Annotated in this window: 101 protein-coding genes, 1 tRNA gene and 4 pseudogenes; 54 read left to right on the plus strand and 52 right to left on the minus strand. The window is 63.8% G+C overall.

Going from position 1 to position 114,451, the window contains the following annotated elements:
• The first annotated feature begins 171 nt into the window (after positions 1-171).
• Both ABIB29_RS16410 and ABIB29_RS16415 read left to right on the plus strand, forming a co-directional pair.
• Positions 172-540 (plus strand): YidH family protein, encoded by a 369-nt coding sequence (locus tag ABIB29_RS16410; RefSeq protein ID WP_354173877.1) that lies wholly within the window; start codon positions 172-174, stop codon positions 538-540.
• Complete coding sequence (locus ABIB29_RS16415; protein WP_354173878.1) at positions 540-923, plus strand: DUF202 domain-containing protein; 384 nt, start codon at positions 540-542, stop codon at positions 921-923. The genes ABIB29_RS16410 and ABIB29_RS16415 overlap by 1 nt, the downstream gene beginning before the upstream one ends.
• 65 nt (positions 924-988) lie before the next feature.
• Here ABIB29_RS16415 and ABIB29_RS16420 read toward each other — a convergent pair whose 3' ends face one another.
• Positions 989-1,594: an ANTAR domain-containing response regulator gene (locus ABIB29_RS16420; protein ID WP_024368455.1), complete on the minus strand. Its 606-nt coding sequence runs from the start codon at positions 1,592-1,594 to the stop codon at positions 989-991.
• A 205-nt stretch (positions 1,595-1,799) separates the two neighbouring features.
• Here ABIB29_RS16420 and ABIB29_RS16425 point away from each other — a divergent pair.
• The 3 genes from ABIB29_RS16425 to ABIB29_RS16435 all read left to right on the plus strand — a co-directional run bounded on the left by ABIB29_RS16425 (position 1,800) and on the right by ABIB29_RS16435 (position 3,609).
• A tRNA-Leu gene (locus ABIB29_RS16425) sits at positions 1,800-1,881 on the plus strand.
• 451 nt (positions 1,882-2,332) lie between these two features.
• The gene (locus ABIB29_RS16430) at positions 2,333-3,064 is read left to right on the plus strand and encodes a lytic transglycosylase domain-containing protein (RefSeq protein ID WP_354173879.1); all 732 of its coding nucleotides are present in this window, start codon (positions 2,333-2,335) and stop codon (positions 3,062-3,064) included.
• A gap of 392 nt (positions 3,065-3,456) precedes the next feature.
• A complete protein-coding gene (locus ABIB29_RS16435) occupies positions 3,457-3,609 on the plus strand; it encodes a PDDEXK nuclease domain-containing protein (RefSeq protein ID WP_354173880.1) in 153 nt (50 codons plus the stop codon).
• Between the two features lie 113 nt (positions 3,610-3,722).
• Here ABIB29_RS16435 and ABIB29_RS16440 read toward each other — a convergent pair whose 3' ends face one another.
• Positions 3,723-4,385 carry a TetR/AcrR family transcriptional regulator gene (locus ABIB29_RS16440; protein WP_354173881.1) on the minus strand — a complete coding sequence of 221 codons (663 nt, stop codon included), beginning with the start codon at positions 4,383-4,385 and terminating at the stop codon, positions 3,723-3,725.
• Between the two features lie 81 nt (positions 4,386-4,466).
• The gene (locus tag ABIB29_RS16445) at positions 4,467-5,588 is read right to left on the minus strand and encodes an alcohol dehydrogenase catalytic domain-containing protein (RefSeq protein WP_354173882.1); all 1,122 of its coding nucleotides are present in this window, start codon (positions 5,586-5,588) and stop codon (positions 4,467-4,469) included.
• A 165-nt stretch (positions 5,589-5,753) separates the two neighbouring features.
• Here ABIB29_RS16445 and ABIB29_RS16450 point away from each other — a divergent pair, with 165 nt between their 5' ends.
• The 9 genes from ABIB29_RS16450 to ABIB29_RS16490 all read left to right on the plus strand — a co-directional run bounded on the left by ABIB29_RS16450 (position 5,754) and on the right by ABIB29_RS16490 (position 15,792).
• Positions 5,754-6,596, plus strand: a complete 843-nt coding sequence (locus ABIB29_RS16450; RefSeq protein ID WP_354173883.1) for an alpha/beta fold hydrolase — start codon at positions 5,754-5,756, stop codon at positions 6,594-6,596.
• A 58-nt stretch (positions 6,597-6,654) separates the two neighbouring features.
• Entirely contained in the window at positions 6,655-8,169 is a 1,515-nt protein-coding gene (locus ABIB29_RS16455; RefSeq protein WP_354173884.1) for a flavin-containing monooxygenase, read from the plus strand.
• Between the two features lie 64 nt (positions 8,170-8,233).
• Positions 8,234-8,998, plus strand: coding sequence for an SDR family NAD(P)-dependent oxidoreductase (locus tag ABIB29_RS16460; RefSeq protein ID WP_354173885.1), 765 nt, complete (start codon positions 8,234-8,236; stop codon positions 8,996-8,998).
• 80 nt (positions 8,999-9,078) lie between these two features.
• Positions 9,079-9,879 (plus strand): SDR family NAD(P)-dependent oxidoreductase, encoded by an 801-nt coding sequence (locus ABIB29_RS16465; RefSeq protein WP_354173886.1) that lies wholly within the window; start codon positions 9,079-9,081, stop codon positions 9,877-9,879.
• A 108-nt stretch (positions 9,880-9,987) separates the two neighbouring features.
• A complete protein-coding gene (locus ABIB29_RS16470; RefSeq protein WP_354173887.1) occupies positions 9,988-10,959 on the plus strand; it encodes a tripartite tricarboxylate transporter substrate binding protein in 972 nt (323 codons plus the stop codon).
• A 54-nt stretch (positions 10,960-11,013) separates the two neighbouring features.
• Complete coding sequence (locus ABIB29_RS16475) at positions 11,014-11,526, plus strand: tripartite tricarboxylate transporter TctB family protein (protein WP_354173888.1); 513 nt, start codon at positions 11,014-11,016, stop codon at positions 11,524-11,526.
• Positions 11,527-11,539: 13 nt separating this feature from the next.
• Positions 11,540-13,186 (plus strand): tripartite tricarboxylate transporter permease, encoded by a 1,647-nt coding sequence (locus tag ABIB29_RS16480; RefSeq protein WP_354173889.1) that lies wholly within the window; start codon positions 11,540-11,542, stop codon positions 13,184-13,186.
• A gap of 68 nt (positions 13,187-13,254) precedes the next feature.
• Complete coding sequence (locus ABIB29_RS16485; protein WP_354173890.1) at positions 13,255-14,667, plus strand: MFS transporter; 1,413 nt, start codon at positions 13,255-13,257, stop codon at positions 14,665-14,667.
• 135 nt (positions 14,668-14,802) lie between these two features.
• Positions 14,803-15,792: an NAD(P)H-quinone oxidoreductase gene (locus ABIB29_RS16490; protein WP_502915639.1), complete on the plus strand. Its 990-nt coding sequence runs from the start codon at positions 14,803-14,805 to the stop codon at positions 15,790-15,792.
• Positions 15,793-17,076: 1,284 nt separating this feature from the next.
• Here the strand turns inward: ABIB29_RS16490 and ABIB29_RS16495 are convergent.
• Positions 17,077-17,703, minus strand: a complete 627-nt coding sequence (locus tag ABIB29_RS16495) for a response regulator (protein WP_354173892.1) — start codon at positions 17,701-17,703, stop codon at positions 17,077-17,079.
• Positions 17,700-18,893 (minus strand): sensor histidine kinase, encoded by a 1,194-nt coding sequence (locus ABIB29_RS16500; protein ID WP_354173893.1) that lies wholly within the window; start codon positions 18,891-18,893, stop codon positions 17,700-17,702. The genes ABIB29_RS16495 and ABIB29_RS16500 overlap by 4 nt, the downstream gene beginning before the upstream one ends.
• 213 nt (positions 18,894-19,106) lie before the next feature.
• On the opposite strand from ABIB29_RS16500, the gene ABIB29_RS16505 reads away from it, so the two are divergent.
• Positions 19,107-19,691: a GlcG/HbpS family heme-binding protein gene (locus tag ABIB29_RS16505; protein WP_354173894.1), complete on the plus strand. Its 585-nt coding sequence runs from the start codon at positions 19,107-19,109 to the stop codon at positions 19,689-19,691.
• A 60-nt stretch (positions 19,692-19,751) separates the two neighbouring features.
• Positions 19,752-20,402 (plus strand): ankyrin repeat domain-containing protein, encoded by a 651-nt coding sequence (locus ABIB29_RS16510; protein WP_502915640.1) that lies wholly within the window; start codon positions 19,752-19,754, stop codon positions 20,400-20,402.
• Between the two features lie 448 nt (positions 20,403-20,850).
• Here the strand turns inward: ABIB29_RS16510 and ABIB29_RS16515 are convergent, their stop codons facing one another.
• From ABIB29_RS16515 to ABIB29_RS16530, 4 genes are all read right to left on the minus strand, one after another.
• Positions 20,851-21,936, minus strand: coding sequence for an IS110 family RNA-guided transposase (locus ABIB29_RS16515; RefSeq protein WP_354173896.1), 1,086 nt, complete (start codon positions 21,934-21,936; stop codon positions 20,851-20,853).
• Positions 21,909-22,127, minus strand: coding sequence for a hypothetical protein (locus ABIB29_RS16520; protein WP_354173897.1), 219 nt, complete (start codon positions 22,125-22,127; stop codon positions 21,909-21,911). The genes ABIB29_RS16515 and ABIB29_RS16520 overlap by 28 nt, the downstream gene beginning before the upstream one ends.
• 377 nt (positions 22,128-22,504) lie before the next feature.
• Complete coding sequence (locus tag ABIB29_RS16525; RefSeq protein WP_354173898.1) at positions 22,505-23,737, minus strand: amidohydrolase family protein; 1,233 nt, start codon at positions 23,735-23,737, stop codon at positions 22,505-22,507.
• Positions 23,738-23,823: 86 nt separating this feature from the next.
• Positions 23,824-25,281, minus strand: a complete 1,458-nt coding sequence (locus ABIB29_RS16530) for a DUF3100 domain-containing protein (RefSeq protein ID WP_354173899.1) — start codon at positions 25,279-25,281, stop codon at positions 23,824-23,826.
• Positions 25,282-25,427: 146 nt separating this feature from the next.
• On the opposite strand from ABIB29_RS16530, the gene ABIB29_RS16535 reads away from it, so the two are divergent.
• From ABIB29_RS16535 to ABIB29_RS16560, 6 genes are all read left to right on the plus strand, one after another.
• Complete coding sequence (locus ABIB29_RS16535; protein ID WP_354173900.1) at positions 25,428-26,921, plus strand: amidohydrolase family protein; 1,494 nt, start codon at positions 25,428-25,430, stop codon at positions 26,919-26,921.
• Positions 26,922-27,105: 184 nt separating this feature from the next.
• Entirely contained in the window at positions 27,106-28,443 is a 1,338-nt protein-coding gene (locus tag ABIB29_RS16540; RefSeq protein WP_354173901.1) for an amidohydrolase family protein, read from the plus strand.
• 84 nt (positions 28,444-28,527) lie between these two features.
• Positions 28,528-29,514, plus strand: a complete 987-nt coding sequence (locus ABIB29_RS16545; protein WP_354173902.1) for an ornithine cyclodeaminase family protein — start codon at positions 28,528-28,530, stop codon at positions 29,512-29,514.
• A gap of 32 nt (positions 29,515-29,546) precedes the next feature.
• Positions 29,547-30,215, plus strand: a complete 669-nt coding sequence (locus ABIB29_RS16550) for a GntR family transcriptional regulator (RefSeq protein WP_354173903.1) — start codon at positions 29,547-29,549, stop codon at positions 30,213-30,215.
• Positions 30,169-31,485: a S8 family serine peptidase gene (locus ABIB29_RS16555; protein ID WP_354173904.1), complete on the plus strand. Its 1,317-nt coding sequence runs from the start codon at positions 30,169-30,171 to the stop codon at positions 31,483-31,485. Before ABIB29_RS16550 ends, ABIB29_RS16555 begins: the two co-directional genes overlap by 47 nt.
• 49 nt (positions 31,486-31,534) lie before the next feature.
• Complete coding sequence (locus ABIB29_RS16560) at positions 31,535-32,017, plus strand: hypothetical protein (protein WP_354174009.1); 483 nt, start codon at positions 31,535-31,537, stop codon at positions 32,015-32,017.
• Here ABIB29_RS16560 and ABIB29_RS16565 read toward each other — a convergent pair.
• The 8 genes and pseudogenes from ABIB29_RS16565 to ABIB29_RS16600 form a co-directional block, all read right to left on the minus strand.
• Positions 31,937-32,335, minus strand: a pseudogene (locus ABIB29_RS16565) (helix-turn-helix transcriptional regulator); the annotation flags it as partial. The gene ABIB29_RS16560 and the pseudogene ABIB29_RS16565 overlap by 81 nt on opposite strands.
• Before the next feature lie 957 nt (positions 32,336-33,292).
• Positions 33,293-34,285 (minus strand): DUF6454 family protein, encoded by a 993-nt coding sequence (locus ABIB29_RS16570; protein WP_354173905.1) that lies wholly within the window; start codon positions 34,283-34,285, stop codon positions 33,293-33,295.
• A gap of 77 nt (positions 34,286-34,362) precedes the next feature.
• Positions 34,363-35,421, minus strand: a complete 1,059-nt coding sequence (locus ABIB29_RS16575) for a glycerophosphodiester phosphodiesterase (RefSeq protein ID WP_354173906.1) — start codon at positions 35,419-35,421, stop codon at positions 34,363-34,365.
• 2,028 nt (positions 35,422-37,449) lie between these two features.
• Positions 37,450-37,905: a RidA family protein gene (locus ABIB29_RS16580; protein WP_354173907.1), complete on the minus strand. Its 456-nt coding sequence runs from the start codon at positions 37,903-37,905 to the stop codon at positions 37,450-37,452.
• Entirely contained in the window at positions 37,902-38,678 is a 777-nt protein-coding gene (locus ABIB29_RS16585) for an amino acid ABC transporter ATP-binding protein (RefSeq protein WP_354173908.1), read from the minus strand. Before ABIB29_RS16585 ends, ABIB29_RS16580 begins: the two co-directional genes overlap by 4 nt.
• Positions 38,675-39,649 carry an amino acid ABC transporter permease gene (locus ABIB29_RS16590; protein ID WP_354173909.1) on the minus strand — a complete coding sequence of 325 codons (975 nt, stop codon included), beginning with the start codon at positions 39,647-39,649 and terminating at the stop codon, positions 38,675-38,677. The genes ABIB29_RS16585 and ABIB29_RS16590 overlap by 4 nt, the downstream gene beginning before the upstream one ends.
• A 1-nt stretch (position 39,650) precedes the next feature.
• Positions 39,651-40,568: a transporter substrate-binding domain-containing protein gene (locus tag ABIB29_RS16595; RefSeq protein WP_354173910.1), complete on the minus strand. Its 918-nt coding sequence runs from the start codon at positions 40,566-40,568 to the stop codon at positions 39,651-39,653.
• A 37-nt stretch (positions 40,569-40,605) separates the two neighbouring features.
• Complete coding sequence (locus tag ABIB29_RS16600; protein ID WP_354173911.1) at positions 40,606-41,868, minus strand: FAD-dependent oxidoreductase; 1,263 nt, start codon at positions 41,866-41,868, stop codon at positions 40,606-40,608.
• Between the two features lie 215 nt (positions 41,869-42,083).
• Here ABIB29_RS16600 and ABIB29_RS16605 point away from each other — a divergent pair, with 215 nt between their 5' ends.
• Positions 42,084-42,707 carry a helix-turn-helix domain-containing protein gene (locus ABIB29_RS16605; protein ID WP_354173912.1) on the plus strand — a complete coding sequence of 208 codons (624 nt, stop codon included), beginning with the start codon at positions 42,084-42,086 and terminating at the stop codon, positions 42,705-42,707.
• A 618-nt stretch (positions 42,708-43,325) separates the two neighbouring features.
• On the opposite strand, the gene ABIB29_RS16610 is transcribed toward ABIB29_RS16605, so the two are convergent.
• The 4 genes from ABIB29_RS16610 to ABIB29_RS16625 all read right to left on the minus strand — a co-directional run bounded on the left by ABIB29_RS16610 (position 43,326) and on the right by ABIB29_RS16625 (position 47,160).
• A complete protein-coding gene (locus ABIB29_RS16610; RefSeq protein WP_354173913.1) occupies positions 43,326-43,700 on the minus strand; it encodes a hypothetical protein in 375 nt (124 codons plus the stop codon).
• Positions 43,701-44,101: 401 nt separating this feature from the next.
• Positions 44,102-44,773, minus strand: a complete 672-nt coding sequence (locus tag ABIB29_RS16615) for an HAD-IA family hydrolase (protein ID WP_354173914.1) — start codon at positions 44,771-44,773, stop codon at positions 44,102-44,104.
• Positions 44,774-44,812: 39 nt separating this feature from the next.
• A complete protein-coding gene (xylB, locus tag ABIB29_RS16620) occupies positions 44,813-46,213 on the minus strand; it encodes a xylulokinase (RefSeq protein ID WP_354173915.1) in 1,401 nt (466 codons plus the stop codon).
• Positions 46,214-46,215: 2 nt separating this feature from the next.
• The gene (locus tag ABIB29_RS16625; RefSeq protein WP_354173916.1) at positions 46,216-47,160 is read right to left on the minus strand and encodes a sugar-binding transcriptional regulator; all 945 of its coding nucleotides are present in this window, start codon (positions 47,158-47,160) and stop codon (positions 46,216-46,218) included.
• A gap of 205 nt (positions 47,161-47,365) precedes the next feature.
• Here ABIB29_RS16625 and ABIB29_RS16630 point away from each other — a divergent pair, with 205 nt between their 5' ends.
• The 4 genes from ABIB29_RS16630 (at position 47,366) to ABIB29_RS16645 (ending at position 52,078) form a co-directional block, all read left to right on the plus strand.
• Positions 47,366-48,376, plus strand: coding sequence for an NAD(P)-dependent alcohol dehydrogenase (locus tag ABIB29_RS16630; protein WP_354174000.1), 1,011 nt, complete (start codon positions 47,366-47,368; stop codon positions 48,374-48,376).
• Positions 48,377-48,379: 3 nt separating this feature from the next.
• Positions 48,380-49,942, plus strand: coding sequence for a sugar ABC transporter ATP-binding protein (locus ABIB29_RS16635; protein WP_354173917.1), 1,563 nt, complete (start codon positions 48,380-48,382; stop codon positions 49,940-49,942).
• Complete coding sequence (locus tag ABIB29_RS16640) at positions 49,929-50,957, plus strand: ABC transporter permease (RefSeq protein ID WP_354173918.1); 1,029 nt, start codon at positions 49,929-49,931, stop codon at positions 50,955-50,957. The genes ABIB29_RS16635 and ABIB29_RS16640 overlap by 14 nt, the downstream gene beginning before the upstream one ends.
• A 71-nt stretch (positions 50,958-51,028) precedes the next feature.
• Entirely contained in the window at positions 51,029-52,078 is a 1,050-nt protein-coding gene (locus tag ABIB29_RS16645) for a substrate-binding domain-containing protein (RefSeq protein ID WP_502915641.1), read from the plus strand.
• 405 nt (positions 52,079-52,483) lie between these two features.
• Here the strand turns inward: ABIB29_RS16645 and ABIB29_RS16650 are convergent, their stop codons facing one another.
• The 5 genes from ABIB29_RS16650 to ABIB29_RS16670 form a co-directional block, all read right to left on the minus strand.
• The gene (locus ABIB29_RS16650; protein ID WP_354173920.1) at positions 52,484-52,843 is read right to left on the minus strand and encodes a site-specific integrase; all 360 of its coding nucleotides are present in this window, start codon (positions 52,841-52,843) and stop codon (positions 52,484-52,486) included.
• 408 nt (positions 52,844-53,251) lie between these two features.
• Positions 53,252-53,602 (minus strand): hypothetical protein, encoded by a 351-nt coding sequence (locus ABIB29_RS16655; RefSeq protein ID WP_354173921.1) that lies wholly within the window; start codon positions 53,600-53,602, stop codon positions 53,252-53,254.
• Entirely contained in the window at positions 53,602-53,805 is a 204-nt protein-coding gene (locus ABIB29_RS16660; protein WP_354173922.1) for a hypothetical protein, read from the minus strand. Before ABIB29_RS16660 ends, ABIB29_RS16655 begins: the two co-directional genes overlap by 1 nt.
• Positions 53,806-54,608: 803 nt before the next feature.
• The gene (locus tag ABIB29_RS16665; protein ID WP_354173923.1) at positions 54,609-56,024 is read right to left on the minus strand and encodes a ferredoxin reductase; all 1,416 of its coding nucleotides are present in this window, start codon (positions 56,022-56,024) and stop codon (positions 54,609-54,611) included.
• Entirely contained in the window at positions 56,021-57,325 is a 1,305-nt protein-coding gene (locus ABIB29_RS16670; protein WP_354173924.1) for an aromatic ring-hydroxylating oxygenase subunit alpha, read from the minus strand. Before ABIB29_RS16670 ends, ABIB29_RS16665 begins: the two co-directional genes overlap by 4 nt.
• A 160-nt stretch (positions 57,326-57,485) precedes the next feature.
• Here ABIB29_RS16670 and ABIB29_RS16675 point away from each other — a divergent pair, with 160 nt between their 5' ends.
• Positions 57,486-58,418 carry a LysR family transcriptional regulator gene (locus ABIB29_RS16675; RefSeq protein WP_354173925.1) on the plus strand — a complete coding sequence of 311 codons (933 nt, stop codon included), beginning with the start codon at positions 57,486-57,488 and terminating at the stop codon, positions 58,416-58,418.
• A gap of 559 nt (positions 58,419-58,977) precedes the next feature.
• A complete protein-coding gene (locus tag ABIB29_RS16680) occupies positions 58,978-59,145 on the plus strand; it encodes a hypothetical protein (protein WP_354173926.1) in 168 nt (55 codons plus the stop codon).
• Positions 59,146-59,487: 342 nt separating this feature from the next.
• On the opposite strand, the gene ABIB29_RS16685 is transcribed toward ABIB29_RS16680, so the two are convergent.
• The 5 genes and pseudogenes from ABIB29_RS16685 to ABIB29_RS16705 form a co-directional block, all read right to left on the minus strand.
• Positions 59,488-61,410, minus strand: coding sequence for a BCCT family transporter (locus ABIB29_RS16685; RefSeq protein WP_354173927.1), 1,923 nt, complete (start codon positions 61,408-61,410; stop codon positions 59,488-59,490).
• A pseudogene (locus ABIB29_RS16690) lies at positions 61,401-61,681 on the minus strand (Rieske 2Fe-2S domain-containing protein); the annotation flags it as partial. The gene ABIB29_RS16685 and the pseudogene ABIB29_RS16690, both read right to left, overlap by 10 nt.
• A 106-nt stretch (positions 61,682-61,787) precedes the next feature.
• Positions 61,788-62,375, minus strand: a complete 588-nt coding sequence (gene folE, locus ABIB29_RS16695; RefSeq protein WP_354174001.1) for a GTP cyclohydrolase I FolE — start codon at positions 62,373-62,375, stop codon at positions 61,788-61,790.
• An 8-nt stretch (positions 62,376-62,383) separates the two neighbouring features.
• On the minus strand, positions 62,384-64,711 hold the full coding sequence (locus ABIB29_RS16700) for an FdhF/YdeP family oxidoreductase (protein WP_354173928.1): 2,328 nt from the start codon (positions 64,709-64,711) through the stop codon (positions 62,384-62,386).
• A 12-nt stretch (positions 64,712-64,723) separates the two neighbouring features.
• Positions 64,724-65,596 (minus strand): methylenetetrahydrofolate reductase, encoded by an 873-nt coding sequence (locus tag ABIB29_RS16705; protein ID WP_354173929.1) that lies wholly within the window; start codon positions 65,594-65,596, stop codon positions 64,724-64,726.
• Between the two features lie 178 nt (positions 65,597-65,774).
• Between ABIB29_RS16705 and ABIB29_RS16710 the strand changes: the two genes are divergently transcribed.
• Positions 65,775-66,470 carry a GntR family transcriptional regulator gene (locus ABIB29_RS16710; protein ID WP_354173930.1) on the plus strand — a complete coding sequence of 232 codons (696 nt, stop codon included), beginning with the start codon at positions 65,775-65,777 and terminating at the stop codon, positions 66,468-66,470.
• A gap of 155 nt (positions 66,471-66,625) precedes the next feature.
• On the opposite strand, the gene ABIB29_RS16715 is transcribed toward ABIB29_RS16710, so the two are convergent.
• From ABIB29_RS16715 to purU, 4 genes are all read right to left on the minus strand, one after another.
• Positions 66,626-67,501, minus strand: a complete 876-nt coding sequence (locus ABIB29_RS16715) for a bifunctional 5,10-methylenetetrahydrofolate dehydrogenase/5,10-methenyltetrahydrofolate cyclohydrolase (RefSeq protein WP_354173931.1) — start codon at positions 67,499-67,501, stop codon at positions 66,626-66,628.
• Positions 67,498-68,124: a cyclodeaminase/cyclohydrolase family protein gene (locus ABIB29_RS16720; RefSeq protein ID WP_354173932.1), complete on the minus strand. Its 627-nt coding sequence runs from the start codon at positions 68,122-68,124 to the stop codon at positions 67,498-67,500. The genes ABIB29_RS16715 and ABIB29_RS16720 overlap by 4 nt, the downstream gene beginning before the upstream one ends.
• A gap of 97 nt (positions 68,125-68,221) precedes the next feature.
• Positions 68,222-70,714: a GcvT family protein gene (locus ABIB29_RS16725; RefSeq protein WP_354173933.1), complete on the minus strand. Its 2,493-nt coding sequence runs from the start codon at positions 70,712-70,714 to the stop codon at positions 68,222-68,224.
• A gap of 55 nt (positions 70,715-70,769) precedes the next feature.
• Complete coding sequence (gene purU, locus ABIB29_RS16730) at positions 70,770-71,684, minus strand: formyltetrahydrofolate deformylase (RefSeq protein ID WP_354173934.1); 915 nt, start codon at positions 71,682-71,684, stop codon at positions 70,770-70,772.
• Positions 71,685-71,804: 120 nt separating this feature from the next.
• Here purU and ABIB29_RS16735 point away from each other — a divergent pair, with 120 nt between their 5' ends.
• The 13 genes from ABIB29_RS16735 (at position 71,805) to ABIB29_RS16795 (ending at position 88,013) form a co-directional block, all read left to right on the plus strand.
• Positions 71,805-72,488 carry a GntR family transcriptional regulator gene (locus tag ABIB29_RS16735; protein WP_354173935.1) on the plus strand — a complete coding sequence of 228 codons (684 nt, stop codon included), beginning with the start codon at positions 71,805-71,807 and terminating at the stop codon, positions 72,486-72,488.
• A 206-nt stretch (positions 72,489-72,694) separates the two neighbouring features.
• Positions 72,695-73,993 (plus strand): serine hydroxymethyltransferase, encoded by a 1,299-nt coding sequence (gene glyA, locus ABIB29_RS16740; protein ID WP_354174002.1) that lies wholly within the window; start codon positions 72,695-72,697, stop codon positions 73,991-73,993.
• Entirely contained in the window at positions 73,990-75,210 is a 1,221-nt protein-coding gene (locus ABIB29_RS16745) for a sarcosine oxidase subunit beta family protein (RefSeq protein WP_502915636.1), read from the plus strand. Before glyA ends, ABIB29_RS16745 begins: the two co-directional genes overlap by 4 nt.
• 14 nt (positions 75,211-75,224) lie before the next feature.
• A complete protein-coding gene (locus ABIB29_RS16750; RefSeq protein WP_354173936.1) occupies positions 75,225-75,632 on the plus strand; it encodes a sarcosine oxidase subunit delta in 408 nt (135 codons plus the stop codon).
• A complete protein-coding gene (locus ABIB29_RS16755) occupies positions 75,629-78,592 on the plus strand; it encodes a sarcosine oxidase subunit alpha family protein (RefSeq protein WP_354173937.1) in 2,964 nt (987 codons plus the stop codon). The genes ABIB29_RS16750 and ABIB29_RS16755 overlap by 4 nt, the downstream gene beginning before the upstream one ends.
• Positions 78,585-79,220 carry a sarcosine oxidase subunit gamma gene (locus ABIB29_RS16760; protein ID WP_354173938.1) on the plus strand — a complete coding sequence of 212 codons (636 nt, stop codon included), beginning with the start codon at positions 78,585-78,587 and terminating at the stop codon, positions 79,218-79,220. The genes ABIB29_RS16755 and ABIB29_RS16760 overlap by 8 nt, the downstream gene beginning before the upstream one ends.
• Positions 79,220-80,593 (plus strand): L-serine ammonia-lyase, encoded by a 1,374-nt coding sequence (locus ABIB29_RS16765; RefSeq protein ID WP_354173939.1) that lies wholly within the window; start codon positions 79,220-79,222, stop codon positions 80,591-80,593. Before ABIB29_RS16760 ends, ABIB29_RS16765 begins: the two co-directional genes overlap by 1 nt.
• Positions 80,594-80,696: 103 nt before the next feature.
• On the plus strand, positions 80,697-81,611 hold the full coding sequence (pdxS, locus tag ABIB29_RS16770) for a pyridoxal 5'-phosphate synthase lyase subunit PdxS (protein WP_354173940.1): 915 nt from the start codon (positions 80,697-80,699) through the stop codon (positions 81,609-81,611).
• A 101-nt stretch (positions 81,612-81,712) separates the two neighbouring features.
• Entirely contained in the window at positions 81,713-81,844 is a 132-nt protein-coding gene (locus tag ABIB29_RS16775; protein WP_354173941.1) for a hypothetical protein, read from the plus strand.
• 249 nt (positions 81,845-82,093) lie between these two features.
• Positions 82,094-82,678: a TetR/AcrR family transcriptional regulator gene (locus ABIB29_RS16780; RefSeq protein ID WP_354173942.1), complete on the plus strand. Its 585-nt coding sequence runs from the start codon at positions 82,094-82,096 to the stop codon at positions 82,676-82,678.
• Between the two features lie 331 nt (positions 82,679-83,009).
• A complete protein-coding gene (betA, locus tag ABIB29_RS16785) occupies positions 83,010-84,713 on the plus strand; it encodes a choline dehydrogenase (protein ID WP_354173943.1) in 1,704 nt (567 codons plus the stop codon).
• Between the two features lie 33 nt (positions 84,714-84,746).
• The gene (locus tag ABIB29_RS16790) at positions 84,747-86,306 is read left to right on the plus strand and encodes an aldehyde dehydrogenase family protein (protein ID WP_354173944.1); all 1,560 of its coding nucleotides are present in this window, start codon (positions 84,747-84,749) and stop codon (positions 86,304-86,306) included.
• 156 nt (positions 86,307-86,462) lie between these two features.
• Positions 86,463-88,013 (plus strand): APC family permease, encoded by a 1,551-nt coding sequence (locus ABIB29_RS16795; protein WP_354174004.1) that lies wholly within the window; start codon positions 86,463-86,465, stop codon positions 88,011-88,013.
• Positions 88,014-88,449: 436 nt separating this feature from the next.
• On the opposite strand, the gene ABIB29_RS16800 is transcribed toward ABIB29_RS16795, so the two are convergent.
• Positions 88,450-89,604 carry an MFS transporter gene (locus ABIB29_RS16800; protein ID WP_354173945.1) on the minus strand — a complete coding sequence of 385 codons (1,155 nt, stop codon included), beginning with the start codon at positions 89,602-89,604 and terminating at the stop codon, positions 88,450-88,452.
• A gap of 1,984 nt (positions 89,605-91,588) precedes the next feature.
• Here ABIB29_RS16800 and ABIB29_RS16805 point away from each other — a divergent pair.
• The 3 genes from ABIB29_RS16805 to ABIB29_RS16815 all read left to right on the plus strand — a co-directional run bounded on the left by ABIB29_RS16805 (position 91,589) and on the right by ABIB29_RS16815 (position 95,444).
• A complete protein-coding gene (locus ABIB29_RS16805) occupies positions 91,589-92,017 on the plus strand; it encodes an OsmC family protein (RefSeq protein WP_354173946.1) in 429 nt (142 codons plus the stop codon).
• Positions 92,014-93,654, plus strand: a complete 1,641-nt coding sequence (locus tag ABIB29_RS16810) for a sodium:solute symporter family protein (protein WP_354173947.1) — start codon at positions 92,014-92,016, stop codon at positions 93,652-93,654. The genes ABIB29_RS16805 and ABIB29_RS16810 overlap by 4 nt, the downstream gene beginning before the upstream one ends.
• Before the next feature lie 645 nt (positions 93,655-94,299).
• Positions 94,300-95,444 (plus strand): IS3 family transposase gene (locus ABIB29_RS16815; protein WP_502915637.1). Its coding sequence is split into 2 segments (ribosomal slippage): positions 94,300-94,567 and positions 94,567-95,444, totalling 1,146 coding nucleotides; the frame shifts between segments, so codons are not numbered across the junction.
• 518 nt (positions 95,445-95,962) lie between these two features.
• Here ABIB29_RS16815 and ABIB29_RS16820 read toward each other — a convergent pair.
• The 5 genes from ABIB29_RS16820 to ABIB29_RS16840 form a co-directional block, all read right to left on the minus strand.
• Entirely contained in the window at positions 95,963-96,226 is a 264-nt protein-coding gene (locus ABIB29_RS16820; protein WP_354173949.1) for a hypothetical protein, read from the minus strand.
• 532 nt (positions 96,227-96,758) lie between these two features.
• Positions 96,759-97,934, minus strand: a complete 1,176-nt coding sequence (locus tag ABIB29_RS16825) for an alpha-hydroxy acid oxidase (RefSeq protein ID WP_354173950.1) — start codon at positions 97,932-97,934, stop codon at positions 96,759-96,761.
• 23 nt (positions 97,935-97,957) lie between these two features.
• A complete protein-coding gene (locus ABIB29_RS16830) occupies positions 97,958-98,722 on the minus strand; it encodes an amino acid ABC transporter ATP-binding protein (RefSeq protein ID WP_354173951.1) in 765 nt (254 codons plus the stop codon).
• Positions 98,719-99,675 carry an amino acid ABC transporter permease gene (locus tag ABIB29_RS16835; RefSeq protein WP_354173952.1) on the minus strand — a complete coding sequence of 319 codons (957 nt, stop codon included), beginning with the start codon at positions 99,673-99,675 and terminating at the stop codon, positions 98,719-98,721. The genes ABIB29_RS16830 and ABIB29_RS16835 overlap by 4 nt, the downstream gene beginning before the upstream one ends.
• 7 nt (positions 99,676-99,682) lie before the next feature.
• Entirely contained in the window at positions 99,683-100,597 is a 915-nt protein-coding gene (locus tag ABIB29_RS16840) for an ABC transporter substrate-binding protein (RefSeq protein WP_354173953.1), read from the minus strand.
• A 246-nt stretch (positions 100,598-100,843) separates the two neighbouring features.
• On the opposite strand from ABIB29_RS16840, the gene ABIB29_RS16845 reads away from it, so the two are divergent.
• Both ABIB29_RS16845 and ABIB29_RS16850 read left to right on the plus strand, forming a co-directional pair.
• Positions 100,844-101,548 carry a GntR family transcriptional regulator gene (locus ABIB29_RS16845; RefSeq protein ID WP_354173954.1) on the plus strand — a complete coding sequence of 235 codons (705 nt, stop codon included), beginning with the start codon at positions 100,844-100,846 and terminating at the stop codon, positions 101,546-101,548.
• Positions 101,549-101,580: 32 nt separating this feature from the next.
• A complete protein-coding gene (locus tag ABIB29_RS16850) occupies positions 101,581-101,766 on the plus strand; it encodes a recombinase family protein (RefSeq protein WP_354174005.1) in 186 nt (61 codons plus the stop codon).
• A gap of 1,304 nt (positions 101,767-103,070) precedes the next feature.
• Here ABIB29_RS16850 and ABIB29_RS16855 read toward each other — a convergent pair.
• Genes ABIB29_RS16855 through ABIB29_RS16865 form a run of 3 tightly spaced genes read right to left on the minus strand, consistent with a single transcriptional unit; the run spans position 103,071 to position 104,418 of the window.
• A complete protein-coding gene (locus ABIB29_RS16855; protein WP_354173955.1) occupies positions 103,071-103,784 on the minus strand; it encodes a class I SAM-dependent methyltransferase in 714 nt (237 codons plus the stop codon).
• On the minus strand, positions 103,781-104,059 hold the full coding sequence (locus ABIB29_RS16860; RefSeq protein WP_354173956.1) for a glutaredoxin family protein: 279 nt from the start codon (positions 104,057-104,059) through the stop codon (positions 103,781-103,783). The genes ABIB29_RS16855 and ABIB29_RS16860 overlap by 4 nt, the downstream gene beginning before the upstream one ends.
• Positions 104,056-104,418, minus strand: a complete 363-nt coding sequence (locus tag ABIB29_RS16865) for an ArsR/SmtB family transcription factor (protein ID WP_354173957.1) — start codon at positions 104,416-104,418, stop codon at positions 104,056-104,058. The genes ABIB29_RS16860 and ABIB29_RS16865 overlap by 4 nt, the downstream gene beginning before the upstream one ends.
• Positions 104,419-104,690: 272 nt before the next feature.
• Here ABIB29_RS16865 and ABIB29_RS16870 point away from each other — a divergent pair, with 272 nt between their 5' ends.
• Together ABIB29_RS16870 and ABIB29_RS16875 are read left to right on the plus strand one after the other, a co-directional pair.
• Complete coding sequence (locus ABIB29_RS16870) at positions 104,691-105,017, plus strand: ArsR/SmtB family transcription factor (protein ID WP_354173958.1); 327 nt, start codon at positions 104,691-104,693, stop codon at positions 105,015-105,017.
• A complete protein-coding gene (locus ABIB29_RS16875; protein ID WP_354173959.1) occupies positions 105,014-105,796 on the plus strand; it encodes a cation efflux transmembrane domain-containing protein in 783 nt (260 codons plus the stop codon). The genes ABIB29_RS16870 and ABIB29_RS16875 overlap by 4 nt, the downstream gene beginning before the upstream one ends.
• A gap of 498 nt (positions 105,797-106,294) precedes the next feature.
• On the opposite strand, the pseudogene ABIB29_RS16880 reads toward ABIB29_RS16875, so the two are convergent.
• From ABIB29_RS16880 to ABIB29_RS16890, 3 genes and pseudogenes are all read right to left on the minus strand, one after another.
• Positions 106,295-107,747: pseudogene (locus tag ABIB29_RS16880) on the minus strand (multicopper oxidase family protein); the annotation flags it as partial.
• Positions 107,747-108,016: an SHOCT domain-containing protein gene (locus tag ABIB29_RS16885; RefSeq protein WP_354174006.1), complete on the minus strand. Its 270-nt coding sequence runs from the start codon at positions 108,014-108,016 to the stop codon at positions 107,747-107,749. The gene ABIB29_RS16885 and the pseudogene ABIB29_RS16880, both read right to left, overlap by 1 nt.
• Positions 108,017-108,152: 136 nt before the next feature.
• Positions 108,153-108,248, minus strand: a pseudogene (locus ABIB29_RS16890) (four-helix bundle copper-binding protein); the annotation flags it as partial.
• Positions 108,249-108,783: 535 nt separating this feature from the next.
• Here ABIB29_RS16890 and ABIB29_RS16895 point away from each other — a divergent pair.
• Positions 108,784-109,257: a rhodanese-like domain-containing protein gene (locus ABIB29_RS16895; RefSeq protein WP_354173960.1), complete on the plus strand. Its 474-nt coding sequence runs from the start codon at positions 108,784-108,786 to the stop codon at positions 109,255-109,257.
• Positions 109,258-109,350: 93 nt separating this feature from the next.
• On the opposite strand, the gene ABIB29_RS16900 is transcribed toward ABIB29_RS16895, so the two are convergent.
• Positions 109,351-111,012: a TPM domain-containing protein gene (locus ABIB29_RS16900; RefSeq protein WP_354173961.1), complete on the minus strand. Its 1,662-nt coding sequence runs from the start codon at positions 111,010-111,012 to the stop codon at positions 109,351-109,353.
• A gap of 293 nt (positions 111,013-111,305) precedes the next feature.
• Between ABIB29_RS16900 and ABIB29_RS16905 the strand changes: the two genes are divergently transcribed.
• Positions 111,306-111,572, plus strand: a complete 267-nt coding sequence (locus tag ABIB29_RS16905) for an SHOCT domain-containing protein (protein ID WP_354173962.1) — start codon at positions 111,306-111,308, stop codon at positions 111,570-111,572.
• A 460-nt stretch (positions 111,573-112,032) separates the two neighbouring features.
• Here ABIB29_RS16905 and ABIB29_RS16910 read toward each other — a convergent pair whose 3' ends face one another.
• From ABIB29_RS16910 to ABIB29_RS16925, 4 genes are all read right to left on the minus strand, one after another.
• On the minus strand, positions 112,033-112,602 hold the full coding sequence (locus tag ABIB29_RS16910) for a sulfocyanin-like copper-binding protein (RefSeq protein ID WP_354173963.1): 570 nt from the start codon (positions 112,600-112,602) through the stop codon (positions 112,033-112,035).
• A complete protein-coding gene (locus tag ABIB29_RS16915) occupies positions 112,599-112,850 on the minus strand; it encodes an SHOCT domain-containing protein (RefSeq protein ID WP_157239918.1) in 252 nt (83 codons plus the stop codon). Before ABIB29_RS16915 ends, ABIB29_RS16910 begins: the two co-directional genes overlap by 4 nt.
• A gap of 109 nt (positions 112,851-112,959) precedes the next feature.
• Complete coding sequence (locus tag ABIB29_RS16920) at positions 112,960-113,511, minus strand: GrpB family protein (RefSeq protein ID WP_354173964.1); 552 nt, start codon at positions 113,509-113,511, stop codon at positions 112,960-112,962.
• 59 nt (positions 113,512-113,570) lie between these two features.
• Positions 113,571-113,753, minus strand: coding sequence for a hypothetical protein (locus ABIB29_RS16925; RefSeq protein ID WP_354173965.1), 183 nt, complete (start codon positions 113,751-113,753; stop codon positions 113,571-113,573).
• A gap of 1 nt (position 113,754) precedes the next feature.
• Here ABIB29_RS16925 and ABIB29_RS16930 point away from each other — a divergent pair, with 1 nt between their 5' ends.
• Positions 113,755-113,949, plus strand: coding sequence for a DUF4190 domain-containing protein (locus ABIB29_RS16930; RefSeq protein WP_354174007.1), 195 nt, complete (start codon positions 113,755-113,757; stop codon positions 113,947-113,949).
• A 142-nt stretch (positions 113,950-114,091) separates the two neighbouring features.
• Positions 114,092-114,403, plus strand: a complete 312-nt coding sequence (locus tag ABIB29_RS19985; protein WP_502915638.1) for a DNA-processing protein DprA — start codon at positions 114,092-114,094, stop codon at positions 114,401-114,403.
• Positions 114,404-114,451: the final 48 nt, after the last annotated feature.

Consider the following 114,451-nt stretch of genomic DNA (forward strand, 5'->3'; position numbering starts at 1 on the left):
CCAGGCACCCCAAACCGCCCCCGCCAACAACCCCACACCTAACCAACCGACACCCCTGGCGGCGGCCCTGAACACCAGGGCCGCCGCCACACTTCGTCCCGGAACGCGGGGGAGCGGCGGTGGCAGCCAGCCGCTCAGCCGCCCTCCGCGCCCCAGCAACCAGAAGGTGCCATGACCGACGCCACGAAACGTTTTCCCGCAGCCCTGTTCTCCCAAGGATCCGATCCGGACGCCCGGTTCAGTCTGGCCAATGAACGCACTTTCCTGGCCTGGATCCGGACATCCCTGGCCCTGATTGCCAGCGGCGTCGCCTTGGAGGCACTTGGGCTAAATCTCCACGACGGGTTGCGCCTATCGGCCTCCATCGTCCTCATCATTGCCGGGATCGCCGCGCCCTTGCAGGCCTGGTTCGGCTGGATACAGATCGAACGCGCCCTGCGCCACGACAAACCGCTGCCGGCCGCCCGTCTCACATTCCCCATCGGCGCCGCCGTTTCCGTGGCGGGGATCCTGGTCTTCCTAGGGGTGGTCCTCGCCTGATGGCCGGCGGTCCAGAGAACGTACCCGGCCGGAGTTCCCGGCCGTTCGACGCCGGCCTGCAGCCTGAACGGACCGCGCTGGCGTGGCGCAGGACGGCGCTGGCCGTCGCCGTCGCATCCCTGGCAGGGCTTCGCGTCCTGCCCGAGCTTCTGGGCTCATGGGCGCTCGTTCCGGCTGCGCTGGTTGCCGGCGTGTCATTTGTCGCGCTACTTCTCACGCACCGGCGCTACCGCCGGATCCACACGATCCTGACCTCAGCCGCGAGCGACAGGGTGGCGCTGGGCGGGGGAGTCTTGCCGGCCCTGATGGCCGGGGCCACCTTCGCCGGCGGAATCATGGCGCTCGTTGCCGCGTTGCGCCTCAGCGAGCACCTAACCCAATAAACCTTGTCCGCCGGTTCCGGGATGCCACGGGTGCGTGGTTATCACGACCCCGGCGGAGAAACGTTCTAGTTGACCTGGTTGATGATGGTCTCGGCGACCTCGCGCATGCTGAGGCGACGGTCCATCGAGGTCTTCTGGATCCAGCGGAACGCCTCCGGCTCCGTCAGTCCCATCTTGGTGGTCAGAAGGCTCTTGGCCCGCTCCACGAGCTTGCGGGTGGCGAATTGCTCCTGCAGGTCGGTCACTTCACTTTCGAGGGCCTTGATTTCCTCGTGGCGGGAGAGCGCGATTTCCAGGGCGGGGATGAGATCCGCGGGGGTGAACGGCTTGACGACGTACGCCATGGCGCCGGCGTCGCGGGCGCGTTCGACGAGTTCCTTCTGGCTGAACGCGGTCAGCAGGACCACGGGGGCGATCCGGGCCTTGACGATTTTTTCCGCGGCGGAGATGCCGTCCATGACGGGCATCTTGACGTCCATCAGGACCAGGTCCGGCTTCAGCTCCTCGGCGAGCTGCACGGCCTTCTCGCCGTTGTCCGCCTCGCCGACGACGTCGTAGCCCTCGCCGCGCAGGATCTCGATGATGTCGAGCCGGATGAGGGTCTCGTCCTCGGCGACAACCACGCGGCGCGCCGGCTTGGACGTGGGGTTTGACTCCGTCTGTTCTGACACGGGAACTCCTTGGAAAGGTACGGCGGGAACGAGACCATCTTAGGTTGTCACCGCTGCTGTACTTGGACCGGTTTGGTTCGATGCGGCGTCACTGGCGCGATTCTGGAATTCAGCCTATCTGCATGTAGAGTAAATTCGCGCACTGGAAGCGATCGCGTTGCTCACAGCACTGTGGCTGGGCGATTATGACACCGGTGTACTCCGCGCCCGAGTGGCGGAATTGGCAGACGCGCCGCACTCAAAATGCGGTATCGAAAGGTGTGTGGGTTCGAGTCCCACCTCGGGCACGTGTTTTCCCTGTTCAGGGGCTTGTGGGCCTCTGAGTGTGCACATTCTGTTCACTTATGGGCCCCTGCGGGGGCCTTTTTTGTTGGTGGCCGTTGCTGTGGCCGGCTGCCTACTTTGCTATGTGGTCGACGGTTCGGCCTTTGTTACTTCTTCATGGGTGCCTGCGGCGTCTACTACATGACGCTGGACTTGGGAGGCAATGTGCCCTGGGGTGCTGCCCGTTGTCTGGCTCGCATTTCACATCCGTTCATGGCCTGCGTGGTCGAGGACGACATGACGGAAAGGCGGGATTCCGTGGTGCTTATGGATCGTTGGGTGTCGGGTCCGCGTGGCCGGCCAGAGGACCCGCGAACGACCCGATGGTCCGCCTTGATCTACTGAGAACCGTTTCGTCAACCGGTCACGTGGCGTGGATGGTTTGATTAGTCCGTGCTCCGTCTAAAACGCCTTATGATTTTCAGCCTGTTCGCGGTTGCCCTCATCACCGCATTCTCGTTCTGGGCAACCCGGCAGCCCGGCGCAGCCGCCCGCGGAGCCCTTTCTGCACCCCCGCGAGCGGGGGCGCAACTTGAAATGTTGTCCACCGGCATCACGACCGCCGTGAACGTAACCCCGAACCCGGATGCCCAGTGGCTCATCCGGGCTACCGCGCAGACCGGGATCCCTGCCCGCGCGCTCCGGGCTTATGTTGCTGCCGCAGCAACGGCCAACGATTCCGCTCCGATGTGCGGGATCGGCTGGAACACCGTGGCAGCCGTCGGCTCGGTCGAATCCGCGCACGGAACTTACGGCGGGGGAAGCCTGAACACCGCAGGGCAGGCGAGCGGCCTACTTGTGGGCCCGAGCCTCGATGGCGTCGGATTCGCCGCCATCGCCGACACGGACGCGGGTGTCCTGGACGGCGACGCCCGCTGGGACCACGCCGTCGGTCCCATGCAGTTCATTCCCTCCACCTGGCAGCTTGCAGGGCGGGACGGGAACGGGGACGGAACGGCGGACCCGTTCAATATCGACGACGCCGCCCTCAGCGCGGCGACTTATCTGTGCGCCCGCGGCCGTGACCTCTCAACCGCGCAAGGGTGGACCGACGCCATCTACTCCTACAACCAGTCCGATCCCTACATTCGCGAGGTGCGGGCCCAAGCCACCGCATACGCCGCGAAGACGGGCACCGCCGAATGAGTCCCCGGGCCCATGGCGGTGAATGCAAGAAAGGCTCGGTGGATCCACGAGCTGCCTCCAGCGTAGTCAATCGGCGGCCTTGAGCGGCAAGGGGACCATGTCCTGCAGTCCCCGGTGGCCGGTGGCAATCACGTCGCCCGGGGTTCAGCGTGATGCCGCGGTTAGCCAGCCAGGCGTAGCCCCCGCCTTCGGCTCGACCGCAGCCCCTCACTCACAAGCAGACCGCGACTTCAGCTCCCTTCGCCCGGATCCGGCCGAGATGGTTGGATGCCCAGCAGTGGCAATCCAGGGATAACATTTGAGCGGGGCGTTTGTGTAGACAGTGTCTGCACAAACCGGCCCGGTTCTGGCGGGGGAGTGGTGCCGGGCATCAACCGCCAGATGGGTCGTTAGTGCGGTCAACAGGCTACGTCGTAGTCGAACTCAAGACCGGAAAATTCAGACCGGAACACCTAGGGCAGCTGAACTATTACGTCACTGTGGTCAACGACAAGATGAGGCTCCCGAGACAGCGGCCGACAGTGGGCATTCTTGCGGACCCGTGAACCAGCACACTGTGCGGTACGCGTTGAATGGTGCGGTGCAGCCTCTGGCCGTTGCTTCGTATACCTCTATGTGGCCGCGGATGTAGCACCCGGCCTGGTTGGGACTGGATCTTCTAGAGCTGGAAGAGTGGTTCGACCTGCACACGCAGGCGCTCGTGGAGTCTCTCCCAGAGGTCTTCTGGCCGGAATGCGCGGACTGGGGTGCGCAGGACTTCGTGGATATATGTGCCATTACAGTTCTGCGCGACTATCGCTGAGTCGACGTGGGCGGTGAGGTGTCCGGCATCCCTTGCACTATCAAGGATCGATGATGTCAGAGCGATGATCCTGTCGCCCTGGGCAATGCTTTGGGCACCGAGCTGGCTGCCGGCCTTGAAGCCGTAGTGCAGGTAGCTGGTGACGTTCTCCGGATCGGTTGAGTAGAACTGGGCCCGCGCCCGGAAGATGGCGTAGATCCGCTCGACGTAATCCCATGCAGTGGAAGTATGGGCGGCCTTTTCCTTGTCTGCGTCCTCGATGGCCTCAATCGCCATGTCCATGCGTTCGCCGATAACCAGAAGAAGCAGCTCGTGCTTGTTACTGACGTAGCGGAAGAGGGTCGCTTCCCCGACCCCGGCAAGTTCGGCCACTTCCTTGGTGGTAGTTTGCTCGTAGCCTCGCTGGTTGAAGAGTTGCTCAGCTGCGGCGCGGATGTTCCGGTATCGCTCCAGTCGGGCCTTCTCACGTAGCCCGACGTGGGCACCGGAGGCCGTGGTCTCCGAAGTCGTCGTCTTCATCTTTTATTTACGCCCCTATCAGCGGTTGGTACCGGGTGGCCGTTCGCTGCCGCCGGGCTGTAAGTCCTGGTGCCAACAACTTCAATTGAACATCACGATCTGGCGGATGGCGTTTCCATCGGCGAGTTCATCCATCGCCTCATTGATCTGGTCCAGGGTGATCATCGACGAGGCCAGCTTTTCGACCGGCAACCTTCCTTCGCGCCACATCTGAGCGTAGACCGGAATGTCGCGGGCGGGCACTGCGGAGCCCAGGTAGGAACCGATGATGGTGCGGGCTTCGGCTGTAATCCCGAGCGGTTCAATGGATGACAGCGCTCCGGGAGCTGGAAGTCCAACAGTCACCGTGATGCCGCCGGGCGCCGTGGCTTGTACGGCGGTTTCGAAGGCCCGGGGGTGGCCCGCTGCCTCGATGACGAGGTCGGCGCGGATGCTAAGTTCTTCGGCTTCACCGGGAGAGTACGTTTCTGTTGCCCCCAGTTCCTGGGCTGCGATCAGTTTGGCCGGGTTCGCGTCGATGCCGATGATCCGGGCGGGTTTAGCCCACGCTGAGGAGACTGCGACGGCGGTCAGCAGCGCTGCCATGCCAACTCCTCCGAGGCCGACGATCATGATGTCCTGCCCCTCCTGGGGGTTGCCCGCGTTGATGACGGCCCCGCCTCCGGTCAGTACGGCGCAGCCAAGAAGTGCAGCGACCGACGGCGGTACGTCGCTTCCGACCGGAACAACCGAGCGCCGGCTGAGAACGGCATGCGTTGCAAAGCCGGAGACTCCGAGGTGGTGACGGACCGGCTGGTCGGCGCGCGTCAGGCGGGTGGGGCCGCCGGGCAGTGTTCCGGCCCCGTTGGATTCCGTCCCGACGCTGCAAGGCAGTTTGCCCCCGGTGCGGCAGTTGGGGCACTCCTCGCAGCGCGGCAGGAAAACCGTGACCACCCGCTGGCCCGGTTCAAGGTCATCGACACCCGCGCCGACACTGACGACCGTACCGGCGGCCTCGTGGCCGAGCAGCATGGGCAGCGGACGGGGGCGGTCGCCATTGACGACAGAGAGGTCCGAGTGGCAGATGCCCGCAGCCTCCATCCGGATCAGGACTTCCTGCGGCCCCGGCCCGGCGAGGTCAAGCTCCGCAACGGAAAGCGGGCGGGACTGGGCGTACGGACGGGGGGAGCCGATGGTCTCAAGGACCGCGCCGGTAATCTTCATTGTTTCCCTTCCAAGGATTGTGCTTCGGATCACTCTTATGCTTTTATGAGAGTGTAATCCGCACGGAGTGCACTTTCAATATCGCGTCACTACGCGTTTCCTGCACCCGGGCGGGTCCCCGCATCCGCTGTAAGCACCGGCCAGTCAAATTCGAAGGGATTGGAATTGAAGATTCATCCAGATGCACACGAGGGTGCCATTCACGTCAGAGGTCTCTCGGTTTCTTTCCATGACTCGCTTGCACCGGAGGACTCCCGGGACACTGTGGTCCTGGTCCACGGAACGGGCGGAAGCGCCAAGACTCATTTCCGCACCCTCTTTCCCATGCTCGCCGCCCGGTACCGTGTCCTGGCCGTTGACCTGCAGAGCCCCGACGGGGAACTGACCCTCGGTGGGTTGTCGGAGCAGGTCGCCGCCGTCATCGACCAGCGCGCTCCAGCACAGCCGGTCCATGTCGTCGGCTACTCCCTGGGCGCCCTGGTCGCGGCCGACCTCGCCGCTTCCCGCCCCGAAAGCGTGTCCAGCCTGACCCTGGTGGCCGGCTGGGTCAGGGCCGACACCCAGCAAAGGCTTCGCAACCGTATCTGGAAGCGGCTCTTCGAGTCGGACCAGGACCTCCTGCGGGAATTCGTCACCTGGACAGTTTATGGACACCCTTTCCTTGCCGGCCGCGGCGACGCCGACATCCAGGCCCTGGTTGATGCCCGCACCTTCCCGGACGGGATCGCCGAGCAGATGCAGCTCAACGCCGTCGCCGATCTGAGCGGCAGGCTTGCAGCTATCACCGCCCCGTCCCTGGTCATCGCCGGCGCCCACGACCAGATGGTGCCGGCCCGGCAGACCCAGCTCCTCTTCGGAGGACTTCCCAACGCCCGCTACGCGGTCATCGACAGTGGTCACGCCGTCCCGCAGGAGCGCCCGGCCCAGCTGTTCCAGCTGATCAACGAATTCGTAACGGACCCCGCCGCTGCTCCTGCGGGCGGGATCCGGGAAGCACTCTTTGTCTAGCCCATCGGGACCAGCACACAGCAACACACACATTGGAGGAACAGTGGAAAGTACCCCTATGGGACATCCCGCGTCCGGTTCGCCGGTCGATGTCATCATCGTCGGCACCGGCTTCGGAGGCCTCGGCATGGGCGCGAAACTGGCCCGCGAGGGCGAGCGGTCATTCATCATTCTTGAACGGGCGGAGGACGTGGGCGGAACCTGGCGTGACAACCACTATCCCGGCGCCGCCTGCGACGTGCCGTCGCTGCTGTACTCGTTTTCCTTCCGCCCCAACCCTGAATGGTCCCGGATGTTCGCCCCCCAGCAGGAAATCCTGAACTACCTGCGCAGCGTCGCCCGGGAAGAGAACCTCCTTGAACGGATCGTGTTCGGCGCCGAACTGACCGGTGCCCGCTGGGATGAGGCGGAAGCGCTGTGGAAAGTGAGCACCCCCAAGGGTGAGTTTGCTGCCAAAACCCTGGTGACCGCCGTCGGGCATCTGTCCGAACCGAAGATGCCCGACATCGAGGGACTGGGTGACTTCTCCGGCGAAGTGTTCCACTCAGCCCAGTGGAATGACGGGATTGATCTGACGGGCAAACGGGTGGGCATCATCGGCTCGGGAGCCACGGCCGTCCAGGTCCTGCCTGAAGTGGCAAAGATCGCCGGGGAGGTCGTTGTGTTCCAGCGCTCCGCCCCGTACGTGACGCCGCGTCCGGACCGGTCCTACACCGACGAGGAAAAAGGGCTTTTCCGCAAGATGCCCGAGGTGATGCAGGAACTGCGCGAGGAAATGTTCTGGTCCAACGAGGAGCGCTACGCCCAGCGGCGGGGCACCCCGACGCTGGTCAACGCCGCAGCCCAGGTTGCCCTGGACCATCTGCACCGGCAGGTTGAGGATCCGGAACTGCGCCGGAAGCTGACCCCGGACTACACGTTCGGCTGCAAGCGGGTGCTGAAGTCCAGCGATTACTACTCCACGTTTACGCAAGACCACGTCCGCCTGGAAACCGGCGGCGTCACGCGTGTGGAGGGCAACCGTGTCCTCGGCGGTGACGGGGGCAGCCACGAACTGGACGTCATCATCGCCTGCACCGGTTTTGAAGCGACGGATCTGCCCATTGCCTACCGTATCTACGGCCGCGACGGCCAGCCGCTCAGTGAACGCTGGGCCAACGGCATGCAGGCCTACGCCACCACGGCCGTGCACGGGTTCCCGAACCTGTGGATCATCAACGGGCCGAACACCGGGCTGGGCCACAACTCCGCCGTCTATATCGCCGAGGCACAGATCGACTACATCATGGGTGCGGTGAACTTCCGTGACCAGGCCGCTGTGCCGGCACTGGAGGTGAGCAGGGAAGCGGAGGATGCCTTCATGGACCGTGTGGACCAGCTGGCGCAGGGCACTGTATGGCTCGACGGCGGCTGCAGCAGCTGGTACGTTGACCACCGCAACGGGCGGCTGACCACCCTGTGGCCGGAACCGGCCTATACCTTCCGCCAGGTCAACGCACCCTTTGACCCTGAACCCTATCTGGCCGGATCCCCGGACGAAGCCCGGGAAAAAGCCCTGGCCGGAATTCGCTAACTGCCCCACGGGAAGACTGCCTGAGAAGAAGGCCGCCTCCCGTTCAACGAAGAACGGAGAAAGCATGAGTAAGCAGCACCACCGAACAGCCGTGGTTACCGGCGCGGCCGGGGGCATCGGCCGCAGCATCGTGGAGTCATTCCTGGCCAGCGGGGACCGGGTGATCGCCGTGGATGCCTCGGAGTCCGCACTGGTCGGCCTCCGGGCGGACCTGGATCCGCAGGGCGGATCCCTTCAGATAATGCACTGCGACGTCACCGAGCCCGGCGACTGGAAGCGGATCGCCGAGGCGGTGGAGGCCACCCCGGAAACACCTGCTGTGCTGGTCAACAATGCCGGCATCTCCCCGAAACGGGATGGACAAAAGATCCCTGGTGATGAAGTCCCCCTGGACGAGTGGACAAGCGTTCTGTCAGTGAACCTTACGGGCCCGTTCCTGGGTATCCAGGCGCTGGTACCGCACATGAAGAACACCGGCTTCGGCAGGATCGTCAACATGTCCTCCCTGGCAGGACGTGATGGCGGCAGGCTCGGCGGCGTCCACTACGCCGCGACCAAAACGGGCCTGCTGGGCCTGACCCGCTCCTTCGCTCGGGAACTGGCACCACACGGCATCACCGTCAACGCCATCGCACCCGGACGGATCGACGCCGGCATGGCCGCCAGCGTCTCCGATGAAGTCAACCAGAACTATCTCAGCCGCATCCCGGTAGGCCGGCTGGGGCATGCCAATGATGTCGCCCAGGCCGTCCAATACCTGGCCGCGGCCGAAAACGGCTTCGTCACGGGCGTCACGATTGACGTCAACGGAGGGTCGTACATGGGATGAGATTCCAATCCTTGAATCCTTCGAAGACGGGCGGGAGAGGGGCGGGCCGGCTTCCGAGGCCGGACAGGCTGCTGGGCAAGGTGGTACTGGTCACTGGCGGTGCCGGAGGTATCGCCGCGGCCACGGCCCAGCGCCTGGCCGCCGCAGGAGCATTCGTATCCCTCGTTGACCGCGACCAGCCAGCCCTGGACCAGTTCGTCGCCCGGCTGGGTGACGGCCACCTGGCCACTGCAGCGGACGTGACGGACCTCGTGTCCTTACAGGCTGCGGCCCAACGGACAGTGGAGCACTTCGGTCGGCTGGACATCGTCTTTGCCTGCGCCGGGATCGGCAGTGCCTCCACCGTTGCCGCTTCCAGCACCGAGGACCTGCTGCGGATCGTCGACGTCAATCTTGGCGGGGTGATCAGGACCGTCAAGGCTACTCTGGAGGAGGTCACCGCAAACCGGGGCTATTACCTACTCATGAGTTCGGCTGCCGCGTTGAAGAATGTTCCGCGGGCAAACGCGTATGCCGCCTCCAAGGCGGGCGTGGAGGCTTTCGGCGGGGCGCTGCGGCTGGAACTGGCCCATAAGGGCGTTGACGTGGGCGTCGCGCATCCGGCATGGGTGAGCACCGGCATGATTTCCGGGGCGGGAAGCCGGGCCGGGGAGAGCCGCTCCCTTCCGTGGCCCTTCAGCGTGGTGTCCAGCACGGACACCTGCGCCGACCTGCTCGTCGGCGCGATTGCCGCGAGGCAGCGCAAGGTATTCGTCCCGCGCAGCCTGGCCCTGATGGATCCTCTGCGGTGGCTCTCAACGGGGCCGCTGTGGGACGCCTTCATGAAACCCCGGGCGGCGCTGAGCGTCTCCCGGCTCGAGTCCGCATCTCGCAATGAATGATTAAAATCACCCGTGGCAGTTGTGCCCGGGATCACATTCCTGTTTACTGAGAGGGCACTCCTTGCGGAGTGCACTCTCAACTTCAGCCCGAAACCATCAGAGGTTACCTTGAACAAGACTCGCGTGTTCTCCGCTGCCGTCACTGTCGCCGGCCTTGCCCTTACCGTTACTGCCTGCTCCGGTGCTTCCAAAGCATCGACCGAGAGCTACCCGACCAAGTCCATTACGTTCGTCATGCCATACGCTGCGGGAGGTCCATCCGACACGACAGCCCGTGCCTACGGGGCCTGCCTCGGAAAGCTGCTGGGCGGCACCTTCGTAGTGGAGAACCTTGACAGCGGAGCAGGTGCAGTGGCCATGCAAAAGCTGGCTGGCGCCAAGCCCGACGGCTACACCGTAGGCCTTAGCACCAACGGGCCGATGGTCCTGAACCCGATGAGCAACGACCTGGCCTACTCCCAGGACGATTTCCAGGCCCTCGGCACCATGGCAGCGATCCCCACCCTTTTCGCTGTGCCAAAGGACTCCCCCTACAAGAGCTTGCAGGAGCTGTTCGACGCCGCCAAAGCGAACCCGGGAAAGATCTCCATCGGTGTTCCCGGGGCCACCAGTTCGCTGGCCGTTGAACTCAAGCGCCTGCAGAAGGAGAACGGCATTGAGTTTGCCCTGGTTCCCACCTCCGGCAGCGCCGAACTCATCACCAACCTGCTGGGCGGCCACATCGACGCCGGATTCGTCAACGACTACGTCGACGTTGAGGCCCAGGCGAAGGACGGCGCCATCGTCGCGCTCGCTGCTGCCGGTGAAGCGCGCTCTGAGGCCTTCCCCGACGCTCCCACGACCAAGGAGGCCGGCTTCGACGTCCAGACCACCTCGGTCTACGGACTCTTCGCCCCCAAGGGCCTGCCGCAGAACGTGTCCGACAAGCTCGAAGACGGTATCGAAACCTGCAGCAAGGACGCTGAGGTCATCAGCCAGATCGGGGACCGGTTCGTGCCGAACAGCTTCTCCGACGCAGGAGCGACCCAGCAGGTCTTCACTGACATGCGCACCCGCTACGAGCCCCTCCTGGCGAAGTAAAAAACAACGACTCAACCGCCGGCCATGACGGCCGGCACGAAGAAGGGTGAACCCATGGTTTCCTCTCCCGTGGAAGCGGCCGCCGAAATCCGGGAACCGGGAAGGCCCCGCACCGGCGCCCTGCGCTGGCAGCGCAGAATCGCTCCGCTCGTCCTGCTCGCACTGGGCCTCGGGGCGGCGTCCGGGTCATGGCAGCTGAAGCTGGGCACCCTGCACAATCCTGCCCCGGGCCTCTGGCCGTTCGTCATCTCGCTGGCCATCATCCTCAGCGCCGCGGCACTGATCGTGTGGCCGGGACATGAGCCGCTGGAGGCCTGGGGCCGCAGGAGCGTGTCGGTAATGGCCGGCATCGCCAGCCTTGCCGCGTTCGTGGTGCTCTTCGAACTGATCGGCTTCTTCATCCCGGCCGTGTTGATGCTCCTGTTGTGGCTTCGCGTCTTCGGCCGGGAGTCGTGGCGCTGGACAGCAGTTTTCGCTGTGGCCGGCCCGGCAGTGCTTTACGTCATCTTCGACCGGCTCCTCGGCGTACCCTTCCCCGCCGACCTGGCGCTTGACGCCTTCGTCTAGAACGGACTCTGACATGGATATCCTGAGCAACCTCGGTGAAGGCTTCTCGGTCGCCTTAGACCCGGTGAACCTGCTGTTCGTCCTGATCGGGGTGGTGGTGGGGACCGCAATCGGTGTCCTGCCGGGCCTGGGCCCCACCGCGACGATTGCGCTGCTGCTGCCCATCACCTACACGATGGATCCGACCGCTTCGATCATCATGCTGGCCGGCATCTACTACGGGTCGATGTACGGGGGCACCATCACCTCCGTGCTGCTGCGCCTGCCGGGCGAGGCGGCTTCGGTGGTGACCACCTTCGACGGCTACCAGATGACGAAACAGGGCCGTGCCGGTGCGGCCTTGGGCATCGCCGCCATAGGTTCTTTCATCGGCGGCACCGTGGCCGTCATCGGCCTGACGTTCCTGGCCCCCGGGCTGGGCAAGATCGCCTTGTCGATGGGTCCGGCCGGCTTTGTTGCCCTTATGGTCATGGGCCTGTTCCTGGTCACGTCCCTGGGCACCGGATCCGCAATCAAGAGCGTGTGCATGGCCGCCGTCGGCCTGCTGTTATCCACGGTCGGGCAGGATCCGATCAACGGGTCGGCACGTTTCACGTTTGGTCAGGCGCCGCTGCTGAGCGGCCTGGACTTCGTGGCCGTGGCAATGGGCCTGTTCGGAGTCGCTGAACTCTTGCGATCCCTCGAGCAGACCGAAAAAGCCCAGATCATTAAAACCAAGATCAAGAACATCTGGCCTTCGCGGAAGGACATGAAGGACTCCGCCGGTGCCATCGGCCGAGGCTCGGTTCTCGGATTCTTCATCGGCATCCTTCCCGGCGGCGGTGGTGTCATCTCCTCCCTGGCCTCCTACGCGCTGGAGAAGCGCCGGGCCAAGGACCCCAGCCGGTTCGGCAAGGGCGCCATCGAAGGCGTGGCCGGACCGGAAACGGCGAACAACGCCTCCTCTTCCACGGCGTTCATTCCGCTGCTGGTGCTTGGTATTCCCTCCAACGTGGTGCTGGCAATGATCTTCGGCGCCCTGCTGATGCACGGCATCACCCCGGGCCCGCGACTGATGACCGATCACTCCGGACTCTTCTGGGGCGTCATCGCCTCGATGTACATCGGCAACCTGATGCTGCTCATCCTCAACATTCCGCTCGTGGGCATCTTCATCCAGCTGCTGCGCGTGCGCCAGGGCATCCTGGTCGCTTTTTCCCTGCTGATCGTGTTCATCGGCGTCTACTCGATCAACAACACGTCCTTTGACATGTGGATTGTGCTGGCCTTCGGCGTCCTGGGCTGGATCATGTCCAAGACGGGCTTCGACGCCGGCCCGCTGGTGCTGGCGTTCGTCCTGGGCCCGATCCTGGAGAAATCCTTCCGCCAGTCCATGCTGATTTCCGGCGGCAGCCTGGACATCTTCGTCACCGATCCGGCCGCGGCAATCATCTTCAGCCTGATCCTCGCCGGCATCGCCATCAAAGCCATCAGCGGGTTCCGGCGCCGCCTTGCCGGAACCAAGGCTTCCCCGGAATCACCGGTGGCGGAGGAGGAAGATCCGCAGGCCACGTCCGACGGCGGTGAGCCTGCAGCGCTCCTCTCGGCATCACCGGGACCGAGTGAGGGGGCGCCGGCTGCCCAGCATGCCGACAAGCAACAGAGCCCCACCGCCCGCTGATCGCCAAGGGAATGCCTCTTCGCGGGAACGGCAGAGCATCCAAGCCCAGGGCTGTCAGCAGACTCCTTGTGCCGGTGCTCTGCCTGTGCGGCACAACCGTCACCCTCCAGCAGGCCACGGTCGTTCCCCTGCTTCCCGAGTTGCCGCGCCTGCTCGGAATCACCGTCGAGGACGCCTCCTGGATCCTCACGGCCACACTGCTGGCCAGCGCGGTGGCCACCCCGGTACTGAGCCGTTTGGCAGACATGGTGGGCAAGCGCCGGATCATGCTCGCCTGCCTGATCATGATGACCGCCGGCTCAGCATTGGCGGCGCTGGATCTGAGTTTTCCGGCCATGATCGCCGGCCGGGCGCTCCAAGGATCCGCAGCAGCGCTCGTGCCCGTGGGCATCAGCATCCTTCGGGAAGAGCTGCCCGGCACAAGACTTGCCCCGGCCGTCGCGATGATCAGCGCCACCCTGGGTTTCGGGAGCGCGCTGGGCCTTCCACTGGCCGGTGTGCTGTATGAGCTCCTCGGCTGGCAGTCCATCTTCTGGAGCGCCGCCGCAGCCGGCATGGTCCTGATCGCGTTGACGCCATTGGTGATGCCGAGATCTCGCGCGCGCACCCCGGGCAGGTTCGACTACGGGGGCGCCATCCTGCTCTCAATCGCCCTGACCGCGGCGCTACTTGCCTTGACCAAGGGCGGCAGCTGGGGCTGGACCAGTGCACCAACGCTGATAGCGGCCGCAACCGCCGTCGTCGGCTTAGCAGTATGGGTTCCGGTCGAACTGAAAATCAGCCAGCCGATGCTCGATTTGCGAACCTCCGCCCGGAGGCCCGTGCTCCTGACCAACATGGTGGCGGTGCTCGTGGGTTACTCGATGTATTCCAACCTGCTCTCCACCACTCAGCAACTGCAGATGCCCGAGGCGGCCGGGTACGGGTTCGGCCTGAGCGTGATGGCCGCCGGTCTCTGCATGGTTCCCACCGGGCTGGCCATGATGATCATCAGTCCGGTGTCCGCCCTGGGCACCCGCCGCTACGGCGCCAAGACGGCCCTGATCATCGGCGCCCTTGTCTCTGCTGCCGGATACGCCGGCCGCCTCTTCCTGACCGAGGAGCTCTGGATGGTGATGCTGGGGGCCGCTGTCATCGGCACCGGCAATGCCATCGCCTATGCCGCGATGCCGACCCTGATCATGGGATGCGTCCCCATGACCGCTACCGCCGCTGCGAACGGCCTCAATGCCGTGCTGCGCATCATCGGAACGACAGTCGGCAGCGCAGCAGTAGCCGTGCTTCTGGCCTCCACCACCCTGACCCTTGAGGGAACAGAGCACCCGTCCTTCCGGGCCTTTGAACACATCTTCTGGATTGCCACCGCAGCAGCCCTTACTGCTGCGGTACTGGCAAGCTTCCTGCCCCGGCAACGCCCCACATCAACCGAGAACCTCGGCCGAATAGATCGGGGCATCAGGGAAACAGCACCGGCAACCTAATACGGCGGCCGCGGCGTACCAGTCCCACCCTGGGTGGGGAACATGTAGGTCAAACCATCCGGCACCCGGTCGGGTGCCCTCGAAAACAGTGGAGGAATGATGACCATCGAGATGCAGAAAACCACCCGCCCCACCATGCGGGCCATCGCGTACACGGGTGCCGGCGGACGGGAGGTCGTGTCCGTCGTCGAGGAGCCCATCCCCACTCCGGGACCCGGCGAGGTCCTGATCCGGGTAGCCGCGGCCGGTATCAACCGGGCAGACCTAGTGCAGCGGGCCGGCAACTACCCGATGCCCCCGGGTGCTCCCGAGGGGCCGGGGTTGGAGGTTTCCGGGACGATCGAGGAGACCGGGGCCGGCGTCGACGATTGGGAGTTCGGCACATCCGTCTGCGCCCTGTTGATCGGCGGGGGCTATGCCGAATACGTGGTCGTCCCGGCGGGACAGATCGTTACCGTGCCTGACGGCGTCTCCCTCACCGATGCCGCCGGCCTGCCCGAGGTGGCTGCCACATGCTGGTCCAACCTGGTGATGCAGGCCGGGGTGAAGAGCGGGGAGTGGGTTCTCGTCCACGGCGGGACCGGCGGGGTCGGCTCCTTCGCCCTGCAGTTGCTGGCCGCGCTCGGGGCCCGGCCGCTGGCCACGGCCGGCAGTGCGGAGAAGGTCGAGCTGTGCCTCGAGATGGGCGCGGAGGCGGCCTTCAACCATCGCGAGGAGGACTTCGTCGAGCGCGTGAAAGATGTCACCGGCGGGCGAGGGGTAGATGTCATCCTGGACGTCGTCGGTGCGAAGTACCTCGAGAAGAATGTCGAGGCCTTGGCTCGGGGCGGGCGCATGGTTGTCATTGGCCTCCAAAGTGGTGCCGCCGGCACCCTGCCATTAAACCGGCTTATGGGCAAGAACGGCTGGGTCACCGGCACCCTGCTGCGCCCGCGTCCGGTCGAGGAGAAGAGCGAGATCATGCGTCAGGTCCAGGAGATCGTTTGGCCGTTGGTCAGCGCCGGAAAGATTCGCACGACAACGGACAGCACCTTCTCCCTAGACCGTGCCCTCGAAGCCCAGGATCGGTTCGAGGAAGCGGACCGGACCGGCAAGATCTTGCTGGTCACCAATGACCACGAATAGTGGCCACGGCGGTGGCATCCCCAGCGCCGTACGTTGACGAAACTCCGACGGCCCGCTGACGGCCCGGTCCGTTCGCCCCACGTCAGGCGCAGAAGGATGAAAAGCAGCTCGGCGGGGCGTCCGCACCGAGCACGGGCAAGACCGGGGTCCAACTGCGCTTGATCCTCCCCGGCAGGATCTAGTTTTTCAGGGCAAAGACGCGCCGCACCCTGTCGATGCGGGTGCGGCAGTTTGGGGGAGGCCCTGGTGGGGAGAATGGGGGTGTGGACAGTGTCCACACATTCGGCGTCGGAATGGGCCGTACCGGCGCCGGACTGGCCCGGATTCTGTATGTTTGGACGGGAGTCCAGTGTTTGCAGGGGCCGGAACCCGGTTCGAGTCCCACCTCGGGCACGTGTTTTCCCTGTTCAGGGGCTTGTGAGCCTCTGAGTGTGCACAAACTTTTCACTGATGGGCCCCTGCGGGGTCCTATTTTTGTTGGTGGCTGTGGCAGGGTGGCTCCTTCTCTAGATTTCCGGCAGCGGTGGTGCCGCTTACTCGTTCATGGCCGGGAGCTCCGCTAACTGCATGACTGGACGCTGGCTGGGGGAGCGGTGCTGCCTTTGCTGCTTTGCATTTCGTGGTGTCATAACTGTTCATGGCGACGTTGCCAGGTAAGCGCATGACTTGGTGCGTCTCGTTGACGGGTGCCCGGCGTTGGTGGTCGGAACCGGACCGCTCCGTTCCGGCTATTTCTGTTAATCTGCAGGCTCCCATGTCGTTGTCAGAGGCGAGGACGCTGCCGGGGCGTCGGCGCTTAGGGTACGTTTCGGCTGCTACAACTGATCCATGGGATGGCGCGACAAGAGGACATTTAGACTAGTGGGTTCGTCGTCCTTCAGCTTCCGTTGAGGCTTCCTGCCGTTTGGTCCAGCCAAGGATGGTTAGCCCCGTCGTCAAAAAGATGGTCAGTACAGTGCCTGCCATCATGAAGAAGTTGTTGACCCCTCCCCCGCCTTTCTCTTGCAAGCGGAGCAGGACTGTCCAAGGTGCTCTGACCCCCTCCGCATGCTACCGCCGGGAGTCTTCGTGCTCTCAGACGGATGGAAGGCCGGGGCCAGATCGGTCCAACCCAGGACGAGCGGTCTACGGACTGGACGGCCGTGGCGTCCCGTCGATATCGAGGATCATGTGACATAACCCAGTCGTGTTGGCGGTTGGAGCAACAGAGTGCTCATTCCTCGGCAGCATCGCGAGTCTGTCCTTGATCCCGTTCCGGGGCCCTCGCGATGCGCTCCGCCGGGACTAGCGCATGCCTTCACGGCGGATGGCGGTGGCGATCGCCGCTGAGCGGCTTTCGACCCCGAGTTTGGCGTAGATGTGTGCCAGGTGTGTCTTTACTGTGGCTTCGGAGATGAACAGCCGCTGACCGAGTTCGCGGTTGCTGAGTCCTTCAGTCAGGAGGGACAGCAGCTCGGCCTCGCGCGGGGTCAGGATCGCGTCCGGGTTGCGCAGTTGCTGGAAGAGTCGCGAGGCTACTGGGGCGCTCATTACGCTCTTGCCGTGGACTGCGCCGCGGACAGCAGCGAAGATCTCCTCGGGGGAGGCGTCCTTGAGGAGATAGCCCATCGCCCCGGCATCGACGGCACGGACGATGTCGGCATCGGAGTCATAGGTGGTGAACACGAGGATCGCCTGCCCGCTGTTGCGCTGCCGCAACTGCCTGATGGCTTCGATGCCGTCCATGCCGGCACCCATGGCGAGATCCATCATCACCACGGCCGGGCCGTGCTGCTCCACCAGGGCCAGGGCCTCCTCACCCGAGGCCGCCTCGGCCACCACCTCAATGCCTGGCTGGGTGCCCAACAGCGCCTTGAGCCCGCTGCGGACCACCAGGTGGTCATCGGCCAGCAGCACGGTAATGGTCTTCACTGTTTCTCCCTGGTCGGCAGTTCCGCGGCCACAACCGTCCCGTCGCCGGGGCGGCTTTCCACCGAGAATACGCCGCCGAGTTGTTCGACCCGCTGGCGCATGGCGCGCAGTCCGTAGCCTCCAGCGTCCGAAGGCGGTGCCAGCGACAACGGATCAAAGCCCGCGCCGTCGTCGTACACATCCAGTGTGACGGCGCCCGGGAGGAAGCCCAGCGTTACCGTGGCATTGGCCGCGGACGCATGCAGCGCCGTGTTGGCAGCCGCGCTCTGGACCACCCGCAGCAGGGCGTGCCGGGTGTCGGCGGGAACGGGACGGGGCTCGCCTGTGACCAGCAGGTGCACACCCGGCAGGTACTGCGCTGCCGCCTTGAAGACCGCCTCCGGGAGCGGCGCCGTGTCCAGGCCCGGGGAAGCGAGGTCGTGGACCAGGCTGCGGGTTTCGGCCAGGTTCTGACGCAGCATCCCGCTCGCGGAGCGGACGTCTCCACGGGCGTCCGGGTTGGGCCAGGACCGGTAGGCCGCTTCCAGGAGCAGGAGGCTGCTGGCCAGGCCCTGGGTCACGGTGTCATGAATCTCCCGGGAAACCCGGGCGCGTTCTTCGATGCTCCCCGCCCTGCGCTCGGTGGCCGCCAGCTGGTCCTGTGCCAGCGACACCGCCGTATGGAGCCGGCGCTGCTCAGCAGCGTCGTGCTCGATGCGGTCGTGGATCAGTGTGAGCATGAGGCCCACCGCCAAAGGGCCCAGGAGCATCGCGACATCCGTGCCGCCGCTCAGCCGGAACAGCCCGGCTGCAGTGGCCGCCGCCGTCGCGCCGGCGGCGAGATAGGCGACCGGCCCGGTGAAGGCCGTGCGGCACAGGAAGAACAGCGCGAACGAGCACCAGGCAAAACTCGGCGCCGCAATCACCAGTACGGCCCAGAGCACTACCAGGACGAACATCCACACCGCCCACGGCCGGCGCTGCTGGGAGAGCACGGCGATCAGGGCGTAGAGCGCACAGACCGCCGCGGCGAGTGCCAGGACGCCTAAGTTATCCGCAGGGCTGTGCCGCATGACGTAGCGGACCGCCGACGCCGTCATGAGTACGGCGAAACCAAGATGCATGACGGCGTCGATCCGGCCTAGCGCTCCGGTCACGGAGGCATGCCCGCGCTGGGAGGGCTCCGGCGGGGCAGCTGGCAAGGAGGACATGGGATCCGGTTCCGGTCGATGGAGTACTACTCACCATGCTAGAGCCCGCGCCGGGCGCCGACCTCAGCCTTTTGGCTGATGCTGCTGGCCTTACGGGGGAGCAAGCGCCAGACGAAGGCCCGATGCCCACCGGCACAGGAACGGCCAAGATGGATCCGGGGCCCGGTCTACCCGCCCGGAGCAATCCCCGAGACCGCACATCAAGGAGAAGCCATGAAGAAGTCCCAAAAGTTCATCACTGCCGCCGCTGCCACCGGGGCACTGCTCCTGACCGGCGGGCTGACGGCCGCCGCCAACACCGGTCCCGCCCCAGCGGCGGCCACCCTTGCCGTACCGGCGGCGGACATCCAGCCTGTTCCGCAGAACGTGGTCGCCCAGAACCGCATCAGCGTGGGTGCTTCCGCCGCCGCCGTCCAGGCCGCCCTCGCGAAATGCCAGGCAGACAAGCTGCCGTTCGTGACGGTGGCGCTGGTCGACCGCTTCGGTACCGTCCAGGCCCTGCTCCGCGGCGACAACGCCGCCGAGCACACAATCGAGGCGGCCCGGCAAAAGGCCTACACCGCCGCGGCCTTCGGAACGCCGACCAGCGAGTTGTCCAAACGGATCAACGGGAACGGGCCGAGCATCGCTGACCTCCCCGGCACCCTCTTCCTGGCCGGCGGAGTTCCGCTGAAGGTCAACGGGGTGTCCGTGGCCGGAATCGGCGTCGGCGGCGCTCCCGACGGCATGCTCGACGAAGCCTGCGCCGCAGCCGGAGCGGAATCCATCGCCGGTGCCGCGCCGGGCACAGCAAAGTAGGCAGTCACCTTGGCTGGGATCCGGAATCTTGTCCTGGTCGGCGCAGCGGTGCTCGGGCTGATGTCCTGTGGCCCGGGAACCGAGCGGCCCCTCCGGCCCGAGTCCGCGACGGCCGGGATCACTCCGGGGCAGCAGGCGCCGCCCCTGACGCCACCGGCCCCGCTGCTTTCTTCGCCAGCGACGGCCCCGCCGGTCCCGTCCCGGGAGGCTCAGGCGGCACTGGACCAGCGCCTTATCCAGGCCGCAAAGGCCAACGACGTCGGTGAGGTGGCCGAGCTGATCCGGGCCGGCGGCAACGTCAACGCCAAGGACACGATCCAGGATTCAGCGTTCCTCTACGCCGGGGCAGAGGGGCTCAACGAGGTCCTCCGCCTGACGCTCGCCAACGGCGCCGACGTTTCCAGCACCAACCGGTACGGCGGGACAGCGCTGATCCCCGCCAGCGAACACGGACACGTGGAGACCGTGCGGATCCTCCTCGAAGCGAGGGTGCCCGTGAACCACGTCAACAGCCTGGGCTGGACCTCCCTACAGGAGGCCATCCTCCTCAACAACGGAGGCCCCAGGCAACAGGACGTGGTCCGGCAGCTCCTCGCCGCCGGCGCAGACCCCACGATCCCGGACCCTCAAGGACGAACGGCGTTGGAGAACGCTCACCGGCTGGGATTTGCCGAGATAGTCAACATCATCCAGACGGGGCGGAACGAGTGATTGAAGAGAATGCCGCCCGTTCCCGGTCCTCACCAGAGTCGCAGGCAGACGATCCCGCTGGAGCGAAGAAGCGTTGTGACCTGCGCGTAACTGCGGAGGAGTCAATGGCCTTCGCCGCTCGTGCGCCACCGGGGCACATGACGGTCCGAATCGGTTGATTTCGGCTGCACTTTCTGGGAGGTCAACCGCCGCTATCCTGTTTCATTTTCATTGGGTTAAGCCCCAGCTTTCCCTGGTCGTGCCCGGTGGTAGCTGATCGTTCAGTCGGGCCTCGTAGAGGCCCGGGGTGAGACGCGTAACCATGATGCCGACTCGTTGGGCCGCGGCTACGGGCTTCAGGATTTCCAGCGCACTGTCTAGTCCGAAAATGAGATGACCTGCCTGTGGTCGGGGCGCGTGTGGGTATCCGGAGGTGACATGGAGCCTGCGGTGGTCATGAAAATGGGAGTCAGGCCGCCGGGGTTAGGGTGACGATGTAGCCGAGGGCTTCGAGCTGGCGGACGTAGCCGCGTTTCCTGGCGTCCGGGTTTGTGTGGCGGCTGAAGTGGTCGGCGCCGAGGTCATGGAACCGGGCGTCCGGATCCTGCAGGAGGTGCCAGATGATGACGAGGATGGAGCCTCCGACGGCGACGATGGCACGTTTTTTGCCCCGTCGCCGGGCGATCCTTCGGTAGCGTTCGCCCAGGAAGGTATCCGTTTTTCCGGCCACGACGGCGGCCTCGCCGAGGACGCGTGCGAGATAGGGGTTGCCGTGGCCGGTGGAGCCGTTACCTTTGGTCTTTCCGGCGGAGGAGTTGATGCCCGGGGAGTATTTCGCCCAGGAACACAGGTGACCCTCGGTCGGGAACCGGGACATGTCCGCCCCGATTTCGGCCAGAATAATGGCGGCGGCGACGGGGCCGATGCCCGGTATCTCATCCAGGCGTTCCGCCGCCGCCGCGAAAGGGGCCAGCTGCGCCTCGATCTGTTCATCGACCGCGGCGATATCGGCATCGATGCCGTCGATACGGTCCAGCATATGCTGCAGCAGGAACGCGTGGTGGTCATCAAAGTGGCCCGTGAAGGCCTCCTCGAGTTCGGTGATCTTCGTCCGCATCCTCGACCGAGCCAGCTGCGCGAGCACCGCCGGGTTCCGTTCGCCGGCGATGAGCGCTGCCATCATCTCCCGCCCGTACACCCCGAAAATGTCCGAGGCGACAACGGAGAGTTTGATGCAGGCGTCCTCGAGGAGTTTTTCGACCCGGTTCTTCTCCGCCGTCCGTGCTCCGATGAGATCAATCCGGTACCGGGTCAGATCCCGGAGCCGACGGATCGGGGCAGGCAGGACGAAGCTGGGCCGGAGCATCTGGCGTTCGGCGACCTTACAGAGCCAGACCGAATCGAGGACATCGGTCTTGGGACGTCCCGGCAGATGCTTCACGTCGCGGGCGTTGACCAGCCACGGCTCGAGCCCGTGTGCCTCCAGGAGGTAGAACACGGGCTTCCAGTAGTCCGAGGTCGCATCCATCACCACCCGCTCGATACGCAAGTCCACCAGTTGGCCAGCTCGGCCAGTGAACGGGTCATCGTCGAATGCGTTGACACCTCCTGCAACCGTTTCTTCGGGTTCCCCTTCGCCGGGACCCGGACACAACACACGGGTTCGGCCTTGCCGATATCCAGGGCAGCGACCCTGGCAATGATCTGTTCCTCATCTTGGGATTCGGCCAGCATGGCCTTCGTCATCTCCTCACCAAACACATCCGCTGATTGGAAAGCGGCCGCCCGCGGGGATCACCGGGAAAACGGAATCTAGTCCTCGTTCTCGGCAAAGAAACAGTGAAGGGCCCACAGCGTGATCCCCAGCGCCCGGCTAGCGCACGGCCTGAAAGAACCATAGAGACACGGCGTTGACAGGCGACCACGGCACCACTTTCAGCCCGGAACGGGCGTCCGACAAGGACATATTGGCTAGGGCGGCATCTAGTTCTTGTCGTGTCTGAATGGCGCCGACGAGACGGTCGGGCGGTGCTTGAGTGGTCATGAGTCGTACTTTCTTGGCGGCCAGTTCCGCCATTGTGGTCAATCGTTTGCGGTTGCATCATTGGGAGGACGTGGATACGTTACGCGGCTAGGCGCGGGAGAACGACCAGTCCGTCCGCGACGAGCTGGCCGTCATGGAGGACGGTTCGGTCGGTGCCGCGGTCCATGACGGCGCTGGTGATGGTTTCGCCGTCGATCAGGACGATGTCGGCCCGATCTCCGGGGGCGAGGCCGGGTCGGTCGTCGGGATTGGTGAGGCGCGGAAGGGTGCGGTCCATGATGGACGCGCCTCCGATGGTGGCGATCGCCGCGCAGTGTTCGATCAGCCGGTCGTTGCGCAGTCGGTGGGTGAAGGCCAGTTGCCAGGTGCGGTCGAGCATGTCGCAATTGCCGTACGGGCTCCAGTAGTCCCGCTGGCCGTCCTCGCCCAAACCGACACGGATTCCTGCCTCTGTCATCCGGCCCAGATCAAACTGTGTGCCTCCGCTGGCCGGGGCGACCGTTGCCCAGGCAATGTCGAGTTCGGCCATCTGCTCCATAAGCCGGGCTGTCATGTCGGGGTGGACGTTGGCCAAATCGTAAGCGTGGGACAACGATACGCGTCCTTCCATACCCAGCGAGCGGGTGCGTTCGAAGACAAGCTCGGCGCTAAAGATCCCCATGTGGCCGGGTTCGTGCAGGTGTATGTCGACGTCGACCCCGTACTTTTCGGCCAGGCCGAACACGATGTCCAGATGGCGGACGGGGTCACGGTCCAGCTGGCAGGGGTCAATGCCGCCGATAGTCGTGGCACCTCCGCGGAGGGCCTCCTCGAGGAGCGGGATGGTGCCGTCCTCGAGCAGGAGGCCCGCTTGGGGGAAAGCCATGACCTCGACGTCGGCGGCGTGGGCAAAGCGCTCCTTGGCGGCCATGACTGCCTCGAAACGCTCAAGCTTGCAGTCGGCGTCGACCTGGGCGTAGGAACGGACCCGCGTGGTGCCCCGCGCAATCATCCGCTCCAGTGTTCCCGCCACGACATCCGTGTAGGGGATGGGTGTGTCGCGCCAGTTTTCCCGGTCGTTGCACATCATGTTCCATACACCGGGCGAGGCGGTGTGCTCCCGGAACGGCAGCCCGATCCGCGTTGAGTCGAGGTGGACGTGCACGTCCGTGAATGCGGGCAGGGCGATCCGGCCCCGCCCGTTGACCTCCCCGACGGCGGAGTCGGCGGCTTCGACGGCGGTCCCCGCGGGGCGAACGGCTGCAATCCGCCCCTCGCGTACCTCGAGGTCTACGGCGTCCCCGCCCCAGGGGCGGACGTTGGTGATGAGCATGGTGATTCCTTTCGGCCTGGCGGTGAAGGACGTTGGGGAAGGCGCCGATCCCGCGGGATCGGCGCCCAACACCCCCGAAGCATGTACTAGAACTGGAAGGCTATCTGCGCGATGACTGCCGCGGCGAGGAAGCTCGCGGTAAAGGTCATCAGCGCGACGATGACGATCTTCCAGCTCAGTGAACGCAGTGCCTTGACGTCACGGCCGAGTGACATGCCGATCAGCGCGATCATGGGCAGGCCTGCGAAGAGGACGCTGATGTGCTGCGTGGTGGAGGCAATGGCGGGCCCGATGGGTAGGAACGGGGCGGAGGCAACGGTGGCCAGGGCCAGGACCCAGATGCTGGACGGGACCACCGGAACGAGCTTCGCGAGCACGAGTGCGATGGCGGTAAGAGCCAGGAGGATAAGCACGCCGACGGCATCCAGCGGCCGGGCGGAACCGGTTCCGAGAGCGTTCAGCAGGACGCCCGCAACTCCGGTGGCGGTGAATGCGATCAGCCACGTCTTGGGTGTCCGGACAACAACGGGGTCCTCTTCGATGCCGTAGACGTCTACGGCATCGATGCCGGACTCCTCATCAGATTTGGTCCGTGCCAGGCCCGGGCGTGCCGAATCCGCGCCGCCTGCGCGGGCCCTCCCTGCCGCGGGATTGAGAGCGCCGCGGCGGATGCGGTGGCCGAGGTCGTCCCGTCCAAAGATGCGGGACCACATTCTGTAGAGCTTCTGGCACAAGGGCAGCGCGATGAAGACGCCGGCGTAGAAGCCGACGATGTTGGTGACCAGGTTGGAGAGAGCAGCGAGGGCCATGATCTCCCCTGCCATCTCCGGATACAGGATAGACAGGGCGCCCACCCCGCCGAGCATCATGGAGGCGGATCCGAGCCCAAGGCCCAAAGCGAGGGCCCGCGGATCAAAGAAGTCGAGACCACCGAGGAGACCGGCCAAAAGGGAGATGAAGACGGCACCAAAGACGCTGCCCAGCACCCAGACCGCGAACACGCCCCGGTACTCGGGGGACCGGACGCCGAATCGCTGGATGGCGAAGGCGAGGTAGGACTCGCGGTCGATTGACCAAGTTGCGCCGATCGCCGTGCGGCCCAGGCCGAGCGCAACAGCCACCGGAAGGGCCAGGATCACTGTCCCGACGACGTGGCCCACCTCTTGCAGGAGGATCGCCGGGCCGATGTTTGTGAACTTCGCCAGCGACGGGCCGATCTGAGTGCCGAGGCCGGCCAGAAAGAAAACAATGGACACGTCCATCAGGTGCGTGGACACTGCTCGGGCATGCCCTCCGACGGGTTTCCATCGCTGGACTCCGAGGAATCCGCCAATGAGCACGGTCCACAGGATGGGCATCAGGACGATGGCGGCCGGACCGAATTGGAACTTATGGGTCCCGATCATGATGGCGACGGCGCAGATGGCGGTGGAGAGTGCGATCATCGCTACCCACAAAGCGGGGCGGGCACGGAAGGAAAGAGAGGGCGGCGCGTCCACTGAGGCGGATACAGTGCCGCCTGTGGTCTGTGCTTCATTGGGCATGACGCAGGCCTTTCGAGGGGATGAAGGAGTCAGAACGAAGACATCACGCTTTTGCGGAATCGGACTCTTGGTATACCAAATGACTGTATACTCGTAGTCATTGAGAGGCAAGTCACATTTGGGAAAGTCCGCCAAGGAGGAGCATTTTGTACAAGAAAATCTCGGCCCGGTACGTTCTGGGGTCCGACGGAACTCAGCACACGCTCATCGAGGACGGCGAAGTCGTCTTCGACGGAGATTCCATTGTCTTCGTCGGGCGCAACTACGCGGGTCCGGTCGATGAGGAACGCGACTACGGCCAGAGCCTGGTTATGCCCGGCCTGATAGACCTCGACGCCCTCGCCGACATCGACCACCTCATCCTGGACTCCTGGTCCTCGCCCGAAGTCGCGGCCGGTCACCTGTGGTCGGATGACTATTTCGCCAACCGTCGCCGGGATGTGTTCACGCCACCGGAGCGCTCCGTGGTCCGCAAGTTTGCCTTGGCGCAGCTCGCCCTGCACGGGATCACCACCTATATGCCGATCGCCTCGGAGATCCACAGTTCCTGGGCTGAAGGCTACGACGAGCTCGTGGACATGGCAGAGACCAGCCGGCGGATAGGACTGCGCGGCTACCTCGGACCCGCCTACCGATCCGGTGTCCATGTCACCACTGCCACCGGCGACAGAGCGGTGCACTTCGACGAGGCGCTGGGGCTTGCGGGCCTGCGGGACGCGGAGCGCTTCATGGACCATGCCGCCGGCCTCGAAGACCCGCTGATCACCGGGGCATTCCTGCCGTGCCGCATCGAGACGCTATCGGAAGACCTCATGCGCGAGACGGCGCGGATCGCCCGGGAGCGGGACGCGCTCGTGCGGCTCCACTGCCTCCAGTCTCCGCTTGAGGACGAGTTCCTCCAGCGCTCGGCCGGGCGCGGCGTCCTGGAGCTGCTCGACTTCACCGGCCTGTTTGGCACACGTCTGCTCATCCCGCATGCTGTGGTGATCGACGGCGCTGATGCTGTCGCGTCCGCTCCGGGAGGCCCGCTTGAGACGCTGGCGCGCCACGGCGTCAGCATTGTCCACTGCCCGATGACGTCGTTCCGCTACCAGAAGCAGCTGGTTTCATTCGACCGTTTCCGCACGGCAGGCATCAACCTATGCCTGGGCACTGACTCCTTCCCACCGGATCTAGTGCGGGGCATGGATGTCGGCATGCACCTCACCAGGATGATCGAGGGCCGTCCGGACGCCGGGGCCCTGGCTGACTACTTCAATGCCGCCACCCTCGGGGGCGCACGGGCCCTCGGGAGGGCCGACCTGGGCAGGCTTGCCCCCGGCATGCAGGCCGACATCACCGTCGTCTCGCTGGGCCACTTCGGAGACGGTGTGGTCGAAGACCCGCTGCGCACGCTGGTGCTCAACGGAACAGCGCGCCAGGTGACCGATACGTTCGTGGCCGGCCGCCCTGTCGTCGTCGACGGCGCCCTGCCCGGCATCGACCTCGATGCACTACGGGTCGAAGGGCAGCGGCTGTTCGATCGGATGCGGGCCGCCTACTCGGGACGGGACGTGCAGTTCCGGGAGCCCGACGTGCTGTTTCCGCCGACCTATCCGCACGCTGAGGTCGCGGTTGCAGTGGCTGTAAACGACCGCTAGCATCTGCTTTCCACCTGACTCAACCCTTGGCTTTGGTATACCAAAACGATAGAGTGGAAGCGGGTGAGAGCAGTCCAGTGCATTGCCCGGAGCGTAACCGCCCTTCGTGGAACCACCACTTTTTGACCTTGAAGCATCTGACCCGTGCTGCCCCCGGGCAGGACCCTTCCCCTTGGAGAGAACCATGTGCCTGCACGATCACACCCCTGCCGCCCCGCCTCCAGCTGCGGTTCCACGCCGCGGCATCCTGGCCGGGGCGGCCGCACTGGCAGGAATCTCCGTTGCAGGCCTCGCTTCTCAGCTTGGGAGCGCCCCGTCCGCATCGGCGGACAGCAGCGGAGCAAACCCCAGCCACCGTGGCCGGCCCGCTCCGCCTCAACCCATAGTCATCGAGGGCGGCACCATTGTGGATCCCAAGACGGGCAATGCAGTGGAAGATGGGGTCCTCGTGCTGGAAGGAGGGAAAGTCACCGCAGCGGGCAGCCGCAAGGAGACCCGGCGTGCTGTTGCCGCCCTTGGCGGCCGGGCGCGCATCGTGGACGCCTCCGGGCGCTGGGTCCTTCCCGGCCTCATCGACGTGCACGTTCATGCGAACACACTCTCAGACGCCCGGGCCATTCTGCAGGGCGGCGCGACCAGCGTCAGGAGTGGATCCAGCAGCTTCTATCAGGATGTCGCCCTCGCTGCCCTGCCTGCCTGGGCCGCCGGCGCCTCACCCCGCATGAGCCCGGCCGGGCTGTTCATTTCACCGGACCTTGGGGACTCGCTCCTCGCGGACCCGGACCTGGGTCCCCTCGTGTCCCTGACCGGGGGAGTCACGGATCCGGCTGACCTCGCCTATCTCACCCGCGTCAACCTGAAACGCGGCTCGCAAGTGATCAAGACCCGTGCCAACCCCCGAGCCGGCCTGGCGGAACAAGACCCCCGCGAACTGGTCTACAACTACGAACAGCTCGCTGCGGTGGTCAAGGCCTCAGGCAAAGCAGGCGTGCTGTGCCACGCATACAGCGCCGAAGGGATAGACGGTGCCGTCCGGGCCGGGGTGCGCAGTATCGAGCACGGAGTCTTCGTCAGCGAAGAGACCATCTCCCGGATGGCCAGCCGCGGGACCTACTTCACACCCACCATGGATGCCATCACGAGCATGGCGGGATCATCCAACCCAATCCTTGCTGCCCGCGGCACCGAGTACACACCCATCATCAAAGCAGCAGTGAAGGCTGCCCATGAAGCCGGAGTAACGGTGGTCGCAGGAACGGACTCCTTTGGATCCGATGTAACCCCGATCGGCACGGAAGCGAAACTCCTTCAGGAGGCTGGGCTTTCACCACTGGACGCGCTGAGGGCAGCCACAGTAAATGCCGCCGCCCTGCTCGGCTGGAGCGAGAATGCCGGTCGCCTGGTGCGCGGTTCCTTTGCCGACGCCGTCATCGTGGACTCCGACCCCTTGAACAGCGCCTCGGCCCTGGAACAAATCCGGGCAGTGGTGGCGCAGGGAGTCCTCGTAAGAAACGATCTCTGATCGATCGCCACGGCTAACGGCAACCCTGTCCCGGTCCCTCTTCCCCTGCCCGGGCAATTTCCTACACACATTTAGAAAGCCACCATGACACTGATTCTTAAAGCCTCCGAACTCCAGGCCCTGGCCGATATGCCCGGGACCATCGCCGCGGTCGAACGCATATTTGCCGCCCTCAGCCGAGGCACCGCTTTTCAGCCGGCGCCCGACTCCCTCTTTTTGCCATCGTCGGACGCGAGGTTCCTGCCCATGGCGGCGCTGTCCAGCGCCGAGGAACTGGCAACCGTGAAACTACTGGCAGACATCCCTGCAAACCGGGAGTCCAATCTGCCCACCCAGCGGTCCACCATTATGCTTCTCTCCCAACTGACCGGCGAAACTTTAGCCATTCTGGACGGCAAAGTCCCCACCCGGGTGCGCACCGCAGCTGCCAGCGCCGTGGCGTCAAAGCTCCTGGCGAGGCCCGGCAGCACCACCCTGGGACTCGTAGGAGCGGGCGCCTTGGCCGTGGCCCACGTGGAAGCCATGCTGGCCGTCCTACCGATTGAAAACATTGTGGTGTGGTCGCGTTCCGCGGACACCGTCACGGAATTCTGCGGGCAGATATCCCATCAAGGCCTTAATATCACGCGGGCCTCCAGTGTTCAGGAAGTTGTGGAGGTTGCCGACGTGCTGTGCACCCTCACACCGGCGGTTGAGCCGTTGGTGAAGGGCGAGTGGTTCAAGCCGGGACTGCACGTGAACGCCGTCGGATCCCGTCCCCGGGCGGATCATCGGGAGATTGATTCGGCGGGCATGCTGCGGGCGAGGGTATTTGTGGACAGCATGAGCACGGCCAGGGCAAAATCCGGCGGGCTGATTATCCCGGTCGCCGAAGGCGTCATGAGCTTTGAAGATGTCCAAGCCGAACTCGGTGACGTGGCAGCCGGGACAAAAGCAGGGCGCGTGGGCGATGAGGACATAACCTTGTTCAATTCAGTTGGTATCGGGCTGCAGGATCTCGCCATCGGGCGAATCCTGTACGACGCCGCGCTCAACCAAGGGATCGGCACCCACATCGAGCTCAATAACTGAGACGGCGCGGCGGTAAATAATGGGAGGCACCAATGACAGTCCAGGCGGAATCTTCCGCGTCCTCGGCTGACACGACCCGGGCACGGATCCGGGAACTGATCATCTCCGGAGACTTCGCGCCGGGATCACGGCTTCGGGAACGCGACCTGTCCCAAGCCCTGGATGTGTCCCGGGTACCAGTCCGGGAGGCACTCCAGCAACTCGAAGCAGAAGGATTCATCGACACCTCCCCGCGCCGTGGGGCAACGGTCAAACAGATTACCCTGCGCGATGTCAACGAACTCTTTGATGTGCGACTCAGCCTTGAGGTCCTCGCCGCCCGTCTCGCCGCCCAGGCCGCGGCGGGCGGCCAGTCTTCGTCCAGGCTGCAGGAGATGATGAGCCAGGCAGAAGAAGCCACCCTGCGCCACGACCATGCGCAAATTCCGCTGATCAACACGGCACTGCACGCAGAGATCGTGGCGATGGGGGGCAACTCTCTCTTGGAATACTCCATGAAGCCTTTGCTGGGCAGAATGCAGTGGCTCTTCACCCTGACCGGACATCGCGACCCCCAGGTTCAGTGCGCAGAGCACCTGAGCCTGTGCCAGGCGATTTATGATGGCAAGACGGACCTGGCGGCCGCGCTGGCGTTTGCTCATGTGGAACTGGGCCGTGAACCTTCCCTCCTGGGACTGGCCGGACGCCTACCCGAACGCTGACCGAACGAAAAAGGCCCGGCATCCGCTGCGGTTAGGCCGGGCCGAAATGTTCCGCGACCTGTGCACCTTTGGATTGCATGACTACAAGTCCGACTACCGCGCCAATTCCGAGGTCTCGGCTGTCGAAGACCCCGGTCAGTCCTGGAATGCCCTAACCGTGGGTGCGTACACCGAACTGACAGACACCCCGCAACACCCTCAGTATGCCGGCTGGGTTCCGCTCGCGAACGCCGGAGAACTTTCACCGCACAGCCGCACCTCTCATTTGTTTGGCCAACGTAAATGGCCCATCAAGCCCGACATCTGCATGGAAGGCGGGAACGTTTTCAGCGACGGCAATCAGATGTTCGAGCCGAAGCTACCAAGCCTCTCGCTGCGCTCCACCAGCAACGCGAACGACAGCGCCCTTACCTCTGCGAACGCCACGAACGCCGCGACCGCCAAGGCCTCGAGACTTGCGGCCCTGGCTATGGGCCGGAACCCCGACTACTGGCCCGAAACCGTTCGAGGACTCCTCACGCACTCAGCCGAGTGGAGCCCTGCGATGAACGCCGAAGTCGCGTCGAATTCCTCAAAGACTGCCCGGCTCCAGCTTCTCCGGAACTACGGATGGGGCGTTCCCACCGAGGAAGCCGTCCTCAACTCCTCGAACCGAGCGGTCACCTTGGTGACACAGGATCAGTTCGTGCCGTTCGACGGCCAAAGTTTCGCAATGAGGCGCTTCCGGCTCCACAAACTCCCTTGGCCCACCGAAGTACTCCAAGAACTCGGGGCGAACGATGTGCGACTGCGCATAACATTGTCGTATTTCATTGAGCCCACGGCCTCTCGCCGTGGGTGGCGACAGCGTTACGCCTACGCGTCACACTCGCTGCGCTTCGATCTCCAAGGTCCCCTAGAGACACAGCAGGGGTTCATATCACGGATCAACCGAGAGGCGCAGTCCGATGAAGACGGCGCGTCACGGAGCGGTACCACGTCCGATCGATGGTTCCTCGGCGAGAATCAGCGGAAGCTCGGATCGCTCCATCAGGATGAATGGCACGGCACCGGCAGCGAGCTAGCCATGTGTAACTCCGTCGCTGTCTATCCCGTTGGGGGTTGGTGGAAGAACAATAACTGCGCCGACAGACGCGACTTCCCTGTCCGGTATGGGCTACTCCTGTCCTTGACGACCGCAGAACAGGACATCGATCTGTATACGCCGACTGCCACCAGTTACGCATTCCTAGTGCGACTGAAATCTCTGGCAGCTGATCAACTTCGTTGAAACGGTCGAGAACCGATGTGAGCAATAGGAAATTGCGAACCGGATCGGGTTGAAGCTCAAGTACCTCTTCGACCAGGTAGTCGACAATGTACCGGTCATTCCCGGCGAACCCGGCAATAAAACCGGCAACGTCCCTGCGGCCTTGGAGCGTGAGAGCTGCCAGCTGCAGCGCTGCTACCCACCCCTCCGTACGCTGCCACAACGTCTCGACGTCTACGGCGGAAAGATCCAATCCTGCTACGTCATTGAGGTAGGCGGCAGCCTCCTCCGATGTAAAGCGCAGCTCCGCTGCACGGAGCTCGATAAGTTCGCCGCGCACCCGCCAACGGGGCAAAGGCAGCTCGGGGTCAGCGCGCGTGCTGATCATAACGTGGACGTGGGACGGAAGGTGGTCAAGCAGGAAGACCAACCCGTTGGCGACCTCGTGGCTGTCAACGAGGTGGTAGTCATCGAGCACCAACCAGACATCAGCCGGCGCCGTCGCCAGATCGTTCAGCACCATGGTGAGCACGGACTCGGTCGAGACGTCTGAAGGAGCAATGAGCTCCAAGGCAGACGGACCGAGACCAGGCACCGCTGTTTGCAACGCGGACACAACGTAGGTCCAAAAAGACGCAGGGTCGCTGTCGGCGGCGTCGAGCGAAACCCACGCAATACGACGGCGGTCCTCCTCCATTCCGCCGAGCCACTCGGCAAGGAGTGTTGTCTTGCCGAACCCGGCCGGAGCAGACACCAGGGTCAATCGCGCCTCAGTTCCCCGGCTCAGGCGATCCAAGAGCCGCGGGCGCGTCACAACATGGCGACGCACTTTTGGGATGAACAGCTTCGTTGAGATCAGCGGACGTGCCATACGAACCCCGCTCCAAGGCGAACAACAAATCGGGAAGGTGCACCAAACCTGTACCCAATCTCCTGTGCTGGCCGCGGATGGTCGACTAGGTACCCAAGAAGGAGGGGAAGGCCGCCCGAGGATGTGTGGTTCCGCGGACTGTCGTCGAAAACCGTCGCCCAATGGACATCCATCAGGGCCACACCGTAGTCCGCTGCGTACCGGGAGCAAGTCCCGTGGCAAGCACTGCAGCGGTGGCCATCGACAGTAGCCCCGTCTTGGTGCGATTCATCGTTGATCTTCTAACCGTCTGAGACCAATATTTTCTGTTTAGGGGATGCGAAGCGTGGGAGGGGGGTTCCCCCCACCCTCGCCAAGATGCTGGCAGATTTCCCTGGGGACTGCCGGTGAATGAGGCGCGCGGAAAGTCTATCGTCCATCGACCTGAGCGGCGTATCCAGTACGCTCCTACTCAAAAATGCGGCGCTACGCTTCGGGCGGGTAGAAGGGGGCCGTGTGGGAAGGCCAGCTTGTCGTCGTCGGAGCGTTGGACCTGCCAGAGAAGCTTTTCACTGACCCGGTTGTCGTGGCGGCCAGGAATGCGCGCCGAAGCTCTCCGGCGCCCACGTCGCCGGCGTCGGTACGCATATGAACGCCAGCATGGACGAGCCACTCGGCGAGGAGTGGAAACCAGTTCTCGACTTGTTCGGGGCGGCGCCGGACGGTGCGTCCGCTTAGGCGAGCGTCAGTCGGCTCGCCCGTGCCTAACGACGGTTCTGGCGTGCGTGTCCAAGAACCCGCCTCTTCATACGCGTGCCAGAAGTGATCATCCGGGCAAGCAGCCAGTCCGGGCCTACCCCTGCCAGCGCTGCCACCGCTGGCACCTGACGTCCAAGAAGCTCACCGGCAGGGTTCCGCGGTGGAAACGGCGCGGACCGGCAACTGTGACAGTTGGCGGCCCGCGCCCGGGCGGTGCCCTTAGTTTGCCGGAATGACCGTCGCTTCGTAGGTAAGAATCTCCGTGCCATTGCCTTCTTCGTAGTCATCGGGAGCCACATGCATGGTCAGGTGGCCGCCGTCCGCGGTGAGTTTGAAGGGGTTCCGGGTAGCGACATGTCCTGCCGTGGACCATTTCTGAAACGGTACTTCGTGCAGTGTTGTCCCCTTGGCAAGGTCGATCAGGGCCATGCCGCCCAGCTCGTACGTCCCGGCCAGGCCGCCTGCCGCCGGCGTCTGGGGAAGGTTGGTAACCCCGGCGCACAAGGCTTGGGAGCTGGCTACATACTGGCAGTCCTGGTAGTCGAGGAAGTGGTTCGGGTTCTGCCACGTGGAGAGCTGCTTGCCTTTGAGGTTCCACTCCGCGAACCTCCGCGATCCCCAGGTGTTTCCAACCAGGTGACCGGTCTGACGGTCCATAACGACGCCGCCGAAGTGGTCGGGGACCTCAAACTGCTTTTCCGCCTCAAGAGTGGATGCGTCGACGCGGTAGATGAGGGAGCTGCTGTTGGGCCGGTACTGGGCGACGGACACCCAGATGTTCTCTCCGTCGAAGTCCAACCCTCCGGGATGGTACATGTCGCCTTCTCCCAGAATGATGGCCTTTTGCAGCTTCCCGGATTTGTCCATCACGAACAGGTGGCCGACGCCTTTCCCGGCGCTCCGGTCGTACCCGCCCTGCGGGGACGGGTACTTGACGGTGCGTTCAACGATTTCCACGGACGACAGGAAGATGTGGTCCTCGGTGTAGGCGATGCCCTGGGGGTGGTGTGTGGGGAAGTCGAGTTCCAGTTTTCCTGTCAAGTTCCAGCTGGTGTTGCGGTCTACGGCGCTGAAACTGTTCGCCAGGACGGTGTCACCCGTGTCGTTGGCACCGGGTCGCGGTGCAGCTTGGGCGGCGATACCGCTGCCGGCAGTGATGGCGATGATAGCAGCAGCGGCCGCAAGGAAACTTCGATGACGGAAGGTGCTCATGGGGGTGCCTCTCAGGAGTTGGGCGGTACGTGGTGTGTTCTGAAGCCAGGCTGGCGCTTGGCGCTATGCCGGGCCAATTACAGCGAGTACCGCTTCGGCAGCTTCAAAGAATGCTCCGCCATGACCTCCCGGAGCCGGTCCGGATAATCGGTGATGATTCCGTCAACTCCGGTGGCGATCAACGCACGCATGGTCGCCTTGTCATCCACGGTCCAGGGAATGACCTGCATTCCCACACCGTGAGCCCGTTCAACCATGTCGGCAGTGACGTAGGGGGTGTATCCGGCGTCCTCAACCGTCCCGTTTTGGGGTGTTCCATGGACAGGAGAAATGGCGTCGAATCCGAGGTGCGACGCTGCAGACACAAGGTCACCTTCAAAATCATCCGCGTCGATGCCGCCAAGCCAGGGGGAGCTGCCCGCCTGACCGGCCTGAAGGAAGTCCTTGTTGGTCAGGGCTACCGTGCGGATCTGCGGGTCCATCTCCTGGACGAGCCGCAGGGAACCCCAGTCAAAGCTTTGAACAGAGGCGCGGTGCTGCATGTTGGCGGCCTTGATTTCGTTCAGCGCTACGGCCACAAACTGCTCCCGCGGAGCTGTCTGCTCCTGGGCACCCGCCTCGACCTTCGTTTCGATGTTGAACTTCACCTGGCTGGCCCTGTACGAGTCGACAAGAGCAAACACTTCCGCGAGTGTGGGCATGGTCTCCCCGGGCGCGGGCTGCTGCCCGGGGAACTGGGGAAGGGTGCGGCTTCCGCAGTCCAGCGTGCGGACCTGGTCGAAAGTCAGGTCCTTGACGTACTTCCCGACATAGGGGAACTGCAGGTCTCCGGGCGTGACAGGAGCGGTGTCGGCGCATTTCGTTCCGCTGATCTTGCGGTCGTGCGTGACTACTTCGCGTCCGTCCTTGGTGATCTGCAGGTCGAGTTCAAGGGTGGTCACTCCCGTTTCGAGAGCTTTGGCGAAGGCAGGGAGGGTGGACTCAACCGTTAGTCCCAGACCGCCGCGATGGGCCTGCAGGTCGAAGTGGTTGTCGCCGCCGTTCGGGTTGGTATCGGCAGCCTGCGCCGGAAGGGATGCCCCCAGCGCCAGTCCTGTGCACATGGCGGCCGCGGTCAGCAGCTTCGCGTAGTTCATCTGTCATTCTCCAAGTCCGTGTCATGCCCGTTGACGAGCACCACCAAGTCTGGGCGAGCACGGCAAACCCACGGCGCCCAAGCGGTGAAGGACACATGACGGCCCAATGAATGCGGCTCCAGTTCGCCAGGGTCGACTGGCAGGTGGCAGGCCACGGAGTATCGACTCAAATCGCCAAAGTGTTTATGGGAGGGCCCGCCTTGGACGTCTCAGGAACGTTAGCTTGGTGAGAAGCTGATCCGACTCGAGCCAAGTGGGCTTACTTGAAGCAATGAGAATCTGCTGCTACTCCCCGTGGCGTCCAGCTGTCCATCTCGGACGCCAGTTCCATTGCAGACGAGGGCGCCCGCGGTGAGCCTGGATGAATGGATTGTGGATTCCGGGGAGGCCCCGAAAGTTGCAACGGCGCTCCGGGCAACCTGGCCATGATGTAGACGCATTTGCATCTCTTTGGAGAGTGCGCTCCTGGTTTGTGGGTTGGAGGACCGCAATAGTGCCTGATCCACTACGGTCCGCCGGACCACACGAAAAAAGGTACTGATCAGTCGACTTTCTGAAGTGATCACCAAAATCTGCACAGCATGGGCAGCGCGTCTCCAGCGTCGGAATTGCACGTGGCCAATTCGGCAAAACTAGGGAACCGGTCATTCGGCTGTCGGCCGATCGCACCATGAAGGGGATGAAGGGAGCTGGAATGTAATGCTGAGCTTGGAGACTCAGTGCGCCGTGCGGGCGTGCCAGGGAGTCCGTATCGAGTGCGGGCAGGACCCGGTTGCAGCCGAGGTTGAACTTCTCCGGCAGGATCAAGTTTTTCAGGCAAAGAAGCGCCGCACCCTGTCGATGCGGGGTGCGGCTGTTTGGGGGGTCTTTGATGGGGAGAAGCGGGGGTGTGGACAGTGTCCACACTTTGGGTCACGGACTGGGCCGTACCGGTACCGGTACCGGACTGGGCCGGATTCCGTATGTTTCGGCGGGAGGCCCGTGTTTGCAAGGGCTGGAACCCGGCTCGAGTCCCACCTCGGGCACAGTGTTTCCGCAGGTCAGGGGCCTGTTAGTCCTTTTTTCGTGTGGACAGTGTCCACACTCTCACCTCTGATCTGATTTTCCGGGTGTGTGGGGTCCCGGAAGCGGCCTATTCGGTTGTGTGGGGGAGCGGCTCTCTACTGCAGTCCGGGTACCGCCCTCCGGGGTCCCCTATGTTTCATCCTCGTTCGTCCTTCCGTCGGGTTTTCGCGTTCACCACTTCATGGTGGCTGGGGCCGCGTACAACATGACTTGCCTGGCCGTCGGCCTTACCCCCGGACCCGCTCGCCAGACGCATAACCGACCTCGGTGCGCCCCAGGCCATCATCAAACTAGGCGCTTATGGATGCGTCGCCGTCGACGACTGTGAAGCGCTCATCCAGGCTGTCGTCGACATTCGGCCGGTTGACACCGTCGGTGCCGGCCACATCAGGGAATCCTTAGACGGCAACACCGTGCCCCAGCGCCTGCTGACAGCAACCCGGGCCGGCGCGTTCGCCGGCTTGGCCCTTGGCGATTGGGAGGGCATGCCCCGTCGAAGCGAACTGGAACTGCTCGAAGCAACCGAGCCCGTCATCCGTTAGACCACTAGGCGGGGCCAGTCGCGGAAAAGGAGCACTCCGAACCTGGTCGTAAGCGAACGACCAGAGGTCCGAAATGGGTGTTCTGCGAAATTGACGGCAGCTTGTGCATACGAGGCGTCGCGCCGTATTGCTCTGTTGTTCCGGGTCAAGACAGAAGCCGGCCCTGTCTCATGGTGAGACGGGGCCGGCTTCTTCGATCTACGGGCAAGGGCTCCCCGCCGTGCATTACGGACGCGTTGGAGGCCGTGGGGGATCGCCGGTAACTGTTGTTAGTTGCGAGCCGTGGTGACCTGAATCTCAATCGGAATGTCCAAGGGACTTCGGGCGCTCGTGGATGACTGAGTAGCGTTGTGGGGTCTGCCCGGGTGCAGTTTGCGCAGGGGAACGCCGTCGGGCCGGTCGTGGCACGATCTACGAATGGCTACTTATGCTGGAGTCTTGGGGATTCGACCGAAGGGCGATCCTGGTCTCCAGTAAGTGCGGCCACGGCGGTGACTTCGACCTTCATGCCGACGACCGCTAACGCGGATACTTGGAGCGCGCACCGTGAAGGGAATGGTCGCGGGACATGTTGGGTGTAGACCTCGTTGAAGATGTCCCGGTCAGCGATGTCTGTGAGGTAGATGGTGAGGTGGATCAGGTTCGCCAGCGAGGATCCGGACCGTCCGAGTACGTTTTCCAAAGTCGCGAAGATCCTTTCGGATTGCCCGCGAATTCCTCCGGTTTCGATGCTCCCGTCTTCATTGCGCGGGATGACAGTCGTGTGTACCAGTCCGCCGCAGACCACGGATCCTGCGGCCAGAGCGTCCGGGTTCTCAGGTCCGGCAGGGGATACATGGATGAGGCCGGATGCTCGGTGGGGCTGGTTCACGGTCATATTTCCTTGAGGAACTGGATGGTGCGCGGGTTTTTGGGATTTGCGAAGACTTCCTCGGGGGTGCCGCGTTCCACCACGAGGCCGTCTGCCATGAACATGACTTGGTCCGAGACACTTCGTGCGAAGGCGATTTCGTGGGTCACGATCATCATTGACATGCCTTCCTCGGCGAGGCCTTTGATCACGCCGAGTACTTCCCCGACCAATTCGGGGTCCAGGGCGGAGGTGGGCTCGTCGAAAAGCATCAGCTCGGGTTTCATGGCCAGGGCCCTGGCGATGGCGACGCGTTGTTGCTGACCGCCGGAGAGCTGAAGTGGGTAAGTCTTGGCCCGGTCCTGGAGTCCCACTCGGGCCAGGAGCGCCATGGCTTCTTCTCGGGCTTCGGCTTTTGATTTCTTTCGGACCAGGACCGGGGCGAGCATGACATTCTCCAGGGCGTTCAGATGACCGAACAGGTTGAATTGTTGAAACACCATGCCGGTCGTCGTGCGTTGGATTGCCAGTTCGTTGTCGGTGAGTTGGTGCAGCTTGTCGCCCTGTTCCCGATAGCCGATCAGTTCGCCGTTGACGCGGATGGAGCCGGAGTCCGGCCGTTCCAGCAAATTCACGCACCGCAGGAAGGTGGATTTTCCCGAACCGGACGGTCCCAGAAGTGTGAGCACATCCCCTCTGCTGATGTTCGCATCGATGCCGTTGAGAACCAGGTGGTCGCCGAAGGACTTCTTGATTTGGTGTGCTTCCAACACCAGCGGGGGGTTCTGGGTGAGGCTCATGCTTTGATCTCCATGTACTTCGGACGGCCGATGGTAGTGGCCGTCTGCCACAGTTTCTGCAGGAACGGCGTAGCGCGGGAGCGCTGAGTGTATTCAAACCGTCGTTCCAGATAGCTCTGTCCGACTGTGGCAACGGTGGTCATGGCCAGATACCAGAACGCCGCCACGATCAAGAGTTCGATCGTGTAAAAGTTCTGGGCGTAGATCTGCTGGGACGCCGTGAGCAGCTCGCGGGCAGCGATGACACTGACCAGGGAGGTGTTTTTGAGCAGCACGATCAGCTGGTTGCCGGTGGGCGGAATGATGCTGCGGACGGCTTGGGGCAACACGACTCGCCACATGGTTTGTTTCGGATTCAGTCCGAGCGAGCTGGCCGCTTCCTCTTGGCCTTTTGGAATGGAGAGGACGCCGCCTCGGACGATTTCTGCCATGTAGGCGGCCTCGTTAAGCCCGAGAGCCAGAATGGCAGCCACGGTGGGGGTCATCAGCGTGTTCATGGGCACGGAAACGCCAAGACCTTCTGCGGGCCAGCCGAGGGTCAATTTCGGCACTACCAAAGCGATGTTGTACCAAAAGATGATCTGGATTAGCAGCGGGGTGCCGCGGAAGACGGCGATGTAACCCGAGGCGATGGCCTGCAGGACAGGATTGCTGGAGAGCCGCATAGTGGCCACGATGGTGCCAAGCACCACTCCAACCACCAGGGCGACGAGGGCCAGCACGATGGTCAGGCGCATGCCCTCCATAAGGGTCCCGTTGAAGAAATACTCGCCCACGACGTCCCAGGCAATATTCGGGGCGGTTGCGACTCCCCAAATGAGCAGTGCCATGAGAGCGGCGGTGACCAGACCGGTGAACCAGCGGCCTACGTGCTTGGGCGGCACGACCTGAACGCGCTTCATGTTGGCGGGGCCCTGGCCGGGAACTCCGGGGTCCGTTCCCGCCGGTGAGTGAATGCTGACGTTACTCATGTCACTTCGCTCGTTCGGTTGTGTTGACGGTGATCGCCTTGACTCCGTAGTCACCCAGACCATACTGGTCCAGGATTGCCTGGTAGCGACCGGATTTGAGGAGATTCTTTAGGGCTGTCTCCACGGCGTCGCGCAGCTTGGTGTTGTCCTTGGCGATGACCATGCCGATGTTGGCGCGTTCGATCAGGTCGCTCGCCACTATCTGCATCTTGGTCCCGGACTGGGACTTTTGGACCTGGTAGGCCGCCGCGGTATTGTCCAGGACGTGTACATCCGTCTGTCCGGAGCGGAGGGCGAGAAGGCCGGCTGCATCGTCGGGGAACGGCTTGAGGTCCATGGGCCCGGATGCCGGTTTCTTTGTTGCACATTGCGTGGACAGTTCGGGCAGAGCCTTCGCGGCGGCTACACCGCTTTGGAAGCCGACGCGTTTCCCGCACATGTCCCACTGGTCTGTGAAACCACCGGCATTTGATTCCAGCGCCACGGCGGAGGCGCCCGTGGTGTAGTAGTCAACAAAATCGCCGTTGCCGCGGCGTTCCGGGTAGTCCCCAACCTGGGCGGCGACTACGTCGAACCTGTTGGCCTTTAGCGCGGGTAGAAGTCCGTCCCACTTCATGTTCTGGAACTTCACGTCCAGACCTAAAGACTGGCCGATCTCCTCCGACAGGCTAATGTCTAGGCCGGTCAGGGTCGTTCCGTCTTCCTTGAACATACGAGTGGGCGGGGACGGCGCGTAGGTGCCCACGTTCAGGACGCCGGCGTCCTTGATGGCCTGGGGAAGCAGTGCGGCAGCTTCCGCGTCTGTAGCTTTCGTCGTGGCGGCGGGGGCGCCGCCGCAGGCGGCCAGGGCCAACGCAACCGCGAGAGTTGTGCAGGTGGCGGCGACGCGCCGGCCAACCGTGAAGGGGAGCTTCTTCATGTCAGGGTTTCACTTTCTGTTGTGTCGAATCGACGGGTTAGAAGATGATGTGGCGATCAACGGCAAATGCTTTCATGCGTGGGTCCGCACCTTGGCTGAGGAGTAGTTCGGCCGTTTTCATGCCTGTTGCCGGACCCAGCGTGAGTCCCAGCATGTTGTGGCCCGTGGCCACCGCGGTTCGTTGCCGACCGGGCAGCTGACCGATGTATGGCAGGCCGTCGGGTGTCATGGGGCGGGCAGCGGACCACTCGTCTTTGAGGGAATCCCAGTCCATGCCTGAGACGTAAGGCTTGGAGGCTTCGGCGATCGCTTGCACGCGATCTGAAGTTTTTCCGTTGTCTGATCCGGTGAACTCCATCGTTCCGGCAAACCTGACCCAGCCGTCCTCCAATGGGGTGACTCCCACGTGGGCATTCTCCAGGGCCAGCACGTGCCCGGGAGTGTGTTCGGCACGAACCGAGAAGCTATAGCCGACGCCGGGTTTGAGAATGGCCCGCGACCCGGCAGCCTTCATCAGCGGCGCGCTCCAGGGGCCGGCCGCCAGCAGAACAGAAGAGAACGACGAGGTCTGATCGTTGTGGCGGACTTCTACGGCATTGTCCGATTCCTCGACGGCGGTCACCTCGCTGTTCGTGACGAATTCGACGCCGATCCGCTTCAGATGCGATATGAGTTCATCGATGAATACCGAGGGATCGCCCCAGCGCAGATCAGGCTGCACGTAGCCGAACTTCGCAGCGGCACCGAGGGCGGGCTCGTAGTCCCAGAGTTCCTCGCCATACATCAGCCGTCCTGGCTGTGAGTTGAACCCGTTCCCTGCGCGCTCCAAAGCCCCGGCGTGGTCTGCCTCCGCTGCTGTCTGATCGGCGAAAATGCGGAGGTTTCCTGTCTCTTCAATCCGGGTTCCGATCCCGTTTAGCTTCATGCTGTCCAAAAGCGGCATGGTCAGCTCGTTGAGTACGGCCAGCTTTTCCATACCCTTCATGAAGCGGGTCGGCGTGGCTGAAAGCGCGAATCGGGAGAGGAATCCGGCCAGTCCCGGCATGGCAAGTGGCGCCACGTAGAAAGCGCCGTCGCGCCCGATCAGATGGCGTAGGCCGTTACGGACCATGCCCGGTGATGGCAGGGGTTTGGCAAACACGAACTGGCCGCCGTTCCCGCGAGAGGCTCCCGCCCCCACCGTTCGCTCGCGCTCGATAACGGTCACTGAGTGACCCGCCTCGGCGAGGAAATACGCCGTGCAGAGGCCAATTACGCCGGAGCCCACGATCCCGAACTCGGCCCGCTGTTTCATTTTCATAGTAAGTCTGCCGTCCATGTCCGCACTTGAGGATTCCTGTGTCCTACGCCACAATGAATGTATTGATCATTACTCTAAACGAAGCGTTCAGAGTACTGCAATGGTCTGTTCAGATATTTTTCCCAGCTCTCCCTCACGGGGAACGTGCCGGTATGCGCGGGGGAAGAATTGTTCGAGTAGGTTTAAGCGCGACAACACAGGTTAGGAGGGGAAGTATGTCCGACACCGCCACTGAGGCTGCCCAGGCAGAACGCGAGCAACTGGGCGCCCGTATCCTTCAAGCGCGGACCAGCCGTGGCCTGAGCGCCCGGGCCTTGGCAGGTTTGAGCGGCATCAGCGCAGGCACGATCAGCATGGTCGAGCGAGGGCTCGCCACTCCTAGAATCGACACTTTGGTGACGTTGCTGCGGGCAATGAATCTGACCACTAGCCAGCTGTTCAGCGACGCCGCGGCACTTCACCAGCCGCTTCGCTTGGCTGACCGGCCGCAACTGGATTCGCCGGACGGACACAAGGAATTCGTGCTCACCCGACGTCCGCTATCAAACTTCGAGGTCTACATCGGCCGGCTGGATCCTGGCCGGTCCAATTTCCCGGAGCCGCGCAGTCACGGCCGATCCCAGGAGTTTGTTCTAGTCCAGGCTGGCACAGCAACGGTGACGATTGGCGATGAACAGCACGTGCTTTACGCCGGCGATTCCATCGAGTACCTCTCCAGCTCACTTCACAGAGTGACCAATTCAGGCGAGGAACCGCTTGAAGTTCTCTGGGTTATCTCCCCGCCAGCACTGCATCCGAAGGAGAACACGGAATCGGTCGATGGTAGCGGGCACGTCTGAGCGGGCAGGATGCCCACGGGCGCGTTGCAGGAGGCATCGCGTAAATACGACCGGGGAATAATCGCTGGATGTCTTAGAGCGACTTCCATCCGACACCAATGCGTCTCGGATCCCGAAGTCGATTTTCGGTGAGGGATGGGCTTACGGGCACAGAGGGTGACGTCCAGCGCTGCGACCACTCAGTGCTGCGATTCACAGGCTGTCGCCTCCACCAGGGGCATCCGTATCCGCGCTTTCCGAACTCCGGAAGAACCGAGATCAGCTCGAAATGCCCACACCGGTGCCACTCGAAAACTTGCACGAAGCCGACCGCCTCGGGTCCGTGTCGGGGGCCAGCAAACCGAGGTCTGAGGTGGCTCCAGGTTCCTCGGCCTTCGCCGCTGCTCAGATGCATAGCCGCCCGGACCGATAACGCCAGGTTGGTAGCTCCAGATACGCGGTGCCGTTGCGTTGACCGAGGCCGTCGAGATATTTGAGCATGCGCCCCTCCAAGATGCCGAGTCCTTCGGACTCTTCCGCGGCGAGCCGCGTCAGCGTCAGGGCCGCCAGGTCGGGTTGCCGTAAATGAGTCCCATGCGCCAACGCTATGTACCCCGCCGGCGCGGCCAAGAGCCAGTTCTAGCGCCAGTGGAAGGTTTCCAGCGCGCGAAGCAGGGGAGCGCGGCCGCCTTTCAGGTGGTCAACGGGGCGTCCTCCGGCAAGGGCTCTCGAGGGCGTGACCATCCATGCGGTGAAGTAGTTGTGCGGGATCTGCAGCTCCATTGCACGCTGATAGGGTCCAACGACGGTTGGGTGGAGCTGCCCGCCGGGGAGGAACTGGAATCCTGGACAAAAGGTTCCCTCCTCGATGAAGACGCGGACGACCTGCCGCATGACCGGTTCTGGGTCTTCCATCAGTTCGGAGAGCCGCCGGCGTACCAGTTCCAGGGAGGGCAGCGTGAATTCGATCCGGGTCCTTTCCCACGTGTCATCGCTGATGGGTTGGCGGTTCAATTTTCGTTTGCCTCTTCGGCGTCGCTGGTGGTTTCCAGGTGCCAGTGTGTGGAGAGCGGTTCCCGGCGGAGCGTGACGCTTCGAAGGGCCGACTGGGTACCGGGACGGATTATCTTCCCTTGGGGGTCGAATCGGCTGGTCAGCTGCCGATGACGTCGTGAGCGACGTGGGGCACGTGCGGATGTGACGTAGAAATGTTCCGCTCCCTGGCTTCTGGTGAAACCATTGCGGCCCCGAGGGCTCGACCATTCGCACAGCACAGTATGGAGTCATGAAGGTTCATGAGTGTGCGGACTCGGTGTACAAACGTCGACTGAGATCAGGCGCAGACCAAATCGGGGTGCGACGAATACTTGACCGAGTTCCTGGGATTGGAGGGCTCGGGCCTCGTCGCGACCTGGTTAGCCGATTGACACCGTGATTCCGGCCTTCGTGATTGTTATGCCAACTTGGGTTAAGGACTCGACAACGGTGTCTGCTGCCAGTTGGCTTGCCGGAAATGTTCCCGCCACGGCTAGAGTGGTGCAGCCGGCCCTATGCGCGGCTTCGAGGCCTGCGGGGGCGTCCTCCACCACCAGGCACCTGATCGGGTCGACGCCCAGCCGCGCGGCTGCCTGGCGGTAGCCCTCGGGGTCCGGCTTACCCGCCGATATATCGTCCACGGTCACTAGGACCTCCGGGGCGTTAAGACCCGCTGCCGCCATCCTGACCGCGGCCAGTTCCCGTGTGCAGGAGGTGACGATCGCCCATGATCCGGCGGAAAGTCGGCTGAGGAAATCCCGCGCACCCGCCTTGATGACTATGCCGTCGGTTTCGCCGATTTCGATGGCGGCGGCGCGGGCCAGGGCGGCCTCAATGCGTTCCGCGGGGACATGGTCCCGGACGATCGACAGTGCCGGCTTGCCGTGCTCTGTGTGGTTGTAGCTTTCGCCCAGACCTTCCTCCTGTGCCCAGCGGAGCCATGCGCGCTCCGTGGGGCCGGTGGAGTCGATGAGCGTGCCGTCCAGGTCGAAGAGGATGGCATCGAAGGATTGGCCGCTTATCGGGCGGGCGCGGTCAGTACTGGCAGTCATGAAGTCATTTCCTAAGGTGATTCGTGCAAACCGGCGTGGCTAGACGCCGTAGAGGTCCTGGCGGGCGGCGGAGAAGCGGGACCGAACGGTCTCGGCCCAGTCCCGCGACGCGGAGGGCTCGTAGGTGCGTTCGACCCGCCGTGCCCAGGTAGGCGGTTCAGTGGCTCCGCTGAGTGCCCAGGCTGCCTGCCGGGCGGCGCCGAGCGCCACATATTCGGCGGCCAAGGGCACCACGATTTCGGTCTGGAAGATGTCGGCTGCTGCTGCACGCAGGGATTGGGACATGGAACCGCCGCCGATGAGCAGGACCCGCTCGGCAGCCACGCCGCGGGAGCGCAGGGAATCGAGCGCATCGGCCAGGACGCACAGCAGGCCCAGGACGGCGGAGCGTGCCATGTTTTCGCGCGTCAGGCCGGCCCGGGTCATGCCCACCAAGCTGCCGGTGGCGTGGGGGAGGTTGGGGGTCCGTTCTCCGTCGAAATAGGGCACCAGGGTTAGTCCGCCGGCGTCGGTGGGGCCGCTTGATGCCAGCCCATCGAAGGCGGCCAGATCGACGCCCAGCAGCTCCGCCGTCGTGGAAAGGATCCGGGCGCCGTTGATGGTGGCCAGCAGCGGCAGGTTCCGTCCGGTGGCGTCGGCAAAACCGGCGATGGCGCCGGAGGGGTCCGCAATGGTCGCCTCCGTGGAGGCAAACACTGCCCCGCTGGTCCCGATCGAGACGGCCACCTCACCGGGCACTAGACCCAGCCCGAGTGCCGCGCCAGCGTTGTCGCCGCAGCCTGCCGCAACCAACGCCCCGGACGCCGTCGTGCCCGCCGAGGACGCCGGACCGATCACCTCCGGCAGACCGGGGACGCGTCCAAAGGCATGCTCGAGCAGCTCCGGCCGGTAGCGGTTCTCCGGGACGGAGAAGTAGCCGGTTCCGGAGGCATCGCTGCGGTCCGTCACGGGCTCGTTTGCCTGTCCGGTCAGGCGCCAGCTCAGCCAATCGTGCGGCAGCAGGACGCGCTGCACCCGGCGGGCCAGCTCCGGGTGGTTTTCCGTCAACCAGGCCAGCTTGGTGATGGTGAAGGAGGATACGGGCACCACGCCGATGTCCTTGGCCCAGAAGTCGGCGCCGAAATGGTTGCGCAGCGCTTCGGCTTGCGGGGCGCTGCGGACGTCGTTCCACAAGAGTGCGTCATGGACCGGCTGGTTGGCCGCATCCAGAGCGACCATGCCGTGCTGCTGGGCGCTGACCGAGAGTGCGTCCACGTCAGTCAGGCCATCGCCGCCCGCCTGCTGGAACGCGTCCCACCAGCGGTCCGGATGGATGGCGGTGCCGTCCGGATGCGGCGCGGAGGCCTTGTCCAGGACCTCGCCGGTTTCCGCGTCTACGCGGACAATCTTGCAGCTTTGCGTTGACGAGTCGATGCCGGCAACCACTGTTTTTGCTGTCATAGTTACTCTCCGATGAGTCGTTTGGCCAAGGCCGAGTCGGTGATCAGGGAATTTACGAGGCCGGACGCCAGGGCCGCGCGGATGGCGCTTGTCTTGTGCTCACCGCCTGCGACGGCGATGACGTCGGGAATGCGGCGCAGCGCCGCCGTGTCGATGGCGATGCAGCTGTCCTCAATGTCCTCGACCACGCTCCCCTGCGCGTCGATCAGGGTGGCGCACACCTCCGCCCTGACACCCTTCTCCAGCAGTGAGCTGCGCTGGGCGGGAGAGATGGCCGCGTTGTCATACATCTGCGAATCCGGCGGGGACCAGCTACCCACGGCCACAAGGGCGATGGTGACACGGGCAAATTGGGCAAAGGTGGCCTGCATGTCCGGCTGCTGGCGGATCGCGTGGGCCGTCCGGGGGTCCGAGACAACCAAAGGCGCGTAGATGGACCAGGGCCGGCCGCTGGCCACGGAACTGACCCGGCGGATGACCTCCACTCCCGTCTCCTGGATGGGCCCCGCCACCCCGGCCAGCTGCACTACGTCGCAGTGCGGCAAGGTGGTGAGCGCTCCCGCCATCGCGCTGAGGGTGCGGCCGGCCGTCAAACCGATGACGTCGTCGTCAGTGGCGATTTCGCGCAGCAGCTCCGCGGCCACGGCGCCGAGGTGTTCCTGCACCGTTTCGGGGGCCTCGGTGGGCGTCCGCACTGCCAGGGCGTGCTTGAGCCCAAACCGGTCCTTGAGTTTCAGCGACAGTCCCAGGTCCAGCGGCCCCGGCGTGGAGATTTCGAATTTTACGATGCCACCGGCAATGGCGTCGTCCAGCATCCGGCCAACCTTGAACCGGCTCAGCCCCAGATCCTGGGCAATCTGGATGCGGGTGCGGCCCACGATGTAATGCTGGTGCGCCACAAAGGCGAGGCGTACCAGCTCGTCCGGACCGATGTTCAGCTCTGTCACAACAGCCCCTTAGTTGAGTTCCCAGCCCATACTACGCCAAATACGAGCAACTTGCTCACATGAGCATACTACTTGCACATGTGTTGTGTGATGAGTAATACTTCTGGTGACCACACAGCAACGGCTTTTTCCACACAGAAGTGGGACCGTGCAGGTCAGGTAGTTGAGAGGACCCACCGTCGTGACGATCGATTCCCCGGCAAATATGCGCGCCAGCGTCCTGCTGGCCAAAGACAAAATTTCCATTGAGCAGCGCCCCGTCCCGGCGCTGGCGGCGGACGAAGTCCTAGTCAAGGTCTCCTCCGTTGGGGTGTGCGGCTCGGATGTGCACTACTACAAGGAAGGCCGCATAGGTGACTTCGTCGTCGAACAGCCGCTGGTCCTGGGCCATGAAGCCGCGGGCACCATCGTGGCCGTGGGGGCCGGCATCGCCACCGACCGCATTGGTGAGCGCGTGTCGATTGAACCGCAGCACCCCAGCGCCACTTCTGCTGAGACGATGTCCGGCCGATACAACCTGGACCCGCACATGGAGTTCTACGCCACACCTCCCGTGGACGGCGCCTTCGCGGAGTACGTGAAGATCCAGTCGCACTTCGCCTTCGCTGTGCCGGAGGAAGTTAGCGACGACGCCGCCGCCCTGATGGAACCGCTCTCCGTCGGCATCGCCGCGGCCCGGAAGGCCGGCATCACCGCCGGCTCCCGCGTGCTGGTTGCCGGCGCCGGTCCTATCGGCGTGATTGCCGTCCAGGTGGCCAAGGCCTTTGGCGCCACTGAGATATTCGTGTCCGATCTTGACGAGGCGCGCCGGCAGCAGGCCCTGGAATTCGGCGCTACCGGCGTAATCGATCCGCGGGAGACTGACATTGCCGAGCTGAACCTGCGTGTGGATGCCTTCATTGACGCCTCCGGCGCCACCCCGGCGGTGCTGTCCGGTCTGCGCTCCGTACGCCCGGGCGGTGTGGTCGTTCTGGTCGGCATGGGCGCGGACGATATCGCCCTACCGATCCCCGTCATCCAGAACAACGAGCTGGTCATCACCGGCGTGTTCCGCTACGCGAACACTTGGCCTACCGCCATTGAGCTGGTGCGGACCGGACGCGTGGACCTGGACCGCATGGTGACGGGCCGCTACGGGCTGGATCAGGTGGAAGAGGCCCTGAACGCCTCCACGCTCTCCACGAGCCTTAAGACCATCGTGGTCCCGGGGCTCTGAACCATGCCTGACACACGACCCCTCAGTGCGGCCGCCGTTCAGACCTTGGACTGCCGCGGCATCACCAAGGCTTTTGGCGGTGTCCCCGTGCTCAAGGGCATCAGCCTTGCGCTCGAGGCCGGCACGGTCACGGCGCTAGCGGGTGAGAACGGCGCGGGCAAATCGACGTTGATGAAGATTGCCTCTGGCCTGTACAAACCCGACGAGGGTACCGTCACCATCCGCGGCGAACACCTTGCCGCCGGAAACACGCAGCTGGCCCACCACCTGGGTGTGGCGATCGTGCCGCAGGAGCTGGCGTCCATCCCCGAGATGACGGTATGGGAAAACCTCTTCGTGGGCCGGGAGCTGCGCTCCTCACTGGGGCTGCTGAGCCGGCGGGCCATGATCGCCGAGGCCAGGCGCCAATTGCAGGACTTCGGCTTGGACCTCGATCCGGGCGTGCGCATGGGAACGCTGCCTGTGGGTGTCCGGCAGATCATCGAAATCATCAAGGCCACCAGCCGCGGCGCCAAGATCCTGCTGCTGGACGAGCCCACCAGCGCCATCGCCGAACAGGAAGTCGCCCATTTGGCCACTGTGGTGCGGTCCCTGCGCGACCAAGGCGTGGCCTTGCTGTTCACCACCCACAAGATGGAAGAAATCCGGGCCATGGCTGACCGTGTGGTGGTACTGCGCGACGGCAATCTGGTCGAAGACAAGTCGCTGCGCGAGATCACGGACGACCAGATCGTGGAAGCCATGATCGGGCGCGAGCTGGAGGACCTCTTCCCGGCACTGCCGGAGGCCGGTGCCGAGGTGGTGCTGGAGGTCAAGGATCTGGTGGTCGATGGAAGGCCGCCGCTGAGCCTGACCGTCCGGCGCGGCGAGATCCTTGGCCTGGCGGGACTGGTCGGAGCCGGCCGGACCGAGTTGATGGAAGCCATCTTTGGCATGCGCGCAACGGCCGCCGGCGAGATTCTGGTCAACGGCCGCAAGATCCGCCGCAGCAACCCCGCGGCGGCCATCGACGCGCATTTGGCGTTGGTCCCCGAAGACCGCAAGGGTGCCGGTGCGGTGCTGTCCATGAGCGTCCTGGACAATGCGACGTTGCCGCGACTGGGCGCTTTCTCCACCGCGGGTTGGATCAACAACAAATCCCGCTCCACATCCGTGGGGACCGTCATGTCCTCGCTGCGGCTGCGCAGCCGCAGCCTGGACCAGTCCATGGAGACGCTCTCCGGCGGCAACCAGCAGAAGGTCGTTCTCGGCCGCTGGCTGACCGGACCCGTGGACGTCCTGCTCCTCGACGAGCCCACCCGCGGCGTCGACATCGGCGCGCGCAGCGAGATCTACCGCATCATTGTGGACCTGGCGGCCAAGGGAATGGCCGTCATCATGGCCTCCAGCGACATGCCGGAAATCCTTTCACTCTCCCACCGGGCGTTTGTTCTACGCGAGGGCGGCATCGCCGCCAGCCTCAGCCGTGAGGACCTGCAGGCCCCCAATATCCAAGACCGTATTTTCCGCCACGCTTCCGGTCAGGAAGCCAATTCCACGAAAGAACCCCGTCATGGTGCTCAGTAATCAAACGTCCGGCAAGTCCGGTTCCGCCACAGCCCCGGAGCTTGGCAGCGGCGCCCCCGCCGTCTTCAGCGGACCGTGGTTCCAGTCCCTCGCGATCCGCCACGCCATGGTTCTGGTGATGGTCTTGGTCATCGCCTTCTTCCTGTACCGCAGCGCCCGCTTCGGCACCCCGGAAAACCTGGTGACCATCCTCATCGCCGCGGCACCCTTTGCCCTGATTGCGCTTGGCCAGACCCTAGTCATCCTCACCGGCGGCATCGACCTGTCCGTGGGCAGCGTCATCGCCGTCAGCGCGATGGCCTCCGCGTTAACAGCCAAGACGTTCCCGGACCAGCTCTGGTTGGCCCTTGTGGTCGCTGTTCTGGCCGGCTTTGTTGCCGGTGCCATCAACGGTTTGGTGGTGAGCCGGATGAATGTGCCGCCCTTTATCGCTACCCTTGGCATGCTTACCCTGGGGTCGGGTGCCGCGTATGTGATCGGCAATGGAGCCCCCATCAACGGGTTGCCCACGGGGTTTGGCACCTTCGCCAATACCGAGGTCCTGGGCCTGAAGGCGCCTGTCATCTTGATGATCGTGTGCATCATCGGCTTCGGAATCATGATGAAGCGCACCACCTACGGCATGCGTGTCTACGCGGTCGGCGGCAACCGCTTAGCCGCGGAGATCGCCGGCGTGAACTCGACCCGGGTGCTGTTCAGCGTCTACACCATCAGCGGAGTCCTGGCCGGCCTCTCCGGCCTGATGCTCTCCTCGCGCGTGATCTCCGGTGCCCCGAACCTCGGCCAGGGCTACGAACTGGACGCCATCGCTGCCGTTGTCATCGGCGGGGCTAGCCTCATGGGCGGCCGCGGTACCGTCTGGGGCACCGCCCTGGGCCTGCTACTCATCCAGACCCTCAACAATGGCCTGGACCTGCTTATCGTCCCCGCCTACTGGCAGGACGTCATCAAGGGCGTCCTGATCGTGGCCGCCGTGGCCGTGGACGTTTGGGCCACCAAACGCCGGGCCCAATAGACCACCGTTTTCCCTCATTTCAACCTGCTCATTCCCAAGGAGAATCAATGATGACTCGAATCCGTACCCGCATGCTTGCCGGTGTCGCCATGGCTGGCATCGCCGGCATCGCCCTCACCGGCTGCGGCGCGGGCGATCCGTCCGCTCAGGCCAACGCCACCACAGGCACGGACAACATCACCGTGGGCGTCAGTGTCTATGACATGTCGTCCTTTGTCAGTCAGGGCAAGGAAGGCATCGATGCCTACGCCGCCGCCAACAACATCACAGTGTTGTGGAACTCCGCCAACCTGGACGTGAACACCCAGGCAAACCAGGTGGACCAGTTTATCAACCAGAAGGTGGATGCCATCCTGGTCAACCCGGTACAGGCCGGCTCACTCGAACCCCAAGTGGCCGCCGCTAATGCCGCCGGAATCCCCTTCATCGATGTGAACGCATCCCTGAAGAATGACTCTCTGAAAGGCAGCGTCCAGCCCGACGACGTCGCTGCCGGCGCCCAGGAAGCGCAGATGATGGCCGACAAGCTCGGCGGCAAAGGCAACGTAGTCATCCTGCAAGGCCCTCTGGGCGGTTCCGGCGAAATCGACCGCGGCAAGGGCATCGACCAAGTGCTGGCGAAGTACCCCGAAATAACAGTCCTGGCCAAAGACACTGCCAACTGGAAGCGTGACGAGGCCGTCAACAAGATGAAGAACTGGATTTCCGCGTTCGGCGACAGGATCGACGGAGTGATCTCCCAGAACGATGACATGGGCCTGGGCGCCCTGCAGGCCCTGAAAGAGGCCGGAAAGGCTGGTGTTCCGATCGTCGGCATCGACGGCATCGAGGACGGCCTCAAGGCCGTCAAGAGCGGCGAATTCATCGGCACTTCGCTGCAGCATGGCACGGTAGAAATGGCTGCCGGACTGGCCGTTGCCTTCAAGCTGGCCAAGGGCGAGAAGATCGATGCCAAGCCGATCTACATGATGCCCGCCGTCACCAAGGACAACGTGGATGACGCACTTAAAAACGTCGTGACCGGCCGCAGCGAGTTCCTCAAGACGCTGCCTACCCTGGTTGACGAGAACCTGAAAACCGGCAATATCGCCTATGAAGGACTGCCCGGCCAGGAGAAGTAACAGACCCTATCTGACGACGGCAGTGCCTCCATCAGCGCCTAAGCGCGCCGGAGGCACTGCCGTCGCGGTTAAACCTTCTTTCGAGTTGGAGCTTCTTCGATTTCCTTGACCCGCACGGCCCGGGACCTCACCACTTGGCCCGGCAGAAGTCTGTTACCGGAATAGCCGTAGGCGATTCTGGTCTCGTAGAAGCCCGCGGCCGTCTTTTCACTGATCAGATCACTGTGCGCGGCCCACATATAGAACTGGTTTATTGTCTTCCCGCTCCGGTGGCGCGGTTCACGATATTCCGCGTTGTCGTCTGGGGCGGGCAACGCGGTGAATGCGAGTTCCCGGCTGGCGCCCAGCGGAAGAAGCGAGGGCAAGGGTTCCCGGACCACCAGCGTCGCACGGGTCAGGTCGCGGTCAAAGCTCCCTAGTGATGAAACAGAACCGCAGAAAGACCCGCAGTGCATAACCGAACTTCTTCACCGACGCCGGCGCTCGCCCCACTCCCTCATCCAGCAACGCACGGATGACGTCGGCGCCGCTCAATTCGGCAAAGCCCTCGGGCGGACAATACGTCTCCAGGAATCGACGGACCCGCACCACATACGCTGACGTGGTGGGCGCCCCGATACGACGCTCCGTGGGAAGGTAGCGCTCGAACCGGACCAGCACCGCCGGATCCTCCGGCCGTCTCGGTTGACACGCAGCCTCGGCGGTGATCACCCCTGACTCGGCCAGCCAGCCCAGCAGCGGGCGCAGCGCCTTGCGGGTGAACAACGCAGAACGAGTCGCTTTGCGTTCCGCGAGGCATGCATCTACCTGCAACACCGTCAGATCGACAGGGGTGCGTGCCTTCCGCCTCGAGCCAGCGACTCAGATGTGCCAGCAGATGGAACTGATTCACAATCCCTGCCGACCTGAATCCCAGCCGCAATAGTTCGGTCAAATCTCTCGGCATGTTTTGCAGCGGACCGTGGATCTGGACTCGGTCCGCTCGCGTTGTCGCTGTCATTGTGTGCTCCTCGTCTGCTCAATCGTTTAGAAGACAAGCCGATCACCGCAGCGTGATTATGCCGACCTTTTAGTCCCGGCCCCCGCCTGGAACCTGGGATCGCAGACCAACATCGGCATAATCACAACGTCGGCTAATCACGAAAAAACTTGCCCGGCGCCGGTCGCGACCAGCTACGGGATGGCCCTGGCCGGGTGGCGTGCCTGTCGGCGGCGTTCCTTGACCTGCCGGTTCTCCTCCAGGACGCGGGAGAACGTGGAGATTGAGCATAAATAGATGCCTTCATCGAGGAGTCGGGCATAGATCTGCGCCGGTGGCAGGTCGATGAAATCCTTTGAGTTCACGGTCGCCAGGATGTGAGCGCGCTCTGCCGCTGAGAGCTTATTTGCCGGTGCCGGGGCAGGCGGCGGGTCTGCCGCCGGGGTTCGGACTTTGCGGGTCGCTGTGGCCCTGGGGACCCCGGCAATCACGGCTGCTTCCCTGGTTGGGGTGTCCGCGTGGGTGAGGGCGGTGTGGGCAGCCATCAGGGTTTCTTGTACCAGGGCTGCTGCTCCGCGCTTTCGGAGATATCCTCCAAAAGCAGTCGTGCTTTTCCCATGATCGACAACTTAGCTTCAGTCCGTGCCAGCTTGCGTTCGCTCACCTCCAGCTGCCGGCCTATACGCCCGATTTCCGCCTGTTCAGCAGTGGGCTTGTTGATCTTTTCCCCAGGCTTCTTGCCCTCCACAATGCCGGCGTCGCGGAGCTTGCGCCACTCGGTGATTTGGGATGAATACAAGCCGTCGCGGCGCAGGTATGCCCCGCCGCCGGTGCCGTCGTCGCAGGCCCGTCGATACGCATCCTAGTACGCCAATTTTTGTGCCGGTGTGAACGACCTTCGAGGGGACGGCCCACCGGCGCGGGGGCCAGAAATGCTCATGGATCCATCTTCACGCACCGGGGAAATCGTGGAGATAGACATTGGTGACGTTCCTGATTCTCGCCCACAGAAGATTAAGCGAGGTTGCTATGAGCCGCTGGCCTCATCCAATCCTGACGCGTAGGGCGGACGGTGTTGGACAGTGCTTTGCGTTCGGTGTCCCGGCCGGCGGCCACGAGGTCGTCGGCCGTGTGGGTGTGGTCCACCTGACGCCGGCAATTGAGGAACGGAGGCCTCGAGGGTTCATACAGTAAATGTAACAACCAAGGCTTGCGAGATATGGCGCGGTGGACGAGCGCTCGGGCACCAGTGACACCGTGAAGCCGGCCGATGACTTTCCAAAACGCTTGTACTCACCTTTGCTTACCGTCTCCCACGGCAAACACCCGCGGCCGCATAAAATGACCGATTTACGCTGCTCATCGTCAGTTCAATCCTTCAAGGATGTCCGCACCCACCCGTTCCCGGCCCTGTTTGGATGAGCCGGCTAAGCCGTTTCCCCACGTACCTGTTCTTGTCTTCAACCCGACCGTAAATGTGCATTTCAAAGCGTCACCCGTTGCCGTGAAAACAATCCCTGATGCTGTCCGGCCTAGAGCAGCTGGAAGCGGCTAGGCATCGATCACCAGATCGGTCCGCGCGGTGGAGCAGCAGGGCAGGAACTTGCCTGCATCGATTTCCCGTGCCCGGATCCCGCCCTGGTGGTTCATCTCGACCTCCCCGGACAGCTTGACGACCTTGCAGGAGCCGCACATGCCCTCCTTGCAGTTCGCGCCGATCCTGACGCCTGCACGCTGGGCCACCCCGAGGATGTGTTCGGCGGGGTCGATGCGCACGTTGATGCCGGTGCGCATGAAGGACAGGGTGAGGCGTCCCGTTCCGACCGTGTCGAAGCTCGAGGCGTCGGGGGACCCGGCCTCCCGCCCCATGTCCGGACTGCCGTCGGGGGCTTCGGAACAGGGCGCGTCCGGGTCGACGGTTTCCAGCGGCAGCCCCGTGGCCATCAGGGTTCCCTCGGCGTCGTAGCCGGGTTCGTAGAGCCCGAACGCGGTGGGCTGGCTTTCGTAGTAGTCCTCGGCGGAATCGGCGATTTCCTCGGCGATTTCCTCCGCAATGTCCACTGCAAGCGCGAGCTCCGTCTGGTATTCAAGGATCGTCTGGCGGTCTCCCGAGAAGAATTCCATGTGGATGGAGGTGTCGTCGACGCCGACCTTCTCGAGGAGTTCGGTGGCGGTGTTCAGGTAACCCTCGGGGCCGCAGGCATAGACCTGGCGGCCGTTAGCATCGGGGGCCACCTCGTCGAGCATGGCCGCCGTCAGCCTTCCGGTGAGCCCTTCCCACCCCTCGGGTTTGCTGCGGTCGCCCAAGGAGTAGAAGACCTTGACGCGCGAGTCCACGGAGGCGATGTAGGCCAACTCCTGGTGGAAGGCAAAGCCTCCGGCCGCCGCTCCGTGGTACAGCACCACGACGTCGGCCTGTCCGGGCAGGGAGTGGATGGTCCGCAACATCGACATGATGGGGGTGATGCCTGCGCCGGCGGCCAGCAAGAGGTACCGCGCCCGCCGGTCGGCGTCGGGCAGGTGGAATGCCCCGACCGGTCCGAGCATCTCGAGGACGGTGCCGGGTTTGACGTTCTCATGCACCCACGGCGAGACCAGTCCCGTGGGGTCGCATTTGACTGTGATGTCGAAGGTCCACGGCTTGGTGGGGGAACTGGACAGCGAGTAGCTGCGGTCCACCGCGTCCTGGTCCTCGCCGTTCACCGGAAAGGCGACGTTCACGTACTGGCCCGGACGGAACGCCAGGGGCGCACCGTCGGAGCGGCGGAACACGAAGGTCATCATGCCGCCCACCTCGGGAACGGTCTCGACACATTCGGCCATGAACTCCTGCGGATGCCAGGGACCCAACGCGCGGGCGGCACCGGCGGGCCCCTCGGTGCTGCCCATCACCCTGTTCCACGGCATCTCAAGACCGCGAATGCGCTGTGGTTCCTGAATTGCCGTGACGGTGCGGAGTTCAATCATGCCAAGTGCTCCTGCACGCGCTGCACATACCAGTTGATGAACGCCTCGACCTGGTATTCGCTCTTCATGTACGGCCCGGGCTCGTAGGCGGGGCTGCTGGCGCCCTTCTGGCACAGCTCCACGAACGCCTTGTCCTGCAGATTGGTCTGCTTCCAAGTGTGGGTGAGTTTCTCCAGGTCGTAGTCGACGCCTTCCTCGGCGTCGTCAGCCACCAGCCAGGTGGTGCGCACGAGTGTCTGGTGTTCGTTCACGGGGAAGACGGCGAACGTGATGACATGGTCCCCGAGGAAATGGAACCAGCTGTTGGGCTGCAGGTGCATCGAGCAGCGGCCGAGGCGGAAGTCCCGCAAGTCGCCGAGCAGCTTCTTAGAGAGCCTGCGCCCATCGGGCGAGAACGATTCGCCGTCACCGTCCAGCGAGTCTCGTGAGATGCGGATTCCCGCTACGCGGGTGTCGAGCTCCTCGACGACCTCATAGGGAAGGCCATAGCGGCGGCAACGGTCCTCAAGCGAGGACTGTGCCTCCTTGTTGCGGTCCCACACCTCCTCGAGATGGGGCGGGATCAGGCCCTCCGTCAGGCCCCAGGTGGGAAAGAGGGAACAGGCGAGTTCCGGGTGGCCGTCGCAGTGGTAGCACTCACGGTTGTTCTCCATGACGAGCTTCCAGTTGCCCTCCTCGATGATGTTCTGCTGGTAGGCGATTTTCGTCTTCGACAGATCGTGGGGCGCGAGGTAAGGCTCGAAGATCTTTCCGGTTTCGTCGAAATCCGTCGGCGGTTCGTCCGCAATGCAGACGAAGATGAGTCCGGCGAACACGCGGCTGTGGGCGCGCTTGAGGCCGAAGCAGCCCTTGTCGAACTTCGTTTCCCCCGGTGCCGAGGCATGGATCAAATCGCCGTTGGGGGAGTAAGTCCAGGAGTGATAGCCGCATACCAGGTTCCCCGTTGTCCCCGCGGGTTCGGTCAGGACGCGGGCGCCGCGGTGGCGGCACACGTTGTGCAGGACGTTCACGCCGCCGTCGTCGTTGCGCAGCACGATCAGGGAGTAGGGCCCGTAGTCGACGGTGACGTAGTCGCCCGGCTCCGGGAGCTCGGCGATGCTGGCGGCAAAGATCCAGTGCTGGCCAAAAATGGCCTGCATGTCGATGTTAAAAATCGTCGGGTCGGTGTAGAAGGGGGCATCGAGGGAATATCCCACGCGCCGGAAATCGAACAACTCAGTGATCTCCGCCAGATGCTCGGCAGGCACCGATGAAGCGAGTTTTCCGCGTGAATTGAGGGGCACGTTCACTGGAGCAGACATGTGTTTCCTCCCGGGAGGGCTGGGTAAGTGTGCGATTCGTGGGGACCACGGGTTGGTGGGTGCAACCGGCGTTGTCGAGAACCTTCTAATCATGAGATTAGGGACGATCGATCTGCAACAAAAGCGCAACATTTAGGAGATAACAGTGCACAATGGGTGCATGATCGATCCACGGCTCATAACACTTCGGGTGTTTGCCCGGTGCGGCACCGTTGGCGCAACCGCGGAGCTCATGGGTTATTCTCCCTCCGCCGTCTCCGCGCAATTGCGGGAGCTCCAGCGCGTGCTTGGAATGCAGCTGCTGACGAAGGACGGCCGGGGTGTGCGGCTGACCGCCACGGGCCGCTTTCTCGTGGCGGGCTCGGACACCGTCATCGCGGAATGGGAGAGCCTGCGCGCCGCGGCCATGGAGGCCGGCGACCAGGTGCAGTCCCGTTTTGGCCTCGGCGGATTTTCCACGGCAGCCGCCCAGTTGCTCGCGCCGCTGGCCGCCACCCTGCGCTCAACACGCCCCCTGCTGGAGGTGCAGGTACTCGAGGCCAACCCGGCTCGCTGCTTCGACTTGTTGGTTGCCGAGCGAATCGACCTTGCGGTCATCGTCGCCATGCAGTCCGACACCTATGTTGAGGACGATCCGCGCTTCGAGCAGACCGTTCTGCTCGACGATCCCCTGGACGTGATCATTCCCTCCGACCATCCGTTGGCATCGCGGGAAACGGTGACGCTCGAAGAGTTGGCGTCGGAACCCTGGATCACCGAGGCCGCCGGTTCCACCTACCATTCCCTCTTCACCGCGGCGTTCACGGCAGTCGGGGTGACACCGCGGATTGCCCATGAGGCCGTTGAATGGGAAACCCAGATCGCCTTCGTTGGCGCGGGGCTGGGCGTGGGCCTGCTGCCGCGACTGGCGCCCCTGCGTAATGCCGAAAACGTGGTTCGACTGCGCATTACGGGCAAGGGGAAGCCCTCGCGCCGCATTGTCGCTGCGGTGCGCAGGGGCAGCATCGCATCGCCCCTGATTCAGGAGTCGCTCGGCATCCTGCAGGTCAGCGCCAATCGGATCCTCACCGCCCGACCCGATGACGAGCTCTGAAATCGGATGGCCGCGATTCGTTGCCGACAGGCCACCACGGAGAAAGTCACGGCTAAGCGATCGCCGAGGTCCTTCGGCTGCACGGCTTCACCGCAGCAGAAGAGCCGGACGCGGGGGAAGACCATCACTGCAACCAGCACAGCCCTGGCCGTGGCTTATGTTCTGTTCGTGGTCGTCCTGACGATTCTTGGGGTCGACATTCGTGAGCTCGTCGGTCCGGTCACGCTGTTGCCGGGCTCAGGGTTGATCCTGGCGGGCCTGCTGGCTGGATTCCTGACTGATTACTTTCAGCCGACGGACTCCCTAGGGCTTCGGTGATCCCCTCCGCCGCTGGGTGACACAGGAAAAACCACGCCCACCTTTACCGGCCCGGAGACCATCATCCCGTCCTCGACCTGAGGAACAGCGCAAAACGCTCCGGCGGCCACATTCACCAATTGGGTCAAGTGGCAGTAAGAGAGTCACCTTCGAACAGCTGGGGGCTTGCAGCGTCGCCCTGGAGTCGACGCTGAAGCTCGTCGACAAGCAGCGGGACGGTATTTTCGGCACCGCCGAAAAGATGGTCCAGTGCCTCAAAAGCCGCAACACCCTGCTCTGGGTCGCACCCGCGACCGGGACAACCGTCACCACAGACTCTGGCCGGCAGTTTAATCCCAAAGCCTTCGCCTCCTCCCGGGAAACGATCTACATCCTCGCCAAGGAAGGCGCCGGCTCCGCCGCCCCCTGACTACCGCCCTGACCGTGGCGATTGCGGAGGTACGGGACGCCGCTGCAGTCAGCGGGGACCGAGGTCACTGTCAATATACGAGCCGGGACGGTTTCCGTTGTTGTGCTGGCAATTGCAGCCCCCATCCAGCTGCAGCCGAACGGTCACTGGACTTGAGGACTCCGACTGGATATTCACGAAATTCTTCCCTTCGCTGCTGACCCGGAGAGTTTGTTCTTGGTCGTGGTGCTGGGACATGTAGATAACCTTTGAATGCGTTGGAGGTGGGTGTGCCTTGGCGGCACGGACCGGAACAAGCCGCGTGCCGCCGAAGGTAGGTTCCTACTTAAGGTGTGCAGCTATTTACTGCCCGGGTCCGGATGCCGGGCCTCGACGGTCGGGCAGCTCCCCGTGGGAGTCCCCACCCAGACAGTCGGAGTCCGGACGCTTTTCGTCGCATTCGTGTTTGGTCACGAGGTCGAACTGGACCCCGCCGTGTTCGTCCACGCCGGCGCGGATGGCGCGTTCAACCACGGATTCCGCCAGGCGGTTTCGTAAGGCGACGGGGTCGCGGCGCAAATCCCGGACCAGGGCGAAGCAAAGCAGGAACATCACGACTACGAAAGGCAGTGCGGAGACAATTGTGATGTTCTTCAGCCCGTTCAATGCAGCACTGGGGTCATCCCCGCCGGCCAGCAGCATGACAGCCGCGATGGCTCCGGTCAGGACTCCCCAGAAGATCAGCACTCCCTTTGAGGGCTCCAGTCGTCCATTGGAGCTCAGTGAACCCATGACGATGGAGGCCGAGTCTGCGCTCGTGACGAAGAAAATGCCGATCAGGACCATGGCGAGCAGCGCGATTCCGATGCCGACTGCCGGTGGCACTTCTAGGTTCCGGATCAGGTCGAACAGCGCGCCTTGGAAGGAGATGCTTGGTGCGCCGTCAACGGTCTGGACCAAGCCGTCAGTAGCATCGGCCGTGGCATCGGCGCGCTGCTGGATGTTGAACGCAGTGCCGCCGAAAATCGAGAACCAGATGACGCTGACGACGCTGGGCACCAACAGGACGCCCGTGACGAATTGGCGAATGGTACGGCCGCGGCTAATGCGCGCAATGAAGATACCGACGAACGGCGCCCACGACACCCACCATGCCCAGTAGAAGATTGTCCAACCGGACATCCATTCACGAAGTGCTTCGTCCCCCACGGCCTCGGTCCGGGATGCCATGGAAGGCAGGTCCCGCACGTAGTCTCCGATTGCGGCGGGAATGAGGTTCAGGATGAACAGCGTTGGGCCGACAATGAAGACAATTCCGGCCAGGGTCAGGGCAAGTACCATGTTGATGTTGGAGAGCCACTGGATACCGCGGGCGATGCCTGAGGCCGCGGAGGCTACAAAACAGATCGTCAGCGCCGTGATGATCAAGACCAGCACGGGAGAGCCGAGTTCGCCCACCCAACCGTTGAACTGCAGGCCGCTGGCGATCTGCAGGGCTCCCAGACCCAGTGAAGCAGCGGTGCCGAAGAGGGTGGCGAAGATGGCGAGCATGTTGATGACCTTGCCCGCGGGCCCTTCCGCACGTTTTCCGAAGAGGGAAATGAACGCGGAGGAAATGAGCTGGCGCCGGCCCAACCGGAAGGTGCTGTATGCCATGGCGATGCCAACAACTGCGAACATGGCCCAGGGATGGACGCTCCAGTGGAAAATGGAGGTTGCCATAGCTGTCTGGACAGCCTCCGGCGTGACTCCCGATACGGTGCCGGGCGGCGGTGCGACGTAATGGTAAAGCGGTTCGGCCACGCCGTAGAAGACAAGTCCGATGCCCATGCCCGCACTAAACATCATGGCGATCCAGGAGACGGTCCTGAACTCGGGTTTTTCGCCGTCCCTTCCGAGCGGGATATTGCCAAAGCGCCCCAGAGCCAGCCACAGGACGAAAACTACGAAGAGAGACGCCAGGCTTACGAAAATCCAGCCAGTGTTTTCGACGACCCATCCCAGAGCAGCGGTAGAAGTCGCCCCGAGGGATGCTGCATTGGTAAAGCCCCAGGCTACAAAGGCCAGTGCCAAGACTGCCGTCACTCCGAAAATGACCTTGTCCAGCCCTTCCACCGAGCGGTCGGGACGCCTCGAGGCTGAAAGATCTGTTTCACTCTCCCGAAGTTCGAGCAGGATCTGCCCGTCGTTTTCAGGTAGGTCCAGCTGCTCTGCATCGGCGTGGTTGCCGGGAGCGGAAGAGTCATTGGTGTCGCCCCGGAGAGAGGCTCCAGTGTTTATTGCCATGAACGATTCCTTTGATGGATGTATCGGCGGTTAGACGTGGCCGCCCGCGTCAGGCCGGGTGGCAGGTTAGGGGCTTCCGTCGATTCGGTAATCACGATGTCGCCGTCGATCACTGTTACTTCGTGGGAGCGGACCGGTAGCTTGGCCGGCGGCGCGTCAACACTTCCTTCACGGAGGTTGAATCTGGTGCGTGCAGCGGGCATTCCACCCAGCAGTCCTCCACCCAGCCATCGGCAAGGGAGGCGTCCTGGTGGGTGCACGTCTGGGCGATGTCAGACATGGATACCCTCCAAATCAAATGCTGATATGTTTAAAACACCAGTAAAGATATATCAGGTTCATCGTATTGCAGGACTGGGTGTGTGTCCAGAGATTTCTTAGCGCCCGTGTATCAGGCTGAGCGCCTCAGCCCGGGCCGCCGGCAGACGGAGCTCCCCGCGGACGGCTGAAGTGATGGTCTTGGCCCCGGGCTTGCGGACGCCGCGCATCGACATGCAGAGGTGCTCGCACTCAACAACCACAATGGCCCCCAGAGGCCGCAGCGAACTGACCAGCGCATCAACGACCTGGGTTGTCAGCCGTTCCTGGACCTGGGGCCTGCGTGCAAAGACATCGACGAGCCGGGCCAGCTTGCTCAGTCCCGTGACGAGACCCTCAGCCGAGGGGATGTAGCCAACGTGGGCTACGCCGTGGAACGGCACCAGGTGGTGCTCGCAGGTGGAGTAAAAGGGGATGTCCTTGACGATGACCATTTCTCCGTGCCTAAGGTCGAAGGTCTTATCCAGCACGGCCAGGGGATCCTCATGAAGCCCGCCAAATATCTCCGCAGCCGCCCGGGCCACCCGCGCGGGCGTATCCACGAGCCCTGGCCTGTCCGGGTCCTCTCCGATCGCAAGCAGATAGTCACGGACGGCCTGCTCAACCCGCGGCCCGTCCACACCCTTGGACGCTGTTGCCGTCGTCATGTCGGCGCTCACGCTTCGGCCCGTTCCAGCCGCACGATGACAGACTTGGATGTCGGTGTACCGCTGGTATCAGCTACCGAATCGAGCGGCACGAGCACGTTGGTCTCCGGGTAGTACGCTGCCGCACAGCCCTTCGGTGTTGAGTACGAAACAATCCGGAAGTTGTCCGCCCGCCGCTCTGTCCCGCGGAACTCGGAAATCAAATGAACCATTTCTCCGTCCCTGAAGCCCAGCTCAGCGATGTCAGCCTCGTTGACAAGAACCACCCGACGCCCACCGTGGATACCGCGGTATCGGTCATCCTTGCCATAGATGGTGGTGTTGTACTGGTCATGTGAACGCAGGGTCTGAAGGACCAGCCGCCCCTCGGGTACTTTGATGAATTCCAGCTCATTGCCGGTGAAGTGGGCCTTGCCCGACGCGGTGTCGAACTGTCTGGCGTCCCGCGGAGGGTGGGGGAGGACAAAGCCGCCAGGGTGCCGGATCCGCTCCTCGAAATCTTCGAAGCCGTCGACGACCGCCTCGATGTGTTTCCGGACCAGGGAGTAGTCGTCTCTCATCGAGAGCCAGGCAGCTTTAGGCGTGTTGGGCAGTGGGAGGTTGTCACTGCCGGTGAAGAGCTTATGGGCGAGGTTGCACACTATGGCCACCTCTGAGTGGAGGTGCTCGCTGGCCGGCTTAATGCGTCCGCGGGACGCATGGACGGCGCTCATCGAGTCTTCCACCGTCACCCTCTGGTCCCCGGTGCGCTGCGCGTCCTTTTCGGTCCGGCCCAGCGTCGGGAGAAGCAGCGCGCGTCGGCCCGTGGTCACGTGGGAATGGTTCAGCTTCGTGGAGATCTGTACCGTCAGGTCTGTGTTGGCCAATGCCCGCTCCGTGACCTCGGAATCCGGGGCCGCCCGGACGAAGTTTCCACCCATTCCAATGAAGACTCGGACTTTGCCGTCCCGCATGGCACGAATCGCCGCAACGGTGTCGTAGCCGTGCTTGCGAGGGGAAACGAACTTGAACTCCTGGTCCAGCCTGTCGTGGAACGCCGCTGGCATCTTTTCGAAGATGCCCATGGTGCGGTCGCCCTGGACGTTCGAGTGGCCGCGTACGGGGCATACTCCAGCTCCGGGCTTACCGATGTTGCCTTGGAGAAGCAGCACGTTGACGACGTCCCGGAGCGTGGGAACTGAGTGTTTGTGCTGGGTTAGGCCCATGGCCCAGCAGACGATGGTGGCATTGGAGGCCAGCAGGCGTTCGCCCGTGGACTTGATCTGCTCCAGGCTCAGGCCCGTGGCTTCGACTATTTCACTCCACTGGAGCTTTTCGAGGTGCCGCAGGTACTCGTTGATGCCCACGGTGTGGTTATTGATGAATTCGTGGTCCAGGACAGCAGCCAGTCCCGGTGTCTTCCTCCCCTGCGCCTCCGCCTCGAGGAGGTATTTGCCAAGCCCCTGGAAGAGGGCCTGGTCCCCGCAGGCCCGGATCTGCAGGAAGTCGTCGGTCAGTTGCGTGCCCACGAGCGTTCCGGAGATCGTCTGTGGATTCTCGAACCGGAGGAGCCCGGCCTCGGGAAGTGGGTTGACGGAGATGATGACGGCCCCGTTCTTCTTCGCTTTTTCCAGGGCGCTGAGCATGCGCGGGTGGTTAGTACCTGGATTCTGCCCGGCAACGAAGATCAGCGAGGCCGTCTCCAGGTCGGCGAGGCTGACCGATCCCTTGCCGATGCCGATGGTTTCAACGAGGGCTGAACCCGTGGACTCGTGGCACATGTTGGAGCAATCGGGGAGATTATTCGTGCCCAGTCCGCGCACGAGGAGCTGGTAGAGGAAAGCGGCTTCATTCGAAGTCCGCCCGGAAGTGTAAAAAACTGCCTGGCCGGGATGGTCCATCTCTTTCATCTCCTGGGCGATCAGCTCATAGGCTGCGTCCCATTCGATGGGTGTGTAGTGCGTTGCGCCCGCGGCCAAAAACATCGGGTGCGTCAGCCGGCCCTGCTGACCCAGCCAGTAGTCGTCCCGCGTTTTCAGGTCCTCGATGGAGTGTCTGGCGAAGAAGTCTGGGGTGACGCGGCGGCGGGTGCCCTCCTCGGCCACTGCCTTCGCGCCGTTTTCGCAGAACTCGGCGGCGTTGCGCTTTTCGTGCTCGGGCCACGCGCAGCCCATGCAGTCGAACCCGTCGACCTGGTTGACTGCCAGCAGCGTTTGGACACTGCGCAGCGGACCCATCTGCTCGAGGGAGATCCTCAGCGAGTTCACGACCGCGGGGATTCCGACGGCCTTGGTCTTGGGTTTGGTGACGGTCAGCCTTGACTCGTCGATGTTATGTAACGGGGCTTTTGAAGCCATGTGATCTTCCCTTCAGATCCGGGCAGGAAACAGCGGGCCGGGTTTGCTTGGTGGCTTTGTGGTGGTCTCATGCAGCATCGGCAGGCTGTCCAGGAGGCCGGGCAAGCGGCCTAGGTCGTTGAAGGTGTAGACGTGAAAACCGGCAAAGAGGGGATCACCCGCCAGCTCTTGGTGAACTTCGCGAATCAGTCGGCCACTGTCGTAGTTCATAAAGTCCCCTCGCTGCCAGAGGGCGCCTGCCATGCCTGAACTGCGGGCCAGCTTGAGCGAACGGCCAACACCGAGGCGTGCTCCCATGGACACCAGCTTCTTGACTGAGACCGGACCGGGCACCCCAACCCACACAGGGAGCTCGACGCCGTTCTTGCGGATCGTCCGAAGGTAGTTGCTGATCGCCTCGGCAGAAAAGCACATCTGGGTGACCAGCGATGACGCCGTCGGCGCCTTGATCTCGAGGCTGCTCACGAGTTTGTCCTGGGCCAGGTGGGGGTGGCCTTCGGGGTAGCCGGCAATGCCTACTGAAAAGTCAGCCGAATACGCTTTGACAGCCTCCAAGAGCTGTCCGCTCCAGGAGTAGGGACCCGCGGGGGTGCGGCGGTCACCGGCAACGAGAAACAGCTCGGAGACTCCCGCCCCCTGCAACTCCAGCAGCAGGGAATGCAGTTGGGCCTCGCTAGTGATGCTGCGGGCGGCCAAATGGGGAACCGCGTGGTACCCCAGGCGCGCCAGACGGGTGGATGTTTCTACGGTGCGTTCAGGACCGTGGTGCGGAAGGCACGTCACACTTACGGAGCCCGGAGGATCAAATACCAGGGGGAGCGCCGTGAGTAGATCGGCTGAAGGAACAACTTCCAGCCGCACCCTTGCAACAGCTTCATTGCCCATTGCTCTCCATTCGTGGCGTACGGGTTGCAAAGCCCATGCAGTCCGGGGCTTATCATTTCGAAGGCACTGTAGCCCTTGACATTCTTATTCTTACGTATTGATATATCAGTTGTTGGAATACTATGTACTGAGAGCCCGGGCGTCAAGGCTCGGACGCACGTAGGGAGGAGTCTTGAAAATGGCAAACGCTGGCGGATTACCAGTGGAGGCGGGGGGTTCCTCGGTGCCGCAGAGGCAAGACGACGAATCCTTTGCCGACTTCGCCTATAGGATCTTGTGCGATGAATTGATCGTTCTGGACATCAAGCCGGGTGAGCCCCTCAACGATGAAGTAATCTCCAGGCGTCTCGGTGTGGGCCGGACGCCAATCCGCGAAGCTATGAAGCGGCTTGAGAGCGACCATTTGGTGGTGGCCTATCCGCGGCGCGGAACGTTCGCCGCGGGCGTGGACATTAAGGATCTGGCGGAAATCTCCGAGATTCGCCACCTTCTGGAGCCTGCGGCAGCCGCGCGGGCTGCGCGGATGGCGTCGCCGCAGCTTCGGCAGGAGCTGAGGGAATTTGCACGGGAAGTAGAGCGACTGCTTCCTGGGATGCAGTCGCAGCAGGACCTCATGCGCCTGGACATGCGGGTACACCGGACGATCTATCGCGCCACAGGAAGCCGGCACCTCCAGGATGTCTTGATTCGTTACGACAATCTGGCAACACGGATTTGGAGCCTGGTGCTGGAAAAGCTCCCGCCGGTGTCCGAGCATATTGCCCAGCATATTGAGCTTCTCGAATGCATCGCGGCTGGGGACTCCGAAGCTGCTGCGCGGTTGACCGCCCAGCACGTCACCGATTTCGAGAAGCTCATAAGGGCTGTGCTATAGACGGCAACCGGCCGCGGAGGCAGCGGCGCTTCAGGGGGCGAAGTGTCCAGGACTCGAGCGCGGAGACAAAGTCCCGCCCTTCAGGGGTATCCGCGCCTTCGACGGCAACGGCAACGACAACGGGTTCCAGGGCTGGCAAGTGCGTCTACCGTGGATTACCCGGCAGCTTCCAGAGCTAGATCACGCGACTGTTTCCGCGCGGCCTCGGTTGTGTGCAGGAGAAGCAGTGATGTGGTGACGGAGCCCACGCCGCCGGGGACAGGGGTCAGCGCCGCGGCGACGCCGCGCACGCTGGCTGCGTCGACATCCCCCACCAGTGAACCGTCGGGAAGGACGTTGGTGCCGACGTCGATCACGGTGGCCGCTGAAGAAACGTGGTCGCCGATCAGCAGGCCGGTGCGCCCGGCTGCGACGACCACGACGTCAGCGGTCTTGGTGTATTTCTCCAGCGGACCTGACCTGGAGTGGCAGATAGTAACCGCGGCGTCGCGTTCCAGCAGCAGCAGGGACAGCGGCTTTCCCACGACGGCGGAACGGCCAATGACGACGACGTTCCGGCCAGCCAGTGGGATGTCAAAGTGGTCAAGGATCTCGATTACGGCGCGGGCAGTGGCAGGTGCGAACGCGGGCTGGCCGACAGCCAGTCGTCCCAGGCTTAACGGGTTCGCGCCATCTATGTCCTTCTCCGGGGCAATGTGCCCGACCAGCTCATCCGTCTGGACGCCGGGAGGCAGCGGCGTCTGGAGGATGATGCCGTTCACGGAAAGATCGGCGCTGAGGTCCTTCAGGACGGCGGCCAAGGCCCGTCCGCTGGCACCCTGGCCAAGGTCCACGACCCGGCAATTGATGCCGGCCTTCTCTGCGGCCCGTTCGATGGACCGGACATACCAATGCGTGGAGCCGTCGTCGGTGGCCACAACGACCGCGAGCGTGGGCCGTGGCCCGTCCGTTGCAAGGTCCTGCGCCTCATCATGGGCTTTCTGCTGGATGGTCTTTGCCAGTGTTTTGCCGGAGAGGAGTACGGTGCTCAACCGAGGATCCTTCCGCGCACGCGCCCCACGAGGGAGTCTGCTGCCAAGATGACCTTTTCCTCAATGCCGTCGGTCTGGCCAGCCAGCCGTGAACGGGCCGCGGCGTCTTTGATGGCCACCACGTTAATGTCGATGTTGACCCGGGCGGTGGTGGCGGCTGCGCGGGCTGCGTCTGCGGCAGCAGCGATGTCGCTGATCACATTGGCGTTCGCGACCTCGAAAAGTTCCGTGGCAAGATCCACGACGGCGCCGGCTAGCTTGATGAGTTGTGCGGGGGTTTGCGCGGCCAGGATGAGGGCACCCTGGATGGATTCCGTTCGTGCGGCCTTGAGGTCGTCCGTCCCGGTCGGAAGTTTGTACGAGTCGATGACGCCCTGGAACGCATGTTGGTCAGCGTCAGCCAGTCCCAGCGCCTCGACCACCAGTCCGTCCGCAGCGCTGATGATCCTGTGAACGAGGTCGGCGTGCTGGTCGTATTTCGGGCCGGTGGTGTACCTGCCAACCATGGCGACGAGTGCCGCCCCCTGGGCGGCGTGGATGGCTGCGACGGCGCCGCCGCCGGGGGTGGGCTCGCGTGAGGCAAGGCTGGCGAGGTAGCCATTGATTGTTTCTGAACTGATCATGTGTCTTCCTGAGTATGAGAGCCATGGAAGGCTGCGGCCCGGACTCTGGTTCGAGGGGATGGGTCCGGGCCGCGGCCTTGAATGGTCCGGCGGGGTGTTAGCCGCGGAGCCTGGTCATCGTGGGGTCGTACAGCGGATCTGCGGTGACCGTGGCCTGGATGCGCCGGCCGAAGTACTCGATCTCAACGGAGTCGCCCACGGAGACTGCGGCTGGGAGGTACGCGTAGGCGATCGGTTTGGCGACGGTGTAGCCGTAGGCGGCGCTGGTGACGTAGCCGACCGCCTGGTCCTTGTAAAAGACCGGTTCCTTGCCCAGGACGATGCTCCGGCCGTCGTCGACCGTCAGGCAGCGCAGGTGCCGTGCGGAGTTTTCCTCGGTACGGCCTTCCAGCGCTTTCTTTCCGACGAAGGATTCCTTGGCCATCTTCACGGCGAATCCCAGCCCGGCTTCCAGTGGATCGTGCTCGGTGGTCATGTCTGTGCCCCAGGAGCGGTAACCCTTTTCAAGACGCAGCGCGCCGAACGCTGCACGGCCTGCCGCGATGACACCGTGAGGTTGGCCGGCCTTCCACAGCGCATCCCAGAGGCGCTGCCCATTGTCTGCGCTTGTGTAGAGTTCCCAGCCCAGCTCGCCGACGTAGGACAGGCGCATGGCCGTGACGGTGACGCCGCCGATGACTACCTCCTTGGCGCGGAAGTAACGGAGACCGTCGTTGCTGAAATCGTCGCTGCTGACAGTGCTGATCAGGTCCCGGGCGAGGGGACCCCAGAGGCCAATGCAGCACGTGCCGCCCGTCGTGTCGCGCACCTGTACCCAGTCGCTGGCGCTCCCGCTTTCAGTCTGATGGCGGGCTGCCCTCTCAAAGTAGGCGGTGTCGATGTTTCCGTTGGCTCCGAGTTGGAAGGTGTCTTCGCTCAGCCGGGCAACGGTGATGTCGCTTCGGATGCCGCCGGCGTGGTCCAGCAGGAGGGTGTAGGTGACTGCGCCGGGCTTCTTTGCCATGTCCGCGGTGGTGAGTTCCTGCAGCAGCTTCAGTGCTCCCGGGCCGGAGACCTCGAGGCGCTTGAGCGGAGTCATGTCGTACATGGCCACTGCCGTGCGGGTCTTCCAGGCTTCAGCGGCGGCAATCGGCGAGCTGAACATCCCCGACCAGGCGTCGCGGGCTGGTGGCAGCCAGCTGTCCGGCATTTCCTTCAGCAGCTCCGCGTTAGCTTCGAACCAGTACGGGCGCTCCCATCCGCCGCCTTCCAGGAAGAACCCGCCCAACTGCTTGTGGCGGGCGTGGAACGGACTCACGCGGAGGTTGCGGGGGGAGAGCTTGGACTGGAGTGGGTGGAGGACGTCGTAGATTTCCACGAAATTCTGCTGTGACGTTTCGCTGACGTATTCCGGGGTCAGCTGGACCTCTTCGAAGCGATGAATATCGCAATCACCCAGATCGATCTCCGACCTGCCGGTGGTCAGCAGTTCGGCAACGGCGCGGGCGATACCGGCAGAGTGGGTCACCCACACGGCTTCGGCGACGAAGAAGCCGTCCAACTCCTTGGACTCGCCCACCAGGGATCCGCCGTCGGGGGTGAAGGAGAAGATGCCGTTGAAGCCATCCTCGATGTCGCTTTCCCGCAGCGCGGGCAGCATCCGTTTGGTGGCTTCCCATGCCGGCAGGAAGTCCTCCAAAGTGAAATCCAGCCGGGAGGGCATGTTGTGCTCGCTGATCGCGGCGGGCTCAAAGGTGCCGAGTTCGTCAAGGTCCACGGGCATGGGGCGGTGGGCATAGGAACCGATGCCGTAGCGTTCGCCGTGCTCGCGGTAGTAAAGGTCCTGGTCCTGGTGCCGCAGAATGGGCAAGGAGGCCCCGTTGGGCAGGTCGTTCTTGCCCTTCAACGCCGGCACCGGAGTGGTCTTGACGTACTGGTGGGCCAGGGGCAGAAGAGGGACGGACATGCCGATCATTTCGCCGATCTTGGCCCCCCAGAAGCCTGCGCAGGAAACCACGATGTCCGCGGGGATAACACCGTCGGACGTCTGGATGCCCGTGACGCGCCGGCCGGACTGTTCAATACCGGTGACCGTGGTGTTGCCCCGGTACTTGACGCCCGCGGCTTCCGTACGTTTGATCAGCAGCTGAACGGCGCGGGCGGCGTTGGCCAGGCCGTCGCTGGGGACATGGAGTCCACCCAGGACGTCCTCCTCGTTCAGGAGCGGGTAGAGCTCCATGCACTCTTCACGCGAAAGCATCTTGCCGTTAATTCCATACGATGCCGCGTATCCGAGCTTCCGCTTCAGGTCAGCGAGACGGGTCTCGGTGGTGGCGACCTCAAGGCCGCCGACCTGGTTGAAGCAGTTGACGCCGTCCTCGGTCAAGGACAACAGCTTCTCCACCGTGTACTTGGCGAAGAGCGCCATGGACTTTGAGGGGTTCGTCTGGAAGACAAGGCCCGGGGCGTGGGACGTGGAGCCCCCGGGCATGTTCAGCGGCCCTTGGTCCAGGACGGTGATGTTGTTCCAACCCCGGGTGACCAGTTCATCGGCCAGGTTCGTGCCGACGATTCCAGCTCCGATAATGACAATGCTTGGCGTCGATGCCATGTGGTTTCTCCTGCTGATATTCGTGTGTTGTCTCTGCGGGTTTGGTGGCTTCTACTTACCGGAACACGACGGTGCTGGTCCGATCCAGCAGCACACGGTGTTGGCAGTGCCAGCGCACGGCGCGGGACAGTGCCAGTGCCTCCGCGTCCTGGCCAACCGTTGAAAGGGCGGTCGGTCCGTAGCTGTGGTCGACCCTGATGACTTCCTGTTCGATGATTGGCCCCTCATCCAGTTCCGCGGTGACGTAGTGGGCCGTGGCGCCCACCAGCTTGACGCCACGATCGTAGGCCTGGTGGTAAGGGCGCGCACCCTTGAATCCCGGGAGGAAGGAATGGTGGATGTTGATAGCCCGGCCTGCCAAAGAGCGGCAAAGGTCGTCGGACAGTACCTGCATGTACCGGGCGAGTACGACGAGGTCGATGTTATGCTCGTCCACCAGTTCCAGCAGGCGCCGCTCGGCATCTGCCTTGGTCTCGGGGGTCACCGGGAGGTAGATGAAGGGGACGCCGGCGGCCTCGGCCATGGCCCGGTGGGTTTCATGGTTGGAAACCACAAGGGCGATGTCGCCGCCGAGGCTTCCGCCCCGCCAACGAAACAGCAAGTCGTTCAGGCAGTGGCCGAACTTGGACACCATTACGAGGAGGCGCTGCTTCGTCTCGTCATGAAAGCTGAATTTCATGTCGAAGCGGTCAGCGATCGAACGGAATTCTTCCTCGAGCCCGTCCGGGGTGTGGGCAGAGGTGCCCGAGAATGCCGTGCGCAGATGCAGAGTCTCGCGGAGGCCGTCATCGAACTGCTGGTGTTCTTCGATGTTGAAGCCACGCTCAAAGAGGAACGTGGTGACCGCTTGGACGATGCCTGCGCGTTCGACGCACGACAATGTGAGAACGAACTTCTTCGTCGGCTCTTCCCCAAGAACCTCCGGCTGGGGCAGCGTGCTGGTAGATGAGTCTGTCGCCATTAGCGTCATGTCTCCGCCTTTAGATATATTCTTAGAATTGTTACTGATATATTAGATTTGGTCACCAGCGTATACTGGTCAGTGGGAGAGGTCAATAGCCTTCTCACTGGAATTGAAAGGGGTCCACGGATGGCTGTCGAAGCTTGGGTGAGTGCTGGTGATGATGCCGCAAGGAGGTCGTTGGCTGATGTGGCCTACGAACGCATTCGGGACCGGCTGCTGATGCTGGACATCAAACCCGGCGATCTACTTAATGATGACCAGCTCGCCAAGGACCTTGGCGTCGGGCGGACACCGGTGCGCGAAGCCTTGAAGCGGCTGGAGCTCGATCGCCTTGTTGTGTCCTACCCGCGGAGGGGAACTTTTGCGACGCGCGTGGAGGTTACTGACCTTGCGTTCATTTCCGAAATCCGCACGCAGCTTGAACCCCTTGCCGCGTCCCGGGCTGCGCGCGTGGCCACGGCGTCTGCCAGGGAGCAACTGCGCGAGGTCATGCGCGCCGTTGAGGCATTCGACGCGAGCGCAGCGTCCGTCGTTGAAACACTGCGGCTGGACGCCAGCGTGCACCGAGGCATCTATGCGGCCGCCGCCAATCCCCACCTCGAAGATGTCCTGATCCGCTACGACAACCTCGCAACACGAATCTGGTGCATGGTCCTGGATCGCCTGCCCGACCTGTCCCGGCACGTCCACGAGCATGTGGACCTGCTCCGTGCCGTTATCGACGGAGATGAGGCAGGGGCCGCTGAACTCGCACGGATCCACGTCAGTGGCTTCGAGCACGCGGTACGCGAAGCTCTTTTCGCCGCCTGAGGCGGGCGCCGCCGGCCACGAAACTAAAGCGCAGCCCTGAATGGGCTGCGCTTTAGCCCGTTCCGGGCCGCTTTGGTCCGCTGTGTGGCCCCCAGCCCCGCTGGCCAAACCGGTCGAAGAATCTGTTGACACCTACCGGCTCGGATAGCATACTTGAGTCACTGAACTAATATATCAACAGGATATTAGAGAGACTAGGAGACATGATGGTCGATGTTCTGACCCGCTCGCTCGCAGAGACCGATCCCCAGATCCACGCCGCTGTGCACCAGGAATTGCTGCGCCAGCAGGGCACACTGGAGATGATCGCCTCCGAAAACTTTGCGCCGACTGCCGTCATGGAAGCCCAGGGATCTGTGCTGACCAACAAGTATGCCGAGGGCTACCCCGGCAAGCGCTACTATGGCGGCTGCGAGCACGTCGACGTGGTCGAGCAGCTGGCCATCGACCGCCTCAAGTCACTCTTCGGCGCTGAATTCGCTAATGTCCAGCCCCACTCCGGCGCCCAGGCCAATGCAGCGGCGATGTTCGCTCTCATCCAGCCCGGCGACACCATCCTGGGGCTGAACCTCGCCCACGGTGGCCACTTGACACACGGGATGCGAATCAATTTCTCCGGCAAGCTCTACAAAGTGGTCCCTTACGGAGTCGCCGAAGACACCATGCTGATTGACATGGCTGAAGTCGAGCGCCTGGCGGTTGAGAACAAGCCCAAGCTGATCGTCGCCGGCTGGTCCGCTTACTCCCGGCAGCTGGACTTCGCCGAGTTCCGCCGTATCGCGGACTTGGTAGGTGCCTACCTGATGGTGGACATGGCGCATTTCGCAGGCCTGGTGGCCGCGGGGCTTCACCCCAACCCCGTGCCTCACGCCCACATCGTCACGAGCACCACCCACAAGACCCTTGGCGGCCCGCGCGGTGGTGTGATCCTGACCAACGACGCCAACATCGCCAAGAAGGTCAACTCCGCGGTGTTCCCCGGACAGCAGGGTGGCCCGCTCGAGCACGTCATTGCCGCGAAGGCTGTTGCGTTCAAGCTCGCTGCTGAGCCGTCGTTCCGCGACCGCCAGGAACGCACCCTGGAAGGCGCCCGCATCATCGCAGAACGCATGCTGTCCGCCGACGTTGCAGAGTCCGGCGTGACCGTAGTCAGCGGTGGCACTGACGTGCACCTGGTCCTGGTGGATCTGCGCAATTCGGAACTGGACGGCCAGCAGGGCGAAGACCGCCTGCACCGGATCGGCATCACGGTCAACCGCAACGCCGTTCCCTTCGACCCCCGCCCTCCCATGGTCTCCTCCGGGCTGCGGATCGGCACCCCCGCCCTGGCCACGCGCGGCTTCGGGAAGGCAGAATTCACCGAGGTCGCGGACATCATCGCCGCAGCACTCAAGCGCGAGTTCAGCGACGAGACCGTGGCGGAACTCCGGCAGCGGGTTGAAATCCTGGCCGGAAAGTTCCCCCTCTACCCCAACCTCTCCTCTGACGTGACCGAGGTGGCATGATGGCCGATCTGCTTCCGGAGCACCCGGAATTCCTCTGGCGCAACCCGGACCCCAAGAAGAGCTACGACGCCGTGATTGTGGGCGGCGGCGGGCACGGCCTCGCCACCGCCTACTACCTGGCCAAGAACCACGGGATGACCAACATCGCCGTCCTGGAAAAGGGCTGGCTCGCCGGCGGCAACATGGCCCGGAACACCACCATCATCCGCTCCAACTACCTCTGGGACGAAAGCGCGGCGATCTACGAGCACGCCCTCAAGCTCTGGGAGATCCTGCCGGAGGAGCTTGAGTACGACTTCCTGTTCAGCCAGCGCGGCGTCATGAACCTCGCCCACACCCTGGGCGACGTCCGCGAAAGCATCCGCCGGGTCGGTGCCAACAAGCTCAACGGCGTCGACGCCGAATGGCTGGACCCGCAGCAGGTCAAGGAACTCTGCCCCATTCTGAACATCAACGACAACATCCGCTACCCGGTCATGGGTGCCACCTACCAGCCGCGCGCCGGCATCGCCAAGCACGACCACGTCGCCTGGGCGTTCGCCCGCAAATGCGATGAACTCGGCGTGGACATCATCCAGAACTGCGAAGTCACCGGCTTCCTCAAGGACGGCAACCGCGTGGTGGGCGTCAAGACCAGCCGCGGCAACATCCACACCGAAAAGGTCGGCCTCTGCGCCGCCGGACACAGCTCGGTCCTCGCGGAAATGGCCGGCTTCCGGCTGCCGATCCAGTCCCACCCCCTCCAGGCCCTGGTGTCCGAACTCCACGAGCCCGTCCACCCGACCGTGGTCATGTCCAACCACGTGCACGTCTACGTCTCCCAGGCGCACAAGGGAGAACTGGTCATGGGCGCCGGCGTCGACTCCTACAACGGCTACGGCCAGCGCGGATCCTTCCACGTCATCGAGCACCAGATGGCAGCCGCCGTCGAACTCTTCCCCATCTTCGCCCGCGCCCACGTGCTCCGGACCTGGGGCGGGATCGTGGACACCACCCTGGACGCCTCGCCCATCGTGGGCACCTCCCCGGTGGAGAACATGTTCGTGAACTGCGGCTGGGGCACCGGCGGTTTCAAGGGCACCCCGGCCGCGGGACTGACGTTCGCGCACACCATCGCCACGGGAACGCCGCACGAACTGAACAAGCCGTTTGCGCTGGAGCGCTTCGAAACCGGCGCCCTGATCGACGAACACGGCGCCGCCGCCGTGGCCCACTAGAAAGAGGTACGGACATGCTCCTGATCCCCTGCCCCAACTGCGGCTCCCGCGACGAAACCGAATTCCACTACGGCGGCCAGGCCCACGTGCCCTACCCCGAAAACCCGGCGGAACTCACCGACCGTGTATGGGCCGAGTACCTGTTCTACCGGGACAACACCAAGGGCGCCTTCGCCGAACGCTGGCTGCACAGCACCGGCTGCCGGCAGTGGTTCAACATGCTCCGCGACACGGTCACCTACGAGATCCAGGCTGTCTACCCCGTGGGCGCCGCCCGTCCGGACAAAGCCGCCCCGGCACCTGAGTCCGGCACCGCCAGTACCGCCCCGGACAGCACCACCACCGGGACCGCGGCTCCGGACATCACCGGCACAAGCACAGCCCCCGCCAGCGCCACCGCCCCGGAAGGAGCAACCAAGTGACTTCCCAGAACGCCCGCCTCGACGCCGGCGGACGCATCGACCGCACCATCGCCTGGCGTTTCACCGTAGACGGCGAGGAACTCACGGGCCACCCCGGCGACACCCTCGCCTCGGCCTTGCTCGCCAACGGCCGCATCGCCGCCGGCAACTCGCTTTACGAGGACCGCGCCCGCGGCATCATGTCCGCCGGCGTGGAGGAATCCAACGCGCTGGTTCGTATTGAACCCCGGTTCCCGGGCCACGTGGCCGAGTCCATGCTCCCGGCCACTACCGTCACCCTGGTGGACGGCCTGAGAGCAGAGCTGCTCAACGGACTGGGCAAGCTGGACCCGGACGAGGACCGCGCCGAGTACGACAAGAAGTACGTCCACACCGACGTCCTGGTCATCGGCGGCGGCCCGGCGGGCCTGGCCGCCGCCCGCGAGGCCGTACGCGCCGGCGCCCGGGTCATCCTGATGGACGACCAGCCCGAGTTGGGAGGTTCGCTCCTGTCGGGGTCCACGGCTCCTGGCCTGGTCGAGACCATTGAAGGCAAGCCGGCCCTGGAATGGGTGGCGGACGTTGAAGCCGAATTGATTTCCGCTGCCGAGTGCACCGTCCTGAACCGCACCACCGCCTTCGGTGCCTACGACGCCAACTACGTCATCGCCGTCCAGAACCGCACCGACCACCTGTCCAGCCCCGCAGCATCCGGCGTGTCCCGCCAGCGGATCTGGCACGTGCGCGCCAACCAGGTGGTGGTTGCTCCCGGTGCCCACGAACGCCCGTTGGTGTTCGAGAACAACGACCGCCCCGGCATCATGCTCGCCTCGGCCGTCCGCACTTATCTCAACCGCTACGCCGTCGCGGCCGGGCAGCGCGCTCTCATCAGCACCACCAATGACAGCGCCTACGCCCTGGCTGCGGACCTGCAGGCCGCCGGCGTCAAGGTCGCCGCAGTCGTCGACGCCCGTGCCAAGTTGACGGACGTTGCTGCGGCCGCCGTCGAAGCAGGCACCCGGGTGCTGATCGGCAGCGCCGTTGCCAACACCACCGGCGCGGACTCCGGTGACGGCCGGCTCAACGCCGTCACGGTCCGCAGCATCAACGACGACGGCGAACTCACCTCCGGCATCGAAGAGGTCGCCTGCGATCTGCTGGCCGTTTCCGGTGGCTGGAGCCCGCTGGTCCACCTCCACTCCCAGCGGCAGGGCAAGCTGCGCTGGGACGACGAGCTCGCCGCTTTCGTGCCGAGCACCGTGGTCCCGAACCAGCAGACCATCGGTTCCGGCCGCGGCAGCTTCGAACTCGAGGACTGCCTGGCCGAGGGCACCTCCGCCGGAGCGTCGGCCGCCGTCGCCGCAGGCTTCAGCCCTGAAAATGCTGGCGCAGTCGTCGATCCGCTGGTCTTTTCGGAGCCGAAGGCCTCCGCCCCGACCCGGCAGCTGTGGCTGGTCCCGGGCCAGGAAGGCACGCCGGATGGCTGGCACCACCACTTCGTGGACTTCCAGCGCGACCAGTCCGTGGCCGACGTGCTGCGCTCCACCGGAGCCGGGTTGCGGTCCGTGGAACACATCAAGCGTTACACCTCGATCAGCACCGCCAACGACCAGGGCAAAACCTCTGGCGTTAACGCGATCGGCGTCATCGCCGCCGCGCTCCGCCAGGCCGGGGAAGCCTCGCGCGGGATCGGCGACATCGGCACCACCACCTACCGTGCACCTTTCACCCCGGTGGCGTTCGCAGCACTCGCCGGACGCCAGCGCGGAGAACTCTTCGACCCCGCCCGCGTCACCTCCATCCACCCGTGGCACGTCGCCCAGGGCGCCCTCTTCGAGGACGTCGGGCAGTGGAAGCGCCCATGGTACTATCCGCAGGCGGGGGAGGACATGGACGCCGCAGTGCTGCGAGAATGCGCCGCGGTCCGGGAATCGGTGGGCTTTATGGACGCCACCACCCTCGGCAAGATCGAAATCCGAGGCAAGGACGCCGGCGAGTTCCTGAACCGGATCTACACCAACGCGTTCAAGAAGCTCGCCCCGGGTTCCGCCCGCTACGGCGTGATGTGCATGGCAGACGGGATGATCTTCGACGACGGCGTCACGCTCCGTCTCGACGAGGACCGGTACTTCATGACCACCACCACCGGCGGCGCCGCCAAGGTCCTGGACTGGCTGGAGGAATGGCTGCAGACCGAATGGCCGGACCTGGACGTGCACTGCACGTCCGTCACGGAGCAGTGGTCCACCATCGCCGTCGTCGGACCGAAATCCCGCGCCGTCGTGGCGAAGCTGGCCCCGGAACTGGCCGCCGACGGCGGCCTCGACGCCGAGGCGTTCCCGTTCATGACGTTCAAGGAAACAACCCTCGCCTCCGGCGTGCGGGCCCGGATCTGCCGGATCTCTTTCTCCGGTGAACTGGCCTACGAGATCAACGTTCCGTCCTGGTACGGGCTGAACATCTGGGAAGCTGTGGCCGCCGCAGGGGCCGACTTCAACATCACCCCCTACGGCACCGAAACCATGCACGTGCTCCGCGCTGAAAAGGGTTACCCGATCGTCGGGCAGGACACCGACGGCACCGTCACCCCGCAGGACGCGGGCATGGAATGGGTGGTTTCCAAGGCCAAAGACTTCATCGGCAAGCGCTCCTACGCCCGCAAGGACGCCTGCCGCACCGACCGGAAGCACCTGGTCAGCGTCCTTCCCGTGGACAAGACGCTCCGGTTGCCCGAAGGCACCCAGCTGGTGGAAAAGGGGATTGCCACAAACCCCGCCGACGGCCCGGTCCCCATGCAGGGCTTCGTGACCTCGAGCTACCACAGCGCCGCCCTTGGACGTTCCTTTGGGCTGGCACTGATCAAGAATGGCCGCAACCGCATCGGTGAGACCCTCGTGGCCGCCGCCGGCGACCAGCTCGTTGATGTTGTCGTCGCAGAAACCGTACTTTATGACCCCGAAGGGACCCGCAAAGATGGCTAAGACAGCAGCACTGACAGGCGTCAATGGACTCCGGGACATCCGCCGCAGCCCCGCCTCCCACCTGGCCGAGGCCCTGAATGCCGGCTCCGTCCCGGGCAAGGTCGTCCTCAACGAAGGCCCGTTCCAGACCATGGTCGGAGTCCGCGTGGACCCCCGCTCCGAGGAAGGCTCGCAAATCGCCCGCGTAGCCGGCAACCTGCCGGCGCGCTGCGGCGAAGTGACCGGCACGGACAGCATCAGCGTCCTCTGGCTCGGACCTTCCGAGTTCCTGGTGGTGGCACCGGAAGCTGCCCATGATTCCTTGGGTGGCACCCTCATCGGATCCCTCGTGGAAGCACTGGGCGACGCCCCGGGCCAGGTGGTGGACCTCTCCGCGAACCGCACCACGTTCGAGCTCTCAGGCCCGCAGGCCCGGGCAGTTCTGGAAAAGGGCTGCGCCCTTGACCTGCACCCCCGCAGCTTCACCGCGGGAACAGCCCTGAACACCGAGGTGGGCAACATCCCGGTGGTCCTTGAGAAGACCGGGGAGGAAAGCTTCCGGCTCTTCCCACGCGCCTCCTTCGCAGACTTCCTGGGCCGGTGGCTCCTCGATGCAATGCGCGAGTACGACTCGCCGGAGGTCCCCTGATGGCGCTTAGCGTCCTGGATCTCTTTTCCGTTGGCATCGGGCCCTCGTCGTCACACACGGTCGGCCCGATGCGGGCGGCAAAGCTGTTCGCCGACGGACTCAAGGGCGACGGCCACCTGAGCGCCACCAAACGCGTCCAAGCTGAGTTGTTCGGTTCGCTGGGTGCCACCGGGCGCGGCCATGGCTCGGACAAGGCAGTGGTCCTGGGCTTCAAAGGGCTGGACCCGGAAACCGTGGACACCGCCACGGCTGATGACCAGGTGGCCGCCGCAGCCCTCGACGCCGAACTGTGGGTGTGCGGGGACCACCGGGTGGATTTCAACTGGGACGAGGACGTGGTGCTGCACCGGCGCAAGTCCCTCCCGGCCCACCCCAACGGAATGACCTTCCGGGCCCTCGACCACGGCGGGGCCGTCCTGAGCGAACGGAGCTTCTACTCCATCGGCGGCGGCTTTGTGGTGGACGGCGACGTCGACGCCGGCGACCGCGTGGTGGCCGACGCCACAGTCCTCCCCTTCCCGTTCACCACCGCCGACGAACTCCTGGAGATCTGCAAGCGCGAGGGCATGTCCATCTCCGACGTCATGCTCGCCAACGAACTCACGTGGCGCAGCGAAGCGGAACTCCGCGAAAAGCTGCTGGCACTGTGGGCGGTCATGCGCGAATGCGTGGACAACGGCTGCGCCGCGGAAGGGATCCTTCCCGGTGGACTGAACGTCAGGCGGCGCGCGCCGTCGCTCTTCCAGACCCTGACCGCGGACACAGGCGTCACCGATCCGCTGCGGGCCATGGAATGGGTGAACCTCTTTGCCCTTGCCGTCAACGAGGAAAACGCCGCGGGCGGCCGCATCGTCACCGCACCCACCAACGGCGCGGCGGGAATCGTCCCTGCCGTCCTGCACTACTACGTGAAGTTTGTTCCCGGCGCCAACGACGACGGCGTGGTCCGATTCCTCCTTGCGGCGGCCGCCGTCGGAATCCTCTTCAAGATCAACGCCTCCATCTCCGGAGCCGAAGTGGGCTGCCAAGGCGAGGTGGGCTCGGCCTGCTCCATGGCGGCCGCCGGCCTCTGCGAGGTCCTGGCCGGCACGCCCGAACAAGTGGAAAACGCCGCGGAAGTGGGGATCGAACACAACCTCGGCCTGACTTGCGATCCCGTGGGCGGCCTGGTGCAGATCCCCTGCATCGAACGGAACGCCATCGCCAGCGTGAAGGCCATCAATGCCGCGAGGCTGTCCCTGCACGGGGACGGCAGCCACAAAGTCTCCCTCGACAAAGCCATCAAAACCATGCGCGAGACAGGAGCGGACATGAAAACCAAGTACAAGGAAACCTCCCGCGGGGGTCTCGCTGTCAACGTGATCGAGTGCTGAGCCCTGAAGCACCGGTAGCCCCCAAGTGTGAACAAGCACCCAGGCATTCATCCCATTAGTAGATGCCTGGCTTCGCAGGCATCCCGCCCCTTTGGAGCAAAAAGTGTCCCTTAGACCACCCTCATACGAACATTTCACTGTCGCCGGCAGCAACTGCGTCAAGCGCGGCATGGCGGAGATGCTCAAGGGCGGCGTCATCATGGACGTCGTCAACGTCGAGCAGGCCCGCATCGCTGAGGATGCCGGGGCCGTGGCTGTCATGGCGCTGGAACGCGTTCCCGCCGACATCCGCGCCCAGGGCGGCGTGTCCCGCATGTCCGATCCGGACATGATCGAGGCGATCATCGCCGCCGTGTCCATCCCGGTCATGGCCAAGGTCCGGATCGGCCACTTCGTCGAGGCCCAGGTCATTCAGACCCTCGGTGTGGATTACATCGACGAGTCCGAGGTCCTGACCCCGGCCGACTACGCCAACCACATCGACAAGTGGAACTTCACGATTCCCTTCGTCTGCGGCGCTACGAACCTCGGTGAGGCCCTGCGCCGCATCAACGAGGGCGCGGCGATGATCCGCTCCAAGGGTGAAGCCGGCACCGGCGACGTCTCCAACGCCACCACCCACATGCGCCAGATCCGCTCCGAGATCAAGAGGCTCGCCGGCATGGCCGAGGACGAGCTCTACGTCGCCGCCAAGGAACTGCAGGCCCCGTACGAACTGGTCAAGGAAGTTGCCACCACCGGCAAGCTCCCCGTCGTCCTGTTCACCGCCGGCGGCATCGCCACCCCGGCCGACGCCGCGATGATGATGCAGCTCGGCGCCGCCGGTGTGTTCGTCGGCTCCGGCATCTTCAAGTCCGGCAACCCGGCCCAGCGTGCCGCCGCCGTCGTGAAGGCCACCACCTTCTTCGACGACCCGGAAGAGATCGCCAAGGCCTCCCGCGGCCTGGGCGAGGCCATGGTCGGCATCAACGTGGACGAGATCCCGCAGCCGCACCGCCTCGCCGAACGCGGCTGGTAAAGCACGTCATGTTGGGTATGAGCCCAAGCAAGACCTCGGCCGGACGGGGGCCGCGTAGCGACTGGGCCCGGCTGACGGGTCACACGGTAGAGGTGTGGCTCTTGGGGGAGCACATCATGACCGGCGTCGTGGAACAAGCCGCGGACGACGACTCCGTCCTTTGGATCGCGGCCGCCGGAGCCAGCACGCGAAAGCTCTTCGACAAGCCGACGGGATACCGGATCCTCGCCTAGCCGCTCAGGGTAGGTCCCTTCCTCCGGTCGACAGACGATGTCGCTTCCGGAGCTGCCGCCAATCCCTGGGTAACCGGGCAGGAGGCTCCAAGATGGCCATCGCATGGAGTGGTACTTCCACCCGGAAGCAGTCTCCCGGGCATGGCAAAATGCAATCACTCGGCTGCTTTTGGCGCCAGTCGTGCGCGTTGGAGCAGGGCGTCCTGTCCGCGGGATGCACCGTCACGATTTTGGCCATATTCTGGCCAAGTGATTACAAACACCATGAAGTCGGGCCAACAGGTTGACAGGCAGGCGCGCATTCTCGAAGCGGCACTGGAGCTGCTGTCGCGCCACGGCATCTCAGGTGTCAATATGCGCGCGGTGGCCCGGGAAGCCGGCGTCGCACTCGGGCTGGTGAACTACTATTTCGAAGACAAGATGAGCCTCATCCGTGCGGTCTTGCACCAGATTGACGAACGCGATGTCAAGCTGGTCGCCCCCGATCCGGCATCGCCCCCCGACGGGCAGCTCCAGAAGGCTCTTCGCCGCGTTGCAGACCCGGAATTCCTCACCACCGAACATCTGTCCCTGCGCCTCCACCTCTGGGCTCTTGCGCAGGCCCATGACGACTTTGCGCTGATTAATGCGGCGGCCTTCGAGCGGTACCTCAGTGGACTCGCGGCGCTGATAGGCAATGCGAAACCTGAACTTTCCAGTGATGAATGCAGGGTGCGGGCGGCGGACATCGTTGTCGTGCAAAACGGGATGTGGCTGACAGCGCTCCTGGGCGTGGACGAGGCCTCCATCCAAAGGAGCATCGCCCGTACTGAGGAGATCGCCTTCGCCGCCTAGCGGGGGATTGCCCAGGAATTCCGTGATGGCGCCACCGCCTTCTCCAACGACGCTGGAACTCTTCACGCCCGGTCTCCGCACGGCCGCCAGTCCCTGGCCCGTACCGGGCCGCCATAGCCCATGCGCGTAACAAACAACTTTCCTGAACGCTTGTCCAGTACTGCTATTGAACACTTGTTCAAGTTGCATTACTGTTCAGCGGTATGACCTACACCACACCAGCGACGTCTTGCGGTTTCTCCGGAGCGCCACGGTGTACCGCCAGTTCCCGGAAGCAGGATCACCGGCCCTGGGCGGAAGATCTGCGCCGGGCAGAAGGAGAGTTTGCAGCATGACAAAAACCAACTACGACTACGTCATCGTCGGTGGCGGAAGCGCGGGGTCCGTGCTTGCCAACCGTCTGAGCGATGGGGGCCAGAGCAGTGTCCTGGTCCTCGAAGCGGGGCGGAGCGACTACCCCTGGGACCTCTTCATCCAGATGCCCGCCGCGCTGACCTTTCCCAGCGGCAATCCTTTGTATGACTGGCGATACCAGTCGGACCCCGAGCCTCACATGGGCGGTCGTCGGGTAGCGCACGCACGCGGCAAGGTGCTGGGCGGCTCCAGCTCAATCAACGGCATGATCTTCCAGCGCGGAAACCCTCTCGACTACGAACGCTGGGGCGCGGACGCCGGGATGGAAACATGGGACTACGCGCATTGCCTGCCGTACTTCAACAGGATGGAAAACGCGTCCGCCGCGGACCCGGACGATGAACTGCGCGGGCACTCAGGCCCCCTCGTGCTGGAACGCGGCCCGGCCACGAACCCCCTGTTCCAGGCTTTCTTCGCCGCCGCCCAGGAAGCCGGGTACCCGCTGACGGATGACGTCAACGGTTACCGTCAGGAAGGCTTCGCGGCATTTGACCGCAACGTCCACAAAGGCCAGCGGCTCTCGGCGTCCCGCGCCTACCTCCGGCCTAATTTCGGCCGGGACAACTTGACCGTCCTGACCCGGGCCTTGGTCACCAAGGTCAACTTCACGGGCAACGTGGCTACCGGCGTCACTTACCGCCGCAACGGCAGGACCCACCAGGTGAACGCAGGCGAAGTGATCCTCGCAGGCGGCGCCATCAACACCCCACAGCTGCTCCAGCTCTCCGGGGTTGGAGACGCGACCCACCTGAACTCCCTGGGCATCAACTCCGTTGTCAACCTGCCCGGCGTCGGCGAAAACCTCCAGGACCACCTCGAGGTCTACATCCAGCACGCCTGCACCCAGCCGGTCTCCATGCAGCCGAACCTTGACCTGTGGCGCTACCCGCTGATCGGGCTTCAGTGGCTGCTGGGCCGGACGGGACCGGCAGCCACCAACCACTTCGAGGGCGGCGGCTTCGTCCGCTCCAACGAGGATGTTGCGTACCCGAACCTGATGTTCCATTTCCTCCCGGTCGCAGTCCGCTACGACGGCCAGAAGGCCGATGCCAAGCACGGCTACCAGGTGCACATCGGCCCCATGTACTCTGACTCCCGCGGCACCCTCAAGATCAAGTCCACCGATCCCACCGTGCACCCGTCCATGGTGTTCAACTATCTCTCCACGGACCAGGACCGCCGCGAATGGGTTGAGGCCGTTCGTGTTGCCCGTGACATCCTGGGCCAGTCCGCCATGGTCCCCTTCAGCGGGGGCGAGCTGTCTCCGGGTCGGGCCGTGCAGACGGACGCGGAGATCCTCGACTGGGTTGCCCGCGACGCCGAAACAGCACTCCACCCGTCCTGCACTGCGAAGATGGGCCCCGATTCCGATCCCATGGCTGTAGTGAACCCGCTGGACATGACCGTGCACGGCACCAGGGGCCTCCGCGTGGTGGACGCCTCCGCAATGCCCTATGTCACCAACGGCAACATCTACGCGCCTGTCATGATGCTCGCTGAAAAGGCCGCCGACCTGATCGCCGGCAATGCACCTTTGGCGCCGCAGCACACGGAGTTCTACCGGCACGGCGTCAGCCCGCTGGAGCGTAACGGCAACGCCGCCCCTGCGGCCAGGGGCTAGGAATGATGGATGCACACACCAGAAGGAGAGACAATGACTGCCACAGCTGAGCAAGTCCATCAGGCCGGGAAATCACGGGATCCCATCAAGGGCCTTTACATCGGCGGAGCCTGGCAGCAGGCGTCCGACGGCGGCACCACATCCGTGCGCTGCCCGGCAGACGGTCACGAAGTGGCAGTGGTCGTGTCGTCCACCGTCGAGGATGCCGAGCGGGCGATCGCCAGTGCACGGGCAACGTTCGATGGCGGCCCGTGGCGCAGGCTCACGGATATCGAGCGGGGTAGCGTGCTGCTTCGCGTGGCCGACCTGCTTGAGCGGGACAAGTCCGCCTATGCCCGGGCGGAGGCGCTCGACACCGGCAAACGCCTCGTCGAGGCCGAGTACGACATAGACGACATTGCTGCCTGCTTCCGCTACTACGGAAAGATCGCAGGCCTCGACGCCGGCCGGGTGATCGACACGGGCCGGCCCAACGCCATCAGCCGTGTGGTCTACGAGCCGCTCGGTGTCTGTGCCCTCATCGCACCGTGGAACTACCCGCTCCTCCAGGCTGCATGGAAGGTGGCGCCAGCACTCGTCGCCGGAAACTCGTTCGTGCTGAAGCCCAGCGAGCTCACACCGTCCACTTCGATCCTGCTCATGGAAACCCTCGAGGAGGCAGGCGTCCCTGCCGGCGTCGCCAATCTCGTCACCGGACCCGGCTCGACGGTGGGCGGCCCACTCAGCTCCGACCCGCGCGTCGACCTCGTCTCCCTGACCGGAAGCCTGGCCACAGGCCAGACGATCATGGCCGCGGCCGCGGAGACAGTGAAGAACGTCGCCTTCGAACTCGGCGGGAAGAACCCGAACGTCGTCTTCGCGGACGCGGACTGGGACGCCGCCGTCGACAACGCCCTGACTGCCGTTTTCCTGCACTCCGGGCAGGTCTGCTCGGCAGGGGCGCGGCTCGTCGTCGAGGAGTCGATTGCAGACCGCTTTGTGGCCGAGATCGTGGAACGGGCGAAAAAGATCCGGATGGGCGGGCCGTTCGATCCCGACGCCGAGACCGGGCCGCTCATTTCCGCCAAGCACCGGGACCAGGTCCACGCCTACGTACAGGCCGGCATTGCGGAGGGCGCCGAGCTACTGTGTGGCGGCTACATCCCTGACGAGGGACCGCTCGCCGACGGTTACTTCTACCCGCCCACCGTACTCGGCAACTGCCGCTCCGGCATGAGCGTACTGCGCGAGGAGTCATTCGGCCCGGTGCTGACCATCGAGAGGTTCCGGACCGAGGATCAGGCCATCGCAATCGCAAACGATACAGAGTACGGCCTGGCCGGCGCGGTATGGACATCGGACGCCTCTAAAGCGCAGCGCGTCGCCGGCGCCCTCCGGCACGGAACCGTGTGGATCAACGACTACCACCCGTACGTCCCCCAGGCTGAGTGGGGAGGCTTCGGGAAGTCCGGGATCGGCCGTGAACTCGGCCGGGCGGGCCTCAACGAGTACCGCGAGGCAAAGCACATCTGGCAGAACATCCAGCCCGCACCCAGCGGCTGGTTCGGCCAGGCTCCGGCTCCGAAGGAAACGGGGGAGGGCACAGCCAACTAGGCAACAGCATTGGGAAACAGCCGGGCGCCACGACGGCGCGGCGCCCGGTCGCTTGGTTTCATCTGCGTCCAAAGCGGCCGCAAATCACCACCATCGTGCTTTTTTGACTTAGGAGTTCAATTGAAAGAACCCAGCAAGAGTACTGATTCAAGCGGCATGGACCAGTTCGGCTATGCCCAGACCCTGGACCGAAGCATCGGCAAGTTCGCCAGCTTCGCGGCCGGAGTCAGCTACATCTCCATCCTTACCGGCGTTTTTCAACTCTTCTATTTCGGTTTCGCGATGGCCGGCCCGGCCTACGCCTGGTCCTGGCCGCTTGTCTTCGCCGGGCAGCTGATGGTGGCCTTATGCTTCGCAGAACTGGCAGGGCGTTACCCTGTGGCCGGTTCGGTCTACAACTGGGCCAAGAGGCTCTCCTCCGGCACCTTCGCCTGGCTGGCCGGGTGGCTATTGTTAATTTCCTCAATTGTGGCCCTGGGCGCCGTGGCACTGGCCCTCCAGCTCACCCTGCCCCAGATCTGGTCCGGGTTTCAGATCATCGGTGACGGCACCGGCGCCTACGACTTCGCCCTCAACGGGGTACTGCTAGCGAGCATCATGATCGGCATCTCCACCCTCATCAACGCCTTCGGCGTGAAACTCATGACCAAGATCAACAGCGTAGGCGTCCTCGTTGAACTTGTTGCCGCGGTGTTGCTTATCCTCGCACTTGCATGGCACATGGTCCGCGGACCCGGTATCCTCTTCGAAACCACCGGGTTTGGGGCGGACCACCCCTTGGGCTTCTTCGGAGTGTTCATCATCGGCGCCATGGCATCGGGCTACGTGATGTACGGCTTTGATACTGCCAGCTCCCTCGGCGAGGAGACGAAGGACCCGAAGCGCACGGCACCCAGGGCCATCCTGCGGGCGATCACCGCATCCTTTGTGCTGGGCGGACTGATCCTGCTCACCGGACTCCTCGCGGCCCCGGACCTAAATGATCCCAAGCTAGGCTCTGCTGACGGCGGCCTGCAATACATAGTGCTCTCCGTGCTGGGCGGCCCCTTCGGCAAAGCCTTCCTGCTGTGCATCGTGGTGGCCATCATGGTCTGTACGCTGGCCGTCCACGCCGCCGCCATCCGCATGATGTTTGCAATGGCCCGGGACAACAACCTTCCGTTCAGCCGCCACCTGGGCAAGGTACACCCCGTCCGGAAGACCCCAACGGTCGCCGCCATCGTGATCGGAATCATCGCGATCGTCCCGCTGATCGTGAACGTCTCCCAGCCCGCCATCTTCACCATCCTCTCCAGCATCAGCATTGTCCTGATCTACCTTTCCTACCTGCTGGTGACCGTGCCCATGCTTCGGAACCGCCTGGCCAAAAAGTGGCCGTTGCCTGATGACGGCACCGAGCCCGGCTTCAGCCTGGGCAAATGGGGACTGCCGGTGAACATCCTCGCGGTCCTGTGGGGCGGCGCCATGACACTGAACCTCATCTGGCCACGCCCGGAAATTTACAACTCCGTGGCGCCTTTCGAGTGGTACCTGCAGTGGGGCGGGGTTCTCTTCGTCGCTGCCGTCACCCTCACCGGCGTCCTGATGTACCGACTGAAGCTTCGGCACCAGACGGGTGTCCTCGCCGGGCATGCAGCCGCAACCGCAGCACCTCCGTCGCTGGGCTCCGCGGAGACGAAATCGGAAGTGCCCATTAGCGTGATGTAACGGCCCGGCTCCCGGACGTGAGGCGGGCACCGCGTGATTCTTGAAACGACCTACCAAAGTACGTTTCGAAAAGAGCTCACGCGGTGCCCGCACCCCATGTTGTCGATCCTGCCCGTTTTCTGTCAGAACAACTCGAGCAGGCATCTCGGGATCTGGTGCGATCCATGCTGACCACCTTCATGAACGCGCTGATGACCGGCCGCCGAGGAGGACGCCAATGCCGTGCACGTCGTCACGTCCTAGAACGGCCATCGCTCCACCGTCCCGGTCGTGGCCGGATGGAAAGACCTGTGCTTCACGCTCCGGTACACCGGCTACGGAGCGTTATCGGCGCCCAAGGGCCCGATGACGGAGGATCAGAAGGCCGAGCGGAAACCCTGATCGAAAATAACACGCTGATGCAGTCGGCTACCTTGCTCTGCACTATCGTGGGCAGCTAATTCGTTTTCCCTGCCGATGACCGATGCAGCATCAGCGTTACCCCGCTCAGTAGTGACACCACGGCGGTGAGAGCGAGCAATGGCCCCAGCCCCAGGGCAGGGATCACCGCGCCGGCGAGGGCCGGCGCTGCGACTGAACTGATGGCTCCCACAACCAAGCAGCCCGTGAACGCGTCACCTGCGCGGTCGGGCATCAGCTCGGCGGTCCAGACCGCGAGTACCGCCGATCCTGTCATGTACCCCGCACCGAAAATACACGCTGAGACCGCCGTCGCGGTCAGGGAGTCGCTGGCCAAGCCGAGGAGCGCCAGCGCCGCACCGACGGTCACGAGGCACAGGGCGGCGACCCGAGAGGTGCCCAGCCGCTGCGCGGCGGCCCCGGTCGCTACGCCCACCATGCCGCTGAGGCCGATAGCGGCGTAGAGCGCCGGGACGGCTGCCGCGGGGAGCGCTCCGCGGTCCAGGATGTCCGCGGCGTAGGTGAAGTAGATGACGACGACCGCGAAGTAAACCACCGAGTAGGCGGCAGGGACTCGTAGCGCTCTCGTCAGTGAGGAGGTACCGCGCGGTCCGTCCGGGCGCGGGTCTGGCCTGGCCCGCGGTACCAGGCGGAGGTTCACGGCCGCGGCGGCCACCGCGGCAAGGGCGGTACCGGCCCAGACCAGGCGCCATGAACCGAGCGCAGCCAGGACGGCCAGGCCACCCAGCAGTACCAGTCCGCCGCTGGTACCGGTCGTGATGATGGCCAACGTTCTTGGTTGCTGCCGCAAGGGCACCGAACGGGTCACGATGTCGGAGTAGGGCGCCCAAACCCAGCCGCCTGCGCTGCCGGCTAATATGACACCGAGGGCGAGCAGCCAGGGCGACTGGGCGACCGTTACGATCACCGCTCCCAGAGCGCCGCAGGCGCCGCCTACGGTCGTCGGTGTACGCGACCCGTGGCGGGCGGCGAGAGGTCCCGTGAGCAGCAGGCCGGCGAGATAGCCTGCGAATGTAGCGCTGGCGACCAGGCCGAGCACCAGCTCGGAAAGCCCCAAGTCCTGCCGGATGTCGGGCAGCGTCAGGCCATAGGCGTATCGGGCCATGCCGAAGGCGACCCCGACCACCGCCGCACCGGCCAAACCGACGCGGCCACCCGCGGAGAGCTTCATGAATACCCCTCGTCCTGCGCCGTGCGCTGTCGTCCTGACGCGCTCGGCCTTCAAAGTCATCAGGCAGCAGTTCGGTGTGGACTTAGCGGTCCTCGCGAGCCAGCACCGAGCCTTACCTTACCGATGGCTCGTCGACGCAGTCGTCAGGTGCGTACCCTCGGCATGTCGAGGGGTGTTCTGCTGCCCGCTTTGGGCGCGGACGGGTGATGAACCCAGTGCCGGAGAGTCCAAGCCGTCGGACGAGACTGGCGCACCGCAGCCCGTTGGATCCGGTTCGGACGTCCAGCGTCACCGGCACATGTAAGAAATCAGCGCGGGCCTGGACTTCGTTATGAGCCACGACGCCGGGCTGCCGAAGCGCCTTGAGGATGCCAAAGTTCTCGCTCGAATACGACGACATCATCGCCTTGCCAGGTGAACGGCTCCGGCCGCCGAATCTTCGCTGCTTTGCAGTCGATTTCCCCGCTGGCATTGATGATTCGGTCAGGAAGAGCTGCGGTCCAGCATGCCGACGCAGAGTGTCCTGGTTTGCTCGAGGGCTTCGCCCGGTGTCACCGCCGGCCGAAAAGTGAGCGATTTCGCCGTCACTATGGCTCAGTTTTCGACCGTCGCCGGCACGCATCGTTCAAGAAGTCTCTCCCTCATGGCTCCCTTGTTCCACCAACGCTTCGCATCGTTGGGGTGCCCCTAGAGCCATCGCTGGCGCGAGTGACTCCAGCTTCCCGCCGTCCTGCCGGCCGTCGGACAGAGTGCGTGCCGCGCCGGTGATGAGGATCCCGGCGGCCGTATACATGAGTGGCAAACCCGGGTAACCGGGCATCTGGATTCTTTTGCCCTACTACCCAAGCCCCGTGAACCCGCCATGCAAGGTGAAAATCCCGCTTGTCAGAGAAAAATTCATAGGCAGGGGATCAGGACTACATGTGGAAGGTCCTCGAACTGCTCGCGTTGCCTTGGTCCGGGCACCGCGACTTCAACCCCGACTGGGCAGTTTGAGGGTTCTCGCCGTTGCGTTCATTACCCCGGGCCGTGTTGGCCCCGGGCTTCGCGAATCTTGTGGACAAGTTCTGTGACGGGCTCATGATCTCAGCGGCGTCATACATGTCGGCCACGCGTTGGCGCCTTGATGCGGCGGTTTGAGCGCGCCAGAAGATCGCAGCATCCTGTCCGCCCTGCAACGCGATGAACTCCTCCGTCCTGGTCGCCAGCGCGGTGGCGGGAGCTACGCCCTCGACGTAGACCTCAAGTCCCAGGTTTAGTGCGCTGCCGCCTAGGAATTCGGCGTACTCACGCACGGATTGCACGACGGCGAAGCTCGCAGGATTGCCGGCATCGGCGGATAGCCTGGTTTAGTATCGAGCCGAGCCGTCTCCGTCGACGATTCCGGCCGGCACCCTAACGGTGACGACCCGCCACAATTCAAGGGTCCGGTTGGCGAAGAGGGCCCGACCCTGCCGCCCGCTGGAGACGACTTGGACCCGTTCACCCCGGAAGGGTACGCACCGTGCAAGGTGCCATCTTCGTCCCCCGCTTGAGGGGCACCCTCCCGGCGCCTCACGGACCCGGCAGTGCGGGCATTGCCGCCAGTTCTCTGGTGCCGGCCGAAGGACGGTGAAGCCAGGGGCCGCCGTGCGGTTGTGCGTCGTTTATTACGGCGCGGTTTGGTGTCCGGTACGGATATGCCGTTATGTGTCGTGTACTGACCATCCCGAGCGGCCGAGAGACCTGGATCGATGACGCCGCAGCAACCCTGGCCGCCGGGACCTTCCGCGGGTTCCGGTGACAACAAGGGGCAAAGCCGTGGGACGCGGTCTGACCTCGTAGGCCAGACCGGAAGGCTTGCTCCGTAGGGTGCTACCGCCAGGACCGATGGAGTGATTTGATGAACGCAGTGTCTGTCCCCACGCCCGCCGCCGCCCTGGCTGTGAAGGTGCCCCGCCCCTGGATGAAACCGGTGCGTGCCGCTGGTTCCTGGCAGGGCTCAATGACCACCGAAGTCCAGGTGCGGAAGTTTAGCTTCCGCACAGACGAGCCCATTGCGGTGGGCGGCACCAACCAGGCTCCCACTCCGATGGAGGTCGTCGCCGGAGCGGTCAACGGCTGCATCACGGTCGTCATTGAGACGGTCGCCAAGGAACTGGGCATAAGACTCGAGCAAGTAGAAACAGAATCTATTGCCTTCATGGATTCTCGAGGTTTTCACGGCACGGCCGAAGTGTCGCCTCATTTCCATGAGTACACTCTTCGCATCCTGGTAGTGACGCCGGAACCAAAGGCGTCGCTCGCCGGGTTCCGAACACAGGTGGAAAAACGCTGCCCCGCGCTGAACCTGCTCCGTGATGCCGGCGTTCCCGTGGACCTGCTCTGGGAATTCTCCGTGGAGCCGTTTCCAGCCGTGGAGGCCAGCGAATGACCGCCCCCGGACTCTGGACGATCGGTCTGGCAGTCGGATACACCCTGCTCCTTGCCATCGGTGGGCGTTATGTTCAGCGCCGGGCGGCCGCGGGGGAGGGCAACGGAGGCTTTTTCGTCGGCGGCCGCACGTTCAGTCCGTGGACCGTGGCTTTCTGCATCACCGGACTGTTTTCCGGCTCCTCCTATATCGCCATCATGGAGCTCAGCTACAGGACGGGAATTTCGGCGGTCTGGTATGGCGTGGCCGAAACGGTCCAGGTCTTGCTGATAGCGCTGCTGCTGGTGAAACCATTGCGCGAGAAGCTGGTCGTGACCGTAACGGGGATTATCGGCGACCGTTTTGGGCGCGCGGCGCAGGCCGTCGCTGGCATCATTACGGCATTCACCTTTCCCATGTGGTCTGTCGCCACAGCCATCGCCTTCGCGTCGGCCCTCCACGCCTTCACCGACCTGTCAATCTACGCTTCTATCATCGTCACGGCGGTGCTTCTGCTGGTTTTCCTCTGGTCTGGCGGGATGAGGGCCGTTGCCTTCACCCAGACCATGAACTGTTTCGTTTTCGTCGCCATGTTGATTGTTGGGGTGGCAGCGTTCCTGATCAACCCGGGCTTTGCAGGGCTCCGCCACCTCGCCCTTGAACGGCCGGGAATGCTTGATCTTTACGGCGCCGGTCCCACCCTCATCGCTGCCTGGTTCGGGACCTTCATCGTGAACGTGATCTTGGCCCAAGCCGCTTTTCAAATGACGATGTCGTGCCGGACGCCGGAGGAGGGACGCAAGGGTCTATTCATGGCCGCGAGCTTTGGTATCCCGCTGATCGTCGTCGGCGTTCTGCTGGGCACCGCAGCAGCCGTCGTCGTACCTAATCAGAACCTGCCCCTGGTGGCGGTTCCCGTCTACATCGCGCAGGTTCTTCCCGCACCGCTGGCCGGCGTCTTCTTCTTAGGAATCTGGGCCTGCGCTCTCGGCTGGGCCGGACCTTGCCAGTTCTCCGGCGCCACCAGCCTGGGCCGCGATGTGGGAAGCGCGTTGCGCCCGCGCGCCAGCGAGCAGGACTTGATCCGTTACACCCGCTGGTCTCTGGTCCTGCTGACTGTCCTGATGATCGTTTTCGCTTTCCTACGCACAGAACAGTCCGCCTGGTGGAACGTTCTGGCCTGGACTCTTCGCAACGGTGCGACTTTGGCGCCGGTTCTTGCAGCGTTCTTCTGGCCGCTGGCTACTCGCCGCGCGGCGCTTGCGGCCATGATTGTCGGTTTCGCGGCAGGGTTGATTTGGTACCAGCTGGGTGGATGGTCTCCAAGCAAGTTCCACCTCGGGATCCATCCGGTCTGGGTCGGGATGTCGCTGAACGTGGTGGTCCTGATCGGGGTCACCCTGGGCAGCGTTCGCTGGCGGGTCACGGGAAATGGCGTGCGGAGGCGGCGCGGATTTGTTGCCGCTGCGCTCTGCCTGGCCGCCATCGGGATGGCCGGTCTCAACGCGCCGTTACTCGGATCCTCCGGGTTTTTGGGGCTGGCGGCCTTCGTTATCGTCGTTCTGGGAGCGATTGCCACGTTCTTGCTAACCCAGGCATCTGAGAGGCAGCAGGACAACGACATTCCAGCGAACACCGAACGTCAGGTCACCGTTTAACCGGCCCCCCAGGGCGCCGGCGGGGCCGTGCATGCGGAACCCCGGATCGCTCGCCGCTCGGCAGCGGTTGGGCCGATGGGCGGTTCGGTGAACACGTCCAGGGCCGCGGGCATTTTCTTAGGGCCCGCAAACCAACGCGTGCGGGGCCTTTTGCTCGTCGTGACGATCCCCAGGGCCAGGGCCAGGGCCAGTGGCCAGCGGGGTCGAGTCCTACAGTGGTGCCATTCGGTACGGAAGGCTAGGCCCTCCTGCTGGAGCAGAACCGGGGGTAACGTCGCGTGGCGACAGCTCACCACAGTCGCAATCGATGACCGAGCAGCAAAAGTTACCCCGTTTCTGAATCATCCATCTGCCACCGTGTTTCTCGTTCACAGGGGACGCCGATCACAAAGCCGAACGCACATGACGATGCGAGTTGTGTTCGCTGGGGGCGGCGGGCTGCGCCGCGCCGTTGGTGGTGCGTGTGAATATGGCAGTTTGGTTCAGGACCGGTGTGACGGCTTGAACCAGGACCACCCACGACCCGCCGGTTGCTTGTGATGGTTTGGTCCAGGACCACCCCCAGTGTTGTTTTCATCGGGACTGCCCCGGGTTTGCTTGACTCCTGACTTGTGAGGACTCGTTCCTTGCAGCAAGGATGTTCACATGCCCAAGCCTTTCCCCGCTGAGTTCCGCCGTGACGTGGTAGCCGTGGCACGCAAGCACGAAGCCCCGATCTCGCAGATCGCCAAAGACTTCGGGATCTCCGAAGCAACCCTGCACAACTGGCTCAAGAAAGCCGACATAGAAGACGGCGCCCGTCCCGGCGTGACGGAGAAGGAAGCCGCGGAGCTGAGGGATGCCAGAAAGCGGATCCGGCTGCTCGAGCAGGAGAACGAAATCCTGCGCCGGGCAGCGGCCTTCTTCGCCCGGGAGCTGCCCCCAAAATGAAGTTCCCGCTGGTCCTTGACCTTGCCGCGGACGGGATTCCGGTCGCGGTGGCCTGCCGGGTGCTGGGTTTCTCTAAACAGGCGTTCTACGCCTGGAAAACCGCGCCGGTCACGGAGCGTGACTGGTCGGATGCGCACCTGATCAACGCCGCGGTGGACGTCCACCGGGACGACCCTGCGTTCGGGTACCGGTTCATCGCCGACGAGCTCGAAGACCAGGGTTTCAGCGCCGGCGAGAACCGGGTCGCCCGGCTGTGCAGCAGCCAGCGGATCTGGTCCGTGTTCGCCAAGAAACGCGGCCTGACCCGCAAAGCCGGCCCGCCGGTGCATGATGACCACGTCCGGCGGGACTTCACCGCGACGGCCCCTGATGAGCTGTGGCTCACTGACATCACCGAGCATCGGACCGATGAGGGCAAGCTCTACCTGTGCGCCATCAAGGACGTCTACTCCAACCGGATCGTGGGCTACTCCATCGATTCCCGGATGAAAGCTTCCATGGCCGTCTCGGCCCTTCACAACGCGGTAGCACTCAGGGAGCCGGTAGGAACCGTGGTCCACAGCGATCGCGGTTCCCAATTCCGCTCCAACGCCTTCGTCAGGACGCTGAAGGGCAACGGGCTGAAAGGATCGATGGGACGGGTCGGCGCGTGTGCCGACAACGCCGCGATGGAATCGTTTTTCTCGCTCCTGCAGAAGAACGTTCTGGACCGCCAGCGATGGTCCACGAGGGCGGATCTGCGCTTGGCCATCGTGACCTGGATCGAGAAAACGTACCACCGGAAACGCCGTCAACGGCGCCTCGGGCGGCTAACGCCGGTCGAGTTTGAGATACTCAATAGCGGCCTCAAAGCCGCCTGACAACACTAACCCCCGAGAGTCAATGAAATCCGGGGCAGTCCCATCTGATGAAAGCGAACATTTGGAGGGTCGGATGAGCGTGCGCATGGAGCTGTTTGTCAAGATCCGCAGAGACGCCCGCGTTGAGGGATTGTCGATTCGTGGGCTGGCAAAGCGGTATCAAATCGGCAGAGACACCGTCCGGCAGACATTGTCGAATTCTGGCCCGCCGGCCCGGAAGAGGCCTGCGCGATCTTGGCCCCGGCTGAATCCGTTCAAGCCGGCGATTGATGCCATGCTGCCCGGTTCCACGGTTCCACGGTTCTGGCTCGGGCCCGGGCCCGGGAGTCTGGGGCGTTTACTAGCGCACATGAGGCGTTCTACCGCCTCGCCCACACCATCGCCCAGCAAACTGCGGGCTAGCCGGCGGCTCTGGTTCAACACGCGGCAACGTTAAACTGCCATCAGCTTTCTCGCGGGTGTGGTCGCCGCCGTGTCAGTGTTGGGCCTCGGGAAGGTTCGGCTGACAACGGACCTACCTAGTTGCCGTAGCCCCACTGGCCGGATTCCGTCCGTTGCTGCAGGAGCTCGATAAACAGGCTCAAGTCACTGCTGCTCTGCCCATAGTCGGCGAGGGTCGTTGCAAGCCGGGGGCGGCAAACGATGTAGACGTCGGTGCCTTCGCTTGTCTCGGAGAATCTAATTTCGATGACCTCGCCCCAAGTCCAGATGTTGCCTCGGACGTAGACATCTACTCCTCCGGGGGCTTCCTCAGCTCGAGAAAATCTCTTCTGTCTTTGCACGATTGCATGAATCTCTTGGCGCAGAGCCTCCGATCCAATGCCCACTCTTAGGGATTTGGTCGCCCTAACGCCTTGAATACGGATTCCCTCGGCTGCAGCGGCTGTCCTAGAGCGCTGGTTGCGGACCACAGCTATCGGGCTCAGCACAATGAGGACTAATAGGCACACCCCAAGGAATCCTAGGAGTGGTAATCCCCATTCGGGAACGAACGACTCTTGCCCCAAAAAGGCCTCCTTCGCGAGACCCTCATGCTACGCCCAGCGACGGATGTCGGGGACGTCACTATTTCGGTCGGCGTGAGTTTCCGGGGCTGTCTTTTTACTGGTCCTGGAGCAGGCCGTCGTAGCGGTCCTGAATCAAGTTGACATACTCACTGAGTCCGGTCCCATGAGGCTGTCAGGATGACGCCTGGCCGAAAAGGACGACCTACATACGAAGAAAGGGCGCCGCTCCAGCAGGAGCGGCGCCCGCGCCGACATTTACAGCCCGCATCCTTGGCCTGAACGCTGCCGCTTGCCGGCCCTATTTGAGTTACAGGAGCAAGCCCTCAAGGACCGAGGAGGGACTCGGGTTCGCAAACACGGTCCTGTCCAGCTCCGCGACGGAGGCCCTGCCGACGAAGCCCATGGCCCCTTTTAGTTCCTCATGGTAAATGCCGAATGCCCGATCAACTGCGTGCTCTCCGCCGGCGGCAAGGGCGTAGGCGAACGGGCGGCCTGCAAGCACAGCTTTGGCTCCCAGTGCCACTGCCTTCACGATGTCATGGCCGCGGCGGACTCCGCCGTCAAGATAGATTTCGGCCCTGCCGCCGACAGCTTCCACGATGGAAGGCAGGACGTCTATAGTGGCTGGCTGGGAGTCGAACTGTCGGCCGCCGTGGTTGGAGATAAAGATGCCGTCCGCCCCTTCGTCCGCAGCCCGCGCGGCATCCTCGGGATCCATGATTCCTTTGATTACGAGGTTTCCTTGCCACTCGGAGCGGAGCTTGGCAAAGTCGTCCCAGGTCGCTCCGGGGTTCTTGTGGGAGGCCATCCAGCTGTTCATTTCATCCATCCGGAGCGGACGGCCGTTCACCTGGTAGTTGCCATAAGTCATCTTCCGGCCCGTGAGCCAGCGATACAGCCACCCGGGGCGGGTTGCCGCGTTGAAGTAGTCTGCAACCGGGGGGCGTGGCGGCATGGACAACCCGTGGCGGAGATCGCGTTCCCTCTTGCTTGAAGACCCGACGTCGCCAGCGACCACCAGCGTATCCACGCCAACTGCCCGTGCCCGATTGATGTAGCTGGCAGTCTCCGCGGGATCTTTCCAGAAAGCCACCTGTGCCCACAGATTCTCTGGCGCTACTTGGGCAACTTCTTCAAGCGAGCAACCGGCCCAGGCGCTGTGAATGAAGATCGATCCTGCTCTTACGGCAGCGCGGGCCACGGCCGGATCAGAACCCGGGTGGAAAATCGTCAGCATTCCCATCGGTGCCACCATGAGCGGCATAGCCAGCGGACGTCCAAGCACTGTGGTGGATGTGTTCATGCCCGTGAGGTCCACCAAGGAACGCTGGCGAAGCATCAGCGCATCAAAGCGCTCCTCGTTGGCCCGCATGGTGGTTTCGTCGAGCGCGCCACCTTCCAGGTAGTCAGAAATCATCCTTGGAAGTCGCTTCCGGGAAGCCCTGCGGTAGTCGTCGATGCTGACAATCCATTTTTCTCTCAAGATTCCTGCTCCAATGTAAAGGTCTAAAGTACTTTCGCCAGGAACTGCCTGGTCCGTTCGTGCTGAGGATCCCGTAGGACGGTGCTCGGATCGCCCTGCTCCACAATGCAGCCATCGTCCATGAAGATCAGGTGGTCGCTGACTTCCCGGGCAAAACCAATTTCGTGGGTGACCACGATCATCGTCATCCCGGCGTCGGCCAGCCCACGCATGACGTCGAGCACCTCGCCCACCAGTTCTGGATCCAGGGCAGACGTCGGCTCATCAAAGAGCATCAACCGTGGCTCCATTGCCAGCGCCCGAGCGATCGCCACGCGTTGCTGTTGTCCGCCGGACAGGGAACCCGGGTAGGCGTTTGCCTTGGCTGACAGTCCCACCCGCTCCAGGAGGGCCCTGGCCCGCTCCTGGACGATTTTGCGGTTCTCCCTTCTCACCCTGATAGGGGCCTCGCAGACGTTTTCGAGCACTGTCATGTGGGGAAAGAGGTTGAACCCTTGGAAAACCATGCCGATGTTCTCGCGGGACCTGGCGGCCTCGGCATTGCTCTGCGCGTGCACCCGACCATTCTTGATTTTCACACCCACCGGCTGTCCCTCAACGAGGATGTACCCGCCGTCGAGCGTTTCCAGTTGGTTGATGCACCGCAGAAACGTGGACTTGCCGGAGCCGGACGGTCCGATGATGCAAGTAACGTCTCCTTTACTGATGGTTAGATCGATCCCTTTAAGGACGTGGAGGTCACCGAACTGCTTGGCAACACCTCTGGCCTCGACCACTAGGTCGTTCACGATTGGACCTCCTGCGCGGTGGTGCGGGTTCGCAAGGCTTTAGCTTTGCGTCGGGAAATACGCCCCGGTGTTGCCGTTCCTCTGTTGAAATGCCGTTCAATGTAGAACTGCCCCAGGCTCAGAATGCTGGTGACCAGCAGGTACCAAAGGCTTGCAGCAATGAGGAGCGGGATCGTTTTGAAGTTTGCGCTGTAGACCAACTGTGCGGAGTACAACAGTTCCGGAAAGGCCAGCACGCTGACCAAGGACGTCGTCTTGAGCATCGAAATCGTCTGGTTGCCTGTGGGCGGAATGATGATCTTCATTGCCTGGGGCATGACAATCCGCCGGAGTATGGTGAATCGCTTCATGCCGAGCGCTTTGGCGGCCTCCGTTTGCCCGCGATGGACGCTCAAGAGGCCTGCACGAACGATCTCGGACATGTAGGCCCCCTCGTTAAGGCCGAGACCCAAGATCGCGGCGAGGAAGGGGGTGATGATCACGTTAGCGTCAGCCGAGAAGAACTCGGGTCCAAACGGTATTCCGATAGCGAACCGTGGATAGATGGCGGCGATGAAACCCCAGAAAAGGAGTTGGACGAATACCGGCACACCGCGGAAGATCCAAACCAGGAAAGCCGCAACCCCTGCGATGATGAAGTTCGGGGCGAGCCTGGCAAGGGCCAGCAACACCCCGACGATAATGCCGACAGCCATGGAGATGACTGTCAACTGAAGAGTGCGCAGCAGTCCGGTAAAAAGCCGCTCGGAAGTGAACCAGCCGAAAACGACTCCCCATTCAAAGCGGGGATTGGTGACTAGTGAGTAGCCGACAAGGAAGATGGCAAACAGGACGATAGCTGCGGTCAACCACAACAGTCCGTGGTGCTGATGCGGACGTCCCAAAAGAAGCTTGCGGTCTATGCCATCGTCGGCAAGCGCTTGGTCGCCTGAGGCGGTGACTGTGTCGCTCATGCCGGGCCTACTGTGCCTTGTTGAAGGCGAAGTCTGAGATAGCACCGGTTCCCACACCCCACTTGTCGAGAATCTCCTTGTACTTGCCGCTCTTGGCGAGAGACTCCATACCGAGTTGCACTGCCTTTTCCAGGCCAGCTCCCTTCTTGAACCCGATGCTGACGGGCGAGAGGTCTTTTTCGCCGAGCAGCTCAATCTGGCCGCCCTGCTTAATTGCATACCCGAGAGTGGGGCCGTCAATGTACACGGCATCGATGCGGCCGGCAGTCAGTGCCAGGTTGGGCGCCTGCATATCGGGGTAGGTCATGGCTTGTATGGCTTCCTTGCCCGTGGATGTGCATGCTTCGGACAGCGCCGGAAGCCTCTTGAGATCCTGGAATGATCCCTTCAGCGCGCCCACGCGCTTGCCGCACAGAGTGTCGACGGTCAGCTGCTGGGGGTTCCCCGGAGCAACACCGATCCCGCTTCCGGACTGGTAATAATCGACGAAATCGAGCACCTTCATCCGTTCGGCAGAGGGCGACATCTGGGAAATGGCCATGTCGAACTTACCGGCGGCAATGCCAGGGATGATTCCGTCGAAGGGTCCACTGACAACGGTGGTCTTGAGCCCGAGCGCCTGGCCCAATGCGGTCGCGACTTCTGGGTCCACGCCGGTGGTGGTGGTCCCGTCTGCGGCCATGAAGTGCATCGGGGGCGAACTCTGGCTCATGGTTACCGTGAGGGTTCCCTTGTCGCGGATGGACTGAGGAAGTGCTGCTGCAGCGGCGGCGTCCGTTTCAACCGGCGCGATGGAGGCCGAAGTCTTTGCCGCCTGTGGAGCAGTGTCGCTAACCGTCGAAGGGTTGGAGCATCCAGTGAGTAGGGCGCCTGCCAGGGAGACTGCGGCGAGGGACAAGAACGTAGTTCGGAGCTGATTCATCTGCACACCTTTTGAGAGTCGAGTTCATGCCGGGCCGGGAAGGACACCATGAGGCCTAGCAGCCGAGCTTTCCGTAGCGAAAGCGTCACCTGTGTTCTAGATCACCCTGCGCTTGGTATCATGTACCGTACATCATGCATGATCGTGGAACAACGGGTCACGGCATCCGAGCGTTCAAGCAATGAGACAGGCTGCTAACGCTCTCTAAACTGAAACCATAACGATCACTTCGTAGAGGATCTCCACATGAACGCCCACTCACCCGAGGAAGATTCGGGGCTATTCCCTGCGCGGCCCATGCTGGTGGATCAGGTGTTCGAAGCTATCCTGTCCTTGCTGCTGGACGACAAAATATCTACCGGGTCGCCGCTGAGCATCGACGGCCTGGCCAAGCGCTTCAAGGTGTCCTCCACCCCAGTCCGGGAAGCCCTGGCGCGGCTCGAGGCAACTGGGATGGTCCGGCGCGAGGCACTGCGGGGTTACAAGGTGGCCCCGGAACCGACGGCAGCTGACGTAGCCGCGCTCCTGCTGTCACGGCAAGTTATTGAGCCTGCAATCACGCGGATCGCCTGCACGAATGTGACTGATGGATTGGTAGCCGAACTCGAACAGTTCAACCAGGACCTTGACGCGTCACGTCGCGGCGGAGACACCTTCGCCGGCTACCGCACCTACTGGAAAGCGGATGAGAGCTTTCACCGTCGCATCGCGGAAGCCACAGACAACGAGTTCCTACTGAGGGCCTACAGCTCAATCGAAGGCCATATTCAGCGGTTCAGGCTCATGGTGCATAACGACATGAGCGGGGAACATACAGTGCGGGAACACCAAGCGATCATCGACGCCTTCCGCGAACGTGACGCCGAAGCCGCTATGGCCGCGATGGACGAGCACGTCGAAGGCATCAGATCGCGCTCGTCCAGCCTTACAAAATTTCTGGACAAGAGTTAGGCACGCAACTCCACGGACGGGCCCGGAAGCAGCTGGCTGCCGATACCTGTGTCAGCGGTTCAACCGTCGAACGCCCTCAGCTGTCCAAAGCCCTGGGCTGGCTGGAGGCCGGCGACGTACTCACGGTGTGGAAGCTTGACCGTTTGGGGCGCAACGCCGAGCACGTCCTTGATCTTGTTGAGGACATCCCGGGACGGGGGCTGGTTTCCAGTCCTTGACCGAGGGTCTGGACATGACTGGGCCTACCCAGTCTCCGTCGCGAACTCTTCAGTGAGCTGAAGGACCTGTACGCCACCAGGAGCAAGCTAAACCATGGGTCGCGAGAGCCCGACGAAGGTACATCGGGGGCGCTGAGAGATCGTGCGGTCAGAATCGCTATCAAGGCGATGAAGCATATCTACGACCGCTCTGAACTTACCTATCCCGACTCGTCCTCGCAGCGATCAAGAATCCTGCTCCTCGGGGCTTAAGCGCCCGACGTGGCGAATTACTACTGGTATTTTGGGGGACCGCCTTAACAGCCAGCTACAAAGTTGCCTCAGGTAACTAGCCCTACACAAGTTCCGCTATCAGGTGTCTGCCACCAGCCAGTCGAGCCCTCTTGGCCGGGTAAAAGGCGGACGTTGCGGGCGGCGCGCTGCTCCGTTGGTGGTGCGCACTCACTTCGTGGAGGGCCGGCCTGTCGGTTGGTCATATAGTTTGCGGTTCGTTTCTCCATGAGATGTTCGGAAAGGAGGAACCCGCCGCCATGATGTTCGTTGATTTCCAGCATGAGGTCCGCCCCGTTGTGCGGCGCTTGTTTGCAGCTGGTCCGGTTCCGGAGGCCTGCTTTTCATATCGGAGCGAAATCGTGCCCAAGACACAGCTGCCTCGCCCGGACGGCCGTTTAAGCTGCGTGGTTGGGGGCGGCGAAGCGGGCAAGAAAGTGGGTGTGCACAATGTACACACCCTGGGCTTCGGATCGGGTCGTACTGGTGCCGGACTGGGCGGGATTGGCGAGGTTTTCGGGGGAATGGCGGAAATTCGGGGGCTGGAACCCGGTTCGAGTCCCACCTCGGGCACAGTGTTTTCGCAGGTCAGGGGCTTTTTGGGTGCTTTTCGTGTGGACAGTGTCCACACTCTCGCCTCTGATCTGATGTTCCAGGTGTGTGGGGTCCCGGAACGGCCTATTCGGTTGTGTAGGGGAGCGGCTGCCTACGGCGGACCGGGTACCGCCCTGTGGGGTATCTTCTGGGTGTTCATCCTCGTTCGTCCTTCCGTTGGGTTTTCGCGTTCACTACTTCATGGTGGCTAGGGCCGCTAAGAACATGATTTGCTGATTGGTTTTTGGATTGACCTTGGGTTGCGGCTGGTCCCGATGTTCCGCTCTGATACTTGTTCATGCAGGAATGCGGGGGAACGGCATGACATGGCCACTGATTCGGAGCTGATCATGAGCTCGCTGAGCCTGGCCGGGTGGTAGTCCGGGCTTCGATGACGGCGTCGGATTGACCATATTTTTCTCCGCGATGGGGCCGGCGGGTCAGCTCTCGGGGGAACTTCTTCGGCTGCGGTCCGGGGCGTCGTTGGCGGGGACCGTTTTGCGCTGGGTTACGCGCCACAGCCGGCGGGGCAGATCGCCTTCTTCGAAGGAGACGATCTCGGGCGCAGAGAATCCCTGGCCGAGGCAGTTCACGAGGTCCTGGTCGAAGAAGTGGACGATGAATCCCCCGTGCTCGCGCATGTTGTCACCCCGGTCCAGGCCGGTGCCTGCGTGGGGATCTCCGGTGTGGCGGACGGTGTAGATGTGCCAGCCGCCGGGGCGAAGTACGCGGCGGACCTCGGCGGCGAGGGTGGTGAGCTGGCCGGTGGTCAGGGCCATATTGAAGAGCATGTGGCTGAAAACGGCGTCCACGGATTCGTCCGGCAGAGGTAGTGGGCTGCGCACGTCGTGAGCGGCGGTGGTCAGCTTTACGGCCACCCCGGGTGAGGCGGCCGCGTCGGAGAGTTCGGCCAGGCCTTCGGGCGCGTAGTCCAGCGCAGTCACGTTCATCCCTGCACGCAAAAACGCCATGGTATCCCGACCCTGGCCCGCACCGAGTTCGAGAACGTCCCTGACGCGTTCGCGTTCGAAAAGTTCCAGTGCGTGAAGTGCCGGCCCGCTGGGGGCCGGTCCGTACATGGCGGGGTTGGACTGGAAGGTGGTGCGCCAGTGTCGGCGCTGGTCGTCCATTACAAGGGGGTCGACTTCGGTCATCGGGGAGCTCCTGGTTCAGTATCGGTCCGTGCGGTTTTCAACATGGGCAGCTGGTCTGCCAGGGTGCGCGGGTCGCTGCCGGCCGATGCGCGCCCATCCGGGGTCAGAAGCGCCGGAAGGGTCGTGAAACCGAGTTCCGCCAGCCGTTTGGCGGCTTCAGGGTCGCGGGTCACATCGTGCATCCGCACGGGGTGACCCAGGCCGGCGAGCCAGCGGCGGACGGCACTGCATTTGCCGCATCCTGTGCGGCAAAACACCTCCACGGCCCCGGTCATTCAGTACTCCCGACGGACGCCGACAAACGACGAAGGGCTTCTATCGCCGGCGCGACCGCGTCCGTGGCAAGACAGTAAAAGATGAAGGTGCCCCGTCGCTCCCCGCGGACCAGCCCGCGGTCACGAAGGACGCGCAAGTGGTGGGAGACTGCCGGTTGCCGCAGACCGGTGGCTTCCACAATCGTGCCTACTGGCACGCACACTGACTCCAGCGTGGCAAGTATCTGCAGCCTGACAGGGTCCGCCAGGGCCTGGGTCAGAGCCGCCAGCTTCCGGGCTTCGTCGATGCCAGGGAATGGTGCCAGGCTGGGCGGGTCGTGGGTTGTGCCCGCTTCTGGAGCGGCGGTGTAGGTGCTCATACATTTATCAATACATCTAGATGAATGGATATTCCAGGTGCTGGTGAAGGCGGCTGATTCACCACGAGCGACACAGAGCGATCACAGAAAGCGGCCAAATAGCGCCAAAGTCCACAGCCACGATTCTCGAATGAAACCTGTTCTTGAACCCTTCGTTTGCGGGAACGTTGTGCTGCGCCCCGTTCGTGAGATTCTCCCAGTTGCGCCAAGGCAGCTGACAAGCGGCACGCTACACAATTGCCTGAATACACGCATGAATGTACTTTGGAATTATGGAAACCCTCACGCACGCCCCGGTGCTGGCACGGTTCGGCTACGCGGCCTCCGACCCGACGAGGGCCCGAATCCTTCTGGCTCTCGCTGACGCTCCGGCTTATCCCTCCGATCTCGCTGACACACTCGAAGTGTCACGACAGAGCATTTCCAATCACCTGACGTGCCTTCGCGGCTGCGGACTCGTGATGGCCGTCCCGGATGGTCGGCGGAGCCGCTACGAACTCGCCGACGCACGCCTGGGCAATGCAATCAGGGACCTTATCGGCGTCGTCCTCGCCGTGGACCCTGCCTGCTGCGCACCCGACGGGACGTGCGTGGCATGACCACTCGCCAGCTCACACCCACATCAGAACGCCGGGCTGTTCTGAGCCGTCGGATCCGGCTGTTTGCCGCCGCAACGATCTCCTACAACGTCGTTGAAGCTGCGGCGGCGCTGTGGGCCGGCGGTGTCGCGGACTCGTCGGCGCTGATCGGCTTCGGACTGGATTCCGTGATCGAGGTGGCCTCCGCTGTCGCGCTGTCCTGGCAGTTTTCCGCCAAGGATCCTGAGCGGCGCGAGCACCTGACGCTGCGGATCATCGCGATGTCCTTCTTCGCCCTTGCCGCGTTTGTCACCGTCGATGCAGTCAGGGCCTTCACCGGCGGGGGAGGGGCCCAGCACTCCACGCCGGGGATTGTGATTGCTGCTCTGAGCCTTGCGATCATGCCGGTTTTGTCCTGGGCCCAGCGCCGTGCCGGCCGGGAACTGGGATCCCACACGGCCGTTGCAGATTCGAAGCAGACGCTGCTGTGCACATACCTCTCGGCCGTCCTGTTGGTCGGACTGGTGCTCAACAGCACGCTGGGCTGGTGGTGGGCCGACGCCGGCGCCGCGTTAGTCATCGCCGCGATCGCCGTCCGCGAGGGCACTAACGCCTGGCGCGGAGACGCGTGCTGCACCGTCCCGCATGCCGCTGTAGATGTCGGCGCCAATGATGACTGCGCAGATACGGACCGACGGACCAGCCCGGCCCCCGCTATCGCGGATGGCTGCTGTGAAGATTGCGGCCATGGACCCGGACAACAGTCTGTTCCCGTCTCCCTGACCCGCAGGGAAGGCTGACCCATGGATTATGAACTGCGGACCATCCCTGGCTGCCCCAACAGCGGCCCGGCACTGGAGTTGTTCCGGCAGGCGCTGGCTGCCGAAGGAGCACGAGTCCGGATCCTCCGGGTCGTGGAGATCACGTCCGACAGCGAAGCCGAGGCTCACGATTTTCACGGTTCTCCGTCATTTATCGCCGATGGCCATGACCTGTTCGCCTCGAAGGCCGCCCCGGCTGTGACCTGCCGGGTCTACCCGTCATCAACCGGTCTGGTCGGAATCCCGTCGCTGGAAGATCTGCGGACAGCTCTTCGGGGCCCATTCCTCCGCGCCCGAGTCAAGCCACTAAGCCAGTGAAATTTCCTGCACAGGTGATCGTCAATATCGTGAAGTAGTTGTGCGGGATCTGCAATTCCATAGCAGGCTCAAAGCGGCTGTTTGAGGGTCCAGATTCAGATTTTCGAGTGGCATGGGGCGGTCCCGAATGCTTCCAGGGTGCGTCGATGAGACGTCGCACCGGACTTCGATGGCACCCACCATGCCGAGGTCCTCATGATCCAGGATGTGGCAGTGGTAAACGGAGCGTCCCCGAAAGTCTTTAAAAGCCACCCTGACTTTCACACGCCCGTTCGCGGGCACGTTCACTACGTCCTGCCAGATGGCGGCGTTCGTCCCTGGGCCGCTTTCCTCGATGATTTGCATCGGCCAGACGCGAAGGTGAAAGGGGCGGTCCATGGGGCTGGTGTTGGTCAGCGTCCATTCCTCCACATCCCCGGCCGCTACCGTTGTGTCTGTTCGTGCCTCGTCGAACTCCCTGCCGTTGATGGTGAAACGCATCATGCCCCCGCCCATGCCAGCGGCCAGGACGATCTGCCGGCGGGCCGCGACGGCGGCTGACCGCAGGTCTCCCAGCCCCCGCTGGGCGGGCACGGCCGTCAGGGCTGCGACCGGTTCGCCGGCTACGCGGAGGGTGGCCAGTGCGGCGCCGCCCGGCTGGTCTGCAGGATTGCGTGCTCCGGATCCCGGTCCCATCATTCCCGGCATGCTTCCCCGGTTCTGGTAGAACGCACGCAGCACGGAGTCGCCGGTCGTTGTGGTCACAAGGAGGTCTGCCCGGTTTCCGGGCGTCAGCAGAAGTTCATCCACACTCTCCGGTGTCGGGAAGCGGCCGGAGTCCATGCCGAGGAGCTGCAGCTGCTGCCCGTCGAGCCGCAGCCGGAGGTAGCGGGACACGCACGTGTTGATGAGGCGCCATCGTTCGCGTTGTCCTGGGCGGGCGCTGAATTGCGGGTTGCTTTGACCGTTGACCAGGATCAGTTCACCCTCCCGGCCCATCATTCGTTCCATCTCAGAGACTTCCGGGATGTTCCCCCCCGCCGTCGAGGGTGATTTCCGAAATGACCAGTACCCGGTCCGCACGTGACTCGATGGGTTCAGGGTCCTCGACGATGATTGCTCCGAAGAGCCCGGCGAATATCTGGTCGGCGACCATACCGTGGTGGTGGGGGTGGTACCAGTACACGCCCGGGGGATGATCGTCGGGAAGTCTGTATTCGTAGTCGAAGGTGCCGCCGGGGTCCACCGAGACGAAGACGTTGTCCCCGTCGCCCTCCGGGGAAACGTGGAGGCCGTGCACGTGCAGGTTGGTGGTTTGGGCCAGGTTGTTGACGAGCCCGATCTTCAGGACGTCGCCGGGGCGTACGCGGAGTGTCGGGCCGGGGATGCCGTCGTTGTAGCCGAGGGCTGCGGTCTGCCTGCCGGCCAGCAGTATCTGTCCGGGTGCGGCTTCGAGCCGTACCTGCAGCTGGCCGTTTGTGCTCCGTTCCTCCGGAGGCTGGGTCAGTTCGCTTCCCGTGACGGGAGCGGGCCGCGACGTCAGGGTCCAGATCAGCCCGGCCCCGCCGGCCGCTGTCCCCGCTGCGCCGAGCCCGCCCAGCAGCAGCGCCTGTCGGCGGCTGATGGGCTGCACTACGGGCCCTCACCGAGCACTTTGAGCTGTTCGCGGTACTGGTCCGCGGTGAGTTCTCCTCTCGCGAAGCGCTCGTCGAGGATCTGGCGGGCCCTGCTCCCTCCGGCCGGCGGCGGGCCGCCTTGCCCCGGGGGGCGCGGCGGCCCGTATCCATTACGGACGCCGCCGCCAAAGACCCGGACCGCCAGCACCACCAGAAGCGCGATCCCGACGAGCAGCAGAGGAATCCAGAGCCACATCCACCACATGCCTTGTCCGTAACCCCACATCTTGACTGGCGCCTTTCGTTTCAGAGTTGCTCCGAGTCTTAGCGCGGAGTCGACTGCCGGATAGAGTCCGAGGTCCCGGTCCACCCGGGCCGGTTTTCTACGCATCCGCACCGGTCTGCTGAAGGCCGGCTGATACTCAGGCCAATGCGGCCAGGAGGGAAGCGCAGGCCGCTTCACACCGGCGGCAGGCCTCGGCGCAGATCCTGCAGTGCTCGTGCATACCGGCGTGCCTGACCGGAGTGGTCTCCCGCCGCGGGCCGGTCACCCTGCCGGCCAGGGGCAGCTCAGGGCAATGCAGAGCGCGATGGCGGTGGAAACGATGGAGCCAACGGATCACGCTTCGCGCCGGTCAGGACGCAGCCGGAGGAGCGCACTGCCTCGGTCAGTGCCTCCTGGTCGGCCAGGAGCGCACTGCCTCGGTCAGTGCCTCCTGGTCGGCGGTGCCGGTGACACTGAGGCGCGACGTGCCGCCCGTCTCGCAGCGGCTCCGGGCTGCATCTGATCTGTTCGTTCGTGGATCCAGCCAGCCACCTGCCGAGTGGGAGCCCGACGGATGGAGGGCTGCAGCCTCCCTGGACCCGGCAGCCAATGAAGAGACGCAGTTCCCGCCCGGGCAGGTGTTGCAGAGGCTCGAAGCTTTCCTCGGGCCGCCAGTCGCGGAGTGGTCTTTTCGCGTGCTGAACTGTCGTTTATACCTCACGTTGTCTCCACCGGCGAAGCCGGGCGGAACCTTACCGCGGCGCGCCCGGCGGCCTTAGGCTGGGCTCATGAGAGTCGAACCAGCCGTGATAGAACGAACGTCCAGGATCCGTTCTCAGGATCCGGCCAGTGTCCCCCGGAAGGTTGGGGGAGAACCGGATCTGGTGGTGGTGGACACGACATGGGGAGAGCTGCAGCCGCTGCAGTGCGCGCCAGGGGTGGTCACTCTCGGCGAGCTCGAACTCTTGGAGTTGCTCGGCGGCGGCGCGGTCCTGGTCGACAGCCGCGTACCTGGTTCCAGGGCCGGGATCACGATTCCAGGCGCCGTCAACCTCCCCCATGACCGGATCCTGGAATTCAGGGATCAACTCGACCCTTCTAGGCTGAGCGTGTTCTTCTGTAACGGCCCGCAGTGCCCGCAGTCCCCGGCGGCTGTCCGGGCGCTGATGGAAACCGGGTATCCGGCCTCCGCGCTGGCGTATTATCGAGGCGGATTGCACGACTGGGTCACCCTGGCCATGCCCACGGAACGGGTCACGTGACCGCCGGTGCCTGTCACGGCGCCGGGGTTAGCGGTGACCGCGCACGGGGCGCTACCGGGGTCGACGGACCGACATGGACCAGGACATGACGGATCAGAAACCGCCGCCGCTCCCTGTGTCTCCATCCCAGCCGGCGCCGTTACTGGAATCGCCTCCGCGTCCGCCGCCCAGTATCGAATCGATCAGAATCCCGCCCAGAACGGCACCGCCGAGACCCCCTCCGCACCCGCGGCCACCGAACATGCCGCCGCCGTAACCGCGGTTGTCCATGCCGCCGAAATCCTGCACATCCGACCGGGCGAGCTCTGCCGCGCGGGACGCCAGAGCGCCGGCCTGCTGCGCGTAGTTCAGCGCCGTTTCAGGATCCGTCTGCTGGATGGAGAGCGCGGTGTCCAGATTGCGTTGCGCCTCAGCCAAGCGCTTCCTGGCTTCGGGCCCGACGCCGCCGCGGCGGGCGGCAATGTAGTCCGAGGCAGCCGAGGCCCGGGCCTGTGCATTCATGATGGCCTGCTGGAGGGCCTGCCCGGCGCGCCGGGCCTGGACCTCTTGGTTCCGGATCCCGGAGAGGGCCTGATCCAGGCCTTGGAGCGCCGCTTCCACGCGCTGTAGCGCGGCGATCGGGTCGATCCTTCCGTGGTGCAGCTGCTGTTGCACCTGGCTCAGGACCGCCTCGAGGACTGCGACGGGACCGGCGAGGTCGGTGTGCTGGCCGGCCGCCATGGTGGCCTTGGCCCGGGCGAGGTCCTGGGCGGCGTCCTCCACCGCGCGGTCGAGATTGGTCCGGGCGGCGTCAAGGTCGCGCGAGAGCTTTCCGATGGCGTCAACCAGCACGTTGGTCTGGTGCAGGCTTTCTTCGGCAGCGCGGACAGCGACGGCCGTGGCGCCCGGGTCAGGCTCCGTGAGCTTCTGCTGTGCCGTCTGCGCGGCGGTGTCTAGAAATTTCAACCGTTCCCGGGCCTGGGCGATGTTGTCCGAGACCGGGCCGACCGCCGCATCGGAGTACCGTTCGCGAAGCCCGGTCATGGCCTGCTCCGCGTCCGCTACCTTGGCCGCTGCCTCTACGCTTCCGGCCCGGAGCAGTTCGAGTGCCCGTGGTGCGTTCTTTTCGAGTTCACGCAGGGAATCGAAGGAGGCTTTCTGTTCGGCCAGGGCCTGGTTGGCCGACTCGCAGCGACTGATGATCTCGGTGTACCAGCCCCGCTGCTGCTCCTCGGAGGCCGGGACCGCGTCGTCGAGCTGCTGTTGGAGCCTGAAGGACTCGCTCAGATTCGCCTTGGCGTCGGTGAGGGCCTTCGCGAAGGGCACAACGGAGACGTCCCCGAACTGGGCCTGCGCAAATCCTGCTTCCTGCTCGCTGGAGCGCACGGCGTCATCGGCCGCTATCAGCAGCGACACGGCCCGTTGCTTCAGCTCCGGAAGGCTCAACGCCGCTGGCTGATCGCCCGGGCCGCCGTCGCGTGGATCTATCCCCGGTTTTTCCGTCTGTGTCCCCGGGCCGGTAATCAGCGCCAAGCGGTCGCGGTATTCCTGCGTGCCCAGCTCGCCGCCGGCGTATCGCTGATCGAGGATCCGACGTGCGTTGCTCCTGCCCGCGGCGGCGTTACGGTTCTGCCCCGGTGCTGATCCTGTTCCTCTTCGGCGGGTGCCACCGGACAATGCCCGTGCCGCGAGAGCCGCCACTAGAACGGCGACAGTGACCGGGATCAACCAGAAAAACCAGGACACGTCTATGCCGAACCCTTGCCCACCCATCATGGGTGCCTCCTTCAACCGACCCTACTCCGCAGCCGTCTGGTTTCAGCCTACGCCAACATACCCCTGGGGGTGTATCCCGAACTCTGGCCTCGGGCGGCGCCCTGATCGGATCCGAGTGGATATATGACCGCTGCGCCCAAGGGCAGTTCTCGGACAATTCCTCAAATGCGGCCGCGCGGGCCTCTGAGGTCAGTCAACGCGGGGCTCTGTGCCGTTGTCCCGCCGGATGGTACGTTTCGTAAGAGCCGATACGGCAGGGATTCCCGGCAGGGCCGTGAAAGGACGTACGGACCATGATGGGTGGCGGGTTCGGCATGGGCTGGTGGTGGATCATAGGTCTGCTGGTGGCCATTGGCCTCATCTGGGTCATGATCCGCGGCGTCCGCGCCGCCGGCGGGAATAGCGGGCAGAACAACGGTCGCGATCCTCGGGACACGGACATTGGGGCCGCCGAGACCCCCGAGAGTGCCAGCGGGATCCTCGCAGAGCGATACTCGCGCGGTGAAATGAGCGCACAGGAGTATCAGGAACGTCTCCGCATCCTCCGCGAGGGCCCGTAGCGACGCGGGACACCCCCTTCGGCGGGTACTCCGGCCGGCTTCCCGTCCTGCGCGGCATCCTTCCCCGGCCGGAGGGAAGCATCGCCAACCCGTCAACAAGGCCCTCGGCTGAGCCAGACATCCCGTGAATAATCCCACCGGCACCGCACGGCGGCCGGCAGGAGTCTTCGGAACGGTCACTCACCGGGCCCGTCCATATCCAGCGTAACCCGTCCCTGCTTGACCAGAGAGGCGCCGTAGGGGCGCTGGGGCAGCCGAGGTTCTCGTACCGGATATTGGCGGGTCCAACAAGCCGCCGAGGGTCTCGAAGGCTTTACGGAGCTCAGCAAAGCTTTCGGCGGACGTGTCATCTCCGAGGATGGTTCGGGTTTGTTGTTGAGCGGCCAGGCGGTCCGCGATGGACGAGCTCGCCGACCTTGGCGGCGGAGAAGGTCCTCGCCTTCTGATGCGTACCGGCCGGTTAGGTGACGGTGAGCTGTGTATACATCCCTGCCCCGTAGTGGCCCGGCAGATTGCAGAACAGCTCATATCGCCCGGGCGGCAGGTCAAGTGTGATCCATCCGGCCGCGGACGGGAGGATGCCGCTACCTTCGCCTTCGGCGCAGGTAGCGGCGGCCTCGGCCAGGCTGCCGGTCTCGTCGATTTTCCCGTCCCGGCCGACCGGACGGGTCCCTGCGATCTGGGGTTCCGCCAGCGGGACGATCATCATTTCGTGAGGGATATTGCCGGCGTTGGTGACCAGGAAGGACACCTCACCGCGCGTCACGGTGGCCCGGTCGGCGGTCAGTTGCATGCTGCCCCGCATCATGTCCGCGCCGCCCATCATGGAGCCTCCCATGTCAGTCGCCGCGACATTGATGACGGTGCCGGCGAGGCTCGGCGCCGTGCACCGGGAGGATCCAGGGACCCAATAGCCGCCCGGCGCCGCCCCGCCGTTCATAAATACTATGGCCGTCATGGACAGGGCCGTCAGGAAAAGGGCCGCGATGGCACCGAGCAGGATCTGCCCTTTGTGCGACAGGGTTTTCACGGCTTCCTTCTCAGAACGGCGCGGCGTTCGTTGAACTCGGTTGCGTCGATTTCCCCGCGGGCGAAGCGTTCGTTGAGGATCCGCTCAGGGTCATCGTGAGGGGGCCCATAGGATCGCCAGGCGCCGGGCTGTCCACCGCGGATCAGGAGAATCACCACCGTCACAACGCCTCCCCAGAACAGCAGCATCATCAGCGCCATGGCCACCCAGCCGCCAATGCCCCCGTCGCCGTACCATCCGTACATCATGCCCGGACCTCCTTTTTCGGTATTTGTGACTGCTGCTTGCTTACACCTTTGCCTGTTGAGCGTCCAGCGAACAGGGTCCTTGGTCAGGGAGAGGTCTGCGGTCCACTTGCTAGGCGGCCGCGCCTGCCCCGACCGGCAGGCCGCCGAGGCGCCATTCGAGCATTCCCTCGTGCAGCCGCCGGGCCCGGCGGCCGGCTGCGTGCAGCAGGTCCACGGCTTCGTAGGCCAGGACGCAGTAGGCGCCGCGGCAGTAGGCCAGGACGCAGTAGGCGCCGCGGCAGTAGGCCAGGACGCAGTAGGCGCCGCGGCAGTAGGCCACGATCTCCCGGTCCGCAGGCGTCCCTGGATCTGGACAAGGTGAACGACAATCTCTTCTGTTACTCCTGTTGGGCAGGCTGAACCAGGCGTGTCCTTCTCTGTGGCCCTCGCAGTCGAATCCATCCGCGCTGAGCAGGTCCATTGCGGTCGACCATTGGCGTAGGTTCACGCCGACCAGTACGTCGACAACGTCCTTGGCAGGAAGATCCGGAATGGACGTCGAACTTATGTGCTCGACCTCCGCATCCGGCAACAGGGAAGCCAGCCTTCCGCGCACGACCTCGAGTCTTGCTGCCCATCCCTGTGGGTCAGCAGGGACAAGTTCGATGCTGTCGGATTCCATAATCGCTTCAGCGTCTACTGCACTGATTTCGGGTTGGGAGCCGTCCGGACAGGAGGTATTCAATCGGAGTGGTGCTGGGCGGAGGTCTCCTGTGAGGGTGCGTCGTTGCGACGCTGGCGGCGCACCACGAGCCACTGGGCGATGGTGATCACTGCGACCACGACAACGGTGATCACTATGGTGAGCGGATCCGATTGGGCCTTCACGAGCAGGAACGGCAGCAGCACGGCGGTGTCGAGCACAATGGCCGTCCATGGGGTTCTCGCTGTATTTGCAGTGGGGGCGGGACACGTTGCCCTCCATCAGATCCGTCTAAGAGGCGAACGAGGCCGCGGGCTAGCCATTGCTGCCCTGGTCGTTGGGTATGGCATAGCCACGCTGGCATTGATCAACACTCTGGGGTTCATACCGACCGCGGTCCAGCAGATCTCCATGTAGTACTGAGGCTGACGAGTAGTACTGAGGCTGACGAGCCTGTCCTCCAGCCTTGACCCTATTTCCTCGGGACTACGGCGAGGACCGTCCCGTAGGGCGTTCCCCTTGTGGGCACGGCCGCCGTGCAGACGACTTTGAACAATCCGTGCAGCTGATTTCGAAAAACGACACGTTGGACCAGGATCTTCGGTGCAATGAGTTTTGCCCGCGGGGGAACTGCCGCACCCTCGACGCCGGGATCCCCGCCACGTCCGGGTGCGCAGCGTTGACCGGCTCACGCGACAGCACCAGCTACGGAGTAGCCGTCACCGGCGACATGGCCTATGGGCTGGCCCAGCGTGGATGCTGCGTCATCTCAGGCATGGCCTACGGCGTCGACGCGCACGCGCCGTGCCGCGCTGGCGGGAAGCCGAGGCAACGGGCCGGCGACCATCGCGGTGCTAGCCGGAGGACTTGACCGGGATTACCCGTAAAGGAACGCGGACCTCGCGGCCGGGATCCGCGC

The sequence above is a fragment of the Arthrobacter sp. UYEF36 genome (assembly GCF_040547025.1).
GTDB lineage: Bacteria > Actinomycetota > Actinomycetes > Actinomycetales > Micrococcaceae > Arthrobacter.

Excerpts from the sequence above, each read along its gene's own strand:
- purU (WP_354173934.1), bottom strand. The coding sequence starts at position 71,684 with ATGACGCTAATGGCGACAGACTCATCTACCAGCACGCTGCCCCAGCCG.
- ABIB29_RS16710 (WP_354173930.1), top strand. The coding sequence starts at position 65,775 with ATGGCAAACGCTGGCGGATTACCAGTGGAGGCGGGGGGTTCCTCGGTG.
- ABIB29_RS16745 (WP_502915636.1), top strand. The coding sequence starts at position 73,990 with ATGATGGCCGATCTGCTTCCGGAGCACCCGGAATTCCTCTGGCGCAAC.
- ABIB29_RS16675 (WP_354173925.1), top strand. The coding sequence starts at position 57,486 with ATGATCGATCCACGGCTCATAACACTTCGGGTGTTTGCCCGGTGCGGC.
- ABIB29_RS16510 (WP_502915640.1), top strand. The coding sequence starts at position 19,752 with ATGTCCTGTGGCCCGGGAACCGAGCGGCCCCTCCGGCCCGAGTCCGCG.
- ABIB29_RS16605 (WP_354173912.1), top strand. The coding sequence starts at position 42,084 with ATGTCCGACACCGCCACTGAGGCTGCCCAGGCAGAACGCGAGCAACTG.
- ABIB29_RS16885 (WP_354174006.1), bottom strand. The coding sequence starts at position 108,016 with ATGTGGGGTTACGGACAAGGCATGTGGTGGATGTGGCTCTGGATTCCT.
- ABIB29_RS16835 (WP_354173952.1), bottom strand. The coding sequence starts at position 99,675 with ATGAGCGACACAGTCACCGCCTCAGGCGACCAAGCGCTTGCCGACGAT.
- ABIB29_RS16445 (WP_354173882.1), bottom strand. The coding sequence starts at position 5,588 with ATGAAGATTACCGGCGCGGTCCTTGAGACCATCGGCTCCCCCCGTCCG.
- xylB (WP_354173915.1), bottom strand. The coding sequence starts at position 46,213 with ATGACAGCAAAAACAGTGGTTGCCGGCATCGACTCGTCAACGCAAAGC.
- ABIB29_RS16895 (WP_354173960.1), top strand. The coding sequence starts at position 108,784 with ATGAGAGTCGAACCAGCCGTGATAGAACGAACGTCCAGGATCCGTTCT.
- ABIB29_RS16705 (WP_354173929.1), bottom strand. The coding sequence starts at position 65,596 with ATGGGCAATGAAGCTGTTGCAAGGGTGCGGCTGGAAGTTGTTCCTTCA.
- ABIB29_RS16865 (WP_354173957.1), bottom strand. The coding sequence starts at position 104,418 with ATGAGCACCTACACCGCCGCTCCAGAAGCGGGCACAACCCACGACCCG.
- ABIB29_RS16665 (WP_354173923.1), bottom strand. The coding sequence starts at position 56,024 with ATGATTGAACTCCGCACCGTCACGGCAATTCAGGAACCACAGCGCATT.
- folE (WP_354174001.1), bottom strand. The coding sequence starts at position 62,375 with ATGACGACGGCAACAGCGTCCAAGGGTGTGGACGGGCCGCGGGTTGAG.
- ABIB29_RS16545 (WP_354173902.1), top strand. The coding sequence starts at position 28,528 with ATGACACTGATTCTTAAAGCCTCCGAACTCCAGGCCCTGGCCGATATG.
- ABIB29_RS16460 (WP_354173885.1), top strand. The coding sequence starts at position 8,234 with ATGAGTAAGCAGCACCACCGAACAGCCGTGGTTACCGGCGCGGCCGGG.
- ABIB29_RS16750 (WP_354173936.1), top strand. The coding sequence starts at position 75,225 with ATGCTCCTGATCCCCTGCCCCAACTGCGGCTCCCGCGACGAAACCGAA.
- ABIB29_RS16760 (WP_354173938.1), top strand. The coding sequence starts at position 78,585 with ATGGCTAAGACAGCAGCACTGACAGGCGTCAATGGACTCCGGGACATC.
- ABIB29_RS16590 (WP_354173909.1), bottom strand. The coding sequence starts at position 39,649 with ATGAGTAACGTCAGCATTCACTCACCGGCGGGAACGGACCCCGGAGTT.
- ABIB29_RS16645 (WP_502915641.1), top strand. The coding sequence starts at position 51,029 with ATGCTTGCCGGTGTCGCCATGGCTGGCATCGCCGGCATCGCCCTCACC.
- ABIB29_RS16915 (WP_157239918.1), bottom strand. The coding sequence starts at position 112,850 with ATGATGTACGGATGGTACGGCGACGGGGGCATTGGCGGCTGGGTGGCC.
- ABIB29_RS16735 (WP_354173935.1), top strand. The coding sequence starts at position 71,805 with ATGGCTGTCGAAGCTTGGGTGAGTGCTGGTGATGATGCCGCAAGGAGG.
- ABIB29_RS16810 (WP_354173947.1), top strand. The coding sequence starts at position 92,014 with ATGACCGCCCCCGGACTCTGGACGATCGGTCTGGCAGTCGGATACACC.
- ABIB29_RS16900 (WP_354173961.1), bottom strand. The coding sequence starts at position 111,012 with ATGATGGGTGGGCAAGGGTTCGGCATAGACGTGTCCTGGTTTTTCTGG.
- betA (WP_354173943.1), top strand. The coding sequence starts at position 83,010 with ATGACAAAAACCAACTACGACTACGTCATCGTCGGTGGCGGAAGCGCG.
- ABIB29_RS16595 (WP_354173910.1), bottom strand. The coding sequence starts at position 40,568 with ATGAAGAAGCTCCCCTTCACGGTTGGCCGGCGCGTCGCCGCCACCTGC.
- ABIB29_RS16580 (WP_354173907.1), bottom strand. The coding sequence starts at position 37,905 with ATGACCGTGAACCAGCCCCACCGAGCATCCGGCCTCATCCATGTATCC.
- ABIB29_RS16505 (WP_354173894.1), top strand. The coding sequence starts at position 19,107 with ATGAAGAAGTCCCAAAAGTTCATCACTGCCGCCGCTGCCACCGGGGCA.
- ABIB29_RS16725 (WP_354173933.1), bottom strand. The coding sequence starts at position 70,714 with ATGGCATCGACGCCAAGCATTGTCATTATCGGAGCTGGAATCGTCGGC.
- ABIB29_RS16855 (WP_354173955.1), bottom strand. The coding sequence starts at position 103,784 with ATGACCGAAGTCGACCCCCTTGTAATGGACGACCAGCGCCGACACTGG.
- ABIB29_RS16790 (WP_354173944.1), top strand. The coding sequence starts at position 84,747 with ATGACTGCCACAGCTGAGCAAGTCCATCAGGCCGGGAAATCACGGGAT.
- ABIB29_RS16430 (WP_354173879.1), top strand. The coding sequence starts at position 2,333 with ATGATTTTCAGCCTGTTCGCGGTTGCCCTCATCACCGCATTCTCGTTC.
- ABIB29_RS16860 (WP_354173956.1), bottom strand. The coding sequence starts at position 104,059 with ATGACCGGGGCCGTGGAGGTGTTTTGCCGCACAGGATGCGGCAAATGC.
- ABIB29_RS16905 (WP_354173962.1), top strand. The coding sequence starts at position 111,306 with ATGATGGGTGGCGGGTTCGGCATGGGCTGGTGGTGGATCATAGGTCTG.
- ABIB29_RS16570 (WP_354173905.1), bottom strand. The coding sequence starts at position 34,285 with ATGAGCACCTTCCGTCATCGAAGTTTCCTTGCGGCCGCTGCTGCTATC.
- ABIB29_RS16640 (WP_354173918.1), top strand. The coding sequence starts at position 49,929 with ATGGTGCTCAGTAATCAAACGTCCGGCAAGTCCGGTTCCGCCACAGCC.
- ABIB29_RS16920 (WP_354173964.1), bottom strand. The coding sequence starts at position 113,511 with ATGGAATCCGACAGCATCGAACTTGTCCCTGCTGACCCACAGGGATGG.
- glyA (WP_354174002.1), top strand. The coding sequence starts at position 72,695 with ATGGTCGATGTTCTGACCCGCTCGCTCGCAGAGACCGATCCCCAGATC.
- ABIB29_RS16795 (WP_354174004.1), top strand. The coding sequence starts at position 86,463 with ATGGACCAGTTCGGCTATGCCCAGACCCTGGACCGAAGCATCGGCAAG.
- ABIB29_RS16490 (WP_502915639.1), top strand. The coding sequence starts at position 14,803 with ATGCGGGCCATCGCGTACACGGGTGCCGGCGGACGGGAGGTCGTGTCC.
- ABIB29_RS16635 (WP_354173917.1), top strand. The coding sequence starts at position 48,380 with ATGCCTGACACACGACCCCTCAGTGCGGCCGCCGTTCAGACCTTGGAC.
- ABIB29_RS16685 (WP_354173927.1), bottom strand. The coding sequence starts at position 61,410 with ATGGCAATAAACACTGGAGCCTCTCTCCGGGGCGACACCAATGACTCT.
- ABIB29_RS16525 (WP_354173898.1), bottom strand. The coding sequence starts at position 23,737 with ATGCTCATCACCAACGTCCGCCCCTGGGGCGGGGACGCCGTAGACCTC.
- ABIB29_RS16800 (WP_354173945.1), bottom strand. The coding sequence starts at position 89,604 with ATGAAGCTCTCCGCGGGTGGCCGCGTCGGTTTGGCCGGTGCGGCGGTG.
- ABIB29_RS16875 (WP_354173959.1), top strand. The coding sequence starts at position 105,014 with ATGACCACTCGCCAGCTCACACCCACATCAGAACGCCGGGCTGTTCTG.
- ABIB29_RS16520 (WP_354173897.1), bottom strand. The coding sequence starts at position 22,127 with ATGACGAAGGCCATGCTGGCCGAATCCCAAGATGAGGAACAGATCATT.
- ABIB29_RS16585 (WP_354173908.1), bottom strand. The coding sequence starts at position 38,678 with ATGAGCCTCACCCAGAACCCCCCGCTGGTGTTGGAAGCACACCAAATC.
- ABIB29_RS16615 (WP_354173914.1), bottom strand. The coding sequence starts at position 44,773 with ATGACTGCCAGTACTGACCGCGCCCGCCCGATAAGCGGCCAATCCTTC.
- ABIB29_RS16930 (WP_354174007.1), top strand. The coding sequence starts at position 113,755 with ATGGCCGTCCATGGGGTTCTCGCTGTATTTGCAGTGGGGGCGGGACAC.
- ABIB29_RS16630 (WP_354174000.1), top strand. The coding sequence starts at position 47,366 with ATGCGCGCCAGCGTCCTGCTGGCCAAAGACAAAATTTCCATTGAGCAG.
- ABIB29_RS16455 (WP_354173884.1), top strand. The coding sequence starts at position 6,655 with ATGGGACATCCCGCGTCCGGTTCGCCGGTCGATGTCATCATCGTCGGC.
- ABIB29_RS16540 (WP_354173901.1), top strand. The coding sequence starts at position 27,106 with ATGTGCCTGCACGATCACACCCCTGCCGCCCCGCCTCCAGCTGCGGTT.
- ABIB29_RS16805 (WP_354173946.1), top strand. The coding sequence starts at position 91,589 with ATGACCACCGAAGTCCAGGTGCGGAAGTTTAGCTTCCGCACAGACGAG.
- ABIB29_RS16410 (WP_354173877.1), top strand. The coding sequence starts at position 172 with ATGACCGACGCCACGAAACGTTTTCCCGCAGCCCTGTTCTCCCAAGGA.
- ABIB29_RS16765 (WP_354173939.1), top strand. The coding sequence starts at position 79,220 with ATGGCGCTTAGCGTCCTGGATCTCTTTTCCGTTGGCATCGGGCCCTCG.
- ABIB29_RS16670 (WP_354173924.1), bottom strand. The coding sequence starts at position 57,325 with ATGTCTGCTCCAGTGAACGTGCCCCTCAATTCACGCGGAAAACTCGCT.
- ABIB29_RS16870 (WP_354173958.1), top strand. The coding sequence starts at position 104,691 with ATGGAAACCCTCACGCACGCCCCGGTGCTGGCACGGTTCGGCTACGCG.
- ABIB29_RS16680 (WP_354173926.1), top strand. The coding sequence starts at position 58,978 with ATGGTCCAGTGCCTCAAAAGCCGCAACACCCTGCTCTGGGTCGCACCC.
- ABIB29_RS16655 (WP_354173921.1), bottom strand. The coding sequence starts at position 53,602 with ATGGCTGCCCACACCGCCCTCACCCACGCGGACACCCCAACCAGGGAA.
- ABIB29_RS16530 (WP_354173899.1), bottom strand. The coding sequence starts at position 25,281 with ATGCCCAATGAAGCACAGACCACAGGCGGCACTGTATCCGCCTCAGTG.
- ABIB29_RS16845 (WP_354173954.1), top strand. The coding sequence starts at position 100,844 with ATGAACGCCCACTCACCCGAGGAAGATTCGGGGCTATTCCCTGCGCGG.
- ABIB29_RS16480 (WP_354173889.1), top strand. The coding sequence starts at position 11,540 with ATGGATATCCTGAGCAACCTCGGTGAAGGCTTCTCGGTCGCCTTAGAC.
- ABIB29_RS16550 (WP_354173903.1), top strand. The coding sequence starts at position 29,547 with ATGACAGTCCAGGCGGAATCTTCCGCGTCCTCGGCTGACACGACCCGG.
- ABIB29_RS16575 (WP_354173906.1), bottom strand. The coding sequence starts at position 35,421 with ATGAACTACGCGAAGCTGCTGACCGCGGCCGCCATGTGCACAGGACTG.
- ABIB29_RS16440 (WP_354173881.1), bottom strand. The coding sequence starts at position 4,385 with ATGAAGACGACGACTTCGGAGACCACGGCCTCCGGTGCCCACGTCGGG.
- ABIB29_RS16500 (WP_354173893.1), bottom strand. The coding sequence starts at position 18,893 with ATGTCCTCCTTGCCAGCTGCCCCGCCGGAGCCCTCCCAGCGCGGGCAT.
- ABIB29_RS16720 (WP_354173932.1), bottom strand. The coding sequence starts at position 68,124 with ATGATCAGTTCAGAAACAATCAATGGCTACCTCGCCAGCCTTGCCTCA.
- ABIB29_RS16600 (WP_354173911.1), bottom strand. The coding sequence starts at position 41,868 with ATGAAAATGAAACAGCGGGCCGAGTTCGGGATCGTGGGCTCCGGCGTA.
- ABIB29_RS16415 (WP_354173878.1), top strand. The coding sequence starts at position 540 with ATGGCCGGCGGTCCAGAGAACGTACCCGGCCGGAGTTCCCGGCCGTTC.
- ABIB29_RS16475 (WP_354173888.1), top strand. The coding sequence starts at position 11,014 with ATGGTTTCCTCTCCCGTGGAAGCGGCCGCCGAAATCCGGGAACCGGGA.
- ABIB29_RS16840 (WP_354173953.1), bottom strand. The coding sequence starts at position 100,597 with ATGAATCAGCTCCGAACTACGTTCTTGTCCCTCGCCGCAGTCTCCCTG.
- ABIB29_RS16700 (WP_354173928.1), bottom strand. The coding sequence starts at position 64,711 with ATGGCTTCAAAAGCCCCGTTACATAACATCGACGAGTCAAGGCTGACC.